The organism is Martelella mediterranea (assembly GCF_021021415.1).
Classification (GTDB): domain Bacteria; phylum Pseudomonadota; class Alphaproteobacteria; order Rhizobiales; family Rhizobiaceae; genus Martelella; species Martelella mediterranea_C.
Genome location: NZ_JAINWJ010000017.1, coordinates 1 through 113994 on the forward strand (window position 1 = coordinate 1; position 113994 = coordinate 113994).

Consider the following 113994-nt stretch of genomic DNA (forward strand, 5'->3'; position numbering starts at 1 on the left):
GTTTTCAACAAACAATCCTCGGGCTTGACCCGAGGATCCAAGCACCTCGCCACGCGACTGGCGTCTGCGGATGTCGCCATGTTGTTGCGATAACCGGCGAAAATCCGCTCACTCCTCTCGCGACAGACGTGGTTAGATGCTCGGGTCAAGCCCGAGCATGACGTAATTTATGGGGAGGGGCTGCAGAAAAAAACGAGGGCAAACACCCTCACGCCGCCGAGGAATCCGGGTCCGAATTCAAGAACGCGTAGATCGCGCTGTCGCTGTCGGAAGCGCGCAGCTTGCGGGTGAGCTCCTGGTCGCGCAAGAGGCGGGCGACGCGTGAGAGCGCTTTCAGATGATCCGCGCCGGCGCCTTCCGGGGCCAGCAGCAGAAAGGCGAGGTCGACGGGCTGGTCGTCGAGCGCGTCGAAATTGACGGGATGCTGAAGCCTGGCGAACACGCCGGCAATGTGGTCGAGCTTCGGCAGCTTGCCGTGCGGAATGGCGATGCCGTTGCCGACGCCGGTCGAGCCCAGACGCTCGCGCTGCAGAACCACGTCGAAGATTTCACGCTCCGGTATACCGGTCACGGCTTCCGCGCGGGCGGCGAGTTCCTGCAGCAATTGCTTCTTGGAATTGGCCTTGAGGGCGGGGATGATCGCTTCCTGTTTCAGCAGGTCGTCGAGTGCCATGTCCTGGTATCCTGGCGTGAAAAGCGGACGCCTTGCGGCGCCCGCCGGTTTGAGGGTCAGCCCTGAATGCCGGCTGTGTCGATCCAGCCGATATTGCCATCCGGGCGGCGATACACGATGTTCAGCGTCTTGTTGTCCGGGTTGCGGAACAACATCAGCGGCTTGTCGGTCATGTCGAGCGCCATGACGGCGGTGGCGACAGCCATGGTGCGCACCTCGGCCTTGGCCTCGGCGACGATCGCCGGCGCGTAGTCTTCCGGAATTTCGTCGTCGTTTTCGGGCGGCGTGTCCATCACCGAATAGGCGAACTCGGCGGAAACGGCATGGCCGTTGTGGTGATCCTTGAGCTTGCGCTTGTAGCGGCGCAGGCGCTTGGCGATCCGCTCGAAGGCTGCCTCGAAGGCGGCCTGGGGATCATGCGCCTTGCCGGCCGCGTGCAGCACGGCGCCGCTGTCGAGATGGACCTTGCAATCGGCCTCGAAGCCGCCGCCGGCCTTTTCCACGGTTACCTGGCCCGAATAGCCGCCGTCGAAATATTTGGTGACCGCTTCCTCGATCTGATCCTCGATTTTTTGGCGGAAAGCCTCGCCGACTTCCATTTGCTTGCCCGAGACGCGAACACTCATGGTTATGCCCTTCTTCTTGTGTTTCCACGAGCCACTTTAGGCCAAGCTTCGATCTCCTCCAAGAGGGTCGGATCACTGGCCCTGTTGGCAGTGTGATGACAAACGGCCATCAATATCTATTTGGGCTTTTTTCAGCCGTTTGCCAGCGGGAAATCTGCAATTCGTTCCGCGTTCTTCATGCCGTCCGTCCGTTGGGCTCGCCATCTCGGCGTCGTCGTCCGGTCACGAAACCATTCAAGTATCGGTTCGCGCCCTTTGCGGCGGATGCTCTATCGTTCATGGACCGCGAAGTCAATGCGGGCATTATTTGTCCGTTCTAATCGGTTCAGCCGGCTGCAACCCGCGCAAGGGCCCGCTTCTCCCGCCGACGCTGGACGGAGGAGGGGATGTTCATCGCCTCGCGGTATTTGGCAACCGTCCGCCGGGCGAGCGTGATTCCGTCCTCCTTCAGCACCGCGGCGATATCGTCGTCGGAAAGCACCGCCGCCGGCGTCTCGTCGTCGATCAGCCGCTTGATCCTGTGGCGCACGGCTTCGGCGGAGTGGCTGGCCGCGTCGTCATCGGCCCCGGCGATCGAAACGGTGAAGAAATAGCGCAGTTCGAACAGCCCGCGCGGCGTGAGGATATATTTGTTGGAGGTGACGCGGCTGACAGTCGATTCATGCATCTTGATCGCCTCGGCCACCGTTCTGAGATTGAGCGGCCGCAGTTGATCGACGCCATGCCGCAAAAAACCGTCCTGCAGGCGCACGATTTCGCCGGCGACCTTCATGATGGTGCGGGCCCGCTGGTCGAGGCTGCGGGTCAGCCAGTTGGCGTTCTGCAGGCAGGTGTTGAGAAAGGTCTGGTCCGCTTCCGACATGCCCCGCGACGCCTTGATCTCGGCCAGATACGGGCGGTTGACGAGCACCCGCGGCAGCGTGTCGCTGTTGAGCTCGATCTGCCAGTCGCCGCCGGGCCGCGCGGTGACGATCACATCGGGCAGCACCGATTCTGTGGCGTCGCTGGAAAAGGCGCTGGCGGGCTTGGGGTTCAGCCGGCGCAGCTCCGCCATCATGTCCAGCAAATCGTCGTCATCGACGCCGCAGATACGCCGCAGCTTCTGGAAATCCCGCCGCGCCACCAGGTCGAGGTTGTCGACGAGCGCTTCCATGGCCGGATCCAGCCTGTCGGCTTGCCGGAGCTGTTCGCGCATGCAGCCGGACAGCGACTGGGCGAAGACGCCCGGCGGATCGAGCGATTTGAGCCTTTCGAGCACATGCGTCACATCGTCGGTGCCGATGCCGATATTGCCGGCGATTTCGGACGGCTCTCCCCGAAAATAGCCGGCGTCGTCGAGATAGTCGATCATGTGGCGCGCGATCGCCTGGGCGCGCGCATCGCGAAAGGTCAGGGCGATCTGGTCGGTCAGGTGGTCGCGCAGGCAGGGCCGGCTGGCGACGAACTCGTCGAGGTCGACATGTTCGTCGCCAGCCCCGCCGGGCATCGATTTCCACTGGCTCATCAGCTCTGGCGCGTCGGGTCGCGACGTTGGCGCATCCTCGGTGAAAGCGCTGTCGTAATTGCTGTCGAGGCTTTCCTTCAGCCGGTCGGAGGCCTGGCTGTCCTCTCGGAACCAGTCGCTCGACGGCTCCGGATTTTCGTGGGCCGGAAGCTCTGCGGCTTCGGGTCTCTCGTCCACGTGGCCTTCGTCGCCCCCTATTTCCAGGAGCGGGTTCTTCTCCACTTCCTGCGCGATAAACGCAGTCAACTCCGCATGGGGCATCTGCAGAAGCTGGATCGACTGCATCAATTGCGGGGTCATGACCAGCGACTGGCTTTGTTTCAGAAACAGTTTGGCGCCAAGTGCCATGTAAACGCAAAACCCCCAAAAATGCGCAGCCGGAAGAGGCCGGCCATTTCAGTCCGTGAGATTGGCATAAAAATTGCTTGATGATCAAGGCCGAATCGCTGGCGAGACGAGCGCTATCTTCAGAGGCTGAAATTGTCGCCGAGATAAAGTCTGCGGACATCGCTGTTGGCGACGATTTCCGAGGCCCTGCCGTGGGTCAGCACCTCGCCGGCGTGAATGATATAGGCCCGGTCGATCATGCCCAGCGTTTCGCGCACATTGTGGTCGGTGATCAGCACGCCGATGCCGCGTTGCGTCAGGTGACGGATAAGCCCCTGGATATCGGAGACCGAAATCGGGTCGACGCCGGCAAAGGGTTCGTCAAGCAGCATGAAGGCCGGGTCGGTGGCCAGCGCGCGGGCGATCTCGAGCCGTCGCCGTTCGCCGCCGGAAAGCGCGACCGCCGGCGATTTCCTCAGCCGCGCGATGCCGAACTCTTCCATGAGCCGTTCCAGCTTGTCCTCGCGTTCGCGCTTGTTCAGCGGCGTGAGCTCCAGAACGGCGCGGATGTTGTTTTCCACCGTCAGGCCGCGGAAGATCGAGGCTTCCTGCGGCAGGTAGCCGACGCCGAGCCTGGCGCGGCGATACATCGGCAGGCCGGTAACGTTGCGCCCGTGCAAGGCGATGCGGCCCTCATCCACGGGAACGAGGCCGGTGATCATATAGAAGCAGGTGGTCTTGCCCGCCCCGTTCGGGCCGAGCAGACCGACGGCCTCGCCCTGGCGCACGACCAGCGACACGCCATTCACCACGCGGCGATTGCGGTAGGACTTGGTCAGGCCTTCGGCAATCAGCGTGCCTTCGTAATTCACGGGCGGGCGGCCATTGTTGGTCTTCGGCTGCGTGGTCTCTGCCGTCGGGGCAGCCGCCCGCGGCGCTGCGGATTTTGCCTTGTTCACATGCACCCCCGGATCAGTTGCCGGGCCGCGATTGCGGATTGAGGCGGATCTGGACGCGCTTGCCGCAGGCGTCAAGCTTGGCCTGGCTGGTCGCCATATTGACCGTCAGCTTGCAGCCGACAAAGACATTGCCGTTTTCCTTGAGCACCACTTCCTTGCCTTCCAGGACGAATTGCTGGCTCGGCATGTCGAAATGGCCGCTGTCGCCGGTCGCCGACTGGGTGTCGGTGTCGAGGCGAACGCCGCCGGTGAGATCGATCCGGTCGATATCGCCCTGGCCCGAGGCAATGCCGGTGGAGCCGCCTTCATAGCGTACCGTCATCTTGGCGGCGCGCACCGTGTTGACGCCCTGCACGGCAACGACATTGCCGGAAAAGGTGATCAGCTTGGTCGCGTCATCGACCTCGAACTCATCGGCATCGATATCGATGGGCTGGTCGCCGGCGAGCTGGAAGCCGGTGGTTTCGGTGGCTTGTGCGAACGCCGTATCGGCCGGGAGCACCGCTGCGCAGAGCGCGGCGAACGCCACGGCTGCCGGGATCATGCCGGTTCTGAATCTAGAAATACCCAACGCCATCGATAACCTCACTGATTGCCCTGACCGAGGGCAGACGGGGAAAGTGTAACATGAACACCGCCCCCGAACCGAATTTTCTGTCCGTTATCGGTGATATTTACGTTTCGGGCAACCACCGAGGCCTGCGGCGCGGTCACGGTCACCGGGTCGTCGCTTTTAAGCGTCCCGCCCTGGATATCGATTGCGGCGGAGTTGAACTCCGCATGCATGCCGTTCGAAAGCTTGATGGTGAACGGCTCGTCGATATTGAGATATTCGGTCGCCCGGTCGTAGAGCGTGCGCGCGGCATCCACGACCGCCGTCACCGAATCCTCGACCGGAACCTGCGCGGTGACATTTTCAAGCAGCACGGTGCTGTCATCCGGATTGGCGGCGGGCAGAAGCGCCCGGTCGGCCTTCAGCGAATACGGTATGCCGTCGCGATTGCGGCCGGTTATGCCGGGATTGGTCATCACGATCATGCCGTCTTCAATCGTGGCCGAGCCAAGCGAGAGGTTGTCGGGCACCAGCGATTGCACGAAGGCCATGGCGATCAGCGCGATTGCGATCGCGAAGGCGGCGATCGGCAGCAAGATCTTTAACCGCCGCACGGTGCGCGTATGCTTTGCCGCCCGGCGGAAAGCCTGGTCGATCGATGCCCGGTCTGTTGCCTCGGAAACTGTCATGCCGTGTCGTTTCGGTGTCCATTGCGTGCGTGCACTCGAAGCCCCACGGTTATTATGTTTCGCGGTCGAGAACAAGTTGACCATCTAGGCATTGGCGGGGTCGCAATCAAGCAGCAAGTCCGTGCCTGTGGTATCGCGGCGACATCCTCGCCAGCAAGATGCGCCGACGTGCCAAATCGCGTCATCTTGTGTCTTCGGCCACTTGAACTCGTTGACGCGTATAACGTAAACAGGTCGAGTTTGAGGCTTTCTCAGCCACAACGGATTTATAAAGGCGACGGGGCGGGGCGAAATCGTCCCGGGGCGGATCGGACTTGTTGACGGGCCATGGTCTGTGGGGCAGACTAATTGGCAATGAAAATCATGGATTTGAGGGGTCGAATGTGATCAAGTCGGAACTGGTTCAGATTGTTGCGGCACGCAACCCGCATCTTTATCACCGCGATGTCGAGAACATCGTGAACGCCATTCTCGATGAAATCGCCGATGCGCTGGCGGCCGGCAACCGGGTCGAGCTGCGCGGCTTCGGCGCTTTTTCGGTCAAGAACCGGCCCTCGCGCTCGGGCCGGAACCCGCGCACCGGCGACGCCGTTTTCGTTGAAGAGAAGTGGGTGCCGTTCTTCAAGACCGGCAAGGAGTTGCGCGAACGCCTCAATCCGGACCAGAAAAACGGCAACTGACGGCGGAAAGAATAACAGGGCGCGCATCATGACCAAAAAGCTGATCAACATTCTCATTCTGGTGCCGGTCGGGGTCGTGCTCATCGTGCTCTGCGTGGCCAACCGCCAGTCGGTGACCATGGCGCTCAATCCGTTCAACGCGGAAGATCAGGTGCTTTCCGTCTCCGCACCATTCTTCGCCTATATCTTCATCGCTTTCATTCTGGGCCTCGTTTTCGGTTCGCTCGCAACCTGGTTTTCCCAGAGCAAGCACCGCAAGACCGCGAAGGCCAAGAAGCGCGAGGCCGCACAGTGGCGCGCCGAGGCCGACCGCCAAAAGACCCAGCCCGCCGAATTGCCGCAGACGCGTCCGCTCGACCGGTTGCCCTCGGCCTGAGGCGGCGCAGCCGACAAGGCTTGCCATTTTCCCGGCAGGGCTGATAAACCGCGTGCTTTCGACCAATCCGGGATGACGGCTTTTCATGACGCCTCCGAAACAGGACAAGACACGCCGCAAGCCCGGCAAGGGTGATCGCCGCAACGCGCCTTCGTCCAAGCCCGCACGCAGTCAGGCCCCGCGCCGCCGCGATGAGGCCCGCGAACCGGCTGAGCGCAAGAGCCGCCAGCCGGAACCGCAATGGGTTGCGATGAAGCCCGGCGAGCGGCCGGCGGAGCGGATTCCCCACATTCTCGAATCGGTGTCCGCCGACGGCTTTCACCTGATCGACAGCGGCCACGGGCTGAAGCTTGAGCAATATGGCGACTATCGCATCGTGCGCCCCGAAGCGCAGGCGCTGTGGCCACCGCTGCTGGAGCAAAAAGTCTGGGCGAATGCCGACGCGGTGTTTACCGGCGATACCGATGAAGAGGGCATGGGCCGGTGGATGTTTCCGAAGGCGGCGCTGGGCGAGACCTGGCCGCTTCGGATCATGGATATCGATTTTCTCGGCCGCTTCACCGCCTTTCGCCATGTCGGCGTGTTCCCCGAACAGCTCGCCCACTGGCAGTGGATGCGCGACGTGCTGGAGGCAAGGCGCGGCGGCGACAGGCCGAAGGTACTGAACCTCTTCGGCTATACCGGCGTTGCCTCGCTGGTTGCGGCTGCGGCGGGCGCCGAGGTGACCCATGTGGACGCCTCGAAGAAGGCGATCGGCTGGGCGCGCGAGAACCAGGCCCTGTCCGGCCTTAACGACAGGCCGATCCGCTGGATCTGCGACGACGCGATGAAGTTCATCGAGCGCGAGGAGCGGCGCGGCAACCACTACGACATCATCCTCACCGACCCGCCGAAATTCGGGCGGGGGCCCAATGGCGAGGTCTGGCAGTTGTTCGAACATCTGCCACGCATGCTCGATCTCTGCCGCGCGATCCTGAAGCCCGATGCACTCGGCCTGGTGCTGACCGCCTATTCGATCCGCGCCAGCTTCTACTCCGTCCATGAACTGATGATGGAAACCATGCGCGGCTTTGGCGGCGTGGTCGAATCGGGCGAACTCGTCATCCGCGAGGGCGGGCTTTCCGGGACCGAGCCGGGCAGGGCGCTCTCCACATCCCTTTATGCGCGGTGGTTGCCACAATGAGCTTCGAGAAGGAACGCGCCCCGCGCGTCGGCACGGTCAAGGAGGTCACCAGCCTCTCCAATCCGATCATCAAGGATATCAGGGCGCTCAGCCAGAAGAAGCACCGCGAGGAAAGCGGCACGTTTCTGGCCGAGGGCCTGAAGCTGATCATCGACGCGCTTGAGCTCGGCTGGACGATCCGCACGTTGATCTACGCCAAGGCCGCCAAGGGCAAGCCGCCGGTGGAAAAGGCCGCCGCCAAGACGGTTGCCTCCGGCGGTCTGGTGCTCGAGGTCTCCGAGAAGGTGCTCGGTGCGATCACGCGGCGCGACAATCCGCAGATGGTCGCCGGCGTTTTTGAGAGCCATTACCGCCCGCTTGCCGAGATCGCGCCGCAGAAGAACGAGACCTATATCGCGCTCGACCGGGTGCGTGATCCGGGCAATCTCGGCACGATCATCCGCACGGCGGATGCGGCCGGCGCGTCGGGCATCATTCTGGTCGGCGAGACCACCGATCCGTTTTCGCTGGAAACGGTGCGGGCGACGATGGGCTCTGTGTTCGCGCTGCCGGTCTCGCGCGCCGAGCCAAAGGCGTTTCTGGACTGGGCGAGGAAAAGCGGCGCGGAAGTCGTCGCGACCCATCTTGCCGGCTCCGTCGATTACCGCAGCATCGATTACACCAGAAAACCGATCGTGCTCCTAATGGGCAATGAGCAGCAGGGCCTGCCGCCCGAACTTGCCGAGGGGGCGGGCCGGCTCGCGCGCATACCGCAGCAGGGCAGGGCCGATTCGCTCAATCTGGCGGTCGCCACCGCGGTGATGCTGTATGAGGCTCGCCGCCACCTTCTGTCTCTTGAGGAGCCCGGCCGATGACCTCGCCGCTTTCCCGTCCGGGCCCCGCGGTCCTGTTCATCGTGATCGCCGTTCTGCTCGACGCTGCGATCAAGTTCGCGGTCGAGGTCTATCTGCCGCTGCACCGGACCTATGACGTGCTGCCCTTCCTCGGTCTGTTCAAGACCTACAATCCGGGGATCGCGTTCTCGCTGCTGTCCGACACCAATGGCTGGGCGCTGGTGGCGATGCGGCTGGCGATCGTGGCCGTGGTGATCTATCTCTGGCGCCGCACCGCGCCGGGGCAGGTGTTCGCGCTGATCGGCTTCGCGCTGGTGGTTTCGGGCGCGCTCGGAAACATTCTCGATCATTTCATCTATGGGCACGTCGTCGACTATATCCGCTTCCATGTCGGCGACTGGACGTTTCCGATCTTCAATCTCGCCGACAGCTACATCACCGTCGGCGCCGTCATGATCTTCATCCAGGAGTTCCTGCTGAACGGATCGGGCAAGGACAAGGCCTGAGGGTCGGCGGCGGGTATATTAGCAGAAAACCTTGCCATTCAATGAGTTGAAAGGCCCTCTGGCTTGACCCCGTTATTGGCGTTTCGTCAAAAGCGGCTGGACCTCGCCACCGCCATGTATTACAGTTTCTTCCAGTCGGGCGGTTGCCCGGATAGCACGGAAACGGCGCGGGGAGGCGTTGAGCCAGACCTTCTCCCGCCCTCAGAATACGGGATGCGGCTGTCACGAACCTGTCGCAGTAAAGTGCTTTATGACACCCAAGACAAATGATCCGGAACGTGCGATGACGATGGAAGTCCTTGATCTTCTGCAACCATCGGTCCCAGCAGACGCTTCGATCGCGGTGGCCGGTAACAACGTGCTCGGCCGCATCGGCAGTCTGGAGACCCGGATTGCGGAAACCGCGGCGGAGATCGATGCCGCGCAATCCATCCGTTACCGCGTTTTCGTGGAGGAGATGCAGGCCCGCCTGCCGGAAGCGGCGATGCGCGCCAAGCGCGATTTCGACCGCTGGGACGATATCTGCGACCATCTTCTGGTCGTCGACCACAAGATCGAGGGCGAGCCCGAAGACCAGATCGTCGGCACCTACCGCCTGCTGCGCCACGAAGTGGCGATGGAGCATGGCGGGTTCTATTCCGATTCCGAGTTCCAGACCGCCGATCTCGTCGCCCGCCACCCCGAGGTCCGCTTCATGGAGCTTGGCCGGTCCTGCGTGCTGCCGGATTACCGCAGCAAGCGCACCGTGGAGCTGCTCTGGCAAGGCAATTGGGCCTATGCGCTGAAGCACGATATCGGCGTGATGTTCGGTTGCGCCTCCTTCCATGGCACCGATCCCGCGGACCACGCCATGGCGCTTTCCTTCCTGCATCACAATGCCCGCGCCACCGGCGACTGGGCGGTTGCCGCCCGGCCCGAACTGGCGGTCGACATGAACCTGATGCCGGCCGAGGAAGCCTCTGGTCGGCGCGCTCTCACCGGCCTGCCGCCGCTGATCAAGGGCTATCTGCGCCTCGGCGCAATGGTCGGCGAAGGCGCGGTCATCGATCACGCCTTCAACACCACCGACGTGCTGATCGTGCTCCCCATCAGCTCGATCTCGGACCGCTATCTGAACTATTACGGCGCCGACGCCGGACGGTTCGCAAGCTGATCAGGCTTCGGGCGTAAACCGCATAGCCCCCAAACCTTCTCGCCCCGGAGGGGAGAGATGTCGCGAAAGCGACAGTGAGGGGGGAGTCTATCCCAGCAAACGCCCTCACGACTGGAAATGCCGCACCACCCTCACTGCCCCTTTCGGGGCATCTCTCCCGCCAGCGGGAGAGAGTATTGGGTGCAAGCGGCAAGCTTTGACGATTCCCCCACCACCACGTTTTGCCCAGCTTTCTTGCCGCCGACACTTTCGAGCCGTAGAAATTCGTGACAGATGAGAGGGGCAATCCCTTCATATCGAGCGTGCGCCGTGGCAGACGATAATCGTATCCCGACCGAAGAACTGATCTCCGAGGAAAGCCGGGCATCGGCAACGCCGATGATGGAGCAGTATATCGAGATCAAGGCCGCAAACCCCGATCTCCTGCTGTTCTACCGGATGGGCGATTTCTACGAGCTGTTCTTCGACGACGCCGTCGAGGCGGCCCGCGCCCTGTCGATCACGCTCACCAAGCGCGGCCAGCATCTCGGCCGCGATATTCCGATGTGCGGCGTGCCGGTTCATTCAGCCGACGACTATCTGCAGAAGCTCATCGGCCTCGGCTTCCGGGTCGCCGTCTGCGAACAGACCGAGGACCCGGCCGAGGCCAAGAAGCGCGGCTCGAAATCCGTGGTCCGGCGCGACGTTACCCGACTGGTGACGGCGGGCACAATCACCGAGGACAAGCTGCTCGCGCCCGGCGAAAGCAATTACCTGATGGCGCTGTCGCGGGTGAAGGGCGGCGAGGGAGAAAGCAATTACGGCCTCGCCTGGATCGATATCTCCACCGGCGTCTTCCGCGTCTGCTCGTCGTCTGAAAGCAGGCTCGCGGCCGATATCATGCGCGTCGAGCCGCGCGAACTGGTCGTCGCCGATACCGTGTTCGCCGATGAGAAACTGCGGCCGGTCTTCGATCTTCTGGGCCGCGCGGTCTCGCCGCAGCCGGCCGTGCTGTTTGACGGCGCAACCGCGCAGGACCGGCTCGGCCGGTTCTTCGGCGTGGCCACGCTCGATGGCTTCGGGCGGTTTTCGCGGCCGGAGCTTTCCGCCGCCGCCGCGGCCGTCGCCTATGTCGAAAAGACCCAGATCAACGAACGCCCGCCGATCGGCATTCCCGAGCAGGATGGCGCGTCCGGGGCGATGTTCATCGACCCCGCCACCCGTTCCAACCTCGAACTGGTGCGCACCATGGCCGGCGGGCGCGACGGTTCGCTCCTGAAGGCGATCGACCGCACGGTAACAAGCGGCGGCGCGCGCCTTCTCTGCGAACGGCTGATGTCGCCGCTGACGGACGTCGACACCATCCATGCGCGGCTCGACTCGGTGGGCTTCTTCATCTCCGATGTCGCGCGCTCGGATGCCGTGCGCGACCACCTGAAGCAGCTTCCCGACATGCCGCGCGCGCTGTCGCGGCTGGCGCTTGATCGCGGCGGCCCGCGTGATCTCGGCGCGATCCAGCGCGGCCTCACGGTTGCCCGCGCGATCGCCGATGTGCTGTCGGGCGCTGAGCTGCCGGGCGAACTTTCCGCCGCGCTGGCATCGCTTCAGGCCCTGCCGCACGACCTGGAGCAGCAGCTTGCCGCAACCCTTGCCGAAGAGCTGCCGCTCCTCAAGCGCGACGGTGGGTTCGTGCGCGAAGGCGCGGACAATGCGCTCGACGAGGCGCGGGGGCTGCGCGACAAATCCCGCCGGATCATCGCCGGGCTGCAGGCGCAATATGCCGAGGAGACCGGGGTCAAGGCGCTGAAGATCAAGCACAACAACGTGCTCGGCTATTTCATCGAAGTTACCGCCGGCAATGCCCGTGCGCTGACCGAGGGCGATGCGGCCAAGGCGAAGTTCATCCATCGCCAGACCATGGCGAACGCGATGCGGTTCACCACCGCCGAGCTTGCCGATCTCGAAAGCCGGATCGCCAATGCGGCGGGCGAGGCGCTGGCGATCGAGCTCACGGCCTTCGAAACGCTCCGCCGTAACGTCGTGGCGGCCGCCGAAAGCCTGAAGAAGGGCGCACACGCGCTCGCGATCATCGATGTCTCGGCCGGTCTTGCCGTGCTGGCCGAGGCGGAGGCCTATTGCCGGCCGCAGGTCGATGGCACCACGGCCTTCGAAATCGAGGGCGGCCGTCATCCCGTCGTCGAGCAGGCGCTGCGCAAGCAATCGGCGGGTCCGTTTGTCGCGAATGATTGCACGCTGTCGCCGGTCACGGGCGAAAACGGTTGCCTCTGGCTGCTGACTGGTCCCAATATGGGTGGTAAATCGACCTTCCTGCGCCAGAATGCGCTGATCGCGATCCTCGCCCAGATCGGCGCTTATGTACCTGCGGCAAAAGCCCATATCGGCATCGTCGACCGGCTGTTTTCGCGGGTCGGCGCGTCCGACGATCTGGCGCGCGGGCGCTCGACCTTCATGGTCGAGATGGTCGAGACGGCGGCGATCCTCAATCAGGCGGGCCCGCGCTCGCTGGTCATTCTCGACGAGATCGGGCGCGGCACGGCGACCTTTGACGGGCTCTCGATCGCCTGGGCGGCGGTCGAGCATCTGCATGACGTCAATTGCTGCCGCGGCCTGTTCGCCACCCATTTCCACGAACTGACCGCCCTTTCGGAAAAGCTTTCGCGGCTTGTGAACGCGACGATGCGGGTCAAGGAATGGAAGGGCGATGTCGTCTTCCTGCACGAGGTGGGCCCGGGGGCGGCCGATCGCTCCTACGGTATTCAGGTCGCCCGTCTCGCCGGCCTGCCGGCTGCCGTGGTCAAGCGCGCGAAGAACGTGCTCACGCGGCTGGAGGATGCCGACCGCAAGAATCCGGCCGCGAGCCTGATCGATGATCTGCCGTTGTTCCAGTCGGCCATGCGCGCGCCCGAGCCCGCGCCAAAAGCCTCCGAGGTCGAGGCCATGCTCGCTGACATTCGGCCCGACGACATGACCCCGCGCGAGGCGCTGGAAACGCTCTACGCGCTGAAGCGGAAAATGCATGATGCCGTTTCCATTGATGAGTGATTTGCTTTAAGACACCACCGGCGGCGCGAGAACCGCCGATGAAAAGGCAGGTCTATGCAGACAAAAAGGGCAGAGCAGCGGACACCGGAACAGCGCGAACGTACGGCGCAGAACACCGTGAAGGGCGCGCCGCCACAAGCCGATTCCTATGCCATGACGGAGGTGTTCGAGCCTTCGGCGCTGCGCAATGAGTTGCGTGCGATCGCGCGCAAGAATGACGGCAATCCGGATGCGACGCGTCAGGCGATCCTGGCGCGGCTGAAGGAGGTCAACGCCGCCGGTCGCGCCCGCGCCTATGAACTGCTGAAGGCTGATGGCGGCGGGCTGGAATGCGCGCGGCGCATCTCCTGGCTCGAGGACCAGATGCTGATCGCGCTGCATGATCTGGTCACCCGCACGATCTTTCCCGATACCCGCAAGGAATTCGCGATCACCGCCGTCGGCGGCTACGGGCGCGACACGCTGGCGCCGGGTTCCGATATCGACCTTCTGTTCCTGATCGAGGAAACCGACCGGACCGATACGCTGAAGGCGATCGAATATATCCTCTACATGCTCTGGGACATGGGCCAGAAGGTCGGTCATGCGACCCGCAGCGTGACGGAGTGCATCAAGCTCTCCAAGGCTGACATGACCATCCGCACTTCGATCCTTGAAATGCGCTATATCGCCGGCCGCAAGGCGCTTGCCAACGCGCTGGAGCGGCGCTTCGACAAGGAGGTGGTGGACGATACCGGTCCGGATTTCATCGCCGCCAAGCTTGCCGAACGCGACCAGCGCCACCAGAAATCCTTCGACACGCGCTATCTCGTGGTCCCCAACGTCAAGGAGGGCAAGGGCGGGCTTCGCGACCTCAATACCCTATTCTGGATTGCCAAATATTATTACCGGGTGCGCGACACCGCCCAACTCGTGGAACTCGGCGTTCTGTCGCGCCAGGAACTGAAGCTGTTTCTGCGCGCCGAGGACTTCCTGTGGACGGTGCGCTGCCACCTCCATTTCCTCACCGGCAAGGCCGAGGAGCGGCTGACCTTCGACGTGCAGGCCGAAATCGCCGCCGCCCTCGATTATCAGGACCGGCCCGGCCTTTCGGCCGTCGAGCGGTTCATGAAGCATTATTTTCTGGTCGCCAAGGATGTCGGGGATCTCACCCGCATTTTCTGCTCCGACCTGGAGGAGCAGCAGGCCAAGGCCTCGCCAACGTTCGGTCAGGTGGTCTGGTCGAAGCTTTACAGACGTCAGCGCAAGATACCGGGCTCGCTCGAATTCGTGTCCGATAGCGGCCGGATCGCGCTCGCCGAGCCGGACGTGTTCAAGAAGGACCCGGTCGCCATCATCCGCTTCTTCTATGTCGCGGTGATCAACGACCTGGAATTCCATCCGGATGCGCTGAAGGTGGTGACGCGTTCGCTGTCGCTGATCAATGCCGAGATCAGGGAGAACGAGGAGGCCAACCGGCTGTTCCTGTCGATCCTGACCTCGCGCAACGACCCGGCGCTTTATCTCAGGCGCATGAACGAGGCCGGCGTGCTCGGTCGGTTCATCCCTGAATTCGGCCGTATCGTCGCGATGATGCAGTTCAACATGTATCATCACTTCACCGTCGACGAGCATCTGATCCGCGCGGTCGCCGTGCTGTCGGAGATCGACAATGCCGGTGGCGAGTCGGAACTCCATCCGCTGGCCGCGAGGCTGATCCAGTCGGTCGAGGACCGGACCGTGCTCTATGTCGCGGTGCTGCTGCACGATATCGCCAAGGGCCGTAAGGAAGATCACTCTATTGCCGGCGCACGGGTCGCGCGCAAGCTCTGCCCGCGCTTCGGGATGACGGCGAAGCAGACCGAACAGGTCGCCTGGCTGATCGAACATCACCTGCTGATGTCGATGACCTCGCAGACCCGCGATCTCAACGACCGCAAGACCGTGGTCGATTTCGTCGACAAGGTCCAGTCGCTCGAACGGCTCAACCTCCTGCTGATCCTGACAGTCTGCGATATCCGCGCCGTTGGGCCCGATGTCTGGAACGGCTGGAAGGGGCAGTTGTTGCGCACGCTCTATTACGAGACCGAAATCCTGCTGTCGGGCGGTTTTTCCGCCGTTTCCCGAAAGGCGCGGGCCGAGCGCGCCGTCGAGCTTCTGGAAGATTCGCTCAACGGGTGGGAGGATGCCGAGCGGCGCAAATACGCCAATCTGCAATACCAGAACTATCTTCTGTCGGTGCCGCTGGAAGACCAGGTTCGCCATGCGCGGTTTATCCGCGAGGCTGACAAGTCGCGGCAATTGTTCTCCACCATGGTGCGCACCAATGCGTTCCACGATATCACCGAGCTCACGCTTCTGGCGCCGGACCATCCGCGGCTTCTGTCGATCATCGCAGGCGCCTGCGCCGCGACCGGAGCGAACATTGCCGATGCGCAGATATTCACCACCACGGATGGCCGCGCGCTCGACACCATCCTTTTGAACCGCGCCTTCGACGATGACGCCGATGAGCTGCGGCGCGCCAACACGATCGGCAAGCTGATCGAGGACGTGCTTACGGGACGCAAACACCTCAACGAACTGATCGCCGCGCGCCAGCGCGAGCGCCGATCGGTGCGGCCGTTTTCGGTGCCGACCCATGTCTCGGTGTCGAACAAGCTCTCCAATATCTTCACGGTTATCGAGATCGAATGCCTCGACCGCACCGGTCTGCTTGCCGACGTGACCCAGACGCTGTCCGAGCTTTCGCTCGATATCCAGACCGCGCGGATCACCACCTTTGGCGAGAAGGTGATCGACAGCTTTTACGTGACCGACCTTGTCGGCGCCAAGATCACCAGCGAAAGCCGGCAGTCGGCGATCGTCGAAAGGATGAAGGCTGTGCTCGAGGAAAAGGGCGACGACTATCGCAGGGGCATGCCGCCCGGCATGCTGCTGCCGGCCGAAAACGGCACGCGTCCGCGCCGGGTCGAGGCAAAGGACGGGCGCGAAAAATGAGCCTCGCCGGCAAGTTCGCCACCGTCGGCGGCGCCACCTTCGCAAGTCGGCTGTTCGGATTCGCGCGCGAAACCATGATGGCGGCGGCGCTCGGCAACGGTCCGATGGCCGACGTGTTCTACGCCGCCTTCCGCTTCCCGAACCTGTTTCGCCGGCTGTTTGCCGAAGGCGCGTTCAACGCCGCCTTCGTGCCGCTGTTTTCCAAGGAGATCGAGGAAAGCGGGGTCGACGGCGCCAAGCGCTTTGCCGAGCAGGTTCTGGGCGTACTGTTCACCGCGCTGTTCCTGATCACCGTGGTCATGGAACTGGCGATGCCGCTTCTGGTGCGCTTCATCATCGCGCCGGGTTTTGCCGATGATGCCGACAAGTTCGAGATGACGGTCAGGCTGTCATCGGTGATGTTTCCCTATCTGATCTGCATGTCGCTGATGGCGATGATGAGCGGCATGCTGAACTCGCTGCATCGCTATTTCGCCGCCGCGATCGCGCCGGTGTTCCTCAACATCGTGCTGATCGCGGTGCTGGCCTATGGCGTCTGGGTCAAGGCCGATCCGCAGATGATGGCGGAATATCTGTCCTGGGGCGTGCTGGTCGCGGGCGTTATCCAGCTTGCGGTCGTCTGGTTCGATGTCCGCCGCGCCGGCATGCGTTTCACCTTGCGGATGCCGAAGATCACGCCGAAAATCAGGCGGCTGGTGGCGCTGGCCGTGCCAGCTGCGATCACCGGCGGTGTCATCCAGATCAACCAGTTGATCGGCCAGGCCGTGGCCTCCGGCAAGGATGGCGCGATCTCGGCGCTGCAATATGCCGACCGGCTTTATCAGCTTCCGCTTGGCGTCGTCGGCGTGGCGGGCGGCGTGGTGCTTTTGCCGGAACTGTCGCGGGCGCTGAAGGCCGGCAATTTTTCGGAAGCCGGCCATATCCAGAACCGCACCATCGAATTCGTGCTGTTTCTCACCGTTCCGGCGGCGTTCGGCCTGATAATGATCTCCACCGAGATCACGCGGGTGCTCTATGAGCGCGGGGCGTTTACGCCCGAGACCACGACGCTGGTGGCCGCGATCATGACGGTCTACGCCTTCGGCCTGCCGGCCTTTGCGCTCACCAAGGCGCTGCAGCCGGCCTTCTATGCCCGCGAGAACACCAAACTGCCGATGCGCTTCACCATGATCGCGGTCGGCATAAATTCCGTGCTTGCCATCTCGCTGTTTCCGATCCTTGCCGAACGCGGCATTGCCCTTGCCGAGGTGGTTTCGGGCTGGACCAATGTGGTTCTGCTGGCGACCACGCTCGTGATCTCCGGCCATCTGAAGTTCGACAGCCTGCTGATGCGCCGCATACCGCTGATCGTCCTGAGCGGCGCGGCGATGGCGGCAGCGGTGAAATTTGCGGCGGTGAAGCTTTCGGCCTGGTTTGCGCCGGGGGCGCATTTCATGCAGCAGCTCGGCGGCGTGCTGATCCTGATCGCGATCGCCATGGCGGTCTATTTCGGCCTGGTGCTCGCCACCGGCGGGGTCAACCGGGCGCTGATCATGAAACTCGTCCGTCGCCGCCGAGGATAGGACCTCTTCTCCGTTTGACGCGCCGCGCGCCGCGGTGCATAAGCGCTGCCAGCAAAACCCGATGAACCGGGCCTTCCACCCGTCCGAAAGAGAACTGACATGAGTGATTTCAAGCCGCAAATCTTCTCCGGCGTCCAGCCGACCGGCAATCTGCATCTCGGCAATTATCTGGGCGCGCTCAGAAAATTCGTGGCGCTCCAGGACAAGATGGACTGCATCTATTGCGTGGTCGACATGCATTCGATTACCGCCCAGCTCGTCCATGACGACCTGAAGGGGCAGACGCGCGCGATCACCGCCGCCTATCTCGCCGCCGGCATCGATCCGAAAAAGCACATCGTGTTCAATCAGTCGGCCGTGCCGCAGCACGCCGAGCTTGCCTGGATCTTCAACTGCGTCGCCCGCATCGGCTGGATGAACCGGATGACCCAGTTCAAGGACAAGGCCGGCAAGGACCGCGAGAACGCCTCGCTCGGCCTGCTCGCCTATCCGAGCCTGATGGCGGCCGATATTCTGGTCTATCGCGCCACCCATGTGCCGGTCGGCGACGACCAGAAGCAGCATCTGGAACTGACGCGCGATATCGCGATGAAATTCAATCTCGATTTCGAGAAGAAAATCCGCGCGGCCGGGACGGGCATCGACATCACGGTCGGCGACCAGCCGGTGCATGCCTTCTTCCCGATGGTGGAGCCGCTGATCGAAGGGCCTGCGCCCCGGGTGATGAGCCTGAAGGACGGCACCAAGAAGATGTCGAAATCGGACCCGTCCGATCTGTCGCGCATCAACCTGACCGACGATGCCGAGACCGTGGCGCGCAAGATCCGCAAGGCCAAGACCGATCCGGATGCGCTGCCGAGCGAGGTCGAAGGGCTGAAGGGCCGGCCGGAGGCCGACAATCTCGTCGGCATTTTCGCGGCCCTTGCCGATCGCACCAAGGCCGATGTTCTTTCCGAATTCGGCGGCCAGCAGTTCTCGCAGTTCAAGCCGGCGCTGGCCGATCTTGCGGTTTCCGTGCTCGCGCCGGTCACCGCTGAGATGCGGCGTCTCAACGCCGATCCGGGCCATATCGATGCCGTCCTGAAGGATGGCGGCGAGCGGGCAGGGGCCATCGCGCAGAAGACCATGAAGGACGTTCACGAGATCGTCGGCCTGCTCTGATAGCGCCTCGGCGCTTGATTTTCTGCGATCTATGATATGATGTTCGCTTGGCCACCGGCATCGGCCGGCTCGGCCTGCCGCGTTTGCAGTCGGGCGGAAACGCCTGACCTGCGGCGAAACGCGATGGGATGGAGCGTTTTCCTCGCGGACGCGTTCCAGCCGCAGTCTTGTCTTCAACAGCCGCGCGGGCTTTCTTGAGATTGGTGGGGTGACACAATGGTTTCCAAACGTCTTTCCGGCGAGGCCGGACATCGCCGAAAATTCATGGCCATCGTGGACGATACGCCCGAATGCATCCGCGCCGTGCGCTATGCCGGCCGCCGCGCCAAGAATTCCAATGGCGGGCTGGTGCTGTGCTACATCATTCCGCAGCACGATGCGCAGGAGTGGATCGGGGTTCAGGAAATCATCCGCGCCGAGGCGCGCGAGGAGGCCGAAACGATTGCCAACCGCGCCGCCGAGAATGTGCGCGAGGCGATCGGCATCGATCCGGAAATCGTGATCCGCGAGGGCGACCGGGCCGAGGAGATCAATGCCGCGGTCGAGGAAGATCGCGATATCGCGATCCTGGTTCTGGCCGCCGGCCCCGCCAAGGAAGGGCCGGGGCCGCTGGTCTCGATGCTTGCCGGACGCGGCAATGCGTTTACGATACCGGTCACCGTTCTGCCCGACGGGCTGGACGACGCCGATATCGATGCGCTCTGCTGACCCTTGCGTTTGCCCGCCCGAAGGCCGATATAGAAACAAAACGGGCATTGCCGGTCAAATTCGTTGACCGCTGGACGCGCTCCAGCCGCCCGAACTGATTTGGAGATGGATATGTTCATCCAGACGGAAACGACGCCCAATCCCGCGACCCTGAAATTCCTGCCCGGACGCGTTGTCATGGAAGCCGGCAATGCCGATTTCCGCAGCGCCGATGACGCCATCGTCTCGCCGCTCGCGACCCGGCTTTTCGCCGTGCCGGGCGTGGAAGGCGTGATGTTCGGCTATGATTTCGTGGCCGTGACCAAGGGCGAGCCGGAGTGGCAACACCTGAAGCCCGCGATCCTCGGCGCGATCATGGAGCATTTCCTGTCCGGCGCGCCGGTGATGGCCGAGGGCGCTTCGCCCGCGATCGATCCCGACAGCGACGAGGAATTCTTCGATGAAGGCGACGAGACCATTGTCGCCACCATTAAGGAGCTGCTGGAAACCCGCGTCCGCCCGGCCGTTGCCCAGGATGGCGGCGACATCACCTTCCGCGGTTATCGCGAGGGCACGGTGTTTCTCAACATGAAGGGGGCCTGCTCGGGTTGCCCGTCATCGACGGCGACGCTGAAGCACGGCGTCCAGAACCTGCTGCATCATTTCGTTCCCGAAGTGCGGGAAGTCGAAGCCGTCTGAGGATTGCAATGCTGATCTTGGCGCTCGATACGGCCCAGGCGGATTGCTCGGCCGCGGTATACGATTGCGCCCCGGGCTCGATCGTCGGCCGCTGCGTCGAGACCATCGGCAAGGGCCATGCGGAGCGGATGATGGCCGTGATCGACGCGGCGCTCACTGAGGCCGGCAGGAAGCCCGCGGATATCGACCGCATCGCCGTCAATATCGGTCCTGGTTCGTTTACCGGCGTGCGCATCGGCGTGGCTGCCGCGCGGGCTCTGGCGCTGGCGGTGAAGGCCGAATGCGTCGGCGTGTCCTCGCTTGCGGCCATCGCTTTCCAGCACCGCGCCGCGCGGCCGGGGAGCGCCGTGCTGGCGACGCTCGATGCCCGTCGCGGCGAGGCCTTTGCCCAGGTGTTCGACGCCGACGGTACACCGCTGACACAGCCCGCCGCCCATGCTTATGATGAGTTGACCGACCTTGCCCAGAAATACGCGGCGGTCCCTGCCGGAACCGGCGCCATCGTCGCCGGTCTCGCGGAGCCGATGCCGGAAGATCGCGTGACGATCGAAACAATCGCCCTTCTCGGCGCAAGCATCGTCCCCGGCACTCCCGTCTCGCCGCTTTACTTGCGGGCCCCCGACGCCAAGCCGCAGCTCGGCTTCGCTGTCGCCCGCGCGTGAGGAGGCACCGCATGCTGCCTTCCTTCCTGAAACGCCACACTGACTTCGATCTCTTCCCGCTCGAGGAGGAGCATCTCACCCTTGCCGCCGATCTGCATCGCAAGCGGTTCTCTCCGTCCTGGAGCGCGGGCGAATTCCGCAAGCTTCTGGCGCAAAGCCCGGTCTATGGCCATATCGCGCGGCCGAACCGTCGGGCGGCGGAGGCGGCCGGGTTCGTGCTGGCGCGCAGCATCGGTGACGAATCGGAAATCCTGACGATCTGCGTCGATCGGCAGTTTTCCAGGAACGGCCTCGGCTGGCGCTTGATGGTGGCATCCATGCAGGAGGCGCGCGCGATGGGGGCTGAGGCCATGCTGCTCGAGGTCTCGGCGGAAAACGCCGTTGCGCTTTCGCTCTATCGCAAGCTCGGCTTTATCGAGGTCGGTCGGCGAAAGGCCTACTACACCCACGACGACGGAACGCGGACCACCGCGCTTGTCATGCGGCGCGAACTCGGCTAACCCGAGACCGTGAACGACGCTCGGTCGGCATTGCCGGCCTCAACCGCCGGTGCGCTCTCTATGAACGATCTGACCAAAACGCTTGAGGAAATCTGCGCCGAACGCGGCATGCGCATGACCGAGCAGCGCCGGGTCGTGGCGCGCGTTCTGCAGGAGGCGGAGGATCACCCGGATGTCGAGGAACTGCACCGCCGCGCTGCGCTGATTGATTCGCGGATCTCGATTTCGACCGTCTACCGCACGCTGAAGCTGTTCGACGATGCCGGCATCATCGCCCGCCATGATTTCCGCGACGGCCGCTCGCGCTATGAGACCCTGCCCGAGGAGCATCACGACCACCTGATCGACCTCAAGAGCGGAACGGTGATCGAGTTCCAGTCGCCCGAGATCGAGGCTTTGCAGGAGCGGATCGCCCGCGAATACGGCCTGAAGCTCGTCGATCACCGGCTCGAGCTTTACGGCGTCCCGATCAAGGGCAGGGGCGAGTAGGCGGGGCGCGATGATCTATCTGCGCTATGCCTATGTCGCCCTCGTTCTGTTTCTGACAACCATTATCCTGTCGCCATTGCAGATCGTGGCGCTGTGGCGCGGCTGGAAGATCGCGCGCAAGCTGCCGCGCTACTGGCATGTCGTCGCCTGTTTTGTGCTCGGCATCCGCATTCATGTCCATGGCGAGATCGAGCGGCAGCGCCCGCTGCTTTTATCCGCCAACCACACGACCTGGCTTGATATCGTGGTGCTGGGCCGGGTTGCCGAGGTCTCTTTCATCGCGAAGTCGGAGGTCAAGACCTGGCCGATCTTCGGCCTGTTCGCGCGGTTGCAGAATTCGGTGTTCATCGAGCGCGCCGACAAGCGCGGCACGGGACGGCAGGTGGGGTCTATCGCCGAGCGGCTTGCCGGCGGCGAGATCATCATTTTGTTTCCCGAAGGCACAACCTCTGACGGCAACCGGATCTATCCGATCAAATATTCGCTGTTCGGCGCGGCATCCTCCGCCGTTCCGCTGTCGCCCACGGGCAAGGTTCATGTCCAGCCGGTCGCGGTTGCCTATACCGGTATCAGGGGGCTGCCGATGGGGCGGTTCCTGCGCCCGATCGTGGCCTGGCCCGGCGATGTCGAAATGCTGCCTTCGCTGGCAGGCGTCATCAAGGCGCGCGCGCTCGATGTCGATGTCTGTTTCGGCGAGCCCGTGGTGTTCGACGCCGAGACCCGGCGCAAGGAGGCGGCCGCCGAGGTCGAGGCCCGCATGCGCACGCTGCTTGCCGAGCGGCTGCGCGGACGCTGACCATTTTTTTCATTTTCTCTTTTTTCATTTTCTCCGCGGCCAAAGCGCGTTAAAAGGCCGGCATGAGCGAACAGACAACACTTCCGGCCGACAATCAGCGCAAGGTCTTCATCAAGACCTATGGCTGCCAGATGAACGTCTATGACAGCGAGCGCATGGGCGAGGCGCTGGCGGCTGACGGCTACCAGCCGACCGAGGTGATCGAGGATGCGGACCTCATCCTGCTCAACACCTGCCACATTCGCGAAAAGGCCGCCGAAAAGGTCTATTCCGCGCTCGGGCGTTATCGTGACCTGAAGGCGGAACGCCTGAAGCAGGGCCGCGAAACGATGATCGGGGTCGCGGGCTGCGTTGCCCAGGCCGAGGGCGAGGAAATCCTCCGCCGCGCGCCGGATGTCGACGTGGTCATCGGCCCGCAAACCTATCACCGCCTGCCGGAGGCGCTGCGCAAGGCCAAGACCGGCGAGCGGGTGGTCGATACCGAATATGCGGTCGAGGACAAGTTCGACTATCTGCCGAAGAAGGAGCGCGGCGTTCGCCCGAAGAATGTTTCGGCGTTCCTGACCGTTCAGGAAGGCTGCGACAAGTTCTGCACCTTCTGCGTGGTGCCCTATACCCGCGGCTCCGAAATCTCGCGCTCGACGAAGCAGATCGTCGATGAAGCGCGGCGGCTCGCCGAAAACGGCGTGCGCGAGATCACGCTGCTCGGCCAGAACGTCAATGCCTGGCATGGCGAAAGCGCCGACGGCGCGGATTGGGGCCTTGGCGACCTGGTGTTTCATCTTGCCGAAATCGACGGCATCGAGCGCCTGCGCTACACCACCAGCCATCCGCGCGACATGGACGAGCGGCTGATGCAGGCCCATCGCGACCTGCCGAAGCTGATGCCCTATCTACACCTACCGGTGCAGGCGGGCTCGGACAAGATTCTGAAGGCGATGAACCGCCGTCATACCGCGGAAGAGTATCTGGCGCTTATCGAGCGCATCCGCGCCGCGCGCCCGGATATCGCGATGTCTGGCGATTTCATCGTCGGCTTTCCCGGCGAGACGGAGGAGGATTTCCAGGCGACGCTCGCGCTCGTGGAAAAGGTGCGCTACGCCCAGGCCTTCTCGTTCAAATATTCGCCCCGGCCCGGCACGCCCGGCGCGGAGCTTGGCGATCAGGTGCCGGAGGCCGAGAAGGCCGACCGGCTGCAACGGCTTCAGGCGATGCTCACCCGTCATCAGCTCGAATTCGCGCAATCGCGGGTCGGCTTGGAGATGGATATCCTGCTGGAAAAGCCGGGCCGCAATTCCGGCCAGCTCATCGGCCGTTCGCCTTGGCTGCAATCCGTCGTGATCGATGGGGGAGAGGCTGAAATCGGCGATCTGGTGCGGGTGCGCATCACCGATGCGGCGACCAACAGCCTCGCCGGCGTCCGGATTGCCTGATTGATGACAGTCCCATGAATTTGTCGGGGCGAAATACAAATCGCTTCACAAAGTCGAGAATCGCGATTAGCCTTCCTATATGAAGCTTGATTGGCGAACAGAGACTCACATTTCTGCCGTTTTCCTTCTGTCTTTGACTGAACGATCCCCTATGTATCGTATCGAAGAGGACGCTGCCGGCCTGAACCCGGACAGCGGAGCGCTTTGCGTTGAACCGAGGAGCAGAACCGCTTGACCGCTACTGAAATGGTTGTATCGCACGGAAAACCGGCCGGCCCGGATGCCAGCCACTTCGTGCTCACCTTTGAGAACAATCGCTATGCCAGTGAATTGTTCGGTCAGTTTGACGAGCATCTGAAATTGCTGGAGAAGGAGCTTGGCGTCGATGCCGTGGCGCGCGGCAACTCCGTGGCGCTGAGTGGCCCGACGCTCGCCACCCATCAGGCGCGCCGCGCGCTGGATTATCTCTACGCCCAGCTTCAAAAAGGCGCGCAGCTGGAAAAATCCGATGTCGAGGGCGCGATCCGCATGGCGCGGGCGGCCGACGACCAGTTGACCCTGCCGACGCTGGAGCGCAAGGCACGGCTTTCGATGTCGCAGATTTCGACGCGCAAGAAGTCGATTGCCGCCCGCACCCCCGCCCAGGATGGTTATATCCGGGCGATGGAGCGCAACGAACTGGTGTTCGGCGTCGGCCCCGCGGGCACCGGCAAGACCTATCTCGCCGTCGCCTATGCCGCCCAGCTCCTGGAGCGCGGCGCGATCGAGAAGATCATCCTGTCGCGCCCCGCCGTCGAGGCCGGCGAACGGCTCGGCTTCCTGCCGGGGGACATGAAGGAGAAGGTCGATCCCTATCTCCGTCCGCTTTATGACGCGCTCTACGACATGATCCCCGGCGACCGGGTGGAACGCGCGATGACGGCGGGGGTGATCGAGATCGCGCCGCTCGCCTTCATGCGCGGCCGCACGCTGACCAATGCGGCGGTGATTCTCGACGAGGCGCAGAACACGACCTCGATGCAGATGAAGATGTTCCTGACCCGGCTTGGCGAGAATTCGCGCATGATCGTCACCGGCGATCCGAGCCAGGTCGACCTGCCGCGCGGCGTCAGATCCGGGCTGGTGGAAGCGCTCGATGTGCTGCAGGGCGTGGAAGGCGTTTCGACGACGCGCTTTACCGACAAGGACGTGGTCCGCCATCCGCTGGTGGCCCGCATCGTTGCCGCCTATGAGGGGCGGGGACGCGCGCCTGAGGCGAATGAAGGCGGCGCCGGCTGATATGGCCGCATTCGATTTTCAGGTGAGCCGGGAGGCTGAGGGCTGGCCCGACGAAACGCAACTGGAAGCGCTGGCCTCCGACGTGATCCGGGTTGCTGCGCTCTTTCTGGAAAAGGAGGAGGGGCAGCCGTTTCCAGCCCAGCCTGCCGAACTGTCGCTGGTGTTCACCGACGACGCGGCGATACGGGAGATCAATGCGGAATGGCGCGACAAGGACAAGCCCACCAATGTGCTGTCCTTCCCCGCCTTTCCGGTGACACCCGGCGCGATGCCGGGGCCCATGCTCGGCGATATCGTGATTGCCCGGGAAACCGTGGCGCGCGAGGCCGGGGAGCTCGAAAAGAGCTTCGACGATCACCTTACCCATCTTCTGGTGCATGGATTTCTGCATCTTTTGGGGTATGATCATATCGAAAACGACGATGCGGAGGTTATGGAGCGTCTCGAGACTCGCATTTTGGCCACACTTGGCCTATCTGATCCCTATCAGGGCAGCGACCCTCTCTAACGCCTAAGGAACGATGAACCAGCAACAGATTGTACCGCTCGGTGACAGCGGTCAGGATTCCGACGACGGATCCGAGCTCGACGAGCCTAACAGTCCGGAGACGGGCAGAAATACTCAGAAATCGTCAGCCTCGCCCCTCAAGGGCCTTCTCCTGTACTTCAAGCGCAACGGGCACGGTTCCTCGCGCCTGCGCGAAGACCTTGAGGATGCGCTCTCCCCCAACAATTCCGGCGACAACGATTTCTCGCCCGAAGAGCGGGCGATGCTCAACAACATCCTGTCCTTCCGCGAGGTGCGGGTCGAGGATGTGATGGTGCCGCGCGCCGATATCGACGCGGTGGACCAGTCGATGACCATCGGGGAATTGCTGCTGGTGTTTGAAAATTGCGGCCATTCGCGCATGCCGGTGTTCTGCGAAACGCTGGATGATCCGCGCGGCATGGTCCATATCCGCGATCTGCTGGCCTATCTTTCCAAGCAGGCGCGCGGCCGCCGGCGCGGTCGCCCGGCCAATGCCCGCGAGGCCGCCAAGAACGGATCGCTGAAGGCAAGCGAGGTCAAGCCGACGGAGCGCCAGACCAAGGCCGCCCAGAACACTTTCGATCTCGGCAAGGTCAATCTCGACAGAACCATCCTCGAAGCCGGGTTGATCCGGCCGGTGCTGTTCGTGCCGCCCTCCATGCTTGCCTCCGACCTGTTGCAGCGCATGCAGGCGGGCCGCACCCAGATGGCGCTGGTGATCGATGAATATGGCGGGACCGACGGGCTGGTATCGCATGAGGATATCGTCGAGATGGTGATCGGCGAGATCGACGACGAGCATGATTCCGAGGAAGCGATGTTCACCCGCGTCTCCGACGATGTTTATCTCGCCGACGCGCGCGTCGAGCTTGAGGATATCGCCGAGGCGATCGGTCCCGATTTCGAGATCGGCGAGCATGCCGAGGATGTCGATACGCTGGGCGGGCTGATCTTCTCGACCATCGGCCGCATTCCGGCGCGCGGCGAGGTGATCCAGCTTTCGGGCTTCGAGGTTCATATTCTCGATGCCGATCCGCGCCGCATCCGCCGCGTCAGGATTTTGCGCAAGCGCGGCCCGGCGCGCCGCCGTTCCGTCGCCCGCGCGGAGAGCCAGGATGAAAGCCGCGATGCCGCCCGGCATGAGGAGCATGATGCTTCCTATGACGAGGACATCGACAGCGAAACGCATGACGAGCGATAGGCGGCGCTGACCCGCCGGAAGGGACTGCGCCTTTGCAACGGCTTTCGGCCTATCTGGCAAATCTGACGGGCTGGCCGCAGCGGTGGATGCTGTTTGCCGCCGGCGCGGTCGCAACCTTTGCGCTGGCGCCTTTCGGTGTTACGCCCGTGATGTTCATCGCGCTGCCGCTCATGGTCATGGTCATGGACGGCGCGCTTTCGGGCAAGGCGCTGAAGCCGCGCCTCAGGGCCGGTTTCGGGGTCGGTTGGTGGTTCGGCTTTGGCTATTTCGTTTTCGGCCTGTGGTGGCTTGGCGTCGCGATCTGGAAGGATGGCGCGTATTGGGCGCTGCCACTCGCCGTTCTTGGCTTTCCGGCCGGGCTTGCGCTGTTTTACGGACTGGCGGGGGCGCTGGCCGCGATTGTCTGGCGGCCCGGGCCGGTGCGCCTGATCGCGCTCGGCGCGGCGATGGTCGCGGCGGAGTGGCTGCGCGGGCATCTCGCCACCGGCTTTCCGTGGAATGCGATCGCCTATACCGCGATGCCGACACCGCTATTCATGCAGGCGATCCGGTTGACCGGGCTCTATGTGATGGGCGGCTTTGCCGTCTATGTGTTCGCAAGCCCCGCGCTTCTGGCCGCGCGATCCGGTCGGCGTATCGGATTGGCGCTTGCCCTCGTTATTGTGGCCGTCGATATCGGCTACGGCTGGTATAGGCTCGCAAACGTGCAGCCTGCCGACGGGCGCGAGGTAGGGCTTCGGCTAGTTCAGCCGGCTTTCGAAGAGGCCGACTGGCGCACGGAGGAAGGGCGCGACAGGGTGTTCGCCACTTTGCTGGAGCTTTCTTCCGATCCGGCCGGATATGCCGGCGAAAGCCCGGATATCATCATCTGGCCGGAAAGCGTTCTTCCCTTCACGATCGAAGCGCGGCCCGATGCCCGCACGGCGATCGGCGAGATGCTGAAGCCGGGGCAGACGCTTGTGTTTGGAGCGGCAAGCTTTGCCGGGCGCAAACCCGATGGCTGGCCCGAATTCTACAACGCGGTCTATGTCCTGGATGACGCCGGGAGAACCGTTTCAGTTTCCGGCAAGACCCATCTCGTGCCCTTTGGCGAGTATCTGCCGTTCGAGGACTTCTTCCGCGCGATCGGGCTCGAGGCGCTGACGACACTGCCGGGCAGCTATGTTCCTGTTGATAACCGCCAGATGCTGCTGCTCCCGGATGGCGCCGCGCTTTACCCGCTCATCTGCTATGAGGCGGTGTTTCCGCGGCTGGTGGAGGGGCAGGCGGCCGGTGCGTCAGCGCTGGTAAACGTTACCTATGATGCCTGGTTCGGGCGGACGCCCGGGCCCTTCCAGCACTTCGCCCAGGCGAGATTGCGGGCGGTCGAGGCCGGCAAGCCGTTGATACGCGTTGGCGAAAACGGCGTTACGGCGATCGTTGACCCATACGGTCGCATCATCGACCGGCTGCCATTTGACCGGCGTGGCGTACTCGATGGTAGGGTCAGCTTACGTTAGGAAATTGAGAGATATGCGCCGTCTCGCGTGTCCTTAAATTGCCACACTATTTGCTGAATTAGCAAATCTTTACTCATCTCATGGTTTTATATTTCGCGCAGAATTGACCGCTTTACTCCAAAATTGCATAGTGACCGCACTTGGCACTCAACTATGGCTTTTTAGTCGCTTAATCGACGGGTTGCATAACTCTCCGGCACAGTGACTGGGCCCTTATGTCAGGTTAAAAAAACAGGACGAACAATGACAGAAAACAAGAAGAAGCCGAACCCCATTGACGTGCACGTCGGGAGTCGGATCAGGTTGCGCCGGACAATGTTAGGAATGAGCCAGGAGAAACTCGGCGAGAGCCTTGGCATCACCTTTCAGCAGATTCAGAAATACGAAAAGGGCACCAATCGCGTTGGCGCCAGCCGACTACAGAACATTTCGACCATCCTCAACGTTCCAGTCTCATTCTTTTTCGAGGACGCACCCGGCGAACAGGGCGTTGGCGCTGCGGGAATGGCGGAGGCTTCGAGCTCGAGCTATGTGGTCGATTTCCTCTCGTCTTCGGAAGGGCTGCAGCTGAACCGGGCCTTTGTGAAGATCAACGACGCCAAAGTGCGGCGCAGGCTTGTGGACTTGGTCAAGTCGCTGGCGGCTGAAGCGGAATGAGGTGACGGGCTGATTTTGACGCATTGTGGGGGAGAGCGCTCTGCTCTCCTCGGGTCAAGGCATGCGTCAAAATCCACCTGGCTTTGAGGACATAAAGATATACTGATATCGTTGTGCGCTTGTCATAGCCACGCGAAGCGTTTATCAAAATCGGGCCAATTTCTATGTGGGGAATCCCGATGCGCGCCAACTATCTTTTCACTTCCGAATCCGTTTCAGAAGGCCATCCGGACAAGGTCTGCGACAGAATTTCCGACGAAATTGTCGACCTCGTCTATCGCGAGGCCGTGAAGACCGGCGTCGATCCCTGGTCGGTGCGCGTCGCCTGCGAAACGCTGGCCACCACGAACCGCGTCGTCATCGCCGGTGAGGTCCGTCTGCCGCCGAGCCTGATGAAGCTGGACAAGAACGGCAACGAGATCGTCAATCCCTCGCGGTTCAAGTCTGCCGCGCGCCGCGCCATCCGCAATATCGGCTACGAGCAGGACGGTTTCCACTGGAAGACCGCGCGCATCGATGTGCTGCTGCATGCCCAGTCCGCCCATATCGCCCAGGGCGTCGACAGTGCCGCCGACCGGCAGGGCGACGAGGGTGCCGGCGACCAGGGCATCATGTTCGGCTTCGCCTGCCGCGAAACCCCGGAACTGATGCCGGCGCCGATCTACTACGCCCACCGTATTCTCCAGACGCTTTCGGAAGCCCGCAAGGGCGGCGACGGCGACGTCGCAAAGCTCGGGCCCGACGCCAAGAGCCAGGTCACCGTGCATTACAAGGACGGCAAGCCCGCGGCCGTGACCTCGATCGTGCTGTCGACCCAGCATTTCGACGAAAGCTGGGATTCGCACAAGGTCCGCAGCGTGGTTGAGCCCTATATCCGCGAAGCGCTCGGCGAACTGCCGATTGCCGATGATTGCGTGTGGTACATCAACCCGACCGGCAAGTTCGTCATTGGCGGGCCGGATGGCGACGCCGGGCTTACCGGCCGCAAGATCATCGTCGATACCTATGGCGGTGCCGCGCCCCATGGCGGCGGCGCGTTTTCGGGCAAGGACACCACCAAGGTCGACCGCTCGGCGGCCTATGCCGCGCGCTATCTGGCCAAGAATGTGGTCGCGGCCAATCTCGCCGAAAAATGCACGATCCAGCTTGCCTATGCGATCGGCGTCGCCCAGCCGCTGGCCGTCTATGTCGATCTGCACGGAACCGGCAAGGTGACCGAGGAAGAGGTCGAAAAGGCGATCCGCGCCGTGATGGATCTGTCGCCCTCCGGCATTCGTCGCCATCTCGATCTCAACAAGCCGATCTATGCCAAGACCGCCGCCTACGGCCATTTCGGCCGCAAGGCCGGGCGCGACGGGTCGTTCTCCTGGGAACGGCTCGATCTGGTGAAGCCGCTGAAACTGGCTTTGAAAGGCTGATTGCGTAAGGTGACCGGCGACAATCAGAATGTAACCGGGCGGGCGTTTTTCGGCCGCCGCAAGGGCAAGCCGCTGCGCGATCGACAGGCGCGCAACCTCGCTGAGCTTTTGCCCACGCTCGCCATCGATCCATGCCAACCTGCGCCCGCCGACCTCCGCGAGGCTTTCGCGGTGCCGGTGGAGCGGGTGCGGCTCGAGATCGGCTTTGGCGGCGGGGAGCATCTGTTCCACCGCGTCGAGGAAAACCCGGCAACCGGCTTCATCGGCGTCGAGCCCTTCGTCAATTCCATGGCCAAGCTGCTGGGGCGGGTCGAGGAGCGCACGCCCGGCAATCTCAGGCTCTACGATGACGACGCCGTCGATATTCTGGACTGGCTGCCGGATGCCTCGATCGACCAGATCGACCTGCTCTATCCGGACCCGTGGCCGAAGAAAAAGCACTGGAAGCGCCGCTTCGTCTCGCAGCCGAATCTCGAGCGGTTCCACCGGGTGCTGAAGCCGGGCGCGACGTTCTGCTTTGCATCGGATATCGACAGCTACATCAACTGGACGCTGCTGCATTGCCGAAGGCATGGCGGTTTTGAATGGCAGGCGCGCGGGGCTGCCGATTGGCTGACGCCCTACGACAACTGGCCGGGAACGCGCTATGAGGATAAGGCGAAGCGGGAAGGGCGCGGCAGCGCCTATCTGACGTTTGTCAGGCGTTAAGCACGGTATCGTGCTTCAGTGCAGCGTGACCGTCTTCAGGTCGTCTTCCATCGCCTTGAAGAACACGCTGGTGCGGTTTTCGGTCAGAAGCAGCAGCGCGCCGTCCGCGCTGAAAAGGGCCCAGAGCTTGTCCGCGGTCTTGAGATTGGCCGCATCGGGGAAATGGCGCAACGCCTCGGTTCGCTCGAACTCTCGAAAATAGCCGAGATGCCCCGTGCCGAATTCTGCGAGACTTTCGAGGGATTGTTCCGCACCCGGGATTTTCATGAAGCCATTTCCTGCAAAAGACCTGAGACATTCAGGCAAACCGTCCGGAAAGGTCGGGAGCCCGTTGTTTTTCCAAGCCTATTGTGAAACGGAAATCTTAATTTTTCGTACCTCCTGAGGATGTTGCGCGAGGTCGATCGATAATAATCCGCGCTCCAGGCTTGCGCGGATCACCTCCATGCCATCGGCGAGCGCGAATTGGCGGCGGAACTGGCGGCCGGCGATGCCGCGAAACAGATATTCGCCCTCATCGCGCTCCTCCGCCTTGCCGCTGACGATGAGCACCGAGCCCTCGATCACGACGTCGAGCTCGCTCGCGGCGAAACCGGCAACGGCGAGCGTCAGGCGCAGAAAGCCGGGTTCCGCCCCGCCGGGAAACCAGGCGACATCGAAGGGCGGGTAGCCGGATGCGCCTTTTACCGTGTTCGGGCCGTCCTGCCTTTCGGCGAACCGTGGGTCGAATCTCAGGTCAATTCTGGGCATGGTCGTTTCCGTCTTTTGCCTTGCAGTTTGCCAAGCGCGGTTCGCCTTGACAATCCGCGAACGAGTGTCCATTCACAGCGCCTGCCTGTTCAATTCGGATTTATATAATGAGCCCACGGAAAATCATAATCGATACCGATCCCGGCCAGGACGACGCGGCTGCCATCATGCTGGCGCTCGCAAGCCCCGAGGAGATCGAGGTGCTCGGCATCACGGCGGTGGCCGGCAATGTGCCGCTCGCCAGAACCGAGCGCAATGCCCGCATCGTCTGCGAGCTTTCCGGGCGCCCGGATATCAGGGTCTTCGCCGGCTGCGACAAGCCGATGCGCCGTCCGCTGGTCACGGCGGAACATGTGCACGGTTCGACCGGGCTCGATGGCACGGAGCTCGACGAGCCGAGAATGCCGCTCCAGGCGCAGCACGCCGTCGATTTCATCATCGAGACGCTGCGCACAGAGCCTGAAAAGACCGTTACGCTCTGCACGCTCGGCGCGCTTACCAATGTCGCGACGGCGTTTGAGAAAGCGCCGGATATCGTGGACCGCGTCCAGGAAATCGTGATGATGGGCGGCGGCTATTTCGAGGGCGGCAACATCACGCCGTCCGCCGAATTCAACATCTATGTCGACCCGGAAGCCGCCGATATCGTTTTCCGTTCCGGCATTCCGATCGTGATGATGCCGCTCGACGTCACCCATCAACTGCTCTGCCTCAAGGAGCGGGTCGATCGCATCGATGCGATCGGGCGTCCGGCGGCGAAGGCGATGGCCGCGATGCTGCGTTTCTACGAGCGCTTCGATGTCGAGAAATACGGCTCCGACGGCGGGCCGCTACATGACCCGGCGGTGACGGCCTATCTCATCCGCCCGGAGCTTTTCTCCGGACGCCACTGCAATGTCGAGATCGAGACGCAATCGCCGCTGACCTTGGGCGCGACCGTCATCGACTGGTGGCGCGTCACCGACCGCAAGCCCAATGCGCTGGTCATCGGCAAGGCCGATGCCGACGGCTTCTTCGCGCTTCTGACGGAGCGGCTGGCGCGGCTTTAATGCGCTGAATGTGAAGGATCAGCCGGCGAGCTTCGCCGGCTTCGGCCCGCCATAGGCCCAGTCGAGCAATTCGACGGTGTGCAGGATCGGAGTCTTCGTGCCGCTGGCGATCTGGGTGATGCAGCCGATATTGCCGGTGGCGATGATATCCGGCTTCAGCGCCTCGATATTCTTGACCTTGCGTGCCTTCAGCTTTGCCGAGATCTCCGGCTGCATGATGTTGTAGGTGCCGGCCGAGCCGCAGCACAGATGCCCCTCGGCCGGTTCGGCGACGGCAAAGCCCGCTGCCTCCAGCAGCAGTTTCGGCGCGGCCTTGATCTGCTGGCCGTGCTGCATGGAACAGGCCGAGTGATAGGCGACGGTGACGCCCTTTTTCGGCTGGTCGCCGAGCGCGAGCCCTGCCAGATATTCGGTGATGTCCTTCGCGAGCGCCGAAACGCGGGCGGCCTTTTCGGCATAGGCCGGGTCCTGCGCCAGCATATGGCCGTAATCCTTGATCGTCGTGCCGCAGCCCGACGCGGTGATGATCACGGCGTCCAGCCCGCCGGCCTCGATTTCCCGCGTCCAGACATCGACATTGCGCCGGGCCTCGGCAAGCGCCTGCTCCTCGCGGCCCATATGATGGACCAGCGCGCCGCAACAGCCTTCGCCCTTCGGCACCACCACCTCGATGCCGAGCCGTGTCAGGAGCCGGACGGTCGCCTCGTTGATGCCGGGATCGAGCACGGACTGGGCGCAGCCCGTCAGCAGCGCCACTCGGCCGCGCTTTTCGCTCTCGGGCGCGTGCGACGCGGGTTTGGAAATCGTCGAGGGAGCGGGCAGGCGCTTCGGCGCAAGCTTCAGCATCGCCTCGAACGGCTTCAGCGCCTCGCGTCCGGAGAAAAGCCCGGCGAACGGACGGCCGAGACGCGCGAGCCGGAGCGCGGCCCTAAACCGTCCGGGATATGGCAGCACGGCGGCCAGCACCGCACGGGTAAACCGGTTGATCGGGGGGCGCTTGTAGGTCTTTTCGATATGCACCCGCGCATGATCGACCAGATGCATGTAATCGACGCCCGAGGGGCAGGTGGTCACGCAGGAAAGGCAGGAGAGACAGCGATCGATATGGGTGACGGTTTCCCTGTCCGCCGGCCGGTCGTTTTCCAGCATGTCCTTGATCAGGTAGATCCGCCCGCGCGGACTGTCGAGCTCGTTGCCGAGCGTGACATAGGTCGGACAGGTGGCGGTGCAGAAGCCGCAATGAACGCATTTGCGCAGGATTGATTCGGCTTCCGCGACCTTCGGATCGGCAAGCTGGGCGGATGAGAAACTGGTTTGCATAGATCAGATCAGCCAGCTTTGCGGGTTTTCGATCGGCTCGTTGCGGTTCACCTTCTGCAGGCCGATGATCACGCGCACGATCACCCATATGCCGGTGGCGACAAAGCCGAGCACGCCGATGAGCACGAAGGTCAGCACAAACGAAATCGCCGAAAACAGCAGCGCGATCCAGAAGGTGCGGATCGCCCAGGTGTAATGCGTCTTGAGCCAGTCTTCCGCCTTGTCGCGGTTCAGATAGGCCGCAATCAGGCCGATCACGCCGGCAACGAAAATCACGCAGCCGACCAGGTAGAGAATATAGATGAGAATGACGTTGTTCTTGCTCGGGTCCATCCAGCCGTCGCCGAAGCGCTTGGGCGCGTCATAGTGCGGGTCGCTCATGCTGCCATCTCCTGTGTTGCCATCTTGCCGGGATTGAAAATGCCCCTGGGGTCGAGTTTCGCGCGGATGCGGGCTTCGAGCGCCGCGACCGCCGCCGGCTGCGGTTCGAAGGCGGGCGTCAGCTTGCGTGCGGCCGGATCGGCGCGCATCAGCGTGGCATGCCCGCCGCCGTGTTTCTTCAGCAGCGCGCGCAGAATATCGGCCTCCGGCGCGCCGTCCATCCGCATCCACACAAGCCCGCCCTGCCAGTCGTAGAACGCGTCCACCGCCGCCTCCAGCCGCATCGCGCCGACCAGCGCCGCCGCTTCGGACGGCGTGACGCTGACGCGCCAGAGCGGACGGAGCGAGCGATCTTGATAGGGCGCGACATCGCGGATTTCGCGCCACAACTCGCGCGTGTCCGCATCGCCGAGCCGGGTGAGGGGGCCAAAAGGCTCGGCATAGGCCGCAAGCTTGTCGAGGCGGGCCGAAACCGATTCCGGCAGGCCTTCCAGCCGCAGGCAGGTGGCGCTGTCGCCATTGATTCCGTCGTTCAGAAATGCGGACCGCACGCTATAGGGCAGGTGGCTCGCGCCCGAGACTTCGAGCGGCAGCGCCATCGCAGCGGCCAACAGCTTCACGGCATCTTCTTCGGTGAGGTCCGTGACAATCAGCGTGGCGGCGGATTTGGGCGCGGGGAGAACCTTGAACGTCACTTCGGTCAGGAAGCCGAGCGTGCCGTGCGAGCCGGCGATCAGCCGCGCGAGATCGAGGCCGGTGACGTTTTTCATCACTCGCCCGCCCGCGCGGATCACCTCGCCGCGGCCATTGATAAAGCGAGCGCCGAGAAGGTGGTCGCGGGCAGCCCCTGCCAGCGCGAATCGGCGCGGGCCTGAAACATTGGCCGCGAACACGCCGCCGATCGTGGGCGTGCCGTCGGTTCCCATCATGCCCCGATGATCCATCGGTTCGAAGGCGAGGAACTGGCCGTTTTCGGCAAGCGCCGCCTCGATTTCGGCAACCGGCGTGCCGGCCTTCGCTGTCATCACCATTTCGGATGGCTCATAGGCCACGATGCCGGAAAGCGCGCGCGAGCTCAGCGTGACATCCGCTTCGACCGGATTGCCGAAACCGGAGCGGGTATCGCCGCCGCACAGCCGCAGCGGCGCGTCGCTGTCGTGATGGCGGGCGATGATCGCGGCCGCCTCGGCCTCGCTTTCTGGCGTCAGAAGTTCAGTCATCGCGTCCCCCCAGCGGAAACACCTTGGAGGGGTTCAGCGACCATGCGGGATCGAATGCGGCGCGCACCGCCATCTGCTGGCGAAGGTCGGCCTCGCCATACTGGTGGCGCATGAGGTCGCGTTTCTCGATGCCGACGCCGTGTTCGCCGGTCAGACAGCCGCCGGCCTCCACGCAGAGCTTCAGGATTTCCGCCCCGGCCTCCTCGGCGCGCGCGGCGTCTTCGGGATCATTGATATTGTAGAGGATCAGCGGGTGCATGTTGCCGTCGCCGGCGTGAAACACGTTGGCGACGCGCAGGCCGTAGCGGTCGGTGATCTCGCTGGTCTTCTGCAAAACGTAGGAAAGCCGGCTGAGCGGCACGGTGCCGTCCATGCAGATATAGTCGGCGATCCGTCCGGTCGCGCCGAAGGCGGATTTGCGCCCCTTCCAGATCAGCGCGGCCTCGGTGGCCGACTGGCTGCGGCGCACGGCCGTAACGCCATGGGTCTCGGCGATTGTCACGATCCGGCCGAGCATCGCCTCCATCTCTTCCTCAGAGCCCTCGACCTCGATGATCAGCAGGGCGGCGGCATCGAGCGGATAGCCGGCATGGGCAAACGCCTCGCAGATCTCGATCGCCGGCTTGTCCATGAATTCGATGGCGACCGGGATGATGCCGGCGGCGATGATATCGGTCACGCAGGCGCCGGCGCTTTCGGAGGAGGGGAAGCCGAACAGGACCGGCCGGGCGCCCTCGGGCTTGGCCAGCAGTCGCACGGTGGCCTCGGTGATGATGCCGAGCTGGCCCTCCGAGCCGCAGATCAGAGCCAAGAGATCGAGGCCGCCCGAATCCAGCGTCTTGCCGCCGAGGTCGATGATCGTGCCGTCGACCAGCACGAGTTTGACGCCGAGCAGGTTATTGGTTGTGACGCCGTATTTCAGACAATGCGCGCCGCCGGAATTCATGCCGATATTGCCGCCGATCGTGCAGGCAAGCTGGGAACTGGGATCGGGCGCATAGAAAAAGCCCTCCGGCGCGACGGCCTCCGAGATCGCGATATTGGTGACGCCGGCCTGCACCACCGCGGCCCGGTTCGGCAGGTCGATATCCAGAATACGGTTCATCCGCGACAGGCCGAGAATGATCGCGTCCTCCTGGCCGATCGCGCCGCCGGCAAGCGAGGTGCCGGCCCCGCGCGGCACCACGGGAATGCCATTGTCATGGCAGTAGCGCAGCACCTTGGCGACATCCTCGGTCGTCTCCGGCAGGCAGACTGCCAGCGGAATGCGATGATAGGCGAGAAAGGCGTCGGTTTCGAACGGCACCAGTTCACGCGCCTCGTGCACGAGCGCGTTTTCAGGCAGAAGCGTCTGCAATTCCTCGATGATTGTCTCGCGCCGCGCCAGAATGCCGGCATCGGGTTCGCGAAACGCGATTGTGCCTGTCAAAGCGGACCTCCAGATCGCGTCCGGGCTTGGCTTCCGGACGCCGCGCAAAACGGGATAATCGCAGCATCACGGCTGCAACTCATTCTCTAACATTGGCCTCACTGAGAGACAAATGCTAATACTTGTTCCACAAAGGCAACAATCGCGGTGATTATGAAAAATCTGCAGGATCTGGAAGTGTTCGCGGAGGTCGCCGCGACCGGCAGCATGAGTGATGCGGGCAGGACGCTGAGGCTTTCGCCGGCCGTTGTGTCGAAAAGCATTCGCCGTCTGGAAGAGCAACTCGGGGTGCGCTTATTGCAGCGGACAACACGGATGATCACCCTGACGGAGACGGGACGCGGGTTCTACGAGCGCCTGCTGCCCGTGCTGGCCGGGATCGAGGAGGCCGAGGCCTTTGTCGAAGGCCATGCATCGGCGGTTCGCGGCCGGCTGAGAATCTCGGCGCCAACTTCGTTCGGGCGGATGCATATCGCGCCGCATCTGGCGACCTTCATGAATGCCCATGAAAGGCTGGAAATCGAACTCATTCTCAGCGATGCCTTCGTCGATATCGTCGCCGATGGCTTTGACCTTGCGGTGCGGATAGGCGAGCTTTCGGATTCCACGCTGGTTGCCCGCAAGCTTGCCCCGGTCCGCCGCGTGCTCTGCGCCTCGCGCCAGTATGTCGAGCGCTTCGGCGCTCCCCAAAGCCTGGAGGCGCTCGAGGATCATGTGTGCCTGCCGGCGCATAATGGCGAATACTGGCGGCTGGAAGGTCCGGAGGGGCCGGTGTCGTTCCGCCCGGTCGGGCGGCTGGTGACCAATTCCAGCGAGGTTATCCGCGAGGCTGTGCTTGCCGGCATGGGCATTGCGCTGAGGTCGACCTGGGATATCGGGCCGGAACTGGCGGCGGGCGAACTCGTCCATGTGCTGCCGGAGTATAAAAGCCCGGACAATGTCGGGCTTTTCGCGGTCTATGCCTCTAGGAATTTTCTGCCGGCCAAGGTGCGGCTGTTCATCGACTTCATGGCCGGGCTCTACGGCCCGTCCCCCTATTGGGACGAGGCCGTGCTGTGACAATCGGTCAGGCGATGATCAACACGCCGGTGATCAGCGAAATCAGAATGACCACGAGTACGATGAAGATCAGAATCCGGGCAATGCCTGCGGAAAGGCCGGCAACGCCGCGAAAACCCAGCAGGCTGGCGACAGCCGCGATGATCAACAGTATCAGAATCCATTCAAGCATGATGTGTCCTCTCAATATTGGCCGATCCGGCATTTCGACATGTCAACGGCGGCGGCGGCGCTAAAGTTCCGGAAAGGGGTATCGGACTTGACAGATGTCACGCGGAGGACGATTCTATTCGTTGCGCGCGTGTGCAATCAAAATTCACAAAAGCTTCACGCATCCGTCAGAAACGGTCTGCAACCGTGTGTTAAAACACACGATCCCGATCGTATTGGTCCTGATTCGCCGGAAGGAACGTCATGCCATCAAGTGAAAACTTGGCAGATGAAATCGATGAAGCCCGCCAGCAATATGCGGCGCTGTGCTACCGGCTGGCCAAAACCAAGAAAAAGAAGACCATCGAAGTCCTGCTGATCACCAGCCGCGACACCGGCCGCTGGGTGACGCCGAAGGGCTGGCCGATGGCCAACAAGGCGCCGCACGAAGTGGCCGAGCAGGAGGCTTTCGAGGAAGCCGGCATCAAGGGCAAGGTTTCGGATACGCCGGTCGGCAATTTCCGTTATCTCAAGCGTCTCGATGACGGCACATCCGTCACCTGCGTGGTCGAGATCTTTCCGCTGCGGGTGCGCAAGGCGAAGGCCCGGTTTCCGGAGCGCGATGAACGCGTGCGCAAATGGGCAAGCCCCGAAGAGGCCGCCGAAATGGTGGACGAGAGCGAGTTGAAATCGCTGCTGATCGACTTCGCCGGTCGTCTGGGCGGCTAGTTGCGTTGATCATCCTGCCTGTGCAAGAAACGCGCTAGCCGATTATCAACGCCTCGCCGCAAGCGAAGCGTCATCCCGATGCGAGTCTGCCATGCGCGCAAATTACCGCCTGCAACGCCTGTTTGTTGAAGCCGATCTCGGCCCCGAAGCAGAGATCGAGGCCGACAAGGATCAGTTTCACTACCTGGCCCACGTCCTGCGCGCTGCGGAGGGGACCGAGCTCCTCGCCTTCAACGGCAGGGATGGCGAGTGGCTGATGCGGCTTACCTTCCCGACACGCAAGAAGATCACGCTCAAGGCCGTTGAACAGACCCGCCCCCAGCCCGCTGCCTCCGACCTCCATTACCTGTTCGCTCCGCTCAAGACCGGGCGGATGGACTATATGGTGCAAAAGGCGGTGGAGATGGGCGCCGGCATCATCCAGCCGGTGATGACCCGCCATGTGCAGGGCAAGCCGGCCAAATCCGAGCGCCTTGCCGCCAACATCATCGAGGCGGCGGAGCAATGCGGCGTGCTGAGCGTGCCGGAACTGCGCGAACCCGCCAGGCTCGAAGAGATTCTCGAAAACTGGGAGCCCGGCCGGCAGCTGATCTTCTGCGACGAGGGGGCGGAAACCCAGAACCCGCTTGCAGCGCTGGAAACGGTGGAGGCCGCGCGGCTGGCGCTGATCGTCGGGCCGGAAGGCGGGTTTTCGGACGAGGAGCGTTCACTTTTGCGTGGTCTGTCCTTCGTCACGGCGATTCCGCTCGGGCCGCGAATCCTGCGCGCGGATACCGCGGCGGTGGCCGCCCTTGCCGTGATCCAGGCGACGATCGGCGATTGGCGCTGACGCCGGTCCGATCGCGGACCTGATGCGGTTTTCGCGCGTTTCACCATCAATCAAAGAAATTGACTTGATTGCCCCGGCGATCCGGTTCAAGAGCGGATTGCGCGGGCTCCGGCCCTGACGACGAGGGCGGTTGCTCCATTCGCTGAAATGCGAAACCGCTCTATCTGTTTGTGTTGAGAACGAGGAAGCTTGCATGGCCCGTGACACATCCGACGGGACGCCGATTACCGGCAAGGCGGAACTGGTCGCCTATCTGGAAGCCGGGTGCAAGCCTGAGTCCGATTTCCGGATCGGCACGGAGCACGAGAAATTTCCGTTCTTCAAGGGCAGCAACGCCCCCGTTCCCTATGAGGGCGAGCGCTCGATCTCGGCGATCCTGAAGGGCATGAAGGACAAGCTCGGCTGGGACGCCATCATGGATGGCGACAATATTATCGGCCTTGCAGAGCCCCATGGCATGGGCGCGATCTCGCTGGAGCCGGGCGGGCAGTTCGAGCTCTCCGGCGCGGCCCTCAAGACGCTGCACGAGACCTGTCGCGAATCGAACCGGCATCTGGCCGTGCTGCGCGGCGTCTCCGAGCCGATGGGCATCGGCTTTCTCGGCATTGGCGGCAGCCCGAAATGGACGCGCGCGGAAACCCCGCGCATGCCGAAATCGCGTTACGAGATCATGACCCGCTACATGCCCAAGGTCGGCAGCCAGGGTCTCGACATGATGTATCGCACCTGCACCATCCAGGTGAATGTCGACTTTTCCTCCGAGGCCGACATGCGCCGCAAGATGGCGCTGTCGCAGAAGCTGCAGCCGCTTTCAACCGCGCTGTTTGCCTCGTCGCCGTTCACCGAGGGCAAGCCCAACGGCCTCCTGTCATGGCGCGGCGATATCTGGCGCGACACCGACAATAACCGCGCCGGCCTGCTCGATTTCGCGTTCCGCGACGACTTCACCTTCGAGCGCTATGTCGACTGGGCGCTTGATGTGCCGATGTATTTCATCATCCGCGACGGGCGCTACCGCGATTGCACCGATATCACCTTCCGCCAGTTCATGGATGGCGCGCTGAAAGGCGAGGTCGATGAATGGCAGCCGACAATGGGCGACTGGACCAACCATATCTCGACGCTGTTTCCGGACGTGCGGCTGAAGCGCTTCCTGGAAATGCGCGGCGCTGACGGCGGCACATGGCGGCGCATCTGCGCGCTGCCATCCTTCTGGGTCGGCCTGCTCTATGATCACGGTGCGATGGATGCCGCCGAGCAGTTGACGGCTGAGTGGAAGGTGGAGGATATCCACCGGCTGCGCGATGAAGTACCGCGCCTGGCGCTGAAGGCGGAAATCGGTGGCCGTCCGCTTGCGGATATCGCCCGCGAGGTTGTCGGTATCGCCCGCGCCGGTCTGAAATCGCGCGGCAACCTCAATGGCGACGGTCAGGACGAAAGCGTGTTCCTCAACCCGCTCGACGAGATCATCGCCAAGAAGACCACCTTTGCCGAAGACCTGCTGTCGCTCTATCACGGTCGCTGGAAAGGCTCCGTCGATCCGCTGTTCGAGGAATTCCAGTACTGATTTTTCGGGCATGGACGGCTTCGGCGCGCCCCGGTATTCTGTGGTCGCGATCTGGAGGTTCGAATGGGCGTTACCGGCATTGGCGGTTTTTTCTTTCGCGCGCATGACCCGGAGATGCTCGGCGCTTGGTACGCCGAACATCTGGGCGTTGGCGCTGGGAGCGGCGGCCCCTGGCAAACCGCTGCCGGCCCCTTGGTCTTTGCACCGTTTCCGGCGACCAGCGACTACTTTCCCGAAGACCGGGATTTCATGCTCAACTTCCGGGTGGATGATCTGGATGCGCTTTTGGCGCGCCTTGCCGCCGCCGGCATCGAGGTCGTCACAAATCCCGATTGGGACATGCCGGGCGTCGGCCGCTTCGCGCGGATCCATGATCCGGAAGGTAATCCGATCGAACTCTGGCAACCTGATTGAGGCTCAAGCGCACAAAAAAGCCCGGAAACACAAGTGCTTCCGGGCAAAATGCAGAGTGAAGGCTGAACCACCCTGCGGGGAAAATGACGTCTTCTCGGGCCGTGGTTGGGACATACGGCCTTCAAATAACGCCAATCCGGAGTGCCGCCACCAGGGGCGGCAGGCCCCGCCGCCAACGCAGCGGAGCGTGATCTTGTGGCCTTAGAAGGTGGCCGGAATGCGTTCACACATACATGCGCGCGGCGCGGTTGGCGGCTGCCTTGCGCAGCTCGGCCATCGGATCTTCTGAGAGCGGGGCCATATGGGCGCGATGGATCTCGTGGCGCGATAGCCCGATATCCTTCAGCAGCGCATCGTCCATTTCGGCCATGCGGTGCACGGCCAGTCGGTTTTTCGTAAAGCGCCGCGCAGCACGAATGAACGCGCTGATGCCAGTCCAGAGTGAATGTCCGATGTTCATCCGGCTCGCGGATGTCCTTTCAATCAACGACATTGTCGCCTCCTTGGTGTGCGCCGAACCTTTTCGGCTTTGCACGGCTTGCGGGCGGAAGCCTCATGGCTTCCTTTCAAAGCGAACAAACTGTATTATCACCCGGACAGCCACCCGATTCTTGCCGGTGGCGCTGGGCCGCTGCTCGCTTCGTTGTGTTACAAAGTGACGATTTCTTATTGATCAGTCCAACGAATGTTTCTAATATCACTCATCATAGAACTTGATGGGTGAGACCATGGCAGCGCCACTCGATATCGATCAACTCCAGACCTTCGTCGCGATCGTCGATTACGGATCGTTCACGCGGGCGGCCGAGCATGTGTTCAAGACGCAATCGGCCGTCTCGATGCAGATGCGCCGGCTGGAGGAACGGATCGGCAAGCAGCTCTTCACAAAGGATGGGCGCGGGGTGAGGCTGACGGACGAGGGCGACAAGCTACTGAATTACGCCCGCCGGATCATCCGCCTCAATAACGAGGCGATCACCGCCTTTGACGAGAACCGGCTTCAGGGCTCGCTCAGGATCGGCACGCCGGACGATTACGCCGACCGCTATATGCCGGATATCATCAACCGGTTCGCCAGAAGCCATCCCAATGTCGAGCTTTTCATCGTCTGCGAGGACTCCGTCGATCTGGCCGAGCGGCTGAAGCAGGGAGAGCTGGACCTGGCGCTGGTGACGCATAATGCGCGCACCCGCCAGTCGGAGGTGGTGCGCACCGAGGCGCTGTGTTGGGTGGCCTCGGCAAACCATCCCCTGCCGGTGGACCGGCCGGTGCCGCTCGCCGTCGGGCGCCGCGATTGCTGCTGGCGCGATCTGGCGGTGAAGGCGCTGGATGGGGTGGGGCGCGAGTACCGGATCCTGTTTACAAGCTGGTCGGCAACCGTGCTTGCCTCGGCGGTTCTGGCCGGCATGGCGGTCTCGGTCCTGCCCGAATCTGCGGTCCGGAACGGCATGCGGGTGCTGACCCCGGCGGATGGCTTTCCCACGCTGGAGCCGGTCCAGATCGGCCTGATGAAGCGGCCGGGCGCGCCGGCATCGCTGACCACCGCGCTCTCCAACCACATCATCGCCTCGCTCGACAATATCAGTCAGGCGGAAATGATGCCGGACATGGAGCCGGAAAGAGCCCACCAGCGGCTAGCGCGTTCCAAGCCCGGCCAGATGCTCGCGAGCTGGTGAAAGGTCTTAAACGATCCGCTTGAGGTTCTGCTGCACTTTCAAAAGGGCCGGCAGGTAGGTTTCGATCAGGCTTTCGGCGGACGCCCGGGTCACAGCCATGCCGGTATTGAGGGCGGCAACGGTGCGCTCGCGTCCGTCGAGGACGGGCACGGCGATGGCGCGCAGGCCGGTTTCCACCTCCTCGTCGATCAGGCAATAGCCGTTGCGATGCGCCGCTCTGACGCTGTCCATGATCTCGTCGGGATCGGTCAGGCTTTTCGGCGTGCGCGGGGTGAGGTCGGCGCGTGCGATCAGGGCGCGGGCCTCGGCTTCGGGGAGCGAGGCAAGCAGTACCCGGCCCATGGATGTGGCATGCGCGGGCAGGCGCGAACCCGGCATCAGCCCGATCGACATGACCCGACGCTGGGCGGCGCGGGCGATGTAGACGATCTCGGTTTCATCAAGGATCGCCACCGAGCAGGACTGGCCGATCTGCTCAGAAACCTGATCGAGCCAGGGCTGGACCCGCTGCGGCAGCGGCAGCGCGTTCAACGCGCTCATGCCGAGGCGCAGGGCCTGCGGGGTCAGCGCGAAATACTTGCCGTCATAGCTGGCATAGCCCTCTGCATGGAGCGTCAGCAGGCAGCGCCGCGCGGTGGCGCGGTCATAGCCGGTCGCCGCCGCGACCTCCGCGATCGACAGCCTGGGCGTCGACGCGCCGAAGCAGGTGATGACGCGCAGTCCCTTGGCGAAGGAGGCGATATGATCCGTGGACTTGAGCATAGGTGGTCTCATCGTGAACAATGGTCACATTGTGCACAGGTCCAGCCGGGCTGCAATGGCGGCAGGGCGGTGTTTGTACGCCGCCCATCCGTCGTCAGACACGCTCCAGCGCGATCGCGATCCCCTGGCCGACGCCGATGCACATGGTCGACAGCGATTTCTCGCCCGGCTTGAGATCGAGCATCGCCGAGCCGGTGATGCGCGCGCCCGACATGCCGAGCGGATGGCCGAGCGCGATCGCGCCGCCATTCGGGTTCACGCGCGGGTCGTCATCGGCGATCTTCAGGTCGCGCAGCGTGGCAAGGCCCTGCGAGGCGAAGGCCTCGTTGAGCTCGATCACGGCGAGGTCGTCCGTCGAAAGGCCGAGGCGGGCCAACAACTTCTTCGAGGCGATGGCCGGAGCGAAGCCCATGATCCGGGGTGCGACGCCGGCGGTCGCGCCGCCGAGCACGCGGGCGATCGGCGTGAGGCCGTGCTTTTTTGCCGCCTCCGCGCTTGCCACGATCAGCGCTGCCGCACCGTCATTGACGCCGGAGGCATTGCCGGCGGTGACCGTGCCGTCTTCGCGGAACGGGGTTTTGAGCTTCGCCAGTGCTTCCAGCGTGGTGTCGGGTCGGGGATGCTCGTCGGTGTCGACGATCACCGGATCGCCCTTGCGGCGGGGGATCGAGACCGGGGTGATCTCCCGCGCCAGCCTGCCGGATGTCATTGCCTTGCCGGCCTTCTGCTGCGAGGCGAGGGCAAACCTGTCCTGATCCTCGCGGCTGACCGAAAAGTCCTCGGCGACGTTCTCACCGGTCTCGGGCATCGAATCCACGCCGTACTGCGCCTTCATCAGCGGGTTGACGAACCGCCAGCCGATCGTGGTGTCGAAGATTTCGGCCGAGCGGCTGAAGGCGGTTTCGGCCTTGCCCATCACGAAGGGCGCGCGCGACATTGATTCGACACCGCCGGCCACCATCAGTTCCGCCTCACCGGCCTTGATCGCGCGGGCGGCGGTGATCACCGCATCCATGCCCGAGCCGCACAGCCGGTTCATCGTGGTGCCGGAAACGCTCTCCGGCAGGCCGGCCAGCAGTAGCGCCATGCGCGCGACATTGCGGTTGTCCTCACCCGCCTGGTTGGCGCAGCCATAGATCACATCGTCGACCGCAGCCCAGTCGACGCCCGCATTGCGCGCCATCAGCGCCTTGAGCGGGATCGCGCCCAGATCGTCGGTGCGTACGGAAGAGAGCGCGCCGCCATAGCGGCCGATCGGGGTGCGGATATAGTCGCAGATATAAACGTCTTTCATGGTCAAACCTCCGGTGCCTTCAGGTCTTTCACGTCGCCCTCGATATGAAGCGTGCCGCCGGTGACCGACTGCAGCTCTTCAACCGACAGTCCCGGCAGTTTTTCCCGCAGGATGAAGCGGCCGCCGGCGATATCGACCACGGCGAGCGAGGTGTAGACGCGGGTCACGCAGCCGACGCCCGTCAGCGGCAGCGAGCAGCGTTCGACCAGTTTGGGCTGGCCCTTCTTGGTGGTGTGCTCGGTCAGCACCGCGACGCGGCCCGCGCCGTGGACCAGATCCATCGCACCGCCGACGGCGGGCACGCCGCCCTTGCCGGTCGACCAATTGGCGAGATCACCGTTCTCGGCGACCTCATATGCGCCCAGAATGGCGACGTCGAGATGGCCGCCGCGCACCATGGCGAAACTGTCGGCGTGGTGGAAGAAGGATGTTCCCGGCTTCAGCGTGATCGCTTTCTTGCCGGCATTGACCAGATCCCAGTCTTCCTCGCCTTCGGGCGGGGCGCCGCCGAAATCCAGCACGCCGTTCTCGGTATGGAAGATCGCCTGCTTGCCTTCCGGCTGGAACTTGGCGACCATTTCGGGAAAGCCGATGCCGAGATTGACATAGGCGCCATCCTCGATGTCCTGCGCGGCGCGCCAGGCGATCTGGGCGTTGGAGAGCTTGATGTCGGAAAAGTCGTTCATGGGTAACGCGCCTCCTCGCGCATCAGGACTTCCTCCTGAACCGGGTGCGGAACCTCGACCACGGTATCGACGAAGATGCCGGGGGTGATGACGTGCTCCGGGTCGATGCCGCCCAGCGGCACTACGCGGGAGGCCTGCACGATCGTCTTCGCCGCCGCCATGGCCATCAGCGGCGAGAAGTTGCGCGCGGCCATGCGATAGGTGAGGTTGCCGTGAGGGTCCGCGCACTCGGCCTTGATCAGCGCGAAGTCGGCCTTCAACCAGCGCTCGCGCACATAATGCCGGCCTTCGAATTCCTCGACCGGCTTGCCCTCGGCAAGCTCGGTGCCGTAGCTGGTCGGCGTGTAGAAGGCCGGAATGCCGGCACCGCCGGCGCGGATGCGCTCGGCAAGCGTGCCCTGCGGCACGATCTCCAGCTCGATCTTGCCGGCGAGATAGCGTTCATTAAACACCGTCGCATTGGACGAGCGCGGAAACGAGCAGATGATCTTGGCGACACGATCCTGCTCGATCAGCGCGGCCAGCCCGATATGGCCGTTGCCGGCATTGTTGTTGATCACGGTCAGGTCGCGCGCGCCCTGGTCGATCAGGGCGTGGATCAGTTCGATCGGCGAGCCGGAACCGCCGAAGCCGCCGATCATCACGGTCGCGCCGTCGAAGATATCGGCGACGGTGTCCCTCAGGGACGTCGCTGTCTTGTCCATGTGCTGGATCTCCTTCCATCGAGGCGTTTTTAAAGGCAGCGCGCGCCGACAGCCAGATGAAAAGTTCATACTGCGATCTTTGTTCAACAGAGGCGCAAAACTGTGCGCATTGTGAACTTTTCCGATGTCGCCCCTTCAGCACTCTCGAAAATTTGCTGCAACCGCACAAACAAGTGACGATTTTTAAAAAACGTCATCTTTTTTGGCGAGAGAGCACGTTTTTGCCATAAAAATGACACGAGAGGTCTTGCGAAATGACAATCCACTTCACATCTCGCCATTACTTTCAATCAAGCATATTGCAGGAGCGTCCATGTCTCGCCTGTCGGAATTTCCCATTACGCAACGCTGGCCGGCCGAGAACCCGGATGTTATCCAGCTCTATTCCCTGCCGACGCCCAACGGCGTGAAGGTCTCGATCGCGCTGGAAGAGATGGAATTGCCCTATGAGGCCCATCGGGTGGCGTTCGATCGGGACGACCAGATGACGCCGGAATTTCTGTCGCTCAATCCCAATAACAAGATTCCCGCGATCATCGATCCCGAAGGGCCGGAAGGAAAGCCGATCGGTCTGTTCGAATCGGGCGCGATCCTGCTCTACCTCGCCGAAAAGGCTGGACGTCTGATGCCCAACGATCCGGTTGGCCGCTATGAGGTGATCCAGTGGGTAATGTTCCAGATGGGCGGCGTCGGCCCGATGTTCGGCCAGTTCGGCCACTTCTACAAGTTTGCCGCCGATAAGGTGGCCAACAACCCCTATCCGGTGCAGCGCTACACCAATGAAACACGCAGGCTTCTCGGCGTGTTGGAAGGGCGGCTGCGCGATCGCAAGTTCATCATGGGTGAAGAACCTTCCGATTACAGCATCGCCGACATCGCGATCTTCCCCTGGGTGCGTGGCCTGTCCGTCCATTATGAAGCGCAGGATGCGCTGAAGCTTGCGGATTTTCCGGCCGTTTCGGCTTGGGTCGAACGCTGCTCCGACCGTCCGGCCAGCGTGAAGGGTTTCACGGTGCCTGCCGCCGGCTGAGCTTCGGTCTGATGGCTTATGATTTCGGGCGCGGCGAAGGCTGCGCCCTTTATATTTGTGCTTCTGCATTCGGCATGGAACCGCTTTGGCAAACGGCACGTTTCATGGACATCCCAAACACGGATGCCAACCGAGGAGAAATCCATGACCAAGCAGAAAACGCTCGACGACCTGTTTCTTGATACGCTGAAAGACATCTATTTCGCCGAACGCCAGATCCTGAAGGCGCTGCCGAAAATGGCCCGCGCGGCGAGTTCCGAAGACCTGGCGGAGGCCTTCCGCAACCACAAGGAGGAAACCGAGGGCCAGGTGGAACGCCTGCAGCAGGTTTTCGAAATCCTTGGCAAGCCGGCGCGCGGCAAGACCTGCGAGGCGATCCAGGGCATCATCGCCGAGGGCGAGGAAATCATCGAGGAGTTCAAGGGCGCGCCCGCGCTGGACGCCGGCCTGATCTCGTCCGCCCAGGCAGTCGAACACTATGAAATGGCCCGCTACGGCACGCTGCTCGCCTGGGCCCGCCAGCTTGGCAAGAAGGATGTGGTCAAGCTTCTCGAGGAAACCTTCGAGCAGGAATCCAAGGCCGATCTGGAACTGTCGAAACTGGCCGAAAAATCCGTCAACGCCAGCGCAGAGGCGGCTTAAAGCCGAATTCGTGCTCTCGCGAAGAAGGCCGGCCCGTCAACCTTCAATTTGTTGGCGGGCCGTGGTGCCTATCTTGCGTCATCCTCGGGCTTGACCCGAGGATCCAGGCGGAACGGCACAGAATTAACGGTACCACTCTGAGCACCGGATCCGCAGTATGGATGCTCGGGTCAAGCCCGAGCATGACACCTGTGGGGGAGCGAGTATCAAGAACTCTGAGACTGCTGGCTTTGTCAGCAAACGGAGGGCGGATCACCGCCCTTTTTTGTGTTCTACGCAATCAGAACTTGAAACCGATGCCGGCGGTGATGCTGGCCTGGGTCAGCCTGGTGTCGGACAGTCCCGGCAGGCCGGTTGCCTTGGTGACGAGATCGGTGTTGCCGTAGTCGCTGTAGCGCACTTTCAGGCGGCCAAAGACATTGTCGCTGAAGGCGTAGTCGACGCCGAGGCCGGCGGTCCAGCCGTTCAACACATCATCGTAGTTCTGACCGGTGAGCGAAAAGCTGCCCTCGAGCCGGGTCGCGGCGTAGCCGCCTGTCGCATAGACGAGCGCCTTGCCCCAGGCATAGCCGAGCCGTCCTTCGACGCTTGCGCGCCACTCCGTGCCGAAGGTCACGCTCTGGCCGTTCAGGATCGGGAGCGGGGAAGACACGACGTAGTCGTTGTCGTTCCAGTTATAGCTGTAGGCGCCTTCGATGCCGATCACCATGCGGTTGTCGAACTGATGGTCGTAACCGACGAAAACGCCCGCCGTACCGCCGGAGGCCGCCTCGGTCTTGCCGGCGGTAAAGACGGTTTCCGGTATTTCCCCGGCCAGCCAGCCATAACCGCCTTCAGCGCCGAAATAGAAGCCCGACCAGTCAACGACCATTGGCGGCGGCGGTGCGGCGGCGGGCATGGAGATATCCGCGGCACCGGCAGCGGAAGCGGCAAAGAGGGCGGCAAGAGCTGTGCAGGGGAGGAGCTTCATCGGGGTCTTTCATCTGAGCGAGCGGAGTCGATTAAAGGCAATACCATCCTGCTCGCCTAGATGAAGCGTCTCCTGCGCCAAATCGCCACAATGGCCCGGACGTGTTGCGGATGAAGCACAAAAAAGGCGACGCCGAAGCGCCGCCTTTCTGATTCCGGATGGGACCGGACGTCATTCCGTAATCAGGCGTATCGCCTGATTACATCATGCCGCCAGTTCAGCGCGCTTGCCGCGCTGAACCACTTTAGGTGATGGGCGTGCTATTCTGCAGTCAGGCTTATCGCCTGATTACATCATGCCGCCCATGCCACCCATTCCGCCCATGCCGCCCATGTCGGGCATGCCGCCGCCGGCGCCTTCCTTCTTCGGAAGGTCGGCAACCATGGCTTCCGTCGTGATCAGAAGCGAGGCAACCGAAGCAGCGTTCTGCAGAGCGGTGCGGACAACCTTGACCGGGTCGACGATACCCATGGCGATCATGTCGCCATATTCGCCGGTCTGGGCGTTGTAGCCGAAGTTGTCGTCGTTCTTGTCGAGGATCTTGCCGACAACGATCGAAGCTTCGTCACCCGCGTTGGTCGCGATCTGGCGAACCAGCGACTGGAGCGCACGGCGAACGATGTTGATGCCGGCTTCCTGGTCGTCGTTCTCGCCCTTGGAGGCGATCTTCGTGGAGGAGCGCAGCAGGGCTACGCCACCGCCGGGCACGATGCCTTCCTGAACGGCCGCGCGGGTCGCGTTCAGAGCGTCGTCGATGCGGTCCTTCTTTTCCTTCACTTCGACTTCCGTGGAGCCGCCAACGCGGATCACGGCAACGCCGCCGGCGAGCTTGGCAAGACGTTCCTGCAGCTTTTCGCGGTCGTAGTCGGAGGTGGTTTCCTCGATCTGGGCCTTGATCTGGGCAACGCGGGCTTCGATGTCGGACTTCTGGCCGGCACCGTCGACAACCGTGGTGTTTTCCTTGGTGATCGAGACCTTCTTGGCAGTGCCGAGCATGTCGAGGGTAACATTTTCGAGCTTGATGCCGAGATCTTCGGAGATGACCGTGCCGCCCGTCAGGATGGCGAGGTCTTCGAGCATGGCCTTGCGGCGATCGCCGAAGCCGGGCGCCTTGACGGCAGCGATCTTGAGACCGCCACGCAGCTTGTTGACGACGAGGGTCGCAAGCGCTTCGCCTTCAACGTCTTCAGCAATGATGAGGAGCGGCTTGTTGGACTGAACGACAGCTTCCAGAACCGGCAACAGAGCCTGAAGGTTGGAGAGCTTCTTTTCGTGCAGCAGGATGTAGCAGTCTTCCAGCTCGGCAACCATCTTCTCGGAGTTGGTCACGAAATAGGGCGACAGGTAGCCGCGGTCGAACTGCATGCCTTCGACGACTTCGAGTTCGGTTTCGGCGGTCTTGGCTTCTTCAACCGTGATCACGCCTTCATTGCCGACCTTCTGCATGGCGGCGGCAATGTCTTCGCCGATCTGCTTTTCGCCATTGGCGGAAATGGTGCCGACCTGGGCAACTTCTTCCGACGTGTTGATCTTCTTGGCCTTGGCCTGGAGATCCTTGACGACTTCGGCGACGGCGAGGTCGATACCACGCTTCAGGTCCATCGGGTTCATGCCGGCGGCAACGGCCTTGTTGCCTTCGCGGATGATCGAGGAAGCGAGAACGGTTGCCGTGGTGGTGCCGTCACCGGCAATGTCGTTGGTCTTCGAAGCAACTTCGCGGACCATCTGGGCGCCCATGTTCTCGAACTTGTCTTCCAGTTCGATTTCCTTGGCGACCGAAACACCGTCCTTGGTGATGCGCGGAGCGCCGAAGGACTTTTCGATAACAACGTTGCGACCCTTGGGGCCAAGCGTGACCTTGACGGCGTCAGCGAGCACGTCAACGCCGTGCATCATCTTTTCGCGCGCAGAGCGGCCGAATTTGATTTCTTTAGCAGCCATTTGAAAACTCCTGGTTTATCAAAACCTTATGGGCGGATGCCCGGCTGGTTGGAAAGGTGGATCGTGGGAAGGCGCTTGATTAAGCGACGATGCCCATGATGTCGGCTTCCTTCATGATCAGAAGGTCTTCGCCGTCGAGCTTGACTTCGGTGCCCGACCACTTGCCGAACAGAACGCGGTCGCCAACCTTGACGTCGAGCGCGACAACATTGCCGCTGTCGTCACGGGCGCCGTTGCCGACAGCGACGATTTCGCCTTCCTGCGGCTTTTCCTTGGCGGTGTCGGGGATGATGATGCCACCCTTGGTCTTTTCTTCAGACTCCACGCGGCGTACAACGACGCGGTCGTGCAGGGGGCGGAAAGAAATGCTTGCCATTGTCTATACCCTCGATCGAATGACATTCGCGACCGTTTTCGCGGTCGCATGGATCAGTGTTAGCACTCCTCACTAGAGAGTGCTAATAGCGGTGATTTAAGAAGGGGAGGAAGCGGTGTCAAGAAACGGCTTCAAGTTTTTTTGATCGCCGTCGGAACTTTTTCAGGCCGTCTATTGCCGGCTTCATACAGGTTTTATGCCGTGATCGTAACCCCGGCCCTTGATATCAACGCGGAATCATTTCCACCCGGATTGCGAGGACATTGTGACGGTCGCTGCGACAGAGGATAAAAAGCCGGACTTCAGCGAGCTTGTCAGCGTATTCGCGCGCATCGGGCTGTTGTCCTTCGGCGGGCCGGCCGGCCAGATCGCGCTGATGCACAGGATCATCGTTGACGAGAAGCGCTGGCTTCCGCCCGACCGATACCTTCACGCCCTCAACTACTGCATGCTGCTGCCCGGTCCCGAGGCCCAGCAACTGGCGACCTATGTCGGCTGGATGCTCCATGGCGTGCGGGGCGGCATTGCCGCGGGCCTGTTGTTCGTGCTGCCGGGCTTCGTTCTGATTGTCGCGCTCGCGGCGCTCTATGCGACACTCGGCGATGCCGCCTGGCTGGAAGCAATCTTCATGGGGCTGAAGGCGGCGGTGCTCGCCATCGTCGTGCAGGCGTTGTGGCGCATGGCGGGGCGCTCGCTCAAAGGGCCGGTGTCGGTGGCGCTCGCGCTCGCGGCCTTTCTGGCGCTGTTCGTCTTCGGCGTGGCCTTTCCGGTCGTGGTGCTGGCGGCCGGGCTCGTCGGCTATGTGTTCATGCGCCGGCCGGTGGCGGCTGCGCCCGATATCCCGGTGAAGCGGGATTGGCGCAGGCGCGGCGTCTCCACCGCGGCGACCTTGCTGCTGTGGACGGCGATCTGGCTGCTGCCGCTCATCGTGCTGGTCCCGTTCGGCGAATTCCACACGCTGGCCGATATTTTCGGCTTCTTCGTCAAGATCGCGCTGTTTTCCTTCGGCGGTGCCTATGCGGTGCTGACCTATGTGGCGCAGGAGGCGGTGGCCACCTATCACTGGCTGACGCCGGCCGAGATGATGGACGGGCTGGCCCTTGCCGAGACGACGCCGGGGCCGCTGGTGCTGGTGCTGTGCTTCGTCGGTTTTCTGGCGGCCCATGCCGCGCCGGTCTTCGCCGCGCCGCTTGTCTCCGGCATCATCGGCGCGGTTCTGACCGCCTGGGCGATCTTCGTGCCGAGCTTCCTGTTCATCTTCGCCGGCGCGCCCTATGTCGAGGACCTGCGCCGCAACGCCGCGCTTTCCGGCGCGCTGGCCGGCATCGGCGCGGCGATCGTCGGCGTGATTGCCAATCTCTCGCTCTGGTTCGCGCTCAATGTCCTGTTCAGTTCGGTGGACCGGATCGCGCTGTTTTCGCTGCCGCCGCTTCTTCGCGCGAGCCTGATATGGCCGGACGGTGCAAGCCTCGATCTGGCCTCGCTTGCCATCAGCGTCGCGGGGATTGTCGCGCTCATCAAATTCAGGGTCGGCATTTTGCCGCTTCTTGCCGGCGCGGCGCTTACGGGGCTTGCCATCGGCACGCTGTTGTGACCATTTGTCCGCGCCTTCCAAGTATCAAGGAAAATCCATGCCGAAACCGATCGACGCTCTCCGTGCGCTTCATGCCGATTACGATGTCATGCTCTGCGATGTCTGGGGCGTTCTTCACAATGGCGTGGCTTCCTTCGATACCCCGAAAGCGGCGCTTTCCGAGGCGCGACGCGCCGGCAAGACGGTGATCCTGCTGACCAATTCGCCGCGGCTTGGACCGTCGGTCAAGGAGCAGCTTGCCGCGCTCGGCGTGACGGATGAAAGCTTCGATGCCATCGTGACCTCCGGCGATGTCACCCGGACGCTGGTCGCCGAAGGCCCGCGCAAGCTCTATTATCTGGGGCCGGAGCGCGACGCCGACCTTTACGGGGATACCGGGGTCGAGAATGTCGGCGAGGCCGACGCCGAGGGCATTCTGTGCAGCGGCTTCAAGGATGATGAAACCGAAACGCCGGAAGACTACCGCGACCTGCTGACGCGTTTTGCCGCGCGCGACCTGCCGCTGATCTGCGCCAATCCCGATCTCGTGGTCTCGCGCGGCAACCGGCTCGTGCCCTGCGCCGGCGCGCTCGCGGCGCTTTACAGCGAACTCGGCGGCAAGACCCGCATCGCCGGCAAGCCCCACAAGCCGATCTATGATGCGGCGCTGGCAAAGGCTGCGGAGCTCAGAAGCGCTGTCGATCCCGCCCGCGTGCTCGCCATCGGCGACGGCATGCCGACGGATGTGCGCGGCGCGATCGATTACGGTCTCGATCTGCTGTTCGTGGCCGAAGGCATCCATGAGGCCGATTACGCCGTGAACGGTAAAGTTGACGAAGCGTCGCTCGATCGGTTCTTGACGCAACACGGCGCGCATCCGAAATACTGGATGACAAAACTCGCCTGAACACGCGCCGGACGCAAAGCATGACCGTATTCCATCGCAATGAATTTCGTGAGCCGCTGCCTGAAACGCTGAAGGGCGGGGTGGTTGCGATCGGCAATTTCGATGGCGTCCATCGCGGCCATCAAAGCGTGCTCAATCGCGCGCTTGCCATTGCCGAGGAGCGCGGCGTGCCGGCGCTGGTGCTGACCTTCGAGCCGCATCCGCGCTCGGTGTTCAATCCGCAAAACCCGGTGTTCCGGCTGACGCCGGCGCCGATGAAGGCGCGGCTGCTGGAGGCGATGGGCTATCATGCCGTCATCGAATATCCATTCGATCGCACCTTTTCCCAGCGCTCGCCGGAAGAATTCGTCACCACGGTGCTGATCGACTGGCTTGCCGCCAGCGAGGTGGTGACCGGCTTCGATTTCCATTTCGGCCGCAACCGCGAGGGCGGCCCGGCCTATCTTATGGCCGCCGGCAAGCGCCACGGCTTCGGCGTCACGCTGATGGATGCCTTTCGCGACGAGGGCGCCGATGTCGTCTCCTCAAGCCGCATCCGCGATCTTCTGACGCGGGGCGAGGTGGTCCAGGCGTCCGGCCTGCTCGGCTATCGCTATACGGTAACCGGCGAGGTGATCCACGGCGAGAAGCTCGGCCGCACGCTGGGCTTCCCGACCGCCAACATGGCCTTCGATCCCGACGCCAAGCTGCGCCCCGGCATCTATGCCGTGCGCTACCGCCGCCCCTGCGGCACGCTGCATGACGGCGTCGCAAGCTTCGGCCGCCGCCCGACGGTGGTGGAGGACGGTCGCCCGCTGCTGGAAACCTATATTTTCGACTTCAAGGGCGATCTCTATGGCGAGGAGGGCGCGGTCTCGCTGTTCGGCCGGCTGCGCGACGAACTCAAGTTCGACGGTCTCGAAGCGCTCGTCGCCCAAATGCATCGCGATTCCGATCAGGCGCGGGCGCTGCTCTCCGGCGTGAAGCCGTTTTCGGAACTCGACGCGAAGATTGCGTTTTGATGATCGCGGTGCAGGATTGATCGCTGACGGCTGCTTCTCCCTTTCTGAGTCATGCTCGGGCTTGACCCGAGCATCCAGGCCACACGGAGAACGTTGCCTGGACCCTCGGGTCAAGCCCGAGGGTGACACCGGGAGAGGGGATAGGGAGGACTGCCGGCATTGGCGGACGGGTTCGAAGCCCGGCTCACGCTCTTCAAATCTTGCCGCAGCCAGTTTCTCGCGCATGGCTCTTTTCATCCCCGCGAAAAATCAGTAAAGACGGCGCATGATGACTGGGTACCGGTTTCGCACCATACGAATTATTGGCCCGGCTTTCCGCGCTGCTTGAGGTTTGAGCGCCGGAAGGTCCGGGATTTCGGCGCTTCAAGCGCCCCGACCGTCTCAAATTCTCCTATAAATGCGCGCGATACGCGCCGCCAGAAGGCCGCGAACCCATGAGCGATACAAAAGACACCATCGATTATTCCAAGACCCTCTATCTGCCGCAGACCGATTTCCCGATGCGTGCCGGCCTGCCCGAGAAGGAGCCGGAAACGGTTGCCCGCTGGCAGGAGATCGGCCTCTACAAGAAGCTGCGCGAGGACGCCAAGGGCCGCGAGAAATTCGTGCTGCACGACGGCCCGCCCTATGCCAATGGCAACATCCATATCGGCCACGCGCTGAACAAGATCCTGAAGGACGTCATCACCCGCTCGTTCCAGATGCGCGGCTATGACAGCAATTACGTTCCCGGCTGGGACTGCCACGGCCTGCCGATCGAATGGAAGATCGAGGAAGCCTATCGCGCCAAGGGCCAGAACAAGGACGAGGTCGAGATCAACGAATTCCGCCGCCAGTGCCGCGAGTTCGCGCAGGGCTGGATCGATGTCCAGACAAAGGAATTCCAGCGCCTCGGCATCGAGGGCGATTTCGAGAACCCCTACACCACCATGGCCTTCCACGCCGAGGCCCGGATCGCCGGCGAACTCCTGAAGATCGCCAAATCCGGCCAGCTCTATCGCGGATCGAAGCCGGTGATGTGGTCGGTGGTCGAGCGCACCGCGCTGGCCGAGGCCGAGGTGGAGTATCACGAGGTTCAGTCGGATACGGTTTGGGTGAAGTTTCCGATCGTTGAAGGGCCTGCCGACCTCAGCGACGCCCTTGTCGTCATCTGGACCACGACCCCGTGGACCATCCCCGGCAATCGCGGCATCTCGTTCTCCTCGCGCCTCGAATATGGTTTCTATGAGGTCACCGAGGCGACGAACGACTTCGGTCCGCAGCCTGGTGAAAAGCTTCTCTTTGCGAAGAACCTCGCCGAAGAATGTGCCGCCAAAGCCAAGGTAGAACTGAAGCTTGTCCGCGACGTTGCCGGTGAAGACCTTGCCGCAATCACCTGCGCCCACCCGCTCTTGGGTCTCGGCTACGACTTCAAGGTCCCGCTGCTCGATGGCGATCACGTCACCGATGATGCCGGTACCGGTTTCGTCCACACCGCGCCCGGCCACGGCCGCGAGGACTTTGACGCTTGGATGGAAAAGGCCCGTGAGCTTGAGGCGCGCGGCATCTCCGCGAAAATCCCGTTCACGGTCGGCGATGACGGTTTCTACACCGACGAAGCGCCGGGCTTCGGTCCATCCGCCGAAGGCGGGGCGGCCCGCGTCATGGATGACAACGGCAAGAAGGGCGATGCAAACGACCGCGTCATCAAGGCCCTGATCGCCGCCGACATGCTGTTTGCCCGCGGCCGGATCAAGCACGACTATCCGCATTCCTGGCGCTCGAAGAAGCCGGTGATCTTCCGCAACACGCCGCAATGGTTCGTCTATATGGACAAGGACCTCGGCAACCCCTCATCCGGCCCTTCGGGCCACCTTCTCCCCTCAGGGGAGAAGGGCGAGGCTGCGGCAAGCGGCGGCCTCTCAGTCCCCTCTCCCCAGGGGGGAGAGGGTCAGGGTGAGGGGGGCGACACGCTGCGCACCCGTGCCCTCAAGGCCATCGACAACACCCGGTTCGTGCCCGCCGGCGGCAAGAACCGGCTGCGCGGCATGATCGAAAACCGTCCGGACTGGGTGCTGTCGCGTCAGCGCGCCTGGGGCGTGCCGATCTGCGTGTTCGCCGACAAGGCCGGCAATGTGCTGGTCGATGACGCCGTCAACGCCCGCATCCTCGAAGCCTTCGAGGCGGAAGGCGCAGATGCCTGGTTTGCCGAAGGCGCGCGCGAGCGTTTCCTGGGCGACAGGGCCAATGAAGAGTGGGACATGGTCACCGACATTCTCGATGTCTGGTTCGACAGTGGCTCCACCCACACCTTCACGCTGGAGGACCGCCCGGACCTGAAATGGCCGGCCGATGTCTATCTCGAAGGCTCCGACCAGCATCGCGGCTGGTTCCATTCCTCGCTGCTGGAAGGCTGCGCCACCCGTGGCCGCGCGCCCTACAACACCGTCGTCACCCACGGGTTCACGATGGACGAGCAGGGCCGCAAGCAGTCGAAGTCGCTCGGCAATCAGGTGTTCCCGCAGGATGTCATGAAGAAGTCCGGCGCCGATATCCTGCGCCTTTGGGTCATGACGACCGACTACTGGGAAGACCAGCGGCTTGGCGCCAACGTTATCAAGACCAATATCGACAGCTACCGCAAGCTACGCAATACGCTGCGCTGGATGCTCGGCACGCTCGCCCATGATGAGGGCGAGGAGATCCCGCTTGCCGACATGCCGGAACTGGAGCGGCTGATGCTGCACCGGCTTGCCGAGCTCGATGCGCTGGTGCGCAAGGGCTATGATGATTTCGATTTCAAGCGCATCGCCCGCGCGTTGAACGATTTCGCCAATATCGAGCTGTCGGCCTTTTATTTCGACGTCCGCAAGGATGCGCTTTACTGCGACGCGCCGTCGAGCTTGCGCCGCCGTGCAGCACTCCACGTGATCCGCAAGCTGTTCGACTGCCTCGTCACCTGGCTTGCCCCCATGCTGCCGTTCACGATGGACGAGGCCTGGCTGTCGCGCAATCCGAACGCGGTCTCGGTGCATCTGGAACAGTTCCCCGATGTTCCGGCAGAATGGAAGGACGATGGGCTTGCGGCCAGGTGGGAGAAGATCCGCGCGGTGCGCACCGTGGTTACCGGGGCGCTGGAAATCGAGCGCCGCGAAAAGCGCATCGGTTCCTCGCTTGAAGCAGCACCGATCGTCTATGTTGACGACGCGGCGCTGCTAGCAGCGCTCGATGGCCGCGATTTCGAGGAAATCTGCATCACCTCGGCGATCACCATCGAGGCCGGCAAGGGCCCGGACGACGCCTTCCGCCTGCGTGAGGTGGCTGATGTGGCCGTGGTCCCGGCGCTGGCAACCGGCAAAAAATGCGCCCGCTCCTGGCGCGTGACCGAGGATGTCGGCTCCGATCCGGACTATCCGGATGTTTCGGCGCGCGACGCTGCGGCGCTCAGGGAGCTTGCGGCGCTCGCCGGTTGAGGCGAAGGCCGGGACTTTCCCGGCTTTTTCCACCGGTTTATAAGCCGAATTGCGAAAACGGCGGTTCTGCGTTAGGAATGTCGCGGTTTCGCCGGATTCATCGCCACAGTGTGGCTGATGACCTGAATAACAAGAAGCGCCCCGGCGCGGAGGTTTGGTAGACAGCGCATGACATTCGTTATCCGTTCGATGAAGATCGCAATTGCCCTTGCGGGCGTGGCATCGCTTTCCGCCTGCCTTGGCGCGCCGACCTATGGCACCGGCAAGACCGCGACCAGCCAGCTTGTCGAGGACCTCGGCGAGGCCGTGCTGGTGATCAATCCGGATCAGCCCGACATCGATTACCAGCCGCGCCCTGACCTCGTGAAGCCGACCAAGGGCACGAACATGGCCGCGCTTGCCCCGCCGCAGAAATCGCTTGCCGCTGCCGATAATCCCAACTGGGTCGAATCGCCGGAAGAGCAGCGCGATCGCCTCTATGAGGAAGCGGAAGAAAACAAGGACAATCCGTTCTATCGCTCGCCGCTTCTGGCCTCGGAGAATCCGAGCCAGATGAGCGAGAAGGAACAGCTCGATGCGTTCCGGAAGGCGAAGAAGGAAGCGACCACGATCGATATCACCCAGCGTCGCTATCTCATCGATCCGCCGCCGGAATACCGGATGCCGAGCGACCCGGCGGCGATGAATGATCTCGGCGAATCGGAGCGCACCAAGGAGCGCCGTCGCAAGAAGCTCGCCGAGGGCAAGGATCCGGACAAGTGCTTCCTGTTCTTCAACTGCAACAGCGGCGCGACCGACGACTTCCTGGAATCGTCGAAGAACGCCGGTCAGCAATAGTCTGAATTTCGAGGATAGTATGAGCTACGCCATCCGGCCGGCGACGCGAAGCGACGCCGGCGCCATCTTTCGTTTTGTGTGCGAACTTGCCGAATTCGAGAAGGCGCTCGATCAGGTCGAGACCAGCGCGGACGGGCTTGCCGAGGCGATCTTCGGCAAGGGCTCGGTCACCGGTGCCCTGATTGCCGAGACAGAGGGCGAACCGGTGGGGTTCGCGGTCTATTATTTCAGCTTCTCCACGTGGCAGGGCCGCAACGGCATCTATCTGGAAGACCTCTATGTGACGCCGGAGCATCGCGGCGCGGGCCTCGGCCGGGCACTGATGAAGGCGGTCGCGGAGATCGGCGTTGCCAGGAACTGCGGCCGGATGGAATGGAGCGTGCTTGACTGGAACGAGGGCGCGATCCGCGTTTATGACGGCATTGGCGGCAAGCCGCAGGACGAATGGATCCGCTACCGGCTGGAAGGCGAAACCCTGCGCAAGGTCGCCGACGGTTCAGTCTGAGCGCTTTTCGCTGAAGAACGAGCGCAAGAGTTCCGCGGAACGGCTCTCGGAGAAACCGGAATAGACATCCGGTCGGTGGTGGCAGGTCGGCTGGTCGTAGAACCGGCCGCCATGATCCACGCCGCCGCCCTTGGGATCGGCCGCGCCATAGTAAAGCCGCTCGACCCTGGCAAAGGAAATCGCCGCCGCGCACATGGCGCAGGGCTCCAGCGTGACGTAGAGATGCGCGCCCGGCAGCCGTTCGGAGCCGGTTTTTCGGCAGGCTTCGCGCAGTGCCAGCACTTCCGCGTGGGCGGTGGGGTCCGCCATCTCGCGGGTGCGGTTGCCGGCGCTGGCGATGACCTTGCCGTCGAGCACCACAACCGCGCCGATCGGCACCTCGCCGCGCGCGGCCGCCGCTTCGGCCTCGGTGAGCGCCAATGCCATGAAATCACTGCCGACAGGCATTATCAGAACTTTCCTCTTAACGGCTTTGACCCGACCTGATAGAGGATCGGGATAAACAGGCAAAGCACAATGACCGAAAAAGACAAGTTTCCCAAACGCGGCAACAAACCTGCCGGCGGCAAGCCGCCGCGCAAGGCTGATGCGCCCGCCGCTGCCGGCGAGGAAAAGCAGGGCGAGCGGATATCCAAGATCCTCGCGCGCGCCGGCGTTGCTTCCAGGCGCGATGCCGAGCGGATGATCCTCGACGGAAGGGTGAAGGTCAACGGCAAGCTGCTGGACACCCCCGCCCACAATGTCACGCTCGAAGACAAGATCGAGGTCGATGGCGAGGAAATCCGGGGCATCGAGCGCACCAGGCTGTGGATCTACCACAAGCCCGCCGGCCTCGTGACCACCAATTCCGACCCCGAGGGCCGCCCGACCGTGTTCGACAACCTGCCGGGCGAACTGCCGCGGGTGATCTCGATCGGGCGTCTGGACATCAATACCGAGGGTCTGCTGCTGCTCACCAATGATGGCGGGCTGGCGCGTGTGCTGGAACTGCCGGCCACTGGCTGGCTGCGCCGTTACCGCGTGCGCGCCCATGGCAAGATCGAACAGGCCGATCTCGACAAGCTGAAGGACGGCATTGCCGTCGACGGCGTGCTCTACGGCGCGATCGATGCCACGCTCGACCGGGTGCAGGGCTCCAATGTGTGGATCACCATGGGGCTTCGCGAGGGCAAGAACCGCGAGATCAAGAACGTGCTCGGCGCGCTCGGGCTTGAGGTCGGTCGCCTGATCCGCATCTCCTACGGGCCGTTCCAGCTCGGCGAGATTGCCGAGGGTGCTGTGATGGAAGTGCGCGGCCGCACGCTGCGCGACCAGCTCGGCCCGCGTCTGATCGAGGAGGCTGGCGCCAATTTCGACGCGCCGATCTACAATGACAGGCAGGCGGAGAGCGAGGCCCCGAAATCCGGTGGTAACTGGAAGCCGGAGCCCGGCAAGCGGGCGGAGCCGGGCAAGCGCCGCCCCGACAAGCTCGATCGCGGCGAGCGCGCCGAACGCGGCCGCGACCGGCTCGACACCAAGCGCAAGGGCGATGACGAGAAGCCGTTCAAGGATATCGTGACCCGCAACCGCGCCGCCAATGTCTGGATGGCGCCGGGCGCCCGTCCGCTTGGCCCCAAGGCCAAGAAGAAGGCCGAGGACAAGGCCAAGGAAGATGCCCGCCGTGACGCGCGGCGTGATGGTCGCCGCGCAAGCGCCGCCGATGGCGATGCGCCGCGCGCGCGCGGACCGGCCGGTGGCCGGGGCAAACCGTTCGCCAAGCCGGCAGGCAAGCCGGCGAACAGGGGATCGCGTGAGGCCGGTGCTGAAGGTGCCGGCGAGACGCGCCGTTCCGACGGTCCCAAGCGGCCGCGCGGCGAGGGCCGGCCGGAAGGCGGCAAGCGTTTCGACGGGCCGAAGCGGGAAGGCGCAGCGCCACGCGGCGAACGACCTTCCGGCGAGAAGCGCGGCGGACGCCCCGAAGGCGGCAAGCGTCCGGGCGGCGACAGGCCGCGCTCCGGCGGTTCACGTGAGGGCGGTCCGGGCAGGGGGTCGAAGGGCAATGCGGATCGTCGGCGGTGAGTTTCGCGGGCGCGCGCTCGCCACGCCGAAGTCCTCCGACATCAGGCCGACGACCGACCGCACCCGCGAGAGCCTTTTCAACATCCTGAGCCATGCCTATCCGGAGGCGCTTGACGGCGCGCGGATGATCGACCTTTTCGCGGGCACCGGCGCGATGGGGCTTGAGGCGCTGTCGCGCGGGGTCAAGGCGGTTTTGTTCGTCGAAAACAGCGTCGAGGGCAGGGGGCTGTTATGGTCCAATATCGAGACGCTCGGTCTTGCTGGGCGGACCCGGATCATGCGCCGCGATGCGACCCGGCTCGGCCCCGCCAACCGCATCGAGCCCTATGATTTCCTGTTCGCCGACCCGCCCTATGGCAAGGGGCTCGGCGAAAAGGCGATGGCCGCCGCCCATGATGGCGGCTGGCTGAAGCCCGGGGCGCTCGCGATCCTCGAGGAACGCGCGGATGTGTCGCCAGTGGTTTCGGAGGATTACCAGCCGCTGGAGACCCGCGAATTCGGTGACACGCGCATGCATTTCTACCGGTATCGCGCCTGAGTTATTTCCGTGATCGGCCAGCCTCTCCGCATAGTCCCCAATTTTGCAAGGATTGTATTCCTATTGTGCTGCCGAATGCGGCAGCACGAACGGCGTGTCGTCCTTCGGCTTCTGGCTGACGGAAAGCCTTGTGGCGAAAACGGCGTGGAGATTGTCGTCGGTGATGGTGTCCTTCGGGCTGCCCGCCGCGATCACCTGTCCCTCGCGCATCAGCACCACGTGATCGGCAAACAGCGCCGTCAGGTTGAGGTCGTGCATGATCGCGATCACGCCGCCGCCGGCGCGGCAGAAATCGCGCGCCAGCCGCATGATCGCAAGCTGGTGCAGGATATCGAGGCTGGCCACCGGCTCGTCCAGAAGCAGCCAGCGCGGCTTGCCATGGGCGACCGGCGCTTCGATCTGGCACAGCACACGGGCAAGCTGGACGCGCTGCTGTTCGCCGCCCGAAAGTTCCTGATAGAAGCGACCCTCGAAGCCGTGGAGGTCGACGGCGCTGAGCGCCTTCGTCATGGTCGCGCGGTCGTCGGCGCGGTGGGCGCGGCCCGAAAGCCCCATGCGCAACACCTCTGCGACGGTGAAGGGGAAGGCGAGATTGGAGGATTGCGGCAACACGCCCCGCATCTGCGCCAGCCGCCAGGGCGGAAGCCCGGCCACCGCCTCGCCATTGATTTCGACCACGCCGTGATCGGGCGCAAGGTCGCCGGCAATCGCCTTCATCGTCGTCGTCTTTCCGCAGCCGTTCGGACCGCAGATTGCGGTGAGCGCGCCGGGGACGGCTTGCAGCGCGACGTCCTTCAAAACCGCGCGGCCTGAAAGCGTGACGCTCATATTCCGGATTTCGATCATGATTACAAATTGAGCCGCGAGCGGTTTTTGAGAAGGATCCACAGGAAGAACGGCCCGCCGGCGATCGCCGTGATGATGCCGATCGGCAGTTCCGCGGGCGCTACGACCGTGCGGGCGAACAGATCGGCGAGCACCAGCAGCGCGCCGCCCAGCAGCGCCGAGGCCGGCAGCAGATAACGGTGGTCCGGGCCGATGACGAGCCGCAGCAGATGCGGCACGACAATGCCGACAAAGCCGATCCCGCCCGAGACCGCGACGCCCGCGCCAGTGGCGGCGGCCACGGCGATGATGGTGATATTCTTCAGCCGCTGAACCGGGATGCCGATATGATAGGCCGTGGCCTCGCCGAGCGTGATCGCGTTCAGCCCCTTGGCCATGAACGGAAGCACGGCGAAGGCCGCCAGCATGATCGGGCTGATCGCCGCAAGCTTGGTCCATGTCGCGCCGGCAAGCGAGCCCATCGACCAGAAGGTGAGGTCGCGCAATTGCTGGTCGTTGGCGAGGTAGACCAGAAAACCGGTGGCCGCGCCCGCCAGCGCCGACAGTGCGATGCCGGCAAGCAGCATGGTGGCGACCGAGGTCTGGCCGTGGCTGGTGGAAATCCGGTAGAGCAGAAGCGTGGTGACGAGCCCGCCGAGAAAGGCAGCGGCGGGCAGGGCGTAGAAGCCGAGCAGGCCATAGACGGGTGCGGCGATGGTGCCGCCGAGCACGATCATGATCACCGCGCCAAGCCCTGCGCCCGCCGAAACCCCGACAAGGCCGGGGTCTGCCAGCGGATTGCGGAACAGGCCCTGCATCGCCGCGCCGCAGACGGCAAGCGATGCGCCCACCAGAAAGCCCATGATCGAGCGCGGCAGCCGGATATCGAAGATGATGATCCGGTCGCGCGCCGCAAGCGCCGCGCTGTCGCCCGTGACGATGGCGCGCGCGACATCGAAGAGCGAGGCGTCCGAGGCCCCATTGGCGACCGAGATCAGGATCGCCAGCCCGGAGGCGACGACGAGCGCCGCGATCATGACCACGGCGAGATCGGAGCGGTCTCCGCTATCGCGCCAGCGCGCGCCCGACAAGGCTTCGATCACCGTCATTACCGCTCAGTCTCCGTAGATCTCGGTTGTCAGCGCCGCGAGGTTTTCGGCAAAGCGCGGGCCGAAATTCAGCATGCCGACCGGATCGATCCGGTAGATCGCCATCGCCTCGCCGGCCGGCGTCAGCGACAGGGCCGGGTTGGCGGCAATGTCGTCAGTGGTTGGCGCGCGGCTGCCGGCGCTCTCGTCCATCAGGATGATGACATCCGGCGCGGCGTCGATGATTGCCTCGTCCGACAACGCCTTGTAGCCCGGAAAATCGCCGACGGCGTTGTCCAGGCCGGCCGCCTCGATCATGCCGTTGGCGGCCGTGCCGGTGCCGGATGCCATGACCTTGCCGCCATTGAGGCTGAGGATGAACAGCGCGCTCTTGCGCTCTTCTTCGGGCCGGGCCTCGTTTGCCGCCAGAAGCGGATCGAGCCTTTGCTTGATATCGGCCGCCAGCGCTTCCGCCTCGGCCTCTTTGCCGATCAGCGCGCCCACCATCTCGACCTTTGCGAGGATACCGTCGCGGCTGTAGTCCTCCGGCACCACCGCCATTTCGACCTCGGCCTGTTTCAGCACATCCATCGTTTCCGGTGGTCCAGCGCCCTCGATGGTGATGATGGCGCTGGGGTCGATCGACAGCACGCCTTCCGGCGACAATTGCCGCATATAGCCGATATCGGGCTTGACCGCGGTCTCGGGCGGATAGGTGCTGGTGGTGTCGCGGCCGACGATCTGGTCGCCGGCGCCGAGCGCATAGACGATCTCCGTTATCGAGCCGCCAATGGTGACGAGGCGCGAGGGGTCGGCAAGCGGCTCCGTTGCGCCGGCGGATGTTGCGCCGGCGAGAAGCAGGAGGGCGGCGAGCGGGCGGGTCAGAAAATGTCCGGTCATCGGTATCCTCACGCTGCTGCCGTTTCCGCGTGGCGCGGCAGGCTCTCGGCAAGCGCGCGCCAGACGGGACGCTCGGCATAGCCTTCCAGACGCTTGCCGAAGAACTGGATGATCAGTTCGCCGTTGGCGTTGAAAGCCTCGATCGATGTGACATGACCGTCGCTGGTGGGCTTGCGCACCAGCCAGGTCTCGGCGATCTGGTCGCGGCGCAGATGCAGGTGGAAGGTCGGGTCCATCACGTTGATCCACGGTCCCATCTCGACGACATTGGACACCGGGCCGGAATGGATCTGCACGATGCCGTTATTGGCGACGAACACCATCAGTGGCAGGTCCGGCGTCTCGGCCGCCGCATGGAACATGGTCGCGACGGCGTCATCGGCGAGGCGGTAGGCATAGTCGTCGCCCACGGTCGCGATCGCGGTCTGGCGGTGGACCTTCAGATCGTTCAGCATGCCGAAGAACTGATGGGTATCGGTGAGCGCCGTCCAGCGGTCGCGCAGAAGCTCGACATCGACGGCATTGGCATCGCGGGCATGATCGGCGTCATGGGGCGCGAAGGCCTCGGTCAGGACGGTCTGGCTCTGGTCTTCCAGCCGGTATTTTTCGACGAAATCGCGATAGGCCTCGACATCGGAGGCGGGGCGCAGGTGCAGCTTGAACACCGCCGTGCCGGTCATGTCGAAATATTGCAGGCTGAGCTTCTCCGCGCCGTTGTCATCCGTCTTGGTCACCGCGAAGGCGTGGGCCCAGCGGCTCGGGAAAATTCGCAGATCGATGTTCTCGCCGAGCACGATCGCGGCTTTCTTGCCGTTTTTGATATTCTCGAAGACGCCGATTTTCTCGTGAACCGCGCTTTCATTGCGCGACAGCGCCATGATTTCCCCGAAGCTTTCGGCGTGGTCGAGAAGGTGGGACGGCTCCGGCGCGATCCGGGTCGCGGTCAGACCGACTTCGGCCGCCACCAGCGCCGCCTCGCTGATATTGAGTCGGGCTGCAATATCGCGCTCGCGCATTTTCGGGTTCTGGCTGCGGAATTCGCGAATCTGTTCTGGAGTCGTCTCAGTCATGTCTTTCATGCCTACTTGTTCAGAATGAGTTTGCCTTGGCGGGTGATCTTCATGCGGTACTCGGCGCCCTGATGGCGGATGACGATCTCGTTTTGCCCCTGAAAGAGCGTCTCGCTTTCCAGAACCGGCAAGCCGCGCGCTCCGGCTTTCGTGCCGGTCTTTGCTGGTTCCTTGTCGTGATTCATTGGTAAGCTGCCTGCGTCCGTATATACTTGATTCTGAAAATCATGTTTTATAAGTTGACTCTATTAATCATCTTTGTCTATCCACGCAATAGACGTTTTGCCTGTTGAGGGATAGGATTGTGGCCGATCGCGATGTGCCCCTGAGGGCCTTTTCAAATTCCGGAGATTCCTGACGATGAGATTATCGATTTGCGCAACCGCCCTCGTTTTCGCCCTGTCGCAGCCCGTGCTGGCGCAGGAAGCGGCCAGTGAAGCGCCGGCGAGCGAACCGACGGGGCTTTCGATTTCGCTGAACACGCTCGAGACCACCGACAATGGCTGCAAGCTGACATTCCTGGTGGAAAACGATCTGCCCGAGACGATCGAAAGCCTTCAGGCCGAGGTCGCGCTTTTCGACAGTGAAGGCGTCGTCGACCGGCTGACCATGCTCGACTTCCTGACCCTTCCGGCCGGAAAGAAGCGCGTGCGCCAGTTCGAACTGCCCGGCGAAAGCTGTGACGCCCTCGGCGGCCTGCTTTTGAACGATATCAAGGTCTGCGACGCCGAGGGCGTGGATTGCATGGGCGCGCTCCAAACCGGTTCGAAGGCGGGTATTCCCTTCGACGGCTGAGGCCGGCCAGCGCATAATTGAGTGGACAATAGCTCCCGATGATGAATGACCAGGCCATGTTTGCGATGGGCTTGCCGGGCGGCATGCGCGAGCGTCTTGACGATGACGCGCTCGATGATGCTGTCGTGCGGGAGAACAGCCCGTTTGGCGCGGCAGCGCCTGAGATCGCCCCCGAAATCGCCATTGCGCCTGCGTCGGACGGTGACCTCGACAAGGTGGTGTTCGAGCTGAAGGCGGCGGCGAGTGCGGCCCGTTCCGCTCGGAAGACGAACCCCGACGACCGGGACGACAAGACTGCTGCCGAAGAACTGCCACTGGAGGATGTCGAGCTCGGCGTTGTTCCGCAGGCAGGGTTTCTCGACAGGGGCACTGTGCGGGCGGGCAAGCGCCTTTCTGCGGCGACGCTGGTGTCGCTGTTGATCCATTCCGCCGCCTTCGCGTTCGCGCTCCATGTCGCGCGCGTTCTGCCGGAAGCGCCCATGGAAGAAGGCAACACCGTCGTCAGCGTGATCATGGTCGGGAACGGCGATGTGGATGCCGCCGCAAGCGGCGCGGAGCCGACCATGGTGGAGGCCGAACCGGTGCCCGTGGAAACCGCGACGGCGGTCGAGGCCGAGCCGCTGGAGACCACCGCGGCCGAGCCGCTTCCGCCTCAGCCACCCGTCCCCGTTGAACAGGCCGCGCCGACGCCCGTCGAGACGCTGGCGCCGCCGCAGACCGAAACCGCGGTGCCGGTGACCGCCGAACCGGTCGTCGCCCAACCGAGCGTTCCGGCGGTGCTTGCCGCAGCGCCAACGACGGCGCTTGCGCCGTCGACCGTTCCGCCCGCGCCGCCGGTTGTCGAACAGGCGGTCTCACCCGCAGAAACGCCCGCGGCCGCACCCGTTGTCGCAGAAGCCCTGCCGCCGCAGGAGACGCCGGTCAATGCGCCGGCTGAAACGGCCGAGCCGCTAACGGCGCAGACCGAACCGGCCGAAACCATCAAGGCGCAGGAGGACGATCCGGAGCTTGCCTATGACATCGACGCGCCGGTGCCCGCGCCCTCGCCGTGGAAGACGGAGCCATTGCCCGCAGATCAGGTGGCGACGCGCAAGGCTGAGGAGCGCGCCAAACCGAAACCGGTTGAACAGCGGCAGGTCGTCAAGCGGTCTTCGGCCGGCTCCTCCGGCCAATCAAATCGGGATGCGCGCAAGGGCGTCGCTTCGGGCACGGCCAACACCGGCGCGAGCCAGGCGGCCGAGGCGAGGGCCGGCAATAGCGGAAACGGCGAGGCGGAGATGGCCAATTATGCCGGCAGGCTCAGGGCCAAGCTGCGCCGCTCTGTGGCCTCGGAGCGCTATTATCGCGGCGTGGGAAGGCTGCAGTCGACCGTTGTCGTCAATGTGAGGCTGAACCGCTCCGGCGCCATTGCCGGATTGTCTCTGGGCAGTTCATCCGGCAACAGCAAGGTCGATGCGATCGTGTTGCAGCGCGCCCGCGCGGCCGGTCCCTTCGGCGCGTTCCCGGCCAGCTATCGCGGCGCAAGCCACAATTTCTCCCTGCCGATCCAGCTCAATCTCGGCCGTTGAAACGGAAGTTTGACTCTTACGATCCGATGGTGCGTTGCAGGCCCTGAAGCGCAGGCTGATAAGTGGGGTCGAGCTGCTTGGCTTTCTGGTAGTAGGACGCAGCCTTGGTGAAATCGCCCTGGCGTTCGAGCACCAGACCGATATTGGCCCAGCTTTCGGCGACCGACTGATCCAGCGCCAGCGCCTTGTCGAAATCGGCGCGGGCGTTCTGGTCGTCGTTCAGCGCCAGATAGGAGACGCCGCGGCCATTATAGGGCTGCGGCGATTTCGGCGACAGCGAGATCGCCTTGGAGAAGTCGGCGATCGCAAGTTCCTGCTGACCGCGCTTCTGGTAGATCAGGCCGCGACTGTGGTAGGCGCGGGGATCGGTGGTGTTGAGCTGGATGGCGCGGGTGTAATCGTTGAAGGCGTCGTCGAGCTGGCCCGATTCGCGATAGAGATTGCCGCGGCCGATATAGGCGACATCATAGCTGCTGTTGATCTGGATCGCGCGGTTATAGTCGTTGAGCGCGTCCATCTGCCGACCGAGGCTGCGTTCAATCAGCGCGCGGTTGGCGTAGGCCTGGTAATAATTCGGATTGAGCGCGATCGCCTGGTTGAAGTCCTCGATCGCCCGGCGGTCGTCGCCGGCGCGGCCATAGGCGGCGCCGCGCACATTGTAGGCGCCGGGATCATTGGGGTTGGATGCGATCACATTCGAAAGCGAGGCGATGTTCTGCTCGGATCCCTGGGCGGCATCGATGGCGAGCACGTTCTGGTTCATGACCTGGCCGGTCTGGCAACCGGCGAGAAGGGCTAGTGTGCCCGCCAGGATTATATTCCTGACGGCGCTGCCGTTTGCTGCCATGAACGAGCCGCCCGAAAGCGCGCTGGTGATCTTCGTCATATCCATCCCCAATAATTGCATGCCTTTTGCGACAACAGCCGGCGGGAAGTTTTTGTTCCCCCTCCGGTTTGGAAAGAGGCTCCGCACAATCTACATGATCGAGGTTAAAATTCTGCCAAATAAAAAGGCGGGAACATGTGCTCCCGCCCTAAGAACGCATCAATGTGCTGAAAAAGCGACAATCAGCGAGAAACCAGACCTTCGCGAACGGCGCGCTTGCGAGCCAGCTTGCGAACGCGGCGGATGGCTTCTGCCTTTTCGCGCGCACGCTTCTGCGAGGGCTTTTCGTAATGGTCGCGCATCTTCATTTCGCGGAAGATGCCTTCGCGCTGCATTTTCTTCTTCAGAGCGCGGAGAGCCTGGTCAACATTGTTGTCGCGGACAAGTACTTGCACGTGTATCCCGTTCCTTAATCGTTGGTGTCTGAGCCTGGCAAATACTTGCACGTTCAGGCATTGATTGGTCTTCAGGCGGTACAATCCGCCCATATCTGGCGTCGCGATTAACAGATCGCGGGCGATAAGTCCAGTCCTTACCGAAAGACAAGGACCGGTGTGGCGAAAAATCCGGGCTCCGATTGACAGGATTCGCCGCCAAAGGCAATCCTTTTTGAAAGACGCCGCCACGGAAATCACGATGTCGAAGGCGGATCGAAAAAGCGTCGCAAAAAGGACGTTGCCTCGTATTCCGATTTGCGATTGGTATAGTCGCAACGACCCGGCGAACCCCGATGGAGCCCCATATGCGCAAATATTCCGTTTTCGCTCTCGCGCGCGAGGCCATGCGCCATCACAAGGGCTGGGAAAAGCACTGGACCTCGCCGGAGCCGAAAAGCGAGTATGACGTCATCATCATCGGCGGCGGCGGTCATGGCATGGGCGCTGCCTATTACCTCGCCAAGGAACACGGCATCGCCAATATCGCCGTGATCGAGAAGGGCTGGGTCGGCGGCGGCAATACCGGGCGCAACACCACGATCGTGCGCTCCAACTATCTCTATGACGAGAGCATGGATATCTACGAGCATTCGCTCAAGATGTGGGAAGGCCTGTCGCTCGATCTGAACTACAATGTCATGTTCTCGCCGCGCGGCGTGATGATGCTGTCGCATAACGAACATGACCGCCAGTCGTTCAAGCGCCATGTCCACGCCAACCGGCTCTACGGCATTGACAATGAATGGCTGACCCCGGTTCAGGCCAAGGACTACTGTCCGCCGCTCGATATCTCGACGACCGCGCGCTATCCCGTCAACGGTGCGGCCTTGCAGCGCCGCGCCGGCACGGCCCGCCACGATGCGGTGGTCTGGGGCTATGGCCGCGCGGCGTCTGATCGCGGCGTCCACATCATCCAGAACTGCGAGGTCAAGGCGATCCGCCGGGGCGCGGACGGCGCGGTGACGGGGGTGGAGACCAATCGCGGCTTTATCGGCGCGAAGAAGATCGGCGTTTCCGCATCGGGTCACAATTCGGTGGTGATGGCGATGGCCGATGTCCGCCTGCCGCTCGAAAGCCAGCCGCTGCAGGCGCTGGTGTCGGAGCCGCTGAAACCGATCTTCCCCTGCGTGGTGATGTCGAATTCGGTCCACGCCTATATCTCTCAGTCCGACAAGGGCGAACTTGTGATCGGTGCGGGCACCGACCAGTATAATTCCTATTCCCAGACGGGCGGCTTGCAGATCATCACCCATACGCTCGACGCCATCTGCGAGCTGTTTCCGATCTTCCGCCGGGTCAAGATGATGCGCCAGTGGGGCGGCATTACCGACAATACGCCGGACCGCTCGCCGATCCAGAGTGTCACGCCGGTGCCCAATCTGTTCGTCAATTGCGGCTGGGGCACGGGCGGTTTCAAGGCAACGCCGGGGTCGGCGCATCTCTTCGCCCATCTCATCGCCAAGGGCGAGCCGCACAGGCTTGCCGCCGGCCTCACGCTCGAGCGCTACAACACCGGCCGGCTGATCGACGAAGCTGCCGCCGCCGCCGTTGCGCACTAGGAAAAGCCATGCTCTGGAACGTCAACAGGAAATGCGAGACCAGTGCCGGCATGGTGGCCTGGGGCAGCGCCGGCAAGGGGCCGCCGCTGGTCCTTGCCCATGGCTGGCCTTGGTCGTCGTTTTCCTGGCACCGCATTCTGCTGACGCTGTCGCATGCCTATACCGTTTACTGGTACGACATGCCGGGCTTCGGGCGTTCGGCGAAGGATGCCGGACAGGCCACCGGGCTCGATGTTCAGGGCCTTGTGTTCAAGGAGATGCTGGTCCACTGGATGCTCGACGCGCCGCATGTTCTGGCCCATGATTTCGGCGGCGCGGTGACGTTGCGCGCGCATCTGCTCCACGATGTCGCCTATTCGAGCCTGACCCTGATGAATGTCGTTGCGCTGAGCCCATGGGGCTCGGAATTCTTCGACCATGTCGGCCGTCACGTCGATGCCTTCCAGCCGCTGCCGCCGCACATTCACGCCGCGATCGTCGAGGCCTATATCAAGGGTGCGCTGGTCAACGAGATCGACGCGAGCGACCTGCGCGAACTGGTCAGCCCCTGGCTCACGCCGGAAGGCCACCAGAGCTTCTACCGTCAGTTTGCCCAGGCTGACGACGCCTTCACCGATGAATTCGCCGAGAAGCTGAAGGAAATCGCCTGCCCGGTCACCATCATCTGGGGCGAGCGCGATCCCTGGATCCCGATCGAGCGCGGCCATCTGCTGGCGGGCCGGATCGGCGTGCCGCTTCATCCGCTAAAGGGCGCGGGCCACCTGCCGCAGATGGAAGCGCCGCGCGACCTCATCGACCTGATTATCTCTATTCCCGACGCCTTGCCCGAACTGGAGGGAAACTGAATGTTGCTGATTTACTGTCCCTATTGCGAGGAAGCGCGCAGCGAGCTGGAGTTTACCGGCGCGGGCGAGGCGCATATCGCGCGGCCTGAAAACATGGCCGAACTCTCCGACGCGGACTTCGCCAACTATTTCTTCATGCGCACCAATCCCAAGGGGCTGCATTTCGAGCGCTGGCGTCATTCCCACGGCTGCGGCCGGTTCTTCAACGCCGCCCGCGACACGGTTTCGGACCGGTTCCTGAAAACCTACAAGGCCGGCGAGCCGAAGCCCGATCCGGCCGAACTCGGCATGGGAGACGGCCAATGAGCGGCGCATTCCGGATTGCCGACAAGGGCCGGCTGACGCCTGCCAAGACCGTGCGCTTCACCTTCGACGGCAAGGCCTATACGGCGCTGGAGGGCGATACGCTGGCCTCGGCGCTGCTCGCCCACGGCGTGCATCTGGTCGGCCGATCGTACAAATATCACCGTCCGCGCGGGTTTCTGACGGCCGGCTCCGAGGAGCCCAATGCGCTGTTCGATATCGCCCGCGACAGCGCCCGCCGCCAGCCCAATGTTCGCGGACCAGTGCAGGAGGTGTTCGACGGCATGAAGGCCGGTTCGCAGAACCGCTGGCCGTCGCTTTCCTTCGATGTCGGGGCGATCAACGATATCGTCTCGCCGATGCTGATCGCCGGGTTCTACTACAAGACCTTCATGTGGCCGTTCAGTGCCTGGCACAAGGTCTATGAGCCCGCGATCCGCAAGGCCGCCGGCCTCGGCGTCGCGCCGACGGAGGAGGATCCCGACAGCTATGCCAGCCGCTACGTCCATTGCGACATGCTGGTGGTCGGCGCGGGGCTTGCCGGGCTGACAGCGGCGCTTTCGGCGGCGCGCACCGGCAGGCAAGTGATCATCTGCGATGAAAAACCGGAACCGGGCGGCGCGCTGCAATATGAGAGCGGCACCACGGTCGACGGCAAGCCAGGCTATGACTGGGCGGTTGCGGCGGCAGCCGAGCTGGCGGGTATGGACAATGTCCGCTACCTGCCGCGGACCACGGCTTTCGGCTACTACAACCACAATTTCCTCGGCCTGTGCGAGCGGCTGACCGATCATCTGCCGAATGCGAAGGCCGACGGCCCGCGCGAGCGGCTGTGGCAGGTGCGCGCGGAAAAGGTGGTGCTCGCCACCGGCGCGATCGAACGCCCGATGGTGTTTCCCGACAATGACCGTCCGGGCATCATGCTGGCGTCTGCCGCGCGCAGCTATCTCAATCACTACGGCGTCGCCGTCGGCTCCAAGGTTGGCGTCTATTGCGCCCATGATTCGGCCTATGAGGCGGCCTTTGATCTCGCCCGCGCGGGCGTGAAGGTGGTGGCGATCGTCGATAGCCGCGCCGAGCCCGGACCGGGTCTTGCCGAAGAGGCGAAGGCGCTCGGGATCACGCTCCATACCGGCCACAGGGTGGTCGGCACCAAGGGCCGGCTCAGAGTCAAATCCATGCGGGTGAAGGGCAGCGGCAAGCCCCGCGACTACGATATCGACGCGCTGATCACATCGGCCGGCTGGACGCCTTCGGTGCATCTGTTTTCGCAATCGCGCGGCAAGCTTGCCTTCGATGCGGAAAACGAGCGATTCCTGCCGAGCGTCTATGCCCAGAACGCGGTCTCGGTCGGCGCCTGCAACGGAACCGATGAAGTGGCCGATCTGGTTTCGGAAGCCGCGGCGGCGGGCGGCGGCTTTGCCGAAATCGCGGCCGCGACCGAACATGCCTGGACCGGCGGCATGCTGGGCGAAAATGACGACGCCGACCCCTATGCCAAGGCGTTCATCGACTACCAGCACGATGTCTGCGCCAAGGATATCCGCCAGGCCGTGCATGAGGGCATGGCCTCGATCGAGCATATAAAGCGCTTCACCACCAACGGCATGGCCTCCGATCAGGGCAAGCTGTCCAACATGCACGGGCTGGCGATCGCCGCCGAAATGCTGGATCGGCCGATCCCGCAGGTGGGCCTCACCACCTTCCGCCAGCCGTTCACGCCGGTCACCTTCGGCACGCTGATCAACCATTCGCGCAACGAGCTGTTCGATCCGGCGCGCAAGACGCCGATCAACGCCTGGGCGGAAGCGCAGGGCGCGCCGTTCGAGGATGTCGGCAACTGGAAGCGCGCCTGGTATTTCCCGCGCGCCGGCGAAACCAAGCATGACGCGGTCAACCGCGAATGCCGCACGGTGCGCGAATCGGCGGGCGTTTTCGATGCCTCCACGCTCGGCAAGATCGAGGTCGTGGGCCCCGATGCCGAGGCCTTCATGAACCTGATGTATTCCAATGCCTGGTCGACGCTGAAGCCCGGCAAATGCCGGTACGGCCTGATGCTGCGCGAGGACGGCTATATCTATGATGACGGCGTCGTCGGCAGGCTGGCGCAGGACCGCTTCCATGTGACGACGACGACCGGCGGTGCGCCGCGGGTGCTGAACCTGATGGAGGACTATCTTCAGACCGAGTTCCCGCATCTGAAGGTCTGGCTCACATCGACGACCGAACAATGGGCGGTGATCGCGGTGCAGGGCCCGAAGGCGCGCGAGATCATCGCGCCCTTCGTCGAGGGCGTGGATATTTCCAGCGAGGCTTTCCCGCATATGAGCCTTGCCGAATGCACGGTCTGCGGCGTTCCCTCGCGCCTGTTCCGGGTGTCGTTCACCGGCGAACTCGGCTACGAGATCAATGTGCCGGCCGATTATGGGCTCAAGGTCTGGGAGGCGGTTTTCGAGCGCGCGGAGACCTTCGGGGCCTGCGCCTATGGCACCGAGACCATGCACGTCTTGCGCGCCGAAAAGGGCTATATCGTCGTCGGTCAGGACACCGACGGCACGGTGACGCCCTATGATGTCGGCATGGGCTGGGCGGTTTCGAAGAAAAAGCCGGATTTCGTCGGCATGCGCGGCCTCAAGCGGCCGGACCTCGTCGCCGAGGGCCGGAAACAACTGGTCGGCCTGACGGTCAAGAACAATCCCCGGCTGGTGCTGGAGGAAGGCGCGCATGTGGTCGCCGATCCGAACGCGGCAAAGCCGGTGCCGATGCTCGGCCACGTCACGTCGGCCTACTGGTCGGAGGCGCTGCAAAGCGGCATCGCGATGGCCGTGGTCAAGGATGGTCACAAGCTGAAAGGCCAGACGCTTTACGTGCCGATGCCGGAACGCACGATCGCCGTTGAGGTGGTCGACACCGTTTTCTATGATCCCGAAGGAGCGCGCATCAATGGCTGAGCAATTCACAGCGGAACGCGACCTGCCGCTTGCCGGTGCCTATGGCGGCTCGGGCCTTGCCCGGCTGGTGGTGGCGCGCCCGGCAACACGGCTGTCGCTGCGGGCAGGCGCAGACGCGATCCCCGGCCTCAACGGCATGCTGGAACTCGACCTGCCGGTGAAGCCGCTGACGTCCTCCGGCGGGGAGGGGCGCTATGCCTTCTGGCTCGGGCCCGACGAGTGGCTGGTGATCGATGAATATGAGGATGACCTCGCCGGCCGTCTCGGCCCGGCGGCAGGGCCCTATTCGGCGGTGGATGTCTCCCACCGCAATATCGCGATCATGGTCGACGGCCCCGGCGCTGCCGACACGCTGAACGCGGCCTGCCCGCTCGATCTGAGGCTCGAAAGCTTCCCGGTCGGCAAGGTCGCGCGCACGGTGCTCGGCAAGGCGGAAATCATCCTCTATCGCAAGGAAGAGCAGACCTTCCGCGTCGAATGCTGGCGCTCGTTCGCGCCTTACGTGTTCGGGCTGCTCGATCAGGGGGCGAAGGACGCGGCCTATTGAGCCGGGCCGCGCCAGTCGATCCATCGACCATGGAAATCGGCGCGCCCGAGTTTCAACGTTTCGCCGCCGGGCCAGATCGTAAGCGTCAATCCCGCGCCATGCTTGTCTTCGTCGGCCTCCATCTGAAGACGGCAGAGCGGGGCGTTATCGTCAGCACGCGCGCCCGCCTCGGCCAGCAGTCGCTCGCCCTCCGTGCGCGCCGCAAACGGCAGATATTGCCAGGCTATGGTGTGGTAGACGATGTGCACCTTGCCCGGGCGGGAAACCGCAAGCCGCTCCCGCAGCCATTCCACGGCGTCCGCCTTCTCGACACTGACGCCGGTCGCGCGGGCGAGCGCCAAAGCCTTTTCGGTGCGCTCCAGCCGGTCGGCCTGGTCGGCCCAGATATAGGAGAGCAACCGCTCGCAATCATTGCTGTCTGAAGCGTTGAGCGGGTTGAGGTCGCAGCCGGCACGTTCGCTGACCGTGATTGCCGCATCCGGCGGCAGCGGCCCGGTCCAGTCGGGCGCGATTTCGAATGGTGCTTCGCCGGTGGCCGACGGGACATGCCGGTCTCCCAGACGGTAGGCATAGCGGTCCCACATCAGGTTCAGACCGGCCGATGCGCCGATTTCGGACAGCACGAGGTCCTTGCCGGGAAAGCGGGCGGCGATCAGCGCAAAGGCCGGAAACAGGGCGGCCGAGCGGCGAACTTCATTGGTCTGCGGGGCCGATTGCATCCGCTGTGTGATGAATGCCGCCTCTTCCGCCATCATCTCTGCCACACCTTGCCAGAGCGCGTCATCCGATATCTTTGCCGGCGGATAGACGGCGGCAAGCGGGCCATGGCCGCGTCGCTTCAGGGCATGCAGCGCGCCGCAGAAGCGCAGTGCCAGCGCATCGGGGCGGATGCGGTCTTCCGGCCATGTCATGATCAGCGACGGGACGGGACCGCCTGCACCTGAGAGCCGCTCCGCCGCCAGTCTGCAGAGCCTTGCGGTAAATGGCGAGCCGAGTTCATCGCAGGCGTCGGCCTGGCTTTCGAAACCGAGTACGAAGGCCGGGCGCGCCGACATCGCTCACACCGTTTCCGGTCGATCGGCGGCGGCGAATTGCACCAGCGTGATCCATTCGGCCGACAGCGCCGGCTTGCGTTCGCCCTCGATCTCGACGGTGACGGCGTAGTTGATCGCCAAGAGTTCCGCGCCCCTGAAACGGGCGTCCTTGAGCACGAACCGGCCGCGGACCTTGGCGCCGCTTTTCACCGGGGCCATGAAGCGCACCTTGTCGAAGCCGAAATTGATGCCCATGGTCTGTTCGCGGATGCGCGGGGCGCAATCGTAATTCATGGCCGATAGAAGGGATAGCGTCAGAAACCCGTGGGCGATCGTGCCGCCGAAAGGTGTTTCCTTGCTGGCCCGTTCGGGATCGGTATGGATGAACTGGTGATCGAGCGTGGCATCGGCGAAGGTGTCGATCATCGACTGGTCGACCGTGAACCAGCGCGACAGGCCGACTTCCTGTCCGATCAGTCCCTTGACGTCGCCCAGAGAAATTTCGAGAACCATCGGGCCTTCTTTCGTCGCCTGAGGAGCGGTCAATGCGTCTCTCCTTCGTTAAGTCTCTCGGCATAGAGCGATACCGAGCGGGGCGCAAGCGCGATCTCGACGGCGCCTTCGCTTTGGCCGGCAAGGCTGTGCCAGCCGTCCTCGTGGGTCTCGGGCAGCAGAAACACGGCTTCCTCATGGCCACGATTGATAAGCACGGCAAGGCGCGTGGGATGGCCGGTCGTGGTCTCGGTGGTGGCAAGCACCATGCTGAGGCACTGGCATTCCGGGCACTCCCAGTCGGCGACGTCCATGACCTTGCCATCGGGCCTGAGCCACAAAACGTCGTCGTCTGTGAAGAAATCCGTTTCTGAGAAAACAGCGAAGCGCTTGCGCAACGCTGAAAGCTCGGCGGTGTGGGCCACCAGTTCATCGTCCATATGCGCCCAGTCGATCCAGGTGATCTCGTTGTCCTGGCAATAGGCGTTGTTGTTGCCCTTCTGGCTGCAGCCGCCCTCGTCGCCGGCCTTCAGCATGATCGCGCCGCGGCTGACGAACAGCGTGGCGAGAAGGGCGCGCAGATCCTGCCGGCGCCGGTTGTTGACCAGTTCGTTGTCGGTCTCGCCCTCGACGCCGTTGTTCCAGGAATAGTTCTCGTCGTGGCCGTCGCGGTTGTGCTCGCCGTTTTCGGCGTTGTGCTTGTGCACATAGGCCGTCAGATCGTAAAGCGAGAAGCCGTCATGGGCGGCGATGAAGTTCACCGAGCGCGTGCTGTCCTGGCCGTTTGTCGAAAAGATGTGCGAGGAGCCGGACAGCGCGTCGGCAAGCAGGCCGGTCATGGACGGATCGCCGCGCCAGAACTTGCGGATGTCGTCGCGGGTGTTGTCGTTCCATTCCAGAAATGGCGGGGGGAAATTGCCGAGCTGGTAGCCGCCGGGGCCGATATCCCATGGTTCCGCAATCATCGTCCGGTCTTTCAGGATCGGGTCGTTGAGGATCGCGTGAAGCGTTTCGGAATCGGGATCGAAGCCCTCATAGCGGCGTCCCAGAACCGGCGCCAGATCGAAGCGGAAGCCGTCAATGCCGGCCTGGGCCACGAAGTGGCGCAGGCTGTCGACGATATACTGGCGCACCATGGGATGGTCGCAGGCTATCGTGTTGCCGCAGCCGGTGTCGTTGATCAGCACGGAAGGGTCGTCATGGGCGAGACGGTAGTAGGTGGCGTTGTCGAGCCCGCGAAAGCTCACAATCCCGCCGAACTGGTCGCTTTCGCCGCTGTGGTTGAAGACCAGATCGAGGATGACGCCGATGCCGGCCTCGTGGAGAGCCTTCACCGCGCCCCGGAGTTCGGCAATCCCGCCCGGGCAGATACGCGGCTCCAGCGCCATGAAGGTGACGGGATTGTAGCCCCAGGCATTGGTGAGCCCGAGCGGTTGCAAATGCCGCTCATCCATCCAGGCGGTGACCGGCAGAAGCTCGATGGCGTCGACGCCGAGTTTCTTAAGGTGGTCGATCACAGACGGGTGGGCAAGCGCCGCGACCGTGCCCCGTATCGGCTTCGGCACATCGGGATGGAGCATGGTGAGCGCACGCACGCCCGCCTCGTAGATCAGTCCGCCATCGGGAAAATCGACATGGCCGAAGTCTTCCGCGCTGTCGGCAACGACGATGCTCTTCGGCACCATGTCGGCGGTGTCGACGCCGAATTCGTTGAGATCCGGGTCGAACCGGTAGGGCCGGTCGATCTCACGGGCATAGGGGTCGGTAAGCAGCTTGGCCGGGTCGAACCACAGGCCGTTCATCGGGTCCCATTCGCCGAAAGCGCGGTAGCCATAGCGCTGTCCGGGCTTGATCCCGTCCACCATCAGGCGGAACAGATTGCCGCCGGCATGCGCCATCGGCAGTTTCGCGGTCTGAGCGCCGGCCTTGTCGAACAGGCATAATTCCATGCCGGTGGCGGCTTCCGAGTAGACGGAAAATTCCACCCCCCGGTCCAGAATGCGGACGCCGGGCATTTTCAAAGGCTCGGACATCGGATGCTCAGGTGATCACGGTCGGGGCGGTGCGGCCCGTGCGTTTGGCGATCTCGGCGACATGCTCGGCATAGGCGATCAGATCGGCGAGCGTTTCCTGTGTGTCCTCTTCATGCTTGGCCGGGTCGGGCTCGTAGTGCTCGAGGTAAACCCGGAGCGTGGCACCGGAGGTGCCGGTACCTGACAGGCGGAAGACCACGCGCGAGCCGTTTTCAAAAAGGATGCGGATGCCTTGGTGCCGGCTGACCGAGCCATCGACCGGATCGTGATAGGCAAAGTCGTCGGCCTCGGCCACGGTGAGGTCGCGGAAGGTCGTGCCGGCGAGCGTATCGAGCCGGGCGCGGAGCGTATCCATCAAGGCATTTGCGGCCTCGGTCTCGATCCCTTCATAATCGTGGCGGGAATAATAGTTGCGGCCGTATTCGGCCCAGTGTTTTTTGACCACATCAAGGGCGCTCTCGCCGCGCACGGCCAGAATGTTGAGCCACAGCAGCACCGCCCAGAGCCCGTCCTTCTCGCGCACATGGTTGGAGCCGGTGCCGAAGCTTTCCTCGCCGCACAGCGTCGCCTTGCCGGCGTCGAGCAGATTGCCGAAGAATTTCCAGCCGGTCGGCGTCTCGTAACAGTCGATGCCGAGTTTTTCCGCCACGCGGTCGGCGGCCTGGCTGGTCGGCATCGAACGGGCGATGCCGGCGAGGCCACCCTTGTAGGCCGGCGCCAGATGGGCATTGGCCGCGAGAATGGCGAGGCTGTCGGAGGGCGTGATGAACACGCCGTGACCGACCACCATGTTGCGGTCGCCGTCGCCATCCGATGCCGCGCCGAAATCCGGCCCGCCTTCGCCCATCACCGCGTCATAAAGCGCCTTGGCGTGGACAAGGTTGGGGTCGGGGTGGTGGCCGCCGAAATCTTCCAGCGGCTCGAAATTCATCACCGAGCCTTCCGGCGCGCCGAGGCGGTTTTCCAGGATTTCCTTGGCATAGGGGCCGGTAACGGCGCTCATGGCATCGAAGGAGATTTTGAAGCCCGCTGCGATGTGGGAGCGGATCGCATCGAAATCGAAAAGCTGCTCCATCAGCTCGGCGTAGTCGGCGACCGGATCGAAAACCTCGACCTCCATGTCGTCCACCTTCGAGGTGCCGATCGCGTCGAGTGAAACGTCGGGGGCCTCGGAAATCCGGTAGCGGTCGATGAGCTTGGTGCGTTCATAGATCGCATCGGTGATCTTTTCCGGCGCGGGGCCGCCATTGGCGGTGTTGTACTTGATGCCGAAATCCTCGTTCGGCCCGCCGGGATTGTGGCTGGCGGAGAGGATGATGCCGCCGAAGGCCTGGTATTTGCGGATCATGTTGGAAGCCGCCGGCGTCGACAGGATGCCGCCCTGGCCGACCATCACCTTGCCGAAGCCGTTGGCGGCCGCCATCTTGATCGTGGTCTGGATCACTTCGCGGTTGAGATAACGGCCGTCGCCGCCGATCACCAGGGTCTTGCCCTTGAAGTCGCCGATGGAATCGAAGATCGCCTGGATGAAATTCTCCGCGTAATGCGGCTGGGTGAAGACCGGCACCTTTTTCCGCAGGCCGGATGTGCCGGGCTTCTGGTCGGTGAAGGGTGTGGTCGGAATTGTCACGCTCATGGTTTCGACACCATCAAATCGAGTTGCTTGTAAAGATCGGCGTAGAGACCGGCGCTGGCCTTCCACGACACATCGCTCTTCATGCCCTGCTTTTGCATGGTGAGCCAGGTTTTCTTGTCGTTGTAGAGATTGATCGTGCGGCGGATGGCATGCGACAGCGACCATGGCTCGACCGGCGAGAACTGGACGCCGGTGGCGGCGTTGACGGCAAGGGCGGCCGGGTTGGCGTCGATCACGGTATCGGCAAGGCCACCGGTGCGCGCGACCACGGGAATGCAGCCATAGCGCAGCGCATAGAGCTGGGTCAGTCCGCAGGGCTCGAAGCGCGAGGGCACCAGAATGGCGTCGGCGCCGGCCTGCACCATGTGCGACAGCTTCTCATCGTAGCCGATAATGGTGCCGACGCGGCCGGGGTAATAGCGCGCGGCATTGCGGAAGGCTTCCTCGAGCCCCGGTTCGCCAGAGCCGAGCACGACGAGCTTACCGCCCATGGCGACCAGATCGCCGACAACGGCGGCGAGGATATCCATGCCCTTTTGCCATGTCAGGCGCGATACGACGGAGAAGATCGGGGAATCGTCATTGTCGAGGCCGAAGGTCTCGCCCACGGCCTCCCGGTTGGCAAGCCGGCCCTTGGGCTTGTGAGCGGAATAGCGGCTTGCAATGGTGTCGTCGGTTGCCGGATCCCAGACATCGGTGTCGATGCCGTTGACGATGCCGTGCACGGTGTGGGCGCGGGCTGAGATCAGGCCTTCCAGACCCATGCCATATTGCGGGGTCTGGATTTCGCGGGCATAGGTCGGGCTGACCGTGGTGACCGCCCAGGCGGTCTGCAGGCCGCCCTTCAGGAAGCTCACCTTGCCGTAATATTCGACGCCATCGACGGCGAGCGCATGGTCGGGAAGACCGAGCCAGGGGAAAATGCCGGTATCGAAATTGCCCTGGAATGCGATGTTGTGAATGGTGAGGATCGAAGGCTTTTCCGGCGTCGGCCCGAACCGCATATAGACTGACGTCATTGCCGCCTGCCAGTCATGGGCATGCACCAGATCGGGCTCCCAACCGGGAATGGCGCCGGCGGCGATGTCGGCCGCAGCCTTGGAAAGCGCGCCGAAACGCCGCCAGTTGTCGGAATAGCCCTCGCCATGGGGCGCGTTATAGGGATTGCCGAAACGGCTGAACAGGGCAGGGGCATCGAGGATGAGAAGGTCCAGGCCGTCATGGCGGGCTTCAAGCACGTTCGCCTGCTCGCCGAACAGGTCATAGAGCGTGATCACCTTTTCGGCCTTGTCGCCGACCGCCTTCATCACCGCCGGATAGCCGGGGATCAGGGTGCGGGTGTGGATGCCGTATGCCGCCAGCGCAAGCGGCAGGGCGCCAGCGACGTCCGCAAGCCCTCCCGTCTTGATCAGGGGATAGATTTCCGAGGCGACGGAAAGAACCTTCATGTTTTATGTGTCCAGTTTATCGATCATTGACTGCGTGATGAGGCAGATGCCGCTTTCGGTGCGGCGGAAACGGCGGGCGTCGAGCTCGGGGTCCTCGCCGACAATAAGGCCTTCGGGAATATGAACGCCATGGTCGATGATCACGTTTCTGAGCTGGGCGTGGCGGCCAACATGCACGCGCGGCAGGACGACCGCGCCCTCGAGGCGGGAATAGGAATTGGCGCGCACGCCGGTAAACAGCAGGCTCTTGTAGAGCTGCGAACCGGAAATGATGCAATCGCCCGAAACCACGGAGGAGATCGCCGAGCCGCGACGGTTTTCGTCGTCATGCACGAATTTCGCCGGCGGGGTGACTTCCGAATAGGACCAGATCGGCCAGGACTTGTCGTAGATATCGAGTTCCGGCACCACGCCGGTCAGGTCGATATTGGCCTGCCAGTAGGCGTCGAGCGTCCCGACATCGCGCCAATAGGCCTGCTCCTCGTAGCTGGAGCGGATGCAGCTCTTGGAGAAGCGGTGCGCCAGCGCCTTGCCGTTCTTGACGATATAAGGGACGATATCCTTGCCGAAATCGCGGCTGGAGGTCGGGTCGGCGGCATCGCGGTAAAGGCAATCGAACAGAAACTTGGTCTTGAAGACGTAGATGCCCATCGAGGCGAGCGCCATCGTCTCGTTGCCGGGAATGCCGGGCGGGTTGGCGGGTTTCTCGACGAAATCGACGATCCGGTCGTTCTCGTCGACATGCATGACGCCGAACCCCTTGGCCTCCTCCACCGGCACTTCCAGGCAACCGATCGTGATGTCGGCGCCCTCGTTGACGTGCTGGCGCAGCATCATCTCGTAGTCCATTTTGTAAATATGGTCGCCGGCCAGAATGATCATGTATTCAGGACCGTAGGAATCGATGATGTCGATGTTCTGGTAGACCGCGTCGGCGGTGCCCTCATACCACTGGGTCTCGGACACGCGCTGGGAGGCGGGGAGCACGTCGAAACTTTCGTTTCGTTCCGGGCGGAAGAAATTCCAGCCCTGATGAAGATGGCGGATGAGCGAGTGGGCCTTGTACTGGGTCGCGACCCCGATGCGGCGGATACCGGAATTGAGCGCGTTCGACAGCGCGAAATCGATGATCCGGGTCTTGCCGCCGAAATAGACGGCGGGCTTGGCGCGGGTATCCGTCAGTTCCTTCAGGCGGCTTCCGCGTCCGCCGGCCAGAACATAAGCCATGGCGTCACGCGCCAGCGGCTGTCCCATGCGATTGTTCATCCTTCCCTCCCAAACTACTCTGGTTCCAGCATTATGGTGGCCAATGGCGGCAGCATCAGACCGGCGGAAATGCCGCCATTGCCATGGCTCTCGGCGCGCACCCGACCGCCATTGCCCAGCCCGCTGCCGCCGTAGATTTCGGCGTCGGTATTGAGGATCTCGCGCCAGATCCCGGCCTTGGGCAGCGGCACGTGGTAGCCGTCGCGCGGCACGGGGGTGAGATTGCTGACAACCACGATCGGCTTTTCGCCCGGCGCCTTGCGCTGCCAGGCGAAGACGGAATTGTCGTGATCGTCCACGATCGTCCACTCGAAGCCTTCCGGCTCGCAGTCGCGGGCGTGCAGCGCGGGCTTGGCGCGGTAGGTGAAGTTCAGATCGCGCACCAGCCGGCGCACGCCCTCATGGGTGTTGTAGTCGAGCAGGTTCCAGTCCAGCGCGCGCGCCTCGCTCCACTCGCTCCACTGCGCGAATTCCTGGCCCATGAACAAGAGCTTCTTGCCCGGATAGGCCCACATGAAGGCGTAATAGGCGCGGAGATTGGCGAATTTCTGCCAGTCGTCTCCGGACATCTTGGCGATCAGCGATCCCTTGCCGTGCACCACCTCGTCGTGGGAAAGCGGCAGCACGAAGTTTTCCGTGAAAGCATAGGTCAGGCCGAAGGTGATTTCATGGTGGTGGTGCTTGCGGTACACGGGCTCGCGGCTGAAATAGGTCAGCGTGTCGTGCATGAAGCCCATATTCCACTTGAAGCCGAAACCGAGGCCGCCCTCATGGACCGGCTGCGATACTTTCGGCCAGGTGGTCGATTCCTCGGCGATCGTCATCATCTCGGGATGCTGGCCGTAAACCGCCTTGTTGGTTTCCTGGATGAACCGCACCGCGCCGAGATTGGCGTTGCCGCCATATTCGTTGGGGATCCATTCGCCGTAATTGCGGGAGTAGTCGAGATAAAGCATCGACGCCACCGCATCGACGCGCAGGCCGTCGACATGGAATTTTTCGCCCCAGTAAAGCGCGTTGTTGAGCAGATAGGACGCCACCTCGGTGCGATCGAAATTGTAGATCGCGGTGTTCCAGTCGGGATGAAAACCCTTGCGCGGATCGGCATGTTCGTAAAGCGCGGTGCCGTCGAAATTGCGCAACCCGTGCTCGTCGGTCGGAAAATGTGCCGGCACCCAGTCGAGCAGCACGCCAATGCCGACCTTGTGGCAGCCATTGACGAAGCGGGCGAAACCCTCCGGCTCGCCGAAACGGGCGGTTGGCGCGTAGAGCCCGGTGGTCTGGTAGCCCCAGGACGGGTCGTAGGGATATTCGGATACCGGCAGGAATTCGATATGGGTGAAGCCCATGTCGGCGCAATAGGGGATCAGCCGGTCGGCGAGTTCGTCCCAGGACAGAAACGACCCGTCATCGCGCCGCTGCCATGAGCCCGGATGGACTTCGTAGATCGAGATCGGCTCGCGGCGCTTGTCGCTTGAGGTCCAGTGCTCGCGATGCTCCTCGTCGTCCCATTCCTGCTCAAGTTCAGCCGCCGTCAGTGATGCCGTCTGCGGGCGCAGTTCGCTGCGGCGGGCAAAGGGATCGGCCTTCAGCGGCAGGAGAGTGCCGTTGGAGCCGATGATTTCGAATTTGTATGGCGTGCCGGGCTCGACTTCGGGCGCGAAGATTTCCCACACGCCGGAATCGGACCGGAACCGCATCATGTGCCGTCGGCCGTCCCAGTTGTTGAAGCTGCCGACCACGGAGACGCGGCGCGCATTCGGCGCCCACACGGCGAAATGAAAGCCCTTCACGCCCTGATGGGTCATGGGATGAGCGCCGAGCTTGTCGAACAGGCGGAGATGGGAGCCCTCGCGGACGAAATAATCATCCATCGGCCCCAGAACCGGCCAGAAACTGTAGGGATCGGTTACCGTCCAGGTGACATCGCCGCGTCTTGCGTGGTAGCGGATCGGGACGAAGGTGGTGAGCGCCAGTTTCCCTGAGAAGAAACCGGACTGGTCCACCTGCGCCAACGCGCCGAGAGGCTCGCCCTCAAGGTCGAAGGCCTCGACGCTCTCTGCCCCCGGCAGGAAACACCGGGCGACGAGATGGCCGTTGATTTTCTGAATGCCGAGCACGGAAAACGCGTTTCCGTGCGTGGCGTTCAAAATGGCTTCGATGTCTCCTCTAGGCGGAGCGAAATCCCCGCCTTTATCCGGATCGACTGGCTCCGGTTGTCTCATAAAGCACCCCAAATGTCGCGAGCATACTCCCTGATGGTTCTGTCGGATGAGAACCACCCCATTCGCGCAGTATTCCTTATCGCCTTAACGTTCCATGACGTCCGATCGTTCCATATCGCGTCGACTTCGCGCTGGGCGGCGGCGTAGGCGTCGAAATCGGCGGCGACCATGAACCAGTCATGATCGTAGATGCCGCCGATGAGATCGGCATAGCGGCCGGGATCGTCATGTGAGAACACGCCGGACGAGATCGCCGACAGCGCCTGCGACAGTTCCTTGGAGCCTTCGATGATCTCACGCGGATTGTAGCCGTCGGCACGGGCCGCCTCGACCTCTTCGGCGGTCATGCCGAAGATCACCATATTCTCCGCGCCGATCCAGTCGCGCATCTCTACATTGGCGCCGTCGAGCGTGCCGATCGTCAGCGCGCCGTTGATCGCGAACTTCATGTTGCCGGTGCCGGAGGCCTCCATGCCGGCCGTCGAGATCTGCTCGGAGAGGTCGGCGGCGGGGATCATCACCTCGGCGGTCGAAACGTTGTAGTTCGGGATGAACACGATCTTCAGCAGGCCGCGCACCGCCGGGTCGTTGTTGATGACGCGGGCGACGTCGTTGGCAAGCTTGATGATCAGCTTGGCGTTGTGATAGCTCGGCGCCGCCTTGCCGGCGAACAGTTTCACCCGCGGCACCCAGTCCATTTCCGGGTGTGAGCGGATCTGGTCGTAGAGCGCGACAGCCTCGATGATGTTGAGGAGCTGCCGCTTGTATTCATGGATGCGCTTGATCTGGATATCGAAGATCGCCGAAGGGTCGATGCGGGTGCCGAGCCGTTCGCCGATCAGGTTCGAAAGCCGCGCCTTGTTCTCGCGCTTCACCGCATCGAACTTCTCCTGGAAGCTCGAATCCTCGGCGAAGGCGTCGAGCGCCTTCAGTTTTTCGGTGTCATCGAGAAACTCGTCGCCGATGGCATCGCGGATCAGCCGGGTGAGCTTCGGGTTGCATTCCTTGAGCCAGCGCCTGGGCGTAATCCCGTTGGTCTTGTTGTTGATACGATCGGGATGGAGCCGGTGCAGATTGTAGAACACCGTCTCCTTCATCAGCTCGGTATGAAGCGCCGAAACGCCGTTGATCGAATGCGAGCCGAGGAAGGCGATATTGCCCATGCGCACGCGGCGCTCGCCGCCCTCGTCGATCAGCGATATCTGGCGGATCGCCTCGTCGCTGGCGCCCTTCTGCTTGCGGGCATCGATGAGAACCTTGGCGTTGATCTGATAGATCAGCTGCATGTGGCGGGGAAACAGCCGCTCGAACAGCGGAACCGGCCAGCTTTCCAGCGCTTCGGGCAACAGCGTGTGGTTGGTGTAGGCGAAGGTCTTGACCGTGATGTCCCAGGCTTCGTCGAAGGCGATGTCGTGAATGTCGATCAGAAGCCGCATCATCTCGATCACGGCAATCGCCGGATGAGTGTCGTTGAGATGGATCGCGACCTTGTCGGGAAGGTTGGTGAACTCGCCGAATTGCTGCTTGTGTCGGCGCAGAATGTCCTGAAGCGATGCGGAGGAGAAGAAATATTCCTGCCGCAGCCGTAGTTCCTGGCCCGCCGGATTGGCGTCGGCGGGATAGAGAACGCGGGTGAGCGTCTCCGCCTTGGTGCTTTCCTGCAGCGCTCCGATATGGTCGCCGGCATTGAATTTGTCGAGCAGGATCGGGTCGATGGCGTCGGCCGACCAGAGCCGGAGCGTGTTGACGCGCTTGGCGCGCCAGCCCACGACCGGAGTGTCATAGGCCTCGGCCATCATCCGTTCGGCCGGCTTCCAGACATAGCGCGGCTCCTTGCCGCCTTCCTCGATGATATCGACCTTGCCGCCGAAATTGATTTCGTAGGTGCTTTCGCGGCGGTGGAATTCCCAGGGGTTGCCGTGGGCGAGCCAGTTTTCCGGCAGTTCCACCTGCCAGCCGTCGGCGATCTCCTGGCGGAACAGGCCGTTGACGTAGCGGATGCCGTAGCCATAGGCCGGCACGTCGACCGTCGCCATGGATTCCATGAAACAGGCCGCAAGCCGCCCGAGGCCGCCATTGCCAAGCGCTGCGTCCGGCTCGAGCCCGGCGATCTCAACCAGGTCGACGTCGAGCTTGGCAAGCGCCTGGTTGACGGCGTCGATCATCTCGAGATTGGATATTGCATCGCGCAAAAGCCGGCCGATCAGGAATTCCAGCGACAGGTAGTAGACCCGCTTGGAGCCGGCGGCATAGGTCTGCCTCGTGGATTCCATCCATTGGTCGGTGATCCGGTCGCGGATCGCCAGAATGACGGCGCGCAGCCAGTCATGCGGTTTGGCGACGATTGTGTCCTTGCCGACCTGATAGATCAGCTTTTCCAGGATGCTGGCGGCCAGTTCGTCGGCATCGTGAGAGCGGGGCGTGGGCAGCGGGAGATCGGGGTTGGTCACTTTGTTCATTGTTTTTTTCCGTCAATAAAAGCTGGAAAATCGGAAGCATCGACCGTCTGAAATTGCGGCCCCTCAGTGCGGGAGGACCTGATGGGCGTCTTAACAATGCAATTTATGCACTGATATGACGCACTTGCAATAAAGCGATCGTAACGGGCAGGAATTTCTTTCCTGCCTTCAAGCACTGTCTTTCAGCTTGTCCTGCAAAGCGGCAGGAAAATGACCCGGAGCATTTCAGCCTGAAGGGCGTTGATCGTCGGCCGAAATCATCCGAGGTTTTCGCAAATATGTCGGACGAAAGGGCGCCAGCCCGTTTCAGCGCACCGTCTCGGGGACCGGCACGACATCGACCGCCTGGGTCGCCTTGTGCTCGCCATAGGTTTTCATGACGCCGAGAACCGGCACGACGTCGGCATAATCCCGGCCATAGGCGACCACGATATGATCCGATCCCGCCTCGATATTGTTGGTCGGGTCGAGCTCGATCCAGCCAAGCGCGCCACCGCACCAGACCCGGACCCATGCATGCATCGCATCCGCGCCCTCCAGCCGCGGCTTGCCGGGCGGGGGGATGGTGCGCAGATAGCCGCTGACATAGCCGGCCGGAATGCCGATCGCCCTCAGCGCCGAAATCATCACATGGGAGAAATCCTGGCAGACGCCGCGTCTGAGGTGAAAGGCCTCGATCGGCGTGCTGTCGACCGTCGTCGCCTCACCGTCATAGGCGAAATCGGCGTGGATGCGGGCGCAGATCGCCTTGGCGATCTGGTGAACGCTCATGCCGGGCGCGGCGCTTTCCCGGCCATAGGCGCCGATTGCGGGGTCATGGGGAATGCGCGGGCTGGCGCTCAGGAAATGATGCGGGGAATCCCGGCCGAGGTCGAGAATGCGGGCATATTCTTCCCGAAGGCGCGGCAGTTCCGGCGAAAAGGCGAGCGTGGTGCGCGGCGGCTCGACATTGACGCGCGCCTTCATCGTGACCGCGAAGCTCTGATGTGGCGGGTCGATCAGCGTCGCGATCGCCGGATGGCCGAAGAAATCGGTGAAGCCGCGCTGTTCGCTCGGGTGCGGATCGAACTTCACGTGACCGGCGATCAGGCGCTGGCGCTGGGTCGCCGCCAGCGGCAATACGCGGGTGATGTGGCGCGCGAGCGAGGCGGGCGTGTCGTAGTGATATTCCATCTTCAGCGAGAGATCGTAGAGCATCATCCCTCACAGATAGCTTTGGGCGAGACAGTCGGAGAGCGTCTCGAAATCGCGCTCCAGCGTCGCATAATAATCGATCGAGATGGAATTGGCGGTCATCACCGCAAGGCCGGACTGGACGCGCATGGTCTCGCGGTGAAGCGGCGACATCTGGGTCATGTGGCCCTGGCTCGGCAGTTTTTCGACTTCGGCCAGCATCTGATTGAGCTGGAACAGTACCGAGCGCGGGTTCTGCGGGTCGAGCGCCAAAAGATCGGTGATCGTCAGCCGGTCGGTGTTGACGTTGTAGTGACGCCGGTGGGTCATGACGTTGTCGCCGATTTCGAGCAGGATATCGAAGGCCCCGTCGGGTGCGTCCTCGCCGGAAAGTTCGCCGAGCAGGCGCGTCATGTGCAGGCCGCGTTCGAGGTAGCGGCCGATCGACAGGAACCGCCACCCGGTCGAACGATACATGTTTTCGTGGACGAGACCGGCGAAGCCCGCAAGCTTGCGCAGCAGGATCGTGATCGCGTGGGCGGCGTCATCGCCCGGCCCGACGCGATCGACGAAGCGGCCGGCGGTCTTGGACAGGTCGTTCAGCGCCAGCCAGCCATCGGGCGAGAACCGGTCGCGGATATTGCCGGCGGAATAGACCGCGCTGTCGATATCGCGCATCAGGCTTTTGGGAAGCGCCGCCTCCGAAAGATCGAGGCCCGCGTTATCGAGATAGGCCTCCACCCGCGTCAACAGGGCCTGTCCGCGGTCGTCGACCTCGGCGAACCGGCCGTGCCAGGCCCTGAGGATGCGCAAATTGCCTTCCGCGCGCTCGATATAGCGGCCGAGCCAGAACAGGTTGTCAGCGGCGCGGCTCGGCAGGTTTGCCGGGTGGTTGCGCGGCACTCGGCTTTCGCGGGTCAGAAGCGTCGGCGTTGCGACCGGCGTCTTGCTCACCACCCAGACATCGGCGGCGCGGCCGCCGGCCTGCATGGCGATCGCGGCGACATCGTCGGAGGAGCCGATGCGGGCAAAGCCGCCCGGCATCAGCTTCCAGCCATCATCGGTGCGGGCTGCGAAGACGCGCAGCGAGAAGGGGTGCGGCTCCAGCTTGCCGTTTATGAAGGCGGGCGCGGTCGAAAGCTTCACCGCCTCCTGGCCGACAAGCCAAGGTCCGCGTTTTTCAAGCCAGCGGTTCACCGCGCCGGGCCGCCGCTCGCCAAGCCGCTTGCCGGAAAAGGACAGGCCGGAATCGTCGAAGAAGGGCTGGCGCGAATAGGCGGGGCCGATCAGCATCTGGTCGAGATTGGCGGCGACATGGGCGCGCTCGTTCTCCTGCCCGCACCACCATGTCGCGATCGAGGGGATTTTCAGGTCCTCGTTCAGAAGCCTGCGCGATAGAGCCGGCAGGAAGGCGAGCAGCGCGCGGGTTTCGACAATGCCCGAGCCGAGCGCATTGACCATGGTGAGATTGCCGGCGCGGATGGCGCTGACCATGCCGGGCGTCCCGATGCGCGAATGCTGATTGAGTTCCAGCGGATCGGTGAAATCGGCATCGAGCCGCCGCCACAGCACGCTGACGGGCATCGGCCCGGCGACGGTGCGGACCATCAGCCGGTCGTTGACGACGATCAGGTCCTCGCCCTCCAGCAGCGAGATGCCGAGATAGCGGGCGATATAGGCGTGCTCGTAATAGGTTTCGTTGGCGGGGCCGGGGGTCAGCACGCCGAACCGGCCTTCGCCGCCATAGGTTCCCGACTGCAGCGCATCGCGAAACGCGCCGAAGAAGGAGGCGACGCGGCGCACATGCATGTCGCCGTAAATGCCGGAAAAGGCGCGCGATGCGGCGACCCGGTTCTCGAGCGCGAAGCCGGCGCCGGAAGGGGCCTGGGCGCGATCGGAGAGCACCCACCATTTACCTTCGGGCCCGCGCCCGACCTCGAAGGAAATGAAATGCAGGTAATTGCCGCCGGCGGGCGTGACGCCGACGAGCGGGCGCAGGAACTCGCTGTTGGAGGCGACCAGTGCCGGTGGGATAAAGCCTTCCGCCACCAGCCGGTTGTCGCCGTAGAAATCGGCCATCATCGCTTCCAGCAGGTCGGCGCGCTGCTTCAGGCCCTCGGCCAGTTCCTGCCATTCATCATCGTCAATGATCACCGGAATATGGGAGAACGGCCATGCGCGGGTATCGTCCTGGCCGTCATAGGCGCGGTAGAACACGCCGGCGTCGCGCAGATAGCGGTCGGCGCGGGAGAACCGTTCGGCGAGTTCGTCAGTGGTCATGCCGGACAGCGCGTTGACGAAGGGTTGCCAGACCGGGCGCACCTTCCCCTCGGCGTCGACCATTTCGTCGGGGATGCCGGGGAGGGGGGCATAATTGCCGGCGTTCCAGGCGATCGCGGGCTCCGCCTCGCTGTCCTGTTCGACCCTGTGCCGTTCAGCGGAATGCTCCGCTTTCGCCTCTGCCATCTGGCGCGTCCCTGCCGCCCGCGATAATAGGCCGCTTCCCGCTATCGGAAAGCTTCAGCCGCGTTGATAATGTCGATACGGCGGGAGACCTGAGGCTTCCGCCGTCTTGCCGGAGCCTCGCCCCGCCTCGTGGCGCATCGCAGGCGAGACGCGGTCTTGAGATGTTACAATCCGGCCGGCCTTCTGAGATCGAGCGTCAGCGGAAATTCCGGTGACGCGGCCTCGTTGAAAACGGCATAGCCGCCGGCGGTGTGGCCCGAGGCTTCGAACCGCGACAGACGCCGCGCCTCCGCCTCGTTTCCGTTGACCGGAAACGTCTCATAATTGCGCCCGCCGGGATGCGCAACATGATATATGCAACCGCCCACCGATCTTGCGGACCATGTGTCGTAAATGTCAAATGTCAGCGGCGAATTGACCGGCAGGACCGGGTGAAGACCGGAGGCCGGCTGCCACGCCTTGAACCTGACGCCGGCAACTGAAACGCCTGATTTATCGGTGGGTTTGAGCGGCACCTTGCGGCCGTTGCAGGTGACGATGTAGCGCTCAGGGGCATTGCTTTCCAAAAGCACCTGAAGCCGCTCGACCGATGAGTCGACATAGCGCACCGTGCCGCCGGCCGCACCCTGTTCGCCCATCACGTTCCACTGTTCCAGGGCTTGCCTGAGTTCCAGCCGGTTGCCCTCATATTCGACCTCGCCGAAGAAGGGGAAGCGGAACTGAAGCTGCGCCTCGAACCATTCCGGACGGAGTTCAAGCCCGTTTTCCTTCAGGTCCTGCAGCACATCCATGAAATCCTGCCAGATGTAGTGCGGTAGCATGAAGCGGTCGGAAAGGGCGGTGCCCCAGCGCACGAATTTGCCCTCAAGCGGGTTCTTCCAGAACCGCGCCAGAAGGGCACGCACGAGCAATTGTTGCGCAAGGTTCATGCGCGCGTTCGGCGGCATTTCGAAACCGCGGAACTCGACCAGCCCCAACCGTCCGGTCGGGCCGTCCGGCGAAAACAGCTTGTCGATGCAGATCTCGGCGCGGTGGGTGTTGCCGGTCACGTCGATCAGCAGATTGCGGAACAGCCGGTCCACCAGCCATGGCAGCGGCGGCATGACGCCGGCCTGCGGATGGGGGATCTGCGCCATCGCGATCTCGAGCTCGTAAAGCGCATCGTGGCGCGCCTCGTCGATGCGCGGCGCCTGCGAGGTCGGGCCGATGAACAGGCTCGAGAACAGGTAGGAAAGCGAGGGATGGCGCTGCCAGTGCAGCACCACGCTCTTCAGAAGATCGGGGCGGCGCAGGAACGGGCTGTCGCCGGGATTTGCGCCGCCGACCACGACGTGATTGCCGCCGCCGGTGCCGGTGTGGCGGCCGTCGATCATGAACTTGTCGGCGCCGAGCCGGGTCTTGCGTGCTTCCTCGTAAATCGCGGTCGTGGTCTCCACGCATTCCTTCCAGTTCGCGGCCGGATGGATGTTGACCTCGATGACGCCCGGATCGGGCGCGACCCGGATGACGTTGATGCGTTCGTCCTGCGGCGGCGCATAGCCCTCGATATGGATGGGGAGACCCAGCTTTTCGGCGGCCCGCTCGGCGGAGGCAATCAGATCGAGATATTCCTCAAGCGCCGTGGTTGGCGGCATGAACACGCAAAGCCGGCCATCGCGCGGCTCCACCGAGATCGCGGTGCGGACATAGCCGCCGATCGAATGGCCGGGCGTCGGCCGCGCCGCCTGCGGGCTTTCCTCGAACGGAACGAAGCGCGCTTTGGGCAGCGGCCGCCCTTCATCCTGGCGGAAATCGGGAAGCGGATCGCGCCGCACCGACGGGTCCATCGGATTGATGAAAGGATATTGCGATTCCGGAATCCATGCCAACGCATCGAGCGGCAGGCGGAAGCCGATCGGGCTGTCGCCGGGGATCAGGTAGATCCGCCCGCGCCGCGTGGTCCACCGGTCCGAAACCCATTTCAGACCGGAGGCGCGGCCCTGCCAGGCCTGAACCGGCAGCACATAGCCGGTCGGCCGCGTCAGCCCGCGCTCGAAAACCTTGGTGATCCTCGCGCGATCCTCGGCGCTTTTCAGCTTCGAGTTCGAAGGGTCGACATTTTCCGGCAGATTGCCTTCCCGGATCAACCATTCCGCCGGATCCTCGAAGGCGGGGGAGACCATTTCGGGCTCGATGTCGAGCTCGTTGGCGATCGCCTGCAACAGCCTTCCGGCATCGCTTTCGTCGACCTTGGTATCACTCGTTTCCTCGGCCACCAGCGACTGGTTGTTCCAGATCGGGATGCCATCCTTGCGCCAGTAGAGCGAGAAGGTCCAGCGCGGCAGGCTTTCGCCGGGATACCACTTGCCCTGGCCGTAATGCAGGAAGCCGCCGGGGGCGAAGCGCTCACGCAGGCGGCGGATCAACTCGTCGGCAAGCCCGCGCTTGGTGGGGCCGACCGCGCCGGTGTTCCACTCGTCGGATTCGAAATCGTCGATCGACACAAAGGTCGGCTCGCCACCCATGGTGAGCCGCATGTCAGTCTCTTCCAGCAGCTTGTCGACCTTTTCGCCGAGTGCGTTAAGCGCTTCCCAGCTCTCGTCGGAAAACGGCTTGGTGATGCGCGGGTGTTCGGCCACCCGCGAAATCGTCATGTCGAAATCGAACGAGGTCTCGGCCTCGCCGAAATAGCCGCCGGTGATCGGCGCGGCATTGCGGTAATGCGGCGTGGCGGCCAGCGGAATGTGGCTTTCGCCGGTCAGAAGCCCGGAAGTCGCGTCAAGCCCGATCCAGCCGGCGCCGGGCAGGAAAACCTCCGCCCAGGCATGCAGGTCGGTGAAATCGTGATCGGTGCCAGCCGGCCCGTCGAGCGCCTTCAGGTCGGGCTCGAGCTGGATCAGATAGCCGGAGACGAAACGGGCGGCGAGGCCCATATTGCGCAGGATCTGCACCAGCAGCCAGGCCGAGTCGCGGCACGAGCCGGACTTCCGCTCCAGCGTTTCCTCGGTCGTTTGCACGCCGGGCTCCATGCGGATGATGTAGTCGACATCGTGCTGGAGGTTGGCGTTGATGCCGACGATCATGTCGACCGTGCCCTGGCCGGGCGTCAGGTCGAGCTTCTCCATATACGCTTTCAGGCGCGGCCCCATCGGCTCCGGGGTGCGGTAGATCGACAGGTCCTCGCTGATCGCCTCGTCATAAGCGAACGGGTATTTGGTCGCCTGTTCCTCGACGAAGAAGTCGAACGGATTGTAGACCGACATGTCGGCAACCAGATCGACCTCGATCTTGAACTCCGTGACCGGCTCCGGGAACACGAAACGCGCCTGATAATTGCCGTAGGGGTCCTGCTGCAGATTGACGAAGTGGTTGTCCGGCGTGACCTTGAGCGAGTGGCTGATCACCTTGGTCTTGGAATGCGAGGCGGGCTTCAGCCGGATGATCTGCGGCCCGAGATTGACCGGCTTGTCATATTTGTAATGGGTGAGATGGTAGATCGCTGCTTTGATTGACATATGCGTCCTTGCCTGCCTCAGGGCGCGCGACTGCATCCGCCCTTCAGTATTCCCCTGTTCTTTTCGGCGAGTGTGAGCAAAGCACGGGGATAAAGCAAGGCAGTTTACCGGACGCGCCCGAAAATCGCGGCCGGCCGCCCGCCTCAATCCAGCGTCGTGTTGAAGCGGGTGACCGCGACGGTGATGGCGACGAGGGCGATGGCGGCGAGCATGGCGCTGTCGAAGCCGAGCACGGTGATGTCGGCGCCCTTCAGCATGATCGCGCGCACGATCCGCAGATAATGCGTCAAAGGCAGGCATTCGCCGAGATACTGCGCCCATTTCGGCATGCCGTCGAAGGGGAACATGAAGCCGGACAGAAGAATGCTCGGCAGGAAGAACATCATCGACATCTGCACCGCCTGAAGCTGGTTCTTCGCGATCGTCGAGAAGGTGTAGCCGATCGAAAGGTTGGTGACGACGAAGAGCAGGGTCAAGAGCGCCAGCGACCCCGGATCGCCGAGGATCGGGACGTCGAAGATGAACAGGCCCGAGATGATGATCAGCGCCGCCTGGAACGCGCCGACCACGACATAGGGCATGATCTTGCCCATCATGATCTCGATCGGCCGGATCGGCATGGCGAGCAGGTTTTCCATCGTCCCGCGCTCGATCTCGCGGGTGACGGCGAGCGCGGTGAAGATCAGCAGCGTCATCGTCAGGATGGTGCCGAGCAGGCCGGGCACAATGTTGAGCGTCGACTTGCCGGCCGGATTATAGCGGCGGTGCTGGACGATGGTGTAGGGCGGGTCCTGCGGCGCGTCGATGCGGATATGCCTGAGGCCCGCAAGCGAAGTATTGATGACGCCCGACAGCGCGCCGAGCGCGGATGACGCGGCGACCGGGTCGGTGGCGTCGGCTGCGACCAGCAGCGATGGCGACAGGCCGCGGCGCAGGTCGCGCTCGAAGTTCGGCGGGATCTCCACCACGAACAGAACCTCGCCGGATTCCAGCATCCGGTCCATCGCATCGGGCGTGGTCGCCACGCCGGTAATGTCGAAGAAGTCGGTGTTCTGAAGGGAGGCCAGGATGGCGCGCGAGGCGTCGGTGCTCTCGCCCATCATCACTGCCGTCGGCAGGTGGTGCGGGGTCGTATTGATGGCGAAGCCGAACAGCAGGAGCTGCATGATCGGCAGCGTGACCATCATGCCCATGGTCAGCCGGTCGCGGGTCATCTGGATGAATTCCTTGATCGTCATCGCCCAGAAACGCCGGAGCGGCGCGAAGCCTTGTCTCCGTTCAACCGTCATCGAAGTTATCCTTCGATGAACCCATGAGATAGATGAAGGCATCCTCCAGCGTCGTTTCGCTCGGCTTGCAATGCGTGTCCGGGCGATCGCGATAGGGCTGCAAGGCCCGCTCCAGCGCATCGCGGTCGCGGCCGCAGACGTGGAGCGAAGCGCCGAACGGGGCGACCAGGTCGACGCCGTCGGCCTTTTCCAGCTCCGCCTGAAGCTCATGCACATCGGCGCCGGTGATCAGATAGCTCTTGAGGTTCGCCGAGGCGACCACCTCGTCCACCGTGCCCGTCACCATCAGCTTGCCATAGGCCATATAGGCGATCTCGTGGCAGCGTTCTGCCTCGTCCATGTAGTGGGTCGAGACCAGCACCGAGAGGCCCTCGGCGGCCAGCGCGTGGATCTCGGTCCAGAACTCGCGCCGCGCCTTGGGGTCGACGCCGGCGGTCGGCTCGTCGAGCAGCAGCAGGTCCGGATCGGGGAGCGTGCAGGCGCCGAGCGCGAGCCGCTGCTTCCAGCCGCCGGAGAGATTGCCGGCGAGTTGCTTCTCGCGCCCGCCGAGGCCAAGTCGTTCGATCGCGTCGGAAACTCGTTTCTTCGGCTTGTCGAGCCCGTGGATGCGGGCGACGAAATCGAGGTTCTCGCGGATGGTGAGGTCCTGGTAAAGCGAAAACCGCTGGGTCATGTAGCCGACGCGGCGGCGCAGCTTCTCGCCGTCGCGGGTGATGTCGTAGCCGAGGCAGGTGCCCGACCCGCTATCGGGCGTCAGGAGGCCGCAGAGCATGCGGATGGTCGTGGTCTTGCCGGAGCCGTTCGGCCCCAGAAAGCCGTGGATCGCGCCCTTCTTCACGCTCATCGTCAGGTGATCGACCACGGTGCGGCCGCTGAAGCTCTTGGTGAGGTTTTCGACCGAGATGACGTTTTCGTCCGTGTTCATGACCTGCCTTCCAGCGTGACTTCCACGGGCAGGCCGACGGGTAGCGTCGCGGGGTCGGTCGGACGGGCCCTGACCCGGTAGACCATCTTCGCGCGCTCCTCCCGCGAGAAAATCTCGGGCGGCGTGTATTCGGCATCCTCGGCGATGAAGGTGACGGTGGCTTCTCCGGTCTTGCAGCCGTCGCAGGTGAAGCTGATCCGGTCGCCGGTCGCGATCGCCGCGCGGCTCTGCTCAGGCACGAAGAATTCGATGTTGACGTTTTCCGGCGGCAGCAGCGAAACAACCGGCCGCCCGGCGGGCGCCACCTCGCCGACGCGGTAATAGACCTGCTGCACCTTGCCGTTGGCCGGCGCGGCCACGGTCTTCAGCGCGAGCGTGGCCCTGGCATTGGCGAGATTGCCTTCAGCCGCCGCGACCTGTTGCTCGGCCTGCGCGATCTGCTGGTCGCGTTGCGGCAATTTGCCGAGCGCGATCTGGGCGTTGATCTTGTCGAGCGCCGCCTTGGCCTTTGCGTAATTGCTGACCGCGTCATCAAGATTGGCTTCGGTGCCGCTTTGCTGCTTCACCAGCGCCTTCGCGCGGGTGAGGGCCTTCTGGGCGTAGTCGAAGGTAGCTTCCGCTTCGGCGCGCGAGGCTTCGAGCGCCTCAAGCTCCTGCTCCCGGTCCATCGGCGCCTTCGCCAGAGACAGCGCCGCCTTGGCCTTTTCCAGATTGGCGCTGGCGGTTTCCACGGCGGCCCGCTCGCTGTCGGCTTGCAGCGTGAACAGGGTCTGGCCCGCCTCCGTCTGATCGCCTTCGGAAACGGTGAGTTCGGTCAGGCGCGCGGTCGAGGTGGCGCCGACATAGACCATGTCCGCCTCCACCCAGCCGAGCCAGCCCTGATGGGCGTCCGGACGGAAAAACACAAAGCCGGCGGTCGTCGCAAGCGCGAGCGCAACCAGGATGAGGGCGAGCTTTTTCATGGCGTTTCCCTTTCCGGTGATAGGAACAGGTTGTCGAGGCTCACTTCGAAGGCGGTGCGCCGGTCGAATGCGCCAAAGGGGGAGAACAGCATTCCCCAGATCGCCGATATCAGGATCGGCGCCACCACCATTTGCGGCACCTCCAGCACCTTGGCGGAGCGCAGTTCGCCGCGATCATGCGCGATTGTCAGCAGCTTTTGAACCAGTTGCATGCCGGGGCGGATCAGGTTGGCGTGGTAATAGGCGGCGACGTCGGGAAAGTTCGGCATTTCGGTGATCATCAGGCGCAAAAGGTCGGCGCGTTGGGTATCCAGAACCTCGGATTCCACAAGTGCATAGAAGGCCGAGAGGGCCTTGCGCGGAGACTGCGGTGAGGCTTCCAGGATACCTGTGCCGTGCGCGATCAGCGGCGTGAGATCATCGCTGATCAGCGACTTGAACAGGCTCTCCTTGTCGGGAAAGTAGAGATAGACCGTGCCCTTGCCGATCCCCGCGGCCTTGGCGATGTCCTCGATCCGGGCGCTGGCAAACCCTTTCGCGGCAAAAGTCGAGAGTGCGGCATCAAGGATGATCCGTCGCCGTTCCTCCTGGCTTGTGCGCCGCGCAGCGCCCTGATGATCGACCATATTTTGCCCTCTAATTATGACTGACCAGTCAGTCATAACAACGATCCGATGATTATGCAATCGGGGAAACCGAGCAGGGGCAACAGATTCTGATCTATATTGCGATCCCGGAATTGCGCGCGTTTGCCGGCGCGCGTTCCGCTTTTCGTCGGGCGGGGCGGCCGGAGGACTATTCCGCGGCCGCCAGCGGATCGTCACCGTCGGCGCCGAAACCGCCGGCAGGGCCGCCTTTGGCTGGCGGCGCGAGGGTGCAGTCCAGCAGTTTCTTCAACAGAAAGGGCGGTTTTCGGTCAACCAGCACGGCAAGCGCATTGCCAACGCTTGCGATCTCGCGTTCGGTTTCGCCGGGATCGGCTCTCTGGTTGCGGGCGGGCAGGCGGATCAGGGCATTGATCCAGTCTCCTTCCGCGACCGCAAGGCCGCCACCGGCCTTGATGACGGCATTGGCGGCCACCGCCATATCCTGCTCGCTTCTGCCGAACACCGTCATGCCGCCATCTTCGTGGGCGATGGCGAGCGCGCCGCGCCAGCGGCCGAGGCCGGAAGCGCCGCAAAGTTCAACAAGCGTGCGGTCATCGGCGATCCTTGCCATCAGCGTCAGGCCCTCTGGCAGCGCTGCCGGCGCGCCGGAAAGGGCAAGGACATCGCAGCGCGCGGCGCGCGGACCGCTGAAATCGATCATCGAGAGCGGCCGGCCGGACGGAACCGCAAACAGGCTTTCCGCGATGAAGCGCGGGGCCGCCTGCGTTTTGATGCTCTGGCTTCGAAAGCGATAGACGTGCATTGGGATCAGTCCCGGTGAGATCGAAAGTGAGCACACAACTTTTCGAAGGACGAAAGGTTCCGCGAATCATCTGCTGTTTCGTCAGCGCTATAGCGCGGCCCAATGTCAAACGCACGACGGGAACCGCGAAGCCCGGTGCCGGCCCCTCCAGGCTTGCAAGCCGGTGCAAAAGGGGCTAGGCCCCAACGGTATCGATCGAAGCCCTGCGGGTGCGCTTTGCAGGAGCGTCGACAAGCAAGAAAATTTTAGCAGGAAATACCCCCATGGATCGCCGTACATTCTTCAAGAAGGCTGGTGTCGCTTCGGCCGGCGCCCTTGCCCCGGCCGCGCTCGCCGCGCCCGCAATCGCCCAGGAAAACCCGAAGCTGAGCTGGCGCCTGTCGTCGGCCTTTCCGAAATCGCTCGACATTCTCTATTCCGGCGCGACCGGCATTGCCGAGCGCGTCAGCGCGGCGACCGACGGCAATTTCGAAATCCAGGTCTATGCCGGCGGCGAGATCGTCCCCCCGCTGCAGGTGCTGGATGCCGTGCGCGACGGCACGATCGAAATGTGCCACACGCCGTCCTATTACTATATCGGCCAGGACATGACCTATGGTCTCGGCACCGCCGTGCCCTTCGGCATGAATGCGCGCCTGAAGAATGCCTGGCTCTATCAGGGCGGCGGCAACGAGTTGTTCAACGACTTCTTCGCCGAAAAGGGCGTCTGGGGCCATCCGGCCGGCAATACCGGCGCGCAGATGGGTGGTTGGTTCTCCAAGGAGATCAACTCGGTCGAGGATCTCAAGGGCCTCAAGATGCGCATTGCCGGCCTCGCGGGCCAGGTCATGGCCAAGCTCGGCGTGACCCCGCAGCAGATCGCCGCCGGCGACGTCTACTCGGCGCTGGAGCGCGGCACCATCGACGCCAGCGAATTCGTCGGCCCCTATGACGATCTGGCGCTCGGCCTCGTCAAGGTCGCGAAATACTACTACTACCCGGCATGGTGGGAAGGCGGCCCGGTCATCCACGCCTTCTCCAATCTCGACAAGTTCAACGAACTGCCGGCAAGCTACCAGCAGATCCTGACGGACGCCTGCGACGCGGTGAACCTCGACATGCTCGCCCGCTATGATGCCGGCAACCCGAAGGCGCTGCGCCAGCTCGTTGCCGATGGCGCCGTGCTGAAGCCGTTCAGCGAAGAGATTCTCGACGCCTGCTACGCGGCCTCGCAGGAAACCTTCGCCGAGATTTCTGCCGAAAATGAATGGTTCAAAACCATTTACGACAGCCAGCAGGAGTTCAAGAAGGACGCCTATCTCTGGATGCAGCTCGCCGAATTCTCCTTCGACAAGTATATGATGGTCCAGCAGCGCAAGGGCAATCTCTAAAGATTGCCGGGTCCAGAGACCTGATTCCGAACGGCCCGGGAGAAATCCCGGGCCTTTTTGCATGCGATTGACGCTGCGCGCGGGAGGCCGTAAGTCGTTTATCGCAGTGCGAAAAGGAAAGGTCTTGGGAACAGTGACGGATCGGATTGTAATTGTCGGCGGCGGCCAGGGCGGGTTTGCGGTTGCCGCGAAATTGCGGGCGCTGAAGGATGAACGGGACATCACGATCGTCGGCGCGGAGCAGGTTCCGCCCTATCAACGACCGCCTCTGTCCAAGAAATACCTTCTCGGCGAGATGAGTTTCGACCGCCTGCTGTTTCGCCCCGAAAGCTGGTACGGCGAAAATGCGATCGACCTGCGGCTGGCAAGCTTCGTGGAGCGCATTGACCGCGACGCCAGGCAGGTGCTGCTGCAGGATGGCTCGACCATCGAATACGGCACGCTGGTGCTGGCCACCGGAGCGACGCCGCGCGTGCTGCCGAAGGCGATCGGCGGCGATCTCGACGGCGTCTACGTGATGCGCGACAAGCGCGATGCCGACCGGCTTGCCGAGGCGATGCGCCCCGGCGCCAGGCTTCTGGTTGTCGGCGGCGGCTATGTCGGGCTCGAGGCTGCGGCCGTCGCCCGCAAATTCGATGTCGATGTCACCGTGATCGAGATGGCGGACCGGATATTGAAGCGGGTGGCCGCGCCAGAAACCGCCGATATCATGCGCGCCGTCCATCTGGCGCACGGGGTCCATATTCGTGAAAACTGCGGCCTTACCCGCCTTGAGGGCGAAAACGGCCATGTCGTCCGCGCGGTGCTTGCGGATGGCACCACGCTGGACGTCGACATGGTCGTCGTCGGCATCGGTGTTGCGCCGAACGATCAACTGGCGAAGGATGCCGGTCTTGCGGTCGGAAACGGCATCGTCGTCGACGAATTCGGACGGACCTCGGATCCTTCGATCTTCGCCGTCGGCGACTGCACCGAACTGCCGTTCGATGGCGAGCGCATCCGGCTCGAATCCGTTCCCAACGCCGTCGATCAGGGCGACGCGGTGGCCGCCGTGATCGCGGGGTCGGACGAGCCTTACGTGCCGGAGCCCTGGTTCTGGTCCGATCAATATGATGTCAAGCTGCAGATTGCAGGCTATAATGGCGGTTATGACCATACCGTGGTGCGCCAGGGCGCGCGGGAGGGGGCAGCCTCGGTCTGGTATTTCCGGGGCGACAGGCTTCTGGCGGTCGATGCCGTCAACGATGCGAGGGCCTATGTCTGCGCCAAGAAACTGCTGGCGGCCGGCAGCAATCCGTCGCCGGACGTCATCGCCGATCCCGCGACCGATCTGAAGGCGCTTGCCGCGCAGTGACGGTGTCAGGCCGAACGGCGGAACCTCGTCATATTACGTATTTGTATTTGCTGAAATCATGTGCAAAGTAAAATTAGTGGTTCGTGAAATGCAACCTGATAACAATAACAATGGGATGCGTTCGCGATAGAGCAGGGGAACGGGGAATTGTCTTTACGGGTAAGAGGCGGACCGAGAGCGCGCACGACATTGAGTGACGTCGCTCGTATTGCCGGCGTAAGTCCGATCACGGTGTCGCGTGCGCTGAGAGAGCCGCACAAGGTCAGCGACAAGCTGCGCGAACAGATACTCGAAGTCATCGAGGATATCGGCTATGTGCCGAATTTCGCGGCGCGCGCGCTGGCAAGCCGCCACAGCGGAACGGTCGCCGTTCTGGCGCCGATCCTGGAAATGAGCGGCTTCTTCCATGCCGCCCACGGGATCGAGGACAGGTTCCATTCAAGCGACGTCACCACGCAGTTCGCCAATATCGGGCTTGATGCCGCTGAAGAAGCCAAGCTGATCAACCTGTTCGTCGCGCAGAATCCGGCGGGCATCATCCTCGAAAGCGTTGCCGAATTTCCGGTCAACAAGCCGCTGATCACCGAACTTGGCTGCCCGGTCGTGCAGATGATGGATACCAGCATCACGCCGCTGGACATGGGGGTGGGCATTCGCAATCGCGCAGCCGCCAAGGCGGCGGTCGAGCATCTTCTTTCCAAGGGCTATCGCCGGATCGCTCTTCTGGGCGGCGGCAAGGATATCCGCTCGCGCCGCCGGTTCGAGGGCTATCAGGATGCGCTTGCCGAGGCCGGGCTCTATGATCCGGACTATGTTTTCGAGGCGAGCGGCAGCAGTCCGCTGGAACAGGGCATGAAGCTCGTTTTCGATCTCGGCAAGCGTCTACCGCAGATCGATGCGGTGTTCTGCCATAATGACCGGCTGGCGCTCGGCGTCTATTTCGGCGCGCAGCAGATCGGCCTCAAGGTGCCGGAGGATCTCGGCATTTGCGGATATAACGGCGTCGACTTCGCCGATGTGGAAGAGTCGCCGCTGACCTCGGTCTACGTGCCGCTCTACGATATGGGCTACAAGGCCGCCGAGATGATCATGCGCTACCTGAGCGAGGGCGAGCGCCCGAAGAAGGCGGTGGAACTGCCGTTCGAGATCATCGAGGGCGCTTCCACGCGGCGATAGAGCCCTTCAGGCTTAAATGGAATCCGTTCTGTTTGCCCAAACCGGTCATTCCACGCGAAGAAGCTCGCGCGGCATAGCCATAGCTATGTTGAAGGGCTTCGACAAAGTGGAGGGCCGGTTTCGGCAAACCCGAAGGGCGGCATGAATTTGTGCCATTACCGGCGGTCTTCGGCTTGGACATAGCGACGGCTATGCCCTGCGCCAAAGCCCTTGGTCCTGGCACAAATTCCTTGCCGCAGAACGCTTCCATTTAAGCCTGAAGGGCTCTAGCTCGCCGCCTTGGCGACATGCAGGCCGCATTCGCGCTTGGCGTCGTTTTCCCACCACCACCGTCCGGCGCGCTCCGGTTCGCCGGGCTTGATCGCGCGGGTGCAAGGCTCGCAGCCGATCGAAGGATAGCCGCGGGCGTGAAGCGGATTGATCGGGATGGCGTGACGCTCGACATGGGCGCGGATAACCTCAAGGTTCCAGTCGGCCAACGGATTGATCTTGATGAGGCCGCGGGCGGCATCCGCCTCGGCATAGGGCGTGGTCGCGCGGTTGCCGGACTGGCCGCGGCGCAAACCGGTGATCCAGTAGGCCGCGCCATCCAGGGCCCGGGCCAGCGGCTCGAGCTTTCGCACCTGACAGCAGGCGTGGCGGGCCTCGACGCTTTCGTAAAACCCGTTGCGGCCATAGGTTTTGACATAATCATCGACCGCGGCGGTCTCGGGCCGGAAACGCTCGATGCGGATTCCGTAGCGCGTTTCCGTCTCGGTGATCAGCGCTTCGGTTTCGGGAAAAAGCCGGCCGGTATCGAGCGTGACGATCCGGATATCGAGGTCGCCGGCGGCGATTGCGGCGGTGATCACCTGGTCCTCGATGCCGAGGCTGGTGGTGAAGACCGCCGGCCTGCCGCTATCGGCGGTCAGCCGTAACCGCCCGACCAGGTCGAGCCCACCGAGTGTCTTGTCCAATTCCGCGACTGTATTGCTGTTCGTCATAACGCTCGCCTCTTCGAATTTCCGGCGCAGTGTGACGGCTATCATTGCGTGGGACGAGGAACCCGATTTCCGAAATGCCGGCAGGGGAGGCAAAAGCTTGGCGTTTCATCCGGGATTGGTAGAACGCCGGCGCTTCTGCCCTGGTCAGACGCCGCCCTTTTCGTCGTAGCGGCGGGTTTCCTCGCGCATTTCGCCGATCGAGGCGCGGTCATACTCGTCAACCTCGCGGTTGCGGGCGCGCTGGAACTTGATGCTGTCGGCGAGATAGGCGCGTGACAGGCCGTGATAGAGCGGCTCGCGCGAGATCAGCCGCGAGGCGATGTAGCCCAGCATCGAGGTCGCCATCAGCGTGATGATGCCGTCGTGGTTGTCGGTCATTTCCAGGATGATGACGAAGGCCGTCATCGGCGACTGCACCACGCCCGCGAAATAGCCCGCCATGCCGAGGATCGCGCCAAGCCCGATGCTGACGCCGAGCACATCGGCAATCGTGGAGCCGAAGGCAGCGCCCACCGACAGCGACGGGGCGAACAGACCGCCCGGAATGCCCGAAGCCATCGACAGGAAGGTGGCTGCCAGCTTGCCGATGAAGAAGACGGGGCTGATCGAGCCGCCCTCAATCACGGTCCGCGCCTGTTCGTAGCCCGTGCCGAAGGTTGCGCCGCCAAAGACGATGCCGATGATGGCCACGGCAAGGCCGCAGGCGCCGGCAAACAGCGCCATGCGCTGGATTGGCGCCGCCTGTGCCCAGCGCTTGATTCTCCGCGCCGCCTTCAGCGAGTAAAGCGAGAACAGCGCGCCCAGAAGGCCGCCGCCAATGCCGCAGACGAACACGGCAACCCATTCCTCCGGCTTGACGGCGATGGCGGAGGCGTGGCCGAAATAGGTATAATTGCCGGCGAGCCCGATCGCGGCGAGGCCGGACAGGATGATGGCCGAGACCACCAGCCCGTTGGCGCGCGATTCATAGGCGCGGCTCATCTCCTCGATGGCGAATACGATGCCGGCGAGCGGCGTGTTGAACGCCGCCGAAATGCCGGCCGCCGAGCCCGCGACGATCAGCCCCCGGGTCTGGATCATCTTCCCCCAGCGCGCCGTCTGGATCATGATCGAGGCGCCGACCTGCGCGGTCGGTCCCTCGCGGCCGATCGAGGCGCCGCAGAACAGGCCGATGATGGTGATCAACACCTTGCCGGTGGCGACCCTGAGATTGAGCAGCCTGTGCTGGCTTTCGACATCATGCAGATGGCGCGCGGCAATCGCCTGTGGAATGCCGGAGCCCTGCGTGTTCGGGAACCAGCGCGTTGAAAGATAGGAGCACAGCATGAAGCCGAGCGGGGTGAGCACCAGCGGCAGAAATGGCGACCAGGCGCTCGACTGCCGCATCGTCTCGAACAAGTGGTAGGCATGGTCGGAAGCGCGCGCGAACCCGACGCTCACCACCCCGATCATCACCGCGCCGATCCAGAACACCAGCCGCGGCTGCCAGATCCGCCATGACCCCCACATCACCCTTGTGCGGCGGACCATTTTGACGTTCTTGTAATAGGGGCGCATGGCTCGGCTTTCGCGGCAATGTCAGTGTTTCGGCAGTCCGCGGCCCGGCGGCATAAGGCATCAGGATACGGGGTGAAGCTGACCCGTTATCCTCTTGACCTTGAAGGATTTCAAGGCTCTTTCCGGCAAAAAGAATTGATCATTCGCACTTTATGTTACCGCGCGTCCGAAGCGTGATCGGGCTTTGCCCGGCCCGGCGGATTGCGGGTAAACATGGCGCGTCGCCGCCCCGCCCTCATTGCGCGATCGGCAGCCGTCCGGTGTGCGGCGCTCTGCTGAGCGAAGAACAGTTGCTTATCATATCCTTCCTCACTATCGTCTCGACAATATTTGTATTTCTTGGAAGGGGATATCCAATGACGATTCTTGAGCAGCAAGAGCTGAATGCCGACAAGGCGAGGGGACGCTGGGGATGGGTGCTGGCCTTCGGCGTGTTGCTGATCGTCCTGAGCCTCATCCTGCTTGGCAATCTGGTGGTTGCCACCGTGGCCTCGGTGGTGTTCTTCGGCGCAATGCTGATCGTTGCCGGCGTGATCCACCTGTCGCAGCTTTTCTATAATCGGCGGACAGGGCATGTCGCCTTCTGGCTGATTTCCGGACTGCTTTACGTGCTGGCCGGCATTTTCGTGATGCGCAATCCGATGCTCGCCTCCGGCGTGTTTACCATCATGGTCGGCATTTCGCTGGCGATTGCCGGCGGTTTCCGCATCTATCTCGGCATGACCATGCGTCCGGTCAAAGGCTGGGGCTGGATGATCTTCTCGGGCCTGGTGCTGATCCTCGCTGCGGTGCTGATCGCCTCCAACTTCCCGCAGAACAGCCTGTGGCTGCTCGGCCTGTTCGTGGCCGCCGACTTCCTGGTCTACGGCTTTTCTCTGGTGGTGTTCGCGCTGGCGCTGAAGCCGCGCAAGGAAGCGTGAACGGCTGAGATGGCTTTGGACGGAAAAATGCGCCACGTCGCGCTCGGCGGTTTCGGCGCGCCTGACGTCATGTCGATCGCATCCGGTCCGCGTCCGACGCCGGGGCCCGGCGAAGTGCTGGTCAAGGTGGCGGCTGCGGGCGTCAACCGCCCGGATGTCGCCCAACGGCAGGGTAATTACCCCCCGCCGCCTGGCGCGAGCCCCATTCTTGGCCTCGAAGTGGCGGGAACGGTGGCGGCGCTTGGCGAAGGGGTGACCGGTTTTGCGGTTGGCGATCGGGTTTGCGGGCTTGCCAATGGCGGCGGCTATGCCGAGTTCTGCATCCTGCCCGAAGGTCAGGTGCTGCCGGTGCCGGACGGCATCGACGATGTCAGCGCCGCCGGTCTGCCCGAAACCTTCTTCACCGTATGGGCCAACCTGTTCATGATGGCAGGGCTTGAGAAGGGAAAGAGCGTCCTGATCCATGGCGGCACCAGCGGGATCGGCACGACGGCGATCCAGCTTGCAAAGGCGTTCGGGGCGTCGACGATCTTCACCACCGCTGGTTCGGCCGACAAATGCGCGGCGGCGGAGCGGCTTGGCGCCGATGTCGCGATCAATTACCGCGAGCAGGATTTCTCCGAGGTGATCAAGGAGAAGATTGGCGGCGTCGATATCATCCTCGACATTATCGGCGGCGCCTATTTCCAGCGCAATCTTTCGGCGCTCGCCAAGGATGGTTGCCTTTCGATCATCGCCTTTCTCGGCGGCCCCAAGGTGGAAAACGCCAATCTCATGCCGATCATGCTCAAGCGCCTCAAGGTGACGGGCTCGACCATGCGCCCGCGCACCGATGCGGAGAAGCGCGAGATCCGCGACGAATTGCTGGAAAAGGTCTGGCCGCTTATTGCCGCGGGCAAGGTCAAGCCGGTCATCGACCGGGTGTTTGCCTTCGAGGATGTCGTGGAAGCCCACCGGCGCATGGAGGGTGGGGACCACATCGGCAAGATCGTTCTCACATTCGATTGACGGGATAGAGGCATGACCAACCCGGTTCTGGTGGAAGTCACCCGCGGCGATGTCGTTGAAAGTCGCCACCGCGGCATGATCGCCGTGGTCGATGGCGGGGGCGCGGTTGCCTATGCGGCAGGCGATATCGAGGCGGCGGTGTTTCCGCGCTCGGCCTGCAAGGCGATCCAGGCGCTGCCTTTTGTCGAAAGCGGGGCGGCGGATGCCTTCGGTTTCGGCGACAGGGAGATCGCGTTTTCGGCCTCGTCCCATTCGGGCGAGGATGGCCATGTCGAGCTCGCCGGGCAGATGCTCGCAAGGGCGGGGCGCGGCGTCGACGATCTCGAATGCGGGGCGCACTGGTCGTCTCAGCAAAAGGTGCTGATCCACCAGGCCCGCACCCGCGAAAAGCCGGACGCGCTCTGCAACAATTGCTCGGGCAAGCATTCCGGCTTCATCTGCGCCTGCGTGCATCAGGACATCGACCCCAAGGGCTATTCCGGCTACGACCATCCGCTGCAGGCCGACATCCGTGCGGCGATGGAGGATGTCACCGGCGCGCCGGTCGGCCGCGATCTCTGCGGCATCGACGGCTGCAATATCCCGACCTATGCGGTGCCGCTGAAGGCGCTGGCGCAAGGCTTCGCAAAGCTTGCGACCGGGGAGGGGCTGTCGCCCGCGCGGGCCAAGGCGGGACGCCGCATCCTGTCGGCCTGCATGGCCGAGCCCTGGTATGTGGCCGGCACAAAACGCGCCTGTACCGAACTGATGTCGCTTTCGCCCGGGAAAATCTTCGCCAAGACCGGCGCGGAAGGCGTGTTCTGCGCGGTGCTGCCGGAAAAAGGCCTCGGCATCGCGCTCAAATGCGAGGACGGGACGACGCGCGCCGCAGAAGCGATGGTGGCCGCCGTGCTCGCGCGTTTCATCGATGACGCGGCGATTGCGGCCAAACTTTCGGATATGGCCACGACGACGCTGAGGAACTGGAACGGAACCGAGGTCGGCGCGGTTCGCGCGGTTCTGCCGGCGTAGTCTTAATCGGCTGGCGCAAGCAGCCGCTTGCGCAATGCGTTCAACTCGGAAAGCAGCGACTGCGCCTGATCGAGGCTGCATCCGGTCTTCAGCGCGATCGCCGCGGCGACATTGCGGGCCTTGCCACGCGCGGTGCGGCCTTTCTCGGTCAGCGCCACCTCGACGCGCCGTTCATCCTCGCGTCCGCGCTTGCGCATGATATAGCCGGCAGCTTCGAGCCTTTTCAGAAGCGGCGACAATGTCCCGGAATCGAGCCCCAGCCGTCTTCCCAGCTCGTTGACGGTGACCGGCCTGCCCTCCCACAGCACCATCATTGCGAGATATTGCGGATAGGTCAGGCCGAGTTCCGCAAGCAGCGGCTTGTAGGCGCGCTGGAAGGCGTGCTCGGTCGCATAGACGGCAAAACAGAGCTGGTTGTCGAGATTGAGCAGCGGCTCGTGAGCGTCGTTTTCAAGGTGTTCCATGCTGAGAATATAGCGGGTAAGCGAGGCTTTTGTAAATATATATTGTGAACAATATAATTGTGCACTATATTATAACCGTGCGATGAACGCGGAACCGAAACCCGCGCTCGCGCGTCGTTTCGATAGGTTCCACTGAATGCGCCATCGGCGCGAAGGAGAACGAAGATGATCAAGACACTGTACACCACCAAGGCCACCTCCACCGGCGGCCGCGAAGGCACCGCCCGCACCGAGGATGGCTCGTTCGAGGTGAAGCTCACCCCGCCGAAGGAAATGGGCGGCCCTGGCGGCGAGGGGGCCAATCCAGAGCAGCTTTTCGCCGCAGGCTATTCCGCCTGCTTCACCTCCGCGCTGTTCAACGTTGCCGGCAAGAAAAAGGTGAAGCTGCCGTCCGAAACGCGGGTCACGGCCACCGTCGGCGTCGGTCCGCGCGATGATGGCGAAGGCTTCGGCATCGAGGTTTCGCTCTCGGTTGCCATCCCCGGCATGGACCGCGCGGAGGCCGAAGAACTGGTTCATGCAGCCCACATCGTCTGCCCCTACAGCCATGCGCTGCGGGTCAACTACGAAGTGCCGGTTTCTGTCACGGAATAGGGCGACTTCATCGCAAACGAGGGCGTCGGGCGCGATAGCGCCTGGCGCCTGTTCTGTTTCTTTCTACGCCGCGCGACCGGCGCGGAAATTCCGCTTGACGTTGACCTTCGGTCCGTCTTGATTGTCGCCACACGATCCGCCGCCGCCCGAAACGCGCAAAAGCGGATGGCCGAAGGAGAATGACATGGCTGCAATCGACACCACCCCCGCTTTTGAAACCTGGACCTATGTCGATGGCGAGTGGCTTCCCGGCAATCCGCCGCTGATCGGCCCGACATCGCATGCGATGTGGCTCGGTTCCACCGTCTTCGACGGCGCGCGCTATTTCGAGGGCATGGCGCCTGATCTGGACGAGCACTGCAAGCGCATCAACCGCTCCGCCCGCGCGCTCGGCCTGCAGCCGACCAAGACCTCGGAGGAAGTCGAGGCGCTGGTCTGGGAAGGGCTGACGAAGTTCAAGGGCGCTGAAGCGGTCTATATCAAGCCGATGTACTGGGCCGAACATGGCCTTGACGGGCTCGTGCCCGCCGATCCGGCGTCCACGCGTTTTGCACTCTGCCTGTTCGAAACGCCGATGCGATCCACGGTGCCGGTTCGCTTGACGGTCTCGCCCTACCGCCGCCCTTCGCCGGAAGTGGCCATGACCCACGCCAAGACCGGCAGCCTCTACCCCAATTCCGGCCGGATGATGCTGGAGGCGCGCGCCCGCGGTTTCGACAATGCGCTGGCGCTCGATATGCTCGGCAATGTCGCCGAGACGGCGTCGGCCAATATCTTTCTGGTCAAGGACGGCATCCCGATGACGCCGGCGGAAAACGGCTGCTTCCTCGCGGGCATCACCCGCAAGCGCATCCTCAAGCTTTTCCGCGACAACGGCATCGCCGCGAAGGAGAAGACGCTGACCGTCAAGAATTTCCTGGAGGCCGACGAACTGTTCCTCACCGGCAATTACAACAAGGTCGTGCCGGTGATCAAACTCGACGACCGCGATTTCGAACCCGGCCCGATGGCGAAACAGGCGATGACGCTCTACATGGACTGGGCGCGATCGACCTGCAAATAGGGGCCAGCAGCATTTTCGGATTGACAAGGCGCGCGTTTGAGCGCATTGGATTTTCCATGATCAAGACCGTGACCCACAATCATATGTATTTTTGGCTGTTCCAATAGGAGCGGCCGATTGATCATGTTCATCACCGGCCGCCTGGGGGCGGCAAGGTGTTGAAAGAAAACGTCCCCCACGGCGGCAGAATTCGAAGGCCAAGGGACGATAAAATGACTGACGATCAAGACAAAATCGCTCTGGAACGACCAGCCCTGATGACCATCAGGAAGGCTGTCGAATCCGATATTCCGCAACTGCTCGAGATGATCGGGCTGCTCGCTGCCTTTCACGACGATCCGTCGGAAATGACGGCGGAGAGCCTCAAGCGCGACCTGTTCGGCGCAACGCCGTGGGTAACCGCGCTGGTGGCCGATGCCGGCGCACAGCTTCTCGGCTACGCGCTTTTGACGCCGCTCTACCGCGCCCAGCAGGGCCGGCGCGGCATGGATCTGCATCATCTGTTCGTGCGCGACGGTCACCGCAACCACGGCGTCGGCCAGCACCTGATCGCCCGCGCCCGCGACTTCGCGAAGGCCGCCGGCTGCACCTACATGTCGGTCAGCGCGGCCACCGGCAATTTCGGCGCTCATCGATTCTATCAGCAGATGGATTTCGTCGCGCGCCCGGTGACCGGCATGCGTTACATGCAGTCTCTGGCGGAGTGAGCCCGCAGTCTATTGCGTGGGCACGGCCTTCAGATAGGCGGCGATGGCTTCGAGGTCGGAACGCGGCAGATGCGACAGGTTCTCCTGCACATCGACCATCGAGCCGCCGGCGGTATCGAATTCCGGCGTGAAGCCGGTTTCGAGATAGTCGGCGATCTCCGCCGCCGTCCAGTTGCCGATGCTCTTGGAGCCCGGGGTGATGTCCGGGATCGTCCCTTCGCCGTCGGGGTTCGGCCCGCCGGCGAGCCACTTGTCATATTCAAGCCCGCCGAGCGCGTTGCGCGGCGTGTGGCACTCGCCGCAATGGCCCGGCCCCTCGACCAGATACTGGCCGCGCATGATTTCGGGCGAGGCGTCGGTGAACTGCACCCGCGGTTCGTTGACGAAGAACAGCTGTTTCCAGAATGATAGCCCCAGCCGGACATTGAACGGGAAGTCGACATCATGCGGCTTGCTGGGCGTATCGCTCGGCGGCAGCGTCATGATGTAG

The 113994-nt window shown here is 63.2% G+C and carries 106 protein-coding genes (1 of these 106 only partly in view); 57 read left to right on the forward strand and 49 right to left on the reverse strand.

What is annotated here, in order from left to right; genetic code table 11:
• Window positions 1–208 precede the first annotated feature (208 nt).
• The 6 genes from ptsN to K7H91_RS12570 form a co-directional block, all read right to left on the reverse strand.
• A complete protein-coding gene (gene ptsN, locus K7H91_RS12545; protein ID WP_018065559.1) occupies window positions 209–673 on the reverse strand; it encodes a PTS IIA-like nitrogen regulatory protein PtsN in 465 nt (154 codons plus the stop codon).
• A gap of 56 nt (window positions 674–729) precedes the next feature.
• Window positions 730–1299, reverse strand: coding sequence for a ribosome hibernation-promoting factor, HPF/YfiA family (hpf, locus tag K7H91_RS12550; RefSeq protein WP_230720620.1), 570 nt, complete (start codon window positions 1297–1299; stop codon window positions 730–732).
• A gap of 325 nt (window positions 1300–1624) precedes the next feature.
• Window positions 1625–3151 (reverse strand): RNA polymerase factor sigma-54, encoded by a 1527-nt coding sequence (gene rpoN, locus K7H91_RS12555; protein ID WP_230720621.1) that lies wholly within the window; start codon window positions 3149–3151, stop codon window positions 1625–1627.
• A 119-nt stretch (window positions 3152–3270) separates the two neighbouring features.
• On the reverse strand, window positions 3271–4095 hold the full coding sequence (gene lptB / locus K7H91_RS12560) for an LPS export ABC transporter ATP-binding protein (RefSeq protein ID WP_230720622.1): 825 nt from the start codon (window positions 4093–4095) through the stop codon (window positions 3271–3273).
• 7 nt (window positions 4096–4102) lie between these two features.
• Complete coding sequence (locus K7H91_RS12565; protein ID WP_230720623.1) at window positions 4103–4666, reverse strand: LptA/OstA family protein; 564 nt, start codon at window positions 4664–4666, stop codon at window positions 4103–4105.
• Between the two features lie 8 nt (window positions 4667–4674).
• On the reverse strand, window positions 4675–5331 hold the full coding sequence (locus tag K7H91_RS12570) for an LPS export ABC transporter periplasmic protein LptC (protein WP_230720624.1): 657 nt from the start codon (window positions 5329–5331) through the stop codon (window positions 4675–4677).
• A gap of 383 nt (window positions 5332–5714) precedes the next feature.
• On the opposite strand from K7H91_RS12570, the gene K7H91_RS12575 reads away from it, so the two are divergent.
• The 24 genes from K7H91_RS12575 to trmB all read left to right on the forward strand — a co-directional run bounded on the left by K7H91_RS12575 (window position 5715) and on the right by trmB (window position 31362).
• Window positions 5715–6011: an integration host factor subunit beta gene (locus tag K7H91_RS12575; protein ID WP_230720625.1), complete on the forward strand. Its 297-nt coding sequence runs from the start codon at window positions 5715–5717 to the stop codon at window positions 6009–6011.
• A 28-nt stretch (window positions 6012–6039) separates the two neighbouring features.
• Complete coding sequence (locus tag K7H91_RS12580; protein ID WP_230720626.1) at window positions 6040–6387, forward strand: LapA family protein; 348 nt, start codon at window positions 6040–6042, stop codon at window positions 6385–6387.
• Between the two features lie 85 nt (window positions 6388–6472).
• A complete protein-coding gene (locus K7H91_RS12585) occupies window positions 6473–7570 on the forward strand; it encodes a class I SAM-dependent methyltransferase (protein ID WP_230720627.1) in 1098 nt (365 codons plus the stop codon).
• Window positions 7567–8424: a TrmH family RNA methyltransferase gene (locus K7H91_RS12590; protein WP_230720628.1), complete on the forward strand. Its 858-nt coding sequence runs from the start codon at window positions 7567–7569 to the stop codon at window positions 8422–8424. The genes K7H91_RS12585 and K7H91_RS12590 overlap by 4 nt, the downstream gene beginning before the upstream one ends.
• Window positions 8421–8909, forward strand: coding sequence for a signal peptidase II (gene lspA / locus K7H91_RS12595; protein ID WP_230720629.1), 489 nt, complete (start codon window positions 8421–8423; stop codon window positions 8907–8909). The genes K7H91_RS12590 and lspA overlap by 4 nt, the downstream gene beginning before the upstream one ends.
• 289 nt (window positions 8910–9198) lie before the next feature.
• Window positions 9199–10062, forward strand: coding sequence for a GNAT family N-acyltransferase (locus K7H91_RS12600; RefSeq protein WP_026173598.1), 864 nt, complete (start codon window positions 9199–9201; stop codon window positions 10060–10062).
• Window positions 10063–10335: 273 nt separating this feature from the next.
• On the forward strand, window positions 10336–13104 hold the full coding sequence (mutS, locus tag K7H91_RS12605; protein ID WP_269066201.1) for a DNA mismatch repair protein MutS: 2769 nt from the start codon (window positions 10336–10338) through the stop codon (window positions 13102–13104).
• 54 nt (window positions 13105–13158) lie between these two features.
• Window positions 13159–16083 carry a [protein-PII] uridylyltransferase gene (locus tag K7H91_RS12610; protein WP_230720631.1) on the forward strand — a complete coding sequence of 975 codons (2925 nt, stop codon included), beginning with the start codon at window positions 13159–13161 and terminating at the stop codon, window positions 16081–16083.
• On the forward strand, window positions 16080–17645 hold the full coding sequence (murJ, locus tag K7H91_RS12615) for a murein biosynthesis integral membrane protein MurJ (protein ID WP_230720632.1): 1566 nt from the start codon (window positions 16080–16082) through the stop codon (window positions 17643–17645). The genes K7H91_RS12610 and murJ overlap by 4 nt, the downstream gene beginning before the upstream one ends.
• Before the next feature lie 99 nt (window positions 17646–17744).
• Window positions 17745–18806, forward strand: coding sequence for a tryptophan--tRNA ligase (gene trpS, locus K7H91_RS12620; protein ID WP_230720633.1), 1062 nt, complete (start codon window positions 17745–17747; stop codon window positions 18804–18806).
• A 216-nt stretch (window positions 18807–19022) separates the two neighbouring features.
• Window positions 19023–19514, forward strand: coding sequence for a universal stress protein (locus tag K7H91_RS12625; protein ID WP_230720634.1), 492 nt, complete (start codon window positions 19023–19025; stop codon window positions 19512–19514).
• Window positions 19515–19625: 111 nt separating this feature from the next.
• A complete protein-coding gene (locus tag K7H91_RS12630; protein ID WP_018065542.1) occupies window positions 19626–20192 on the forward strand; it encodes a NifU family protein in 567 nt (188 codons plus the stop codon).
• An 8-nt stretch (window positions 20193–20200) separates the two neighbouring features.
• Window positions 20201–20854, forward strand: coding sequence for a tRNA (adenosine(37)-N6)-threonylcarbamoyltransferase complex dimerization subunit type 1 TsaB (gene tsaB, locus K7H91_RS12635; protein WP_230720635.1), 654 nt, complete (start codon window positions 20201–20203; stop codon window positions 20852–20854).
• Window positions 20855–20865: 11 nt separating this feature from the next.
• Window positions 20866–21354 carry a GNAT family N-acetyltransferase gene (locus tag K7H91_RS12640; RefSeq protein ID WP_230720636.1) on the forward strand — a complete coding sequence of 163 codons (489 nt, stop codon included), beginning with the start codon at window positions 20866–20868 and terminating at the stop codon, window positions 21352–21354.
• 60 nt (window positions 21355–21414) lie between these two features.
• A complete protein-coding gene (locus tag K7H91_RS12645) occupies window positions 21415–21843 on the forward strand; it encodes a Fur family transcriptional regulator (protein ID WP_026173597.1) in 429 nt (142 codons plus the stop codon).
• 10 nt (window positions 21844–21853) lie between these two features.
• Window positions 21854–22639 (forward strand): lysophospholipid acyltransferase family protein, encoded by a 786-nt coding sequence (locus K7H91_RS12650; protein WP_230720637.1) that lies wholly within the window; start codon window positions 21854–21856, stop codon window positions 22637–22639.
• A 62-nt stretch (window positions 22640–22701) separates the two neighbouring features.
• On the forward strand, window positions 22702–24072 hold the full coding sequence (gene miaB / locus K7H91_RS12655; protein WP_230720638.1) for a tRNA (N6-isopentenyl adenosine(37)-C2)-methylthiotransferase MiaB: 1371 nt from the start codon (window positions 22702–22704) through the stop codon (window positions 24070–24072).
• A 246-nt stretch (window positions 24073–24318) separates the two neighbouring features.
• A complete protein-coding gene (locus tag K7H91_RS12660; protein ID WP_230720717.1) occupies window positions 24319–25350 on the forward strand; it encodes a PhoH family protein in 1032 nt (343 codons plus the stop codon).
• Window position 25351: 1 nt separating this feature from the next.
• Window positions 25352–25858 carry an rRNA maturation RNase YbeY gene (gene ybeY, locus K7H91_RS12665; protein WP_230720639.1) on the forward strand — a complete coding sequence of 169 codons (507 nt, stop codon included), beginning with the start codon at window positions 25352–25354 and terminating at the stop codon, window positions 25856–25858.
• Between the two features lie 13 nt (window positions 25859–25871).
• Window positions 25872–27080: a hemolysin family protein gene (locus K7H91_RS12670; protein ID WP_230720640.1), complete on the forward strand. Its 1209-nt coding sequence runs from the start codon at window positions 25872–25874 to the stop codon at window positions 27078–27080.
• A gap of 32 nt (window positions 27081–27112) precedes the next feature.
• Window positions 27113–28579, forward strand: a complete 1467-nt coding sequence (lnt, locus tag K7H91_RS12675) for an apolipoprotein N-acyltransferase (protein ID WP_230720641.1) — start codon at window positions 27113–27115, stop codon at window positions 28577–28579.
• Window positions 28580–28822: 243 nt separating this feature from the next.
• The gene (locus K7H91_RS12680) at window positions 28823–29236 is read left to right on the forward strand and encodes a helix-turn-helix domain-containing protein (protein WP_230720642.1); all 414 of its coding nucleotides are present in this window, start codon (window positions 28823–28825) and stop codon (window positions 29234–29236) included.
• 179 nt (window positions 29237–29415) lie between these two features.
• Window positions 29416–30654 (forward strand): methionine adenosyltransferase, encoded by a 1239-nt coding sequence (gene metK / locus K7H91_RS12685; RefSeq protein ID WP_230720643.1) that lies wholly within the window; start codon window positions 29416–29418, stop codon window positions 30652–30654.
• Entirely contained in the window at window positions 30655–31362 is a 708-nt protein-coding gene (gene trmB / locus K7H91_RS12690; protein WP_230720644.1) for a tRNA (guanine(46)-N(7))-methyltransferase TrmB, read from the forward strand.
• A 15-nt stretch (window positions 31363–31377) separates the two neighbouring features.
• Here trmB and K7H91_RS12695 read toward each other — a convergent pair whose 3' ends face one another.
• Entirely contained in the window at window positions 31378–31629 is a 252-nt protein-coding gene (locus tag K7H91_RS12695) for a DUF1150 family protein (RefSeq protein ID WP_230720645.1), read from the reverse strand.
• A gap of 78 nt (window positions 31630–31707) precedes the next feature.
• The gene (locus K7H91_RS12700) at window positions 31708–32112 is read right to left on the reverse strand and encodes an Hsp20 family protein (protein WP_230720646.1); all 405 of its coding nucleotides are present in this window, start codon (window positions 32110–32112) and stop codon (window positions 31708–31710) included.
• A gap of 104 nt (window positions 32113–32216) precedes the next feature.
• On the opposite strand from K7H91_RS12700, the gene K7H91_RS12705 reads away from it, so the two are divergent.
• On the forward strand, window positions 32217–33161 hold the full coding sequence (locus K7H91_RS12705) for a nucleoside hydrolase (RefSeq protein WP_230720718.1): 945 nt from the start codon (window positions 32217–32219) through the stop codon (window positions 33159–33161).
• 18 nt (window positions 33162–33179) lie between these two features.
• Here K7H91_RS12705 and glcF read toward each other — a convergent pair whose 3' ends face one another.
• The 4 genes from glcF to K7H91_RS12725 are packed head-to-tail and all read right to left on the reverse strand — an operon-like array spanning window position 33180 to window position 37511.
• The gene (glcF, locus tag K7H91_RS12710; protein ID WP_230720647.1) at window positions 33180–34481 is read right to left on the reverse strand and encodes a glycolate oxidase subunit GlcF; all 1302 of its coding nucleotides are present in this window, start codon (window positions 34479–34481) and stop codon (window positions 33180–33182) included.
• A gap of 3 nt (window positions 34482–34484) precedes the next feature.
• Window positions 34485–34862 (reverse strand): DUF4870 family protein, encoded by a 378-nt coding sequence (locus K7H91_RS12715; RefSeq protein WP_230720648.1) that lies wholly within the window; start codon window positions 34860–34862, stop codon window positions 34485–34487.
• Window positions 34859–36082 carry a glycolate oxidase subunit GlcE gene (gene glcE / locus K7H91_RS12720; protein WP_230720649.1) on the reverse strand — a complete coding sequence of 408 codons (1224 nt, stop codon included), beginning with the start codon at window positions 36080–36082 and terminating at the stop codon, window positions 34859–34861. Before glcE ends, K7H91_RS12715 begins: the two co-directional genes overlap by 4 nt.
• Window positions 36075–37511 (reverse strand): FAD-linked oxidase C-terminal domain-containing protein, encoded by a 1437-nt coding sequence (locus K7H91_RS12725; protein WP_230720650.1) that lies wholly within the window; start codon window positions 37509–37511, stop codon window positions 36075–36077. The genes glcE and K7H91_RS12725 overlap by 8 nt, the downstream gene beginning before the upstream one ends.
• 153 nt (window positions 37512–37664) lie before the next feature.
• Between K7H91_RS12725 and K7H91_RS12730 the strand changes: the two genes are divergently transcribed.
• Window positions 37665–38570: a LysR family transcriptional regulator gene (locus K7H91_RS12730; protein ID WP_230720719.1), complete on the forward strand. Its 906-nt coding sequence runs from the start codon at window positions 37665–37667 to the stop codon at window positions 38568–38570.
• Between the two features lie 7 nt (window positions 38571–38577).
• Here K7H91_RS12730 and K7H91_RS12735 read toward each other — a convergent pair whose 3' ends face one another.
• Window positions 38578–38742: a DUF1328 family protein gene (locus K7H91_RS12735; RefSeq protein WP_018065521.1), complete on the reverse strand. Its 165-nt coding sequence runs from the start codon at window positions 38740–38742 to the stop codon at window positions 38578–38580.
• 242 nt (window positions 38743–38984) lie between these two features.
• On the opposite strand from K7H91_RS12735, the gene K7H91_RS12740 reads away from it, so the two are divergent.
• The 4 genes from K7H91_RS12740 (at window position 38985) to K7H91_RS12755 (ending at window position 42259) form a co-directional block, all read left to right on the forward strand.
• A complete protein-coding gene (locus K7H91_RS12740; RefSeq protein WP_230720651.1) occupies window positions 38985–39449 on the forward strand; it encodes an NUDIX hydrolase in 465 nt (154 codons plus the stop codon).
• 91 nt (window positions 39450–39540) lie between these two features.
• Window positions 39541–40278, forward strand: coding sequence for a 16S rRNA (uracil(1498)-N(3))-methyltransferase (locus tag K7H91_RS12745; protein ID WP_230720652.1), 738 nt, complete (start codon window positions 39541–39543; stop codon window positions 40276–40278).
• Between the two features lie 193 nt (window positions 40279–40471).
• The gene (locus K7H91_RS12750) at window positions 40472–41845 is read left to right on the forward strand and encodes a glutamate--cysteine ligase (protein WP_230720653.1); all 1374 of its coding nucleotides are present in this window, start codon (window positions 40472–40474) and stop codon (window positions 41843–41845) included.
• A 63-nt stretch (window positions 41846–41908) separates the two neighbouring features.
• Window positions 41909–42259, forward strand: a complete 351-nt coding sequence (locus K7H91_RS12755; protein WP_230720654.1) for a VOC family protein — start codon at window positions 41909–41911, stop codon at window positions 42257–42259.
• 223 nt (window positions 42260–42482) lie between these two features.
• On the opposite strand, the gene K7H91_RS12760 is transcribed toward K7H91_RS12755, so the two are convergent.
• A complete protein-coding gene (locus K7H91_RS12760) occupies window positions 42483–42752 on the reverse strand; it encodes a DUF1127 domain-containing protein (RefSeq protein WP_230720655.1) in 270 nt (89 codons plus the stop codon).
• 235 nt (window positions 42753–42987) lie between these two features.
• Between K7H91_RS12760 and K7H91_RS12765 the strand changes: the two genes are divergently transcribed.
• A complete protein-coding gene (locus tag K7H91_RS12765; protein WP_230720656.1) occupies window positions 42988–43935 on the forward strand; it encodes a LysR substrate-binding domain-containing protein in 948 nt (315 codons plus the stop codon).
• Between the two features lie 6 nt (window positions 43936–43941).
• On the opposite strand, the gene K7H91_RS12770 is transcribed toward K7H91_RS12765, so the two are convergent.
• The 4 genes from K7H91_RS12770 to K7H91_RS12785 all read right to left on the reverse strand — a co-directional run bounded on the left by K7H91_RS12770 (window position 43942) and on the right by K7H91_RS12785 (window position 47381).
• Complete coding sequence (locus tag K7H91_RS12770) at window positions 43942–44697, reverse strand: IclR family transcriptional regulator domain-containing protein (protein WP_230720657.1); 756 nt, start codon at window positions 44695–44697, stop codon at window positions 43942–43944.
• Window positions 44698–44791: 94 nt separating this feature from the next.
• On the reverse strand, window positions 44792–45991 hold the full coding sequence (gene pcaF / locus K7H91_RS12775; protein WP_230720658.1) for a 3-oxoadipyl-CoA thiolase: 1200 nt from the start codon (window positions 45989–45991) through the stop codon (window positions 44792–44794).
• 2 nt (window positions 45992–45993) lie between these two features.
• A complete protein-coding gene (locus tag K7H91_RS12780; protein WP_230720659.1) occupies window positions 45994–46677 on the reverse strand; it encodes a 3-oxoacid CoA-transferase subunit B in 684 nt (227 codons plus the stop codon).
• On the reverse strand, window positions 46674–47381 hold the full coding sequence (locus K7H91_RS12785; protein WP_230720660.1) for a 3-oxoacid CoA-transferase subunit A: 708 nt from the start codon (window positions 47379–47381) through the stop codon (window positions 46674–46676). The genes K7H91_RS12780 and K7H91_RS12785 overlap by 4 nt, the downstream gene beginning before the upstream one ends.
• A 313-nt stretch (window positions 47382–47694) precedes the next feature.
• Here K7H91_RS12785 and K7H91_RS12790 point away from each other — a divergent pair, with 313 nt between their 5' ends.
• Both K7H91_RS12790 and K7H91_RS12795 read left to right on the forward strand, forming a co-directional pair.
• The gene (locus K7H91_RS12790) at window positions 47695–48411 is read left to right on the forward strand and encodes a glutathione binding-like protein (RefSeq protein WP_230720661.1); all 717 of its coding nucleotides are present in this window, start codon (window positions 47695–47697) and stop codon (window positions 48409–48411) included.
• 144 nt (window positions 48412–48555) lie between these two features.
• Complete coding sequence (locus K7H91_RS12795; protein ID WP_018065509.1) at window positions 48556–49053, forward strand: ferritin-like domain-containing protein; 498 nt, start codon at window positions 48556–48558, stop codon at window positions 49051–49053.
• A 280-nt stretch (window positions 49054–49333) separates the two neighbouring features.
• Here K7H91_RS12795 and K7H91_RS12800 read toward each other — a convergent pair whose 3' ends face one another.
• The 3 genes from K7H91_RS12800 to groES form a co-directional block, all read right to left on the reverse strand.
• Window positions 49334–50023 (reverse strand): outer membrane protein, encoded by a 690-nt coding sequence (locus K7H91_RS12800; protein WP_269066203.1) that lies wholly within the window; start codon window positions 50021–50023, stop codon window positions 49334–49336.
• Window positions 50024–50311: 288 nt separating this feature from the next.
• Window positions 50312–51964 (reverse strand): chaperonin GroEL, encoded by a 1653-nt coding sequence (gene groL, locus K7H91_RS12805; RefSeq protein ID WP_230720663.1) that lies wholly within the window; start codon window positions 51962–51964, stop codon window positions 50312–50314.
• 79 nt (window positions 51965–52043) lie between these two features.
• The gene (groES, locus tag K7H91_RS12810) at window positions 52044–52340 is read right to left on the reverse strand and encodes a co-chaperone GroES (protein WP_018065505.1); all 297 of its coding nucleotides are present in this window, start codon (window positions 52338–52340) and stop codon (window positions 52044–52046) included.
• Between the two features lie 262 nt (window positions 52341–52602).
• On the opposite strand from groES, the gene chrA reads away from it, so the two are divergent.
• The 6 genes from chrA (at window position 52603) to K7H91_RS12840 (ending at window position 60615) form a co-directional block, all read left to right on the forward strand.
• The gene (gene chrA, locus K7H91_RS12815) at window positions 52603–53934 is read left to right on the forward strand and encodes a chromate efflux transporter (RefSeq protein WP_419197482.1); all 1332 of its coding nucleotides are present in this window, start codon (window positions 52603–52605) and stop codon (window positions 53932–53934) included.
• Between the two features lie 37 nt (window positions 53935–53971).
• Window positions 53972–54820 carry a TIGR01459 family HAD-type hydrolase gene (locus K7H91_RS12820; RefSeq protein WP_230720665.1) on the forward strand — a complete coding sequence of 283 codons (849 nt, stop codon included), beginning with the start codon at window positions 53972–53974 and terminating at the stop codon, window positions 54818–54820.
• A 20-nt stretch (window positions 54821–54840) separates the two neighbouring features.
• Complete coding sequence (locus K7H91_RS12825) at window positions 54841–55821, forward strand: bifunctional riboflavin kinase/FAD synthetase (protein WP_230720666.1); 981 nt, start codon at window positions 54841–54843, stop codon at window positions 55819–55821.
• A 434-nt stretch (window positions 55822–56255) separates the two neighbouring features.
• Complete coding sequence (gene ileS, locus K7H91_RS12830; protein WP_230720667.1) at window positions 56256–59273, forward strand: isoleucine--tRNA ligase; 3018 nt, start codon at window positions 56256–56258, stop codon at window positions 59271–59273.
• Window positions 59274–59441: 168 nt separating this feature from the next.
• A complete protein-coding gene (locus K7H91_RS12835) occupies window positions 59442–60110 on the forward strand; it encodes a hypothetical protein (protein WP_230720668.1) in 669 nt (222 codons plus the stop codon).
• 19 nt (window positions 60111–60129) lie between these two features.
• Window positions 60130–60615, forward strand: coding sequence for a GNAT family N-acetyltransferase (locus tag K7H91_RS12840; protein ID WP_230720669.1), 486 nt, complete (start codon window positions 60130–60132; stop codon window positions 60613–60615).
• Here the strand turns inward: K7H91_RS12840 and K7H91_RS12845 are convergent.
• Window positions 60607–61062, reverse strand: a complete 456-nt coding sequence (locus K7H91_RS12845) for a nucleoside deaminase (protein WP_230720670.1) — start codon at window positions 61060–61062, stop codon at window positions 60607–60609. The genes K7H91_RS12840 and K7H91_RS12845 overlap by 9 nt on opposite strands.
• 69 nt (window positions 61063–61131) lie before the next feature.
• On the opposite strand from K7H91_RS12845, the gene K7H91_RS12850 reads away from it, so the two are divergent.
• Both K7H91_RS12850 and rsmD read left to right on the forward strand, forming a co-directional pair.
• Window positions 61132–62673, forward strand: coding sequence for a pseudouridine synthase (locus tag K7H91_RS12850; protein ID WP_230720671.1), 1542 nt, complete (start codon window positions 61132–61134; stop codon window positions 62671–62673).
• Window positions 62654–63211 (forward strand): 16S rRNA (guanine(966)-N(2))-methyltransferase RsmD, encoded by a 558-nt coding sequence (gene rsmD, locus K7H91_RS12855; protein WP_230720672.1) that lies wholly within the window; start codon window positions 62654–62656, stop codon window positions 63209–63211. The genes K7H91_RS12850 and rsmD overlap by 20 nt, the downstream gene beginning before the upstream one ends.
• Before the next feature lie 60 nt (window positions 63212–63271).
• Here the strand turns inward: rsmD and K7H91_RS12860 are convergent, their stop codons facing one another.
• The 5 genes from K7H91_RS12860 to hemP are packed head-to-tail and all read right to left on the reverse strand — an operon-like array spanning window position 63272 to window position 67279.
• The gene (locus tag K7H91_RS12860) at window positions 63272–64057 is read right to left on the reverse strand and encodes a heme ABC transporter ATP-binding protein (protein WP_230720673.1); all 786 of its coding nucleotides are present in this window, start codon (window positions 64055–64057) and stop codon (window positions 63272–63274) included.
• Between the two features lie 2 nt (window positions 64058–64059).
• A complete protein-coding gene (locus K7H91_RS12865) occupies window positions 64060–65145 on the reverse strand; it encodes a FecCD family ABC transporter permease (protein ID WP_230720674.1) in 1086 nt (361 codons plus the stop codon).
• 6 nt (window positions 65146–65151) lie between these two features.
• Window positions 65152–66024: a heme/hemin ABC transporter substrate-binding protein gene (locus K7H91_RS12870; RefSeq protein ID WP_230720675.1), complete on the reverse strand. Its 873-nt coding sequence runs from the start codon at window positions 66022–66024 to the stop codon at window positions 65152–65154.
• Between the two features lie 8 nt (window positions 66025–66032).
• Window positions 66033–67103 (reverse strand): hemin-degrading factor, encoded by a 1071-nt coding sequence (locus K7H91_RS12875; protein WP_230720676.1) that lies wholly within the window; start codon window positions 67101–67103, stop codon window positions 66033–66035.
• Window positions 67104–67105: 2 nt separating this feature from the next.
• Window positions 67106–67279, reverse strand: coding sequence for a hemin uptake protein HemP (hemP, locus tag K7H91_RS12880; RefSeq protein ID WP_230720677.1), 174 nt, complete (start codon window positions 67277–67279; stop codon window positions 67106–67108).
• Window positions 67280–67454: 175 nt separating this feature from the next.
• Between hemP and K7H91_RS12885 the strand changes: the two genes are divergently transcribed.
• Window positions 67455–67889 (forward strand): hypothetical protein, encoded by a 435-nt coding sequence (locus K7H91_RS12885; RefSeq protein WP_230720678.1) that lies wholly within the window; start codon window positions 67455–67457, stop codon window positions 67887–67889.
• A 38-nt stretch (window positions 67890–67927) separates the two neighbouring features.
• Entirely contained in the window at window positions 67928–69457 is a 1530-nt protein-coding gene (locus K7H91_RS12890; protein WP_230720679.1) for a TonB family protein, read from the forward strand.
• 16 nt (window positions 69458–69473) lie between these two features.
• Here K7H91_RS12890 and K7H91_RS12895 read toward each other — a convergent pair whose 3' ends face one another.
• Both K7H91_RS12895 and rpsU read right to left on the reverse strand, forming a co-directional pair.
• Window positions 69474–70349 carry a tetratricopeptide repeat protein gene (locus K7H91_RS12895; RefSeq protein ID WP_419197480.1) on the reverse strand — a complete coding sequence of 292 codons (876 nt, stop codon included), beginning with the start codon at window positions 70347–70349 and terminating at the stop codon, window positions 69474–69476.
• 176 nt (window positions 70350–70525) lie between these two features.
• A complete protein-coding gene (rpsU, locus tag K7H91_RS12900) occupies window positions 70526–70738 on the reverse strand; it encodes a 30S ribosomal protein S21 (protein ID WP_026173590.1) in 213 nt (70 codons plus the stop codon).
• Between the two features lie 347 nt (window positions 70739–71085).
• Here rpsU and K7H91_RS12905 point away from each other — a divergent pair, with 347 nt between their 5' ends.
• Genes K7H91_RS12905 through K7H91_RS12925 form a run of 5 tightly spaced genes read left to right on the forward strand, consistent with a single transcriptional unit; the run spans window position 71086 to window position 76985 of the window.
• Entirely contained in the window at window positions 71086–72339 is a 1254-nt protein-coding gene (locus K7H91_RS12905; RefSeq protein ID WP_230720680.1) for a sarcosine oxidase subunit beta family protein, read from the forward strand.
• Between the two features lie 8 nt (window positions 72340–72347).
• On the forward strand, window positions 72348–73184 hold the full coding sequence (locus tag K7H91_RS12910; RefSeq protein ID WP_230720681.1) for an alpha/beta fold hydrolase: 837 nt from the start codon (window positions 72348–72350) through the stop codon (window positions 73182–73184).
• Complete coding sequence (locus tag K7H91_RS12915) at window positions 73185–73490, forward strand: sarcosine oxidase subunit delta (RefSeq protein WP_230720682.1); 306 nt, start codon at window positions 73185–73187, stop codon at window positions 73488–73490.
• Window positions 73487–76438 (forward strand): sarcosine oxidase subunit alpha, encoded by a 2952-nt coding sequence (locus K7H91_RS12920; protein ID WP_230720683.1) that lies wholly within the window; start codon window positions 73487–73489, stop codon window positions 76436–76438. Before K7H91_RS12915 ends, K7H91_RS12920 begins: the two co-directional genes overlap by 4 nt.
• Window positions 76431–76985 carry a sarcosine oxidase subunit gamma gene (locus K7H91_RS12925; RefSeq protein WP_230720684.1) on the forward strand — a complete coding sequence of 185 codons (555 nt, stop codon included), beginning with the start codon at window positions 76431–76433 and terminating at the stop codon, window positions 76983–76985. The genes K7H91_RS12920 and K7H91_RS12925 overlap by 8 nt, the downstream gene beginning before the upstream one ends.
• On the opposite strand, the gene K7H91_RS12930 is transcribed toward K7H91_RS12925, so the two are convergent.
• The 16 genes from K7H91_RS12930 to K7H91_RS13005 form a co-directional block, all read right to left on the reverse strand.
• Window positions 76979–78040: a DUF2332 domain-containing protein gene (locus K7H91_RS12930; protein ID WP_230720685.1), complete on the reverse strand. Its 1062-nt coding sequence runs from the start codon at window positions 78038–78040 to the stop codon at window positions 76979–76981. The two genes, K7H91_RS12925 and K7H91_RS12930, sit on opposite strands and share 7 nt — an antisense overlap.
• A gap of 3 nt (window positions 78041–78043) precedes the next feature.
• Entirely contained in the window at window positions 78044–78532 is a 489-nt protein-coding gene (locus K7H91_RS12935; RefSeq protein ID WP_230720686.1) for a MaoC family dehydratase, read from the reverse strand.
• A gap of 29 nt (window positions 78533–78561) precedes the next feature.
• Window positions 78562–80544: a glycogen debranching protein GlgX gene (gene glgX / locus K7H91_RS12940; protein ID WP_230720687.1), complete on the reverse strand. Its 1983-nt coding sequence runs from the start codon at window positions 80542–80544 to the stop codon at window positions 78562–78564.
• Between the two features lie 7 nt (window positions 80545–80551).
• A complete protein-coding gene (locus tag K7H91_RS12945) occupies window positions 80552–82180 on the reverse strand; it encodes an alpha-D-glucose phosphate-specific phosphoglucomutase (protein WP_230720688.1) in 1629 nt (542 codons plus the stop codon).
• The gene (glgA, locus tag K7H91_RS12950; protein ID WP_230720689.1) at window positions 82177–83628 is read right to left on the reverse strand and encodes a glycogen synthase GlgA; all 1452 of its coding nucleotides are present in this window, start codon (window positions 83626–83628) and stop codon (window positions 82177–82179) included. Before glgA ends, K7H91_RS12945 begins: the two co-directional genes overlap by 4 nt.
• A gap of 3 nt (window positions 83629–83631) precedes the next feature.
• Complete coding sequence (glgC, locus tag K7H91_RS12955) at window positions 83632–84894, reverse strand: glucose-1-phosphate adenylyltransferase (RefSeq protein WP_230720690.1); 1263 nt, start codon at window positions 84892–84894, stop codon at window positions 83632–83634.
• A 14-nt stretch (window positions 84895–84908) separates the two neighbouring features.
• The gene (gene glgB, locus K7H91_RS12960) at window positions 84909–87119 is read right to left on the reverse strand and encodes a 1,4-alpha-glucan branching protein GlgB (protein WP_230720691.1); all 2211 of its coding nucleotides are present in this window, start codon (window positions 87117–87119) and stop codon (window positions 84909–84911) included.
• Window positions 87116–89578 (reverse strand): glycogen/starch/alpha-glucan phosphorylase, encoded by a 2463-nt coding sequence (locus K7H91_RS12965; protein WP_230720692.1) that lies wholly within the window; start codon window positions 89576–89578, stop codon window positions 87116–87118. Before K7H91_RS12965 ends, glgB begins: the two co-directional genes overlap by 4 nt.
• A gap of 306 nt (window positions 89579–89884) precedes the next feature.
• Entirely contained in the window at window positions 89885–90775 is an 891-nt protein-coding gene (locus K7H91_RS12970) for a transglutaminase family protein (RefSeq protein ID WP_230720693.1), read from the reverse strand.
• A 6-nt stretch (window positions 90776–90781) separates the two neighbouring features.
• Complete coding sequence (locus tag K7H91_RS12975) at window positions 90782–93217, reverse strand: circularly permuted type 2 ATP-grasp protein (protein WP_230720694.1); 2436 nt, start codon at window positions 93215–93217, stop codon at window positions 90782–90784.
• A gap of 164 nt (window positions 93218–93381) precedes the next feature.
• Window positions 93382–96711: a DUF2126 domain-containing protein gene (locus K7H91_RS12980; RefSeq protein ID WP_230720695.1), complete on the reverse strand. Its 3330-nt coding sequence runs from the start codon at window positions 96709–96711 to the stop codon at window positions 93382–93384.
• 143 nt (window positions 96712–96854) lie between these two features.
• A complete protein-coding gene (locus K7H91_RS12985) occupies window positions 96855–98000 on the reverse strand; it encodes an ABC transporter permease (protein ID WP_230720696.1) in 1146 nt (381 codons plus the stop codon).
• A complete protein-coding gene (locus tag K7H91_RS12990) occupies window positions 97990–98925 on the reverse strand; it encodes an ABC transporter ATP-binding protein (RefSeq protein ID WP_230720697.1) in 936 nt (311 codons plus the stop codon). The genes K7H91_RS12985 and K7H91_RS12990 overlap by 11 nt, the downstream gene beginning before the upstream one ends.
• Window positions 98922–99887: an HlyD family secretion protein gene (locus K7H91_RS12995; RefSeq protein WP_230720698.1), complete on the reverse strand. Its 966-nt coding sequence runs from the start codon at window positions 99885–99887 to the stop codon at window positions 98922–98924. Before K7H91_RS12995 ends, K7H91_RS12990 begins: the two co-directional genes overlap by 4 nt.
• Complete coding sequence (locus K7H91_RS13000; RefSeq protein ID WP_230720699.1) at window positions 99884–100513, reverse strand: TetR/AcrR family transcriptional regulator; 630 nt, start codon at window positions 100511–100513, stop codon at window positions 99884–99886. Before K7H91_RS13000 ends, K7H91_RS12995 begins: the two co-directional genes overlap by 4 nt.
• A gap of 169 nt (window positions 100514–100682) precedes the next feature.
• The gene (locus K7H91_RS13005) at window positions 100683–101297 is read right to left on the reverse strand and encodes an adenine deaminase C-terminal domain-containing protein (protein ID WP_230720700.1); all 615 of its coding nucleotides are present in this window, start codon (window positions 101295–101297) and stop codon (window positions 100683–100685) included.
• A 263-nt stretch (window positions 101298–101560) separates the two neighbouring features.
• Here K7H91_RS13005 and K7H91_RS13010 point away from each other — a divergent pair, with 263 nt between their 5' ends.
• From K7H91_RS13010 to K7H91_RS13020, 3 genes are all read left to right on the forward strand, one after another.
• Window positions 101561–102667 carry a TRAP transporter substrate-binding protein gene (locus tag K7H91_RS13010; protein ID WP_018065465.1) on the forward strand — a complete coding sequence of 369 codons (1107 nt, stop codon included), beginning with the start codon at window positions 101561–101563 and terminating at the stop codon, window positions 102665–102667.
• A gap of 133 nt (window positions 102668–102800) precedes the next feature.
• Window positions 102801–104021 (forward strand): NAD(P)/FAD-dependent oxidoreductase, encoded by a 1221-nt coding sequence (locus K7H91_RS13015; protein WP_230720721.1) that lies wholly within the window; start codon window positions 102801–102803, stop codon window positions 104019–104021.
• 189 nt (window positions 104022–104210) lie between these two features.
• Window positions 104211–105197, forward strand: a complete 987-nt coding sequence (locus K7H91_RS13020; protein WP_230720701.1) for a LacI family DNA-binding transcriptional regulator — start codon at window positions 104211–104213, stop codon at window positions 105195–105197.
• Window positions 105198–105463: 266 nt separating this feature from the next.
• Here the strand turns inward: K7H91_RS13020 and K7H91_RS13025 are convergent, their stop codons facing one another.
• On the reverse strand, window positions 105464–106225 hold the full coding sequence (locus tag K7H91_RS13025; protein ID WP_269066206.1) for a phosphoadenylyl-sulfate reductase: 762 nt from the start codon (window positions 106223–106225) through the stop codon (window positions 105464–105466).
• Window positions 106226–106324: 99 nt separating this feature from the next.
• Entirely contained in the window at window positions 106325–107710 is a 1386-nt protein-coding gene (locus K7H91_RS13030; protein WP_419197481.1) for a chloride channel protein, read from the reverse strand.
• Window positions 107711–108093: 383 nt separating this feature from the next.
• On the opposite strand from K7H91_RS13030, the gene K7H91_RS13035 reads away from it, so the two are divergent.
• From K7H91_RS13035 to K7H91_RS13045, 3 genes are read left to right on the forward strand one after another with little or no spacing between them, the layout of a single operon-like run.
• A complete protein-coding gene (locus K7H91_RS13035) occupies window positions 108094–108657 on the forward strand; it encodes an HdeD family acid-resistance protein (RefSeq protein ID WP_230720704.1) in 564 nt (187 codons plus the stop codon).
• A 9-nt stretch (window positions 108658–108666) separates the two neighbouring features.
• Window positions 108667–109665 (forward strand): NAD(P)H-quinone oxidoreductase, encoded by a 999-nt coding sequence (locus tag K7H91_RS13040; protein WP_230720705.1) that lies wholly within the window; start codon window positions 108667–108669, stop codon window positions 109663–109665.
• A gap of 12 nt (window positions 109666–109677) precedes the next feature.
• Window positions 109678–110676 (forward strand): asparaginase, encoded by a 999-nt coding sequence (locus K7H91_RS13045; protein WP_230720706.1) that lies wholly within the window; start codon window positions 109678–109680, stop codon window positions 110674–110676.
• 2 nt (window positions 110677–110678) lie between these two features.
• Here K7H91_RS13045 and K7H91_RS13050 read toward each other — a convergent pair whose 3' ends face one another.
• Window positions 110679–111140: a MarR family winged helix-turn-helix transcriptional regulator gene (locus K7H91_RS13050; protein WP_230720707.1), complete on the reverse strand. Its 462-nt coding sequence runs from the start codon at window positions 111138–111140 to the stop codon at window positions 110679–110681.
• A 168-nt stretch (window positions 111141–111308) separates the two neighbouring features.
• Here K7H91_RS13050 and K7H91_RS13055 point away from each other — a divergent pair, with 168 nt between their 5' ends.
• The 3 genes from K7H91_RS13055 (at window position 111309) to K7H91_RS13065 (ending at window position 113504) form a co-directional block, all read left to right on the forward strand.
• Window positions 111309–111734: an organic hydroperoxide resistance protein gene (locus tag K7H91_RS13055; RefSeq protein WP_230720722.1), complete on the forward strand. Its 426-nt coding sequence runs from the start codon at window positions 111309–111311 to the stop codon at window positions 111732–111734.
• A 184-nt stretch (window positions 111735–111918) separates the two neighbouring features.
• Window positions 111919–112797 carry a branched-chain amino acid aminotransferase gene (locus tag K7H91_RS13060; RefSeq protein ID WP_230720708.1) on the forward strand — a complete coding sequence of 293 codons (879 nt, stop codon included), beginning with the start codon at window positions 111919–111921 and terminating at the stop codon, window positions 112795–112797.
• 212 nt (window positions 112798–113009) lie between these two features.
• The gene (locus tag K7H91_RS13065) at window positions 113010–113504 is read left to right on the forward strand and encodes a GNAT family N-acetyltransferase (protein WP_230720709.1); all 495 of its coding nucleotides are present in this window, start codon (window positions 113010–113012) and stop codon (window positions 113502–113504) included.
• Window positions 113505–113513: 9 nt separating this feature from the next.
• Here K7H91_RS13065 and K7H91_RS13070 read toward each other — a convergent pair whose 3' ends face one another.
• Window positions 113514–113994: the 3' portion of a cytochrome c gene (locus tag K7H91_RS13070; RefSeq protein WP_269066211.1), read on the reverse strand. 380 nt of this gene lie beyond the right edge of the window; the window shows 481 of its 861 coding nt (coding positions 381–861); the start codon falls outside the window, past its right edge — the gene reads right to left on this strand; the stop codon is at window positions 113514–113516.

What these genes read in the sequence shown, in the direction of transcription:
- K7H91_RS13045 (WP_230720706.1), top strand. Translation starts at nt 109,678, where the DNA reads ATGACCAACCCGGTTCTGGTGGAAGTCACCCGCGGCGATGTCGTTGAA.
- K7H91_RS12930 (WP_230720685.1), bottom strand. Translation starts at nt 78,040, where the DNA reads ATGTCGGCGCGCCCGGCCTTCGTACTCGGTTTCGAAAGCCAGGCCGAC.
- K7H91_RS13030 (WP_419197481.1), bottom strand. Translation starts at nt 107,710, where the DNA reads ATGGTCCGCCGCACAAGGGTGATGTGGGGGTCATGGCGGATCTGGCAG.
- K7H91_RS13010 (WP_018065465.1), top strand. Translation starts at nt 101,561, where the DNA reads ATGGATCGCCGTACATTCTTCAAGAAGGCTGGTGTCGCTTCGGCCGGC.
- K7H91_RS13065 (WP_230720709.1), top strand. Translation starts at nt 113,010, where the DNA reads ATGACTGACGATCAAGACAAAATCGCTCTGGAACGACCAGCCCTGATG.
- glcE (WP_230720649.1), bottom strand. Translation starts at nt 36,082, where the DNA reads ATGACTGAACTTCTGACGCCAGAAAGCGAGGCCGAGGCGGCCGCGATC.
- K7H91_RS12610 (WP_230720631.1), top strand. Translation starts at nt 13,159, where the DNA reads ATGCAGACAAAAAGGGCAGAGCAGCGGACACCGGAACAGCGCGAACGT.
- K7H91_RS12785 (WP_230720660.1), bottom strand. Translation starts at nt 47,381, where the DNA reads ATGGACAAGACAGCGACGTCCCTGAGGGACACCGTCGCCGATATCTTC.
- K7H91_RS12875 (WP_230720676.1), bottom strand. Translation starts at nt 67,103, where the DNA reads ATGAAAGACATGACTGAGACGACTCCAGAACAGATTCGCGAATTCCGC.
- K7H91_RS12920 (WP_230720683.1), top strand. Translation starts at nt 73,487, where the DNA reads ATGAGCGGCGCATTCCGGATTGCCGACAAGGGCCGGCTGACGCCTGCC.
- K7H91_RS12865 (WP_230720674.1), bottom strand. Translation starts at nt 65,145, where the DNA reads ATGACGGTGATCGAAGCCTTGTCGGGCGCGCGCTGGCGCGATAGCGGA.
- K7H91_RS12935 (WP_230720686.1), bottom strand. Translation starts at nt 78,532, where the DNA reads ATGGTTCTCGAAATTTCTCTGGGCGACGTCAAGGGACTGATCGGACAG.
- K7H91_RS12975 (WP_230720694.1), bottom strand. Translation starts at nt 93,217, where the DNA reads ATGGCAGAGGCGAAAGCGGAGCATTCCGCTGAACGGCACAGGGTCGAA.
- ileS (WP_230720667.1), top strand. Translation starts at nt 56,256, where the DNA reads ATGAGCGATACAAAAGACACCATCGATTATTCCAAGACCCTCTATCTG.
- K7H91_RS12585 (WP_230720627.1), top strand. Translation starts at nt 6,473, where the DNA reads ATGACGCCTCCGAAACAGGACAAGACACGCCGCAAGCCCGGCAAGGGT.
- K7H91_RS12895 (WP_419197480.1), bottom strand. Translation starts at nt 70,349, where the DNA reads ATGGATATGACGAAGATCACCAGCGCGCTTTCGGGCGGCTCGTTCATG.
- glcF (WP_230720647.1), bottom strand. Translation starts at nt 34,481, where the DNA reads ATGCAAACCAGTTTCTCATCCGCCCAGCTTGCCGATCCGAAGGTCGCG.
- K7H91_RS12860 (WP_230720673.1), bottom strand. Translation starts at nt 64,057, where the DNA reads ATGATCGAAATCCGGAATATGAGCGTCACGCTTTCAGGCCGCGCGGTT.
- metK (WP_230720643.1), top strand. Translation starts at nt 29,416, where the DNA reads ATGCGCGCCAACTATCTTTTCACTTCCGAATCCGTTTCAGAAGGCCAT.
- rpoN (WP_230720621.1), bottom strand. Translation starts at nt 3,151, where the DNA reads ATGGCACTTGGCGCCAAACTGTTTCTGAAACAAAGCCAGTCGCTGGTC.
- K7H91_RS12740 (WP_230720651.1), top strand. Translation starts at nt 38,985, where the DNA reads ATGCCATCAAGTGAAAACTTGGCAGATGAAATCGATGAAGCCCGCCAG.
- K7H91_RS12995 (WP_230720698.1), bottom strand. Translation starts at nt 99,887, where the DNA reads ATGAAAAAGCTCGCCCTCATCCTGGTTGCGCTCGCGCTTGCGACGACC.
- K7H91_RS12730 (WP_230720719.1), top strand. Translation starts at nt 37,665, where the DNA reads ATGAAAAATCTGCAGGATCTGGAAGTGTTCGCGGAGGTCGCCGCGACC.
- K7H91_RS13025 (WP_269066206.1), bottom strand. Translation starts at nt 106,225, where the DNA reads ATGATAGCCGTCACACTGCGCCGGAAATTCGAAGAGGCGAGCGTTATG.
- K7H91_RS12700 (WP_230720646.1), bottom strand. Translation starts at nt 32,112, where the DNA reads ATGCCCAGAATTGACCTGAGATTCGACCCACGGTTCGCCGAAAGGCAG.
- K7H91_RS12660 (WP_230720717.1), top strand. Translation starts at nt 24,319, where the DNA reads ATGGTTGTATCGCACGGAAAACCGGCCGGCCCGGATGCCAGCCACTTC.
- lspA (WP_230720629.1), top strand. Translation starts at nt 8,421, where the DNA reads ATGACCTCGCCGCTTTCCCGTCCGGGCCCCGCGGTCCTGTTCATCGTG.
- K7H91_RS12625 (WP_230720634.1), top strand. Translation starts at nt 19,023, where the DNA reads ATGGTTTCCAAACGTCTTTCCGGCGAGGCCGGACATCGCCGAAAATTC.
- mutS (WP_269066201.1), top strand. Translation starts at nt 10,336, where the DNA reads ATGAGAGGGGCAATCCCTTCATATCGAGCGTGCGCCGTGGCAGACGAT.
- K7H91_RS12980 (WP_230720695.1), bottom strand. Translation starts at nt 96,711, where the DNA reads ATGTCAATCAAAGCAGCGATCTACCATCTCACCCATTACAAATATGAC.
- glgB (WP_230720691.1), bottom strand. Translation starts at nt 87,119, where the DNA reads ATGAGACAACCGGAGCCAGTCGATCCGGATAAAGGCGGGGATTTCGCT.
- K7H91_RS12905 (WP_230720680.1), top strand. Translation starts at nt 71,086, where the DNA reads ATGCGCAAATATTCCGTTTTCGCTCTCGCGCGCGAGGCCATGCGCCAT.
- K7H91_RS12790 (WP_230720661.1), top strand. Translation starts at nt 47,695, where the DNA reads ATGTCTCGCCTGTCGGAATTTCCCATTACGCAACGCTGGCCGGCCGAG.
- K7H91_RS12600 (WP_026173598.1), top strand. Translation starts at nt 9,199, where the DNA reads ATGGAAGTCCTTGATCTTCTGCAACCATCGGTCCCAGCAGACGCTTCG.
- K7H91_RS12820 (WP_230720665.1), top strand. Translation starts at nt 53,972, where the DNA reads ATGCCGAAACCGATCGACGCTCTCCGTGCGCTTCATGCCGATTACGAT.
- rsmD (WP_230720672.1), top strand. Translation starts at nt 62,654, where the DNA reads ATGCGGATCGTCGGCGGTGAGTTTCGCGGGCGCGCGCTCGCCACGCCG.
- K7H91_RS12770 (WP_230720657.1), bottom strand. Translation starts at nt 44,697, where the DNA reads ATGCTCAAGTCCACGGATCATATCGCCTCCTTCGCCAAGGGACTGCGC.
- K7H91_RS12590 (WP_230720628.1), top strand. Translation starts at nt 7,567, where the DNA reads ATGAGCTTCGAGAAGGAACGCGCCCCGCGCGTCGGCACGGTCAAGGAG.
- groL (WP_230720663.1), bottom strand. Translation starts at nt 51,964, where the DNA reads ATGGCTGCTAAAGAAATCAAATTCGGCCGCTCTGCGCGCGAAAAGATG.
- K7H91_RS12765 (WP_230720656.1), top strand. Translation starts at nt 42,988, where the DNA reads ATGGCAGCGCCACTCGATATCGATCAACTCCAGACCTTCGTCGCGATC.
- K7H91_RS12680 (WP_230720642.1), top strand. Translation starts at nt 28,823, where the DNA reads ATGACAGAAAACAAGAAGAAGCCGAACCCCATTGACGTGCACGTCGGG.
- K7H91_RS12570 (WP_230720624.1), bottom strand. Translation starts at nt 5,331, where the DNA reads ATGACAGTTTCCGAGGCAACAGACCGGGCATCGATCGACCAGGCTTTC.
- glgX (WP_230720687.1), bottom strand. Translation starts at nt 80,544, where the DNA reads ATGTCCGAGCCTTTGAAAATGCCCGGCGTCCGCATTCTGGACCGGGGG.
- K7H91_RS12795 (WP_018065509.1), top strand. Translation starts at nt 48,556, where the DNA reads ATGACCAAGCAGAAAACGCTCGACGACCTGTTTCTTGATACGCTGAAA.
- K7H91_RS12915 (WP_230720682.1), top strand. Translation starts at nt 73,185, where the DNA reads ATGTTGCTGATTTACTGTCCCTATTGCGAGGAAGCGCGCAGCGAGCTG.
- K7H91_RS12565 (WP_230720623.1), bottom strand. Translation starts at nt 4,666, where the DNA reads ATGGCGTTGGGTATTTCTAGATTCAGAACCGGCATGATCCCGGCAGCC.
- hpf (WP_230720620.1), bottom strand. Translation starts at nt 1,299, where the DNA reads ATGAGTGTTCGCGTCTCGGGCAAGCAAATGGAAGTCGGCGAGGCTTTC.
- K7H91_RS12840 (WP_230720669.1), top strand. Translation starts at nt 60,130, where the DNA reads ATGAGCTACGCCATCCGGCCGGCGACGCGAAGCGACGCCGGCGCCATC.
- K7H91_RS13040 (WP_230720705.1), top strand. Translation starts at nt 108,667, where the DNA reads ATGGCTTTGGACGGAAAAATGCGCCACGTCGCGCTCGGCGGTTTCGGC.
- K7H91_RS12750 (WP_230720653.1), top strand. Translation starts at nt 40,472, where the DNA reads ATGGCCCGTGACACATCCGACGGGACGCCGATTACCGGCAAGGCGGAA.
- miaB (WP_230720638.1), top strand. Translation starts at nt 22,702, where the DNA reads ATGAGCGAACAGACAACACTTCCGGCCGACAATCAGCGCAAGGTCTTC.
- K7H91_RS12645 (WP_026173597.1), top strand. Translation starts at nt 21,415, where the DNA reads ATGAACGATCTGACCAAAACGCTTGAGGAAATCTGCGCCGAACGCGGC.
- K7H91_RS12755 (WP_230720654.1), top strand. Translation starts at nt 41,909, where the DNA reads ATGGGCGTTACCGGCATTGGCGGTTTTTTCTTTCGCGCGCATGACCCG.
- K7H91_RS12825 (WP_230720666.1), top strand. Translation starts at nt 54,841, where the DNA reads ATGACCGTATTCCATCGCAATGAATTTCGTGAGCCGCTGCCTGAAACG.
- K7H91_RS12780 (WP_230720659.1), bottom strand. Translation starts at nt 46,677, where the DNA reads ATGAACGACTTTTCCGACATCAAGCTCTCCAACGCCCAGATCGCCTGG.
- K7H91_RS12890 (WP_230720679.1), top strand. Translation starts at nt 67,928, where the DNA reads ATGATGAATGACCAGGCCATGTTTGCGATGGGCTTGCCGGGCGGCATG.
- K7H91_RS12910 (WP_230720681.1), top strand. Translation starts at nt 72,348, where the DNA reads ATGCTCTGGAACGTCAACAGGAAATGCGAGACCAGTGCCGGCATGGTG.
- K7H91_RS12870 (WP_230720675.1), bottom strand. Translation starts at nt 66,024, where the DNA reads ATGACCGGACATTTTCTGACCCGCCCGCTCGCCGCCCTCCTGCTTCTC.
- K7H91_RS12695 (WP_230720645.1), bottom strand. Translation starts at nt 31,629, where the DNA reads ATGAAAATCCCGGGTGCGGAACAATCCCTCGAAAGTCTCGCAGAATTC.
- K7H91_RS12990 (WP_230720697.1), bottom strand. Translation starts at nt 98,925, where the DNA reads ATGAACACGGACGAAAACGTCATCTCGGTCGAAAACCTCACCAAGAGC.
- K7H91_RS12925 (WP_230720684.1), top strand. Translation starts at nt 76,431, where the DNA reads ATGGCTGAGCAATTCACAGCGGAACGCGACCTGCCGCTTGCCGGTGCC.
- K7H91_RS13050 (WP_230720707.1), bottom strand. Translation starts at nt 111,140, where the DNA reads ATGGAACACCTTGAAAACGACGCTCACGAGCCGCTGCTCAATCTCGAC.
- K7H91_RS12835 (WP_230720668.1), top strand. Translation starts at nt 59,442, where the DNA reads ATGACATTCGTTATCCGTTCGATGAAGATCGCAATTGCCCTTGCGGGC.
- K7H91_RS13060 (WP_230720708.1), top strand. Translation starts at nt 111,919, where the DNA reads ATGGCTGCAATCGACACCACCCCCGCTTTTGAAACCTGGACCTATGTC.
- groES (WP_018065505.1), bottom strand. Translation starts at nt 52,340, where the DNA reads ATGGCAAGCATTTCTTTCCGCCCCCTGCACGACCGCGTCGTTGTACGC.
- K7H91_RS12945 (WP_230720688.1), bottom strand. Translation starts at nt 82,180, where the DNA reads ATGAGCGTGACAATTCCGACCACACCCTTCACCGACCAGAAGCCCGGC.
- hemP (WP_230720677.1), bottom strand. Translation starts at nt 67,279, where the DNA reads ATGAATCACGACAAGGAACCAGCAAAGACCGGCACGAAAGCCGGAGCG.
- trpS (WP_230720633.1), top strand. Translation starts at nt 17,745, where the DNA reads ATGAGTGATTTCAAGCCGCAAATCTTCTCCGGCGTCCAGCCGACCGGC.
- K7H91_RS13035 (WP_230720704.1), top strand. Translation starts at nt 108,094, where the DNA reads ATGACGATTCTTGAGCAGCAAGAGCTGAATGCCGACAAGGCGAGGGGA.
- K7H91_RS12670 (WP_230720640.1), top strand. Translation starts at nt 25,872, where the DNA reads ATGAACCAGCAACAGATTGTACCGCTCGGTGACAGCGGTCAGGATTCC.
- K7H91_RS12965 (WP_230720692.1), bottom strand. Translation starts at nt 89,578, where the DNA reads ATGAACAAAGTGACCAACCCCGATCTCCCGCTGCCCACGCCCCGCTCT.
- K7H91_RS12640 (WP_230720636.1), top strand. Translation starts at nt 20,866, where the DNA reads ATGCTGCCTTCCTTCCTGAAACGCCACACTGACTTCGATCTCTTCCCG.
- K7H91_RS12970 (WP_230720693.1), bottom strand. Translation starts at nt 90,775, where the DNA reads ATGCTCTACGATCTCTCGCTGAAGATGGAATATCACTACGACACGCCC.
- K7H91_RS12745 (WP_230720652.1), top strand. Translation starts at nt 39,541, where the DNA reads ATGCGCGCAAATTACCGCCTGCAACGCCTGTTTGTTGAAGCCGATCTC.
- K7H91_RS12800 (WP_269066203.1), bottom strand. Translation starts at nt 50,023, where the DNA reads ATGAAGCTCCTCCCCTGCACAGCTCTTGCCGCCCTCTTTGCCGCTTCC.
- K7H91_RS12760 (WP_230720655.1), bottom strand. Translation starts at nt 42,752, where the DNA reads ATGTCGTTGATTGAAAGGACATCCGCGAGCCGGATGAACATCGGACAT.
- murJ (WP_230720632.1), top strand. Translation starts at nt 16,080, where the DNA reads ATGAGCCTCGCCGGCAAGTTCGCCACCGTCGGCGGCGCCACCTTCGCA.
- K7H91_RS12580 (WP_230720626.1), top strand. Translation starts at nt 6,040, where the DNA reads ATGACCAAAAAGCTGATCAACATTCTCATTCTGGTGCCGGTCGGGGTC.
- K7H91_RS12985 (WP_230720696.1), bottom strand. Translation starts at nt 98,000, where the DNA reads ATGACGGTTGAACGGAGACAAGGCTTCGCGCCGCTCCGGCGTTTCTGG.
- tsaB (WP_230720635.1), top strand. Translation starts at nt 20,201, where the DNA reads ATGCTGATCTTGGCGCTCGATACGGCCCAGGCGGATTGCTCGGCCGCG.
- ybeY (WP_230720639.1), top strand. Translation starts at nt 25,352, where the DNA reads ATGGCCGCATTCGATTTTCAGGTGAGCCGGGAGGCTGAGGGCTGGCCC.
- glgA (WP_230720689.1), bottom strand. Translation starts at nt 83,628, where the DNA reads ATGAAGGTTCTTTCCGTCGCCTCGGAAATCTATCCCCTGATCAAGACG.
- K7H91_RS12715 (WP_230720648.1), bottom strand. Translation starts at nt 34,862, where the DNA reads ATGAGCGACCCGCACTATGACGCGCCCAAGCGCTTCGGCGACGGCTGG.
- K7H91_RS12850 (WP_230720671.1), top strand. Translation starts at nt 61,132, where the DNA reads ATGACCGAAAAAGACAAGTTTCCCAAACGCGGCAACAAACCTGCCGGC.
- K7H91_RS12735 (WP_018065521.1), bottom strand. Translation starts at nt 38,742, where the DNA reads ATGCTTGAATGGATTCTGATACTGTTGATCATCGCGGCTGTCGCCAGC.
- K7H91_RS12650 (WP_230720637.1), top strand. Translation starts at nt 21,854, where the DNA reads ATGATCTATCTGCGCTATGCCTATGTCGCCCTCGTTCTGTTTCTGACA.
- pcaF (WP_230720658.1), bottom strand. Translation starts at nt 45,991, where the DNA reads ATGAAAGACGTTTATATCTGCGACTATATCCGCACCCCGATCGGCCGC.
- K7H91_RS12845 (WP_230720670.1), bottom strand. Translation starts at nt 61,062, where the DNA reads ATGCCTGTCGGCAGTGATTTCATGGCATTGGCGCTCACCGAGGCCGAA.
- K7H91_RS13000 (WP_230720699.1), bottom strand. Translation starts at nt 100,513, where the DNA reads ATGGTCGATCATCAGGGCGCTGCGCGGCGCACAAGCCAGGAGGAACGG.
- K7H91_RS13005 (WP_230720700.1), bottom strand. Translation starts at nt 101,297, where the DNA reads ATGCACGTCTATCGCTTTCGAAGCCAGAGCATCAAAACGCAGGCGGCC.
- K7H91_RS12630 (WP_018065542.1), top strand. Translation starts at nt 19,626, where the DNA reads ATGTTCATCCAGACGGAAACGACGCCCAATCCCGCGACCCTGAAATTC.
- glgC (WP_230720690.1), bottom strand. Translation starts at nt 84,894, where the DNA reads ATGAACAATCGCATGGGACAGCCGCTGGCGCGTGACGCCATGGCTTAT.
- ptsN (WP_018065559.1), bottom strand. Translation starts at nt 673, where the DNA reads ATGGCACTCGACGACCTGCTGAAACAGGAAGCGATCATCCCCGCCCTC.
- K7H91_RS12885 (WP_230720678.1), top strand. Translation starts at nt 67,455, where the DNA reads ATGAGATTATCGATTTGCGCAACCGCCCTCGTTTTCGCCCTGTCGCAG.